Genomic DNA, 115343 nt, shown 5'->3' on the forward strand with positions numbered 1-115343 from the left:
GTTCAGAGGAGTAAGGGAAAGGGAATTCTTTATATACAGGCTGACAAATATTTATGCATAAAAATAAAATCCCTCAGGTTTTTACGTTGATCCATTTTTTAGGCAAAGATAAAAACATAAAGTGACTCCTCAACTTTTTACGTTGACCCATTAGGAGCAGAAAAAAGGTTTCGTCTGGATACAAAAAAAAACACCTACATTTCTGTAAGTGTCTCTTTTGTGTCGGGGTACCAGGATTCGAACCTGGGACCCCCTGCTCCCAAAGCAGGTGCGCTAACCGGACTGCGCTACACCCCGTTTTTTATAGCTTTATCTCTCAAAAGCGGTGCAAAGATATAGAGTATTTTTGAAAAAACAAGCGTTTTGAAAAAAATATCGAAAAAAAATGTTTTTGGAGTTCCATTTAGAACTGTTACCTTTGTAGGAGATAAGAAGCTGTTTTGACCATGAATAAAAAGAATATATTCCTCACTATGATGCTTGCCGCATTTATCGGGGCACTCCCCTTGATGATAAATAGCACGCACACCGGCGAATTTGAGTCGCCTAAATCTCAAATTTCGTATGTAGTAGCCCCGCCATCTGTTCCTGCCGAAGCTACATTTGCCGACGATGTAATAAACCTGAGCCGCTACGACCTGCGCGAACGTATGGATCGTGAGTTGATGTCTTTCACCTATATGCACTCCACCACCATGCTGATGATAAAACGTGCTAATCGTTACTTCCCGATGGTGGAGCCTATCTTGAAAGAAAACGGCATTCCCGATGATTTCAAATACCTGATGGTGATAGAAAGCAACCTGAATATCCTGGCACGTTCGCCGGCAGGCGCCGCGGGCTTGTGGCAGTTTATGCAAAGTACCGCACGGGAACATGGGTTGGAGGTAAACAAGAATATCGACGAGCGATACAACATCACCAAAGCAACCCAAGCCGCCTGCAAATATCTAAAAGAAAGCTATGCACTCTATGGCGATTGGCTCACGGTGGCAGCCGCCTACAATGCCGGTAAAGGCAGAATAAGCGGGCAGCTAAAACAGCAAATGGTAGAGAAGGCTACCGACCTGTGGCTGGTGGAAGAGACTTCGCGCTACATGTTCCGGCTGATGGCTGCCAAGATGATATTTCACGACCCTGAGCGTTTTGGCTTCATGCTGAAGAGAGAACAACTTTACCCACCCATCCCGTACGAAAAGGTAACGGTAAAGAAGCAAATAGACAACTTGGCTACCTACGCCCAGCAACATGGCATTACTTATGCACAGCTTAAAGATGCCAATCCGTGGTTGCGAGATACGTTTCTGGAAAACAGAACAGGGAGAACCTATGTATTGCACATTCCTAAGAAAGAAGGGTTGAGCTATAACCCCCAAAAGATTGTGCCGCATAACAGTCGTTGGGTGATTGACTGATGCTACCGTTGTTTTTCGGTGAGGTATTTCCAGTACCGAACGGGCATGTTGTGCTTGTGTAGCCGCGGGTTTGTGCGCTCCTTGATGGCAATACTCTTGAAGTATTGTTTCCACAACTCTTGAAAGAGTTTTTCGTCCTCGTCCATCAGGCTTTCGTGTAGCTTGCCTGTAAGAAGGTGCATCTCCTTGGAATCAAAGGTAACTTCCTCTACCGTGTACAGGTTGTAGTAATAACCATATTGCCGTTTGATATCGTAAATCAGCCATTTTTGATCTGAGAAGCGGTCGCGAAAGTGGTTTATGGTTAGCGAGAGCACATTATAATCGGGTTCGAAAGGGGCAAAGTAAGTACCATCCACCGCCTTCTGGAAGCGGGCAAACTGCAATACACGCTGACGTTCGTAGACCACACGCCGCCATATCTTGGAGAGTTCGAGCACATCGGGGTCGCCAAAATTGAGTTCGATAGAGGTTGGCGCATCAATATTCTTACGAAGATACTGAAAGAGAAGTATGTCTACCCCCGCTACTTCGGAAAGCCAGGTGATGGATACGAAGTTGAGCGCGGTGGGCGTTAGTTTCTTCTCGAGCGCTGCCCACACACGCCCGGCTTTCTCTTCATCGGTGGTAACCTCCACCATTTCGTCGTAAAACAACGGGAGGGGCTCTCCTATTGCCAGTAATGCATCGGGAAAGGTTTTCCGGAAGTATGCGTCGAACACCACGGTGAGCAACCCTTCGAAAGTTTTATCGTACACAAAGACAATCATTCGTCAGGGAAATTTAATTGATACTGACGCTCGTCCGTCCCACCCTTTCGTTTTTTCTGTGGCACGAGCAAGGCACGCACCCCCTGTGGAGAGAGCTCGTTGACAGTTTTTGTAGGCAACTCATGGCAGGTTATGAAGTACTGCGCCTTTTTCATTACAATACCAATCTTCTTGAGTTGATAGAACCCCAGTTTAGAGAACCGGCGTGAAACCACAATCTGCTGTGCCGAGCGCACACCTATTCCCGGCACACGCAACAACATTTCATACTCCGCCTTGTTTACATCCACAGGAAAGGATTCGGGGTGTCGTAGCGCCCACGATAGTTTCGGGTCTATCTCCAAATCCAAATCGGGATAAGCATCATCTACAATCTCGTTCACCTTAAATTGATAGAAGCGCAATAGCCAATCTGCCTGATAGAGTCGGTTCTCGCGCACCAAAGGCGGCTGTTTCAAAGCAGGCAGGCGCTTGTCGTAGGTATTAACCGACACATAGCCGGAGTAATAAACCCGCCGCATGGTGGGTTGGTCGTAAAGCAGGGAAGAGAGGCGAAGGATGTCTTTATCGGTTTCGGGAGTGGCACCCACAATCATCTGTGTGCTTTGTCCGCCCGGCACAAAACGCGGAGCGTGACGAAACTTCTTTCTGTCCTCCTTATTCTCCAGCACCCCTTGCCGTATGTAACTCATAGGAGCGAATACACTTTGATGGTCTTTCTCGGGGGCAAGCCGTTTGAGACTCTCCTCGTTGGGAATCTCTACGTTCACACTCATACGGTCGGCGTAGAGTCCGGCTTCGTTTACCAGTTCCCTACTGGCTCCGGGGATGCTCTTGAGATGAATATAGCCGTTGAAACGATGTACCTGCCGCAAATCTTTTACCACACGCACAAGGCGCTCCATGGTATAGTCGGGGTTGCGCACTACACCCGAACTCAGGAACAGCCCTTCGATATAGTTGCGGCGATAAAACTCGATGGTGAGGTTTACCAGCTCGGACACCGCGAAGGTAGCGCGTGGTACATCATTGCTCAGCCGGTTGACACAGTAAGCGCAGTCGTAAATACAATGATTGGTGAGCATAATCTTCAGCAACGAAATGCAACGTCCGTCTTCGGCAAAGCTATGGCAAATACCTATTCCGCCCACGGTATTGCCGAGTTCTCCCTGCCTGCCTTTGCGTACGGTGCCGCTAGATGAGCAGGAGACATCATATTTAGCTGATTCGGCCAGGATTTTTAGCTTTCCAAAAACGCTCTCATTCATAGCGCCAAAACTAACGATTATACAGAGAAAGACAAAAAGATAAAGAAGAGAGTTTTCAACAGAATTGCTACCTTTACACCTTTTTATTATATATAGCACTCAAGACCCATGAACCTATCCACCCTACGTGAACGCGCGCAGAAAGTAGAGAAAGAGACAAAGAGCTTCTTCAAGTCTATTAAGAAGAGCAGACACCGTGAACTGGACGATGTTATCCACGCCCTACACGAAGAAGAATTCGACAACATAGATTGCCTGGAGTGTGGCAATTGCTGCCGTTCGCTAGGCCCACGCATTACCGACAATGATATTGCCCGTATAGCACGTAGCCTGCGTATGCGTCCTGCCGAAGTTGTTAATACCTATCTACGCATTGACGAAGACCATGATTATGTGTTCAAAAGCATGCCATGCCCCTACATTGCCGAGGACAATTATTGCTTCATTTACGACGATCGCCCCAAGGCTTGCCGTGAATATCCACACACGGACAGGAAAAAGTTTTACCAAATACATGCTCTAACTACCAAAAACGCCGAGACTTGCCCGGCGGTATTTAATATATTAGAACGGTTAAAGAAAGAGTTTTAATACGCTGTAGTTAAAAAGGATTATGCGCATTTTGCATGTTATACCTAAAAAAAGAGGGTGTATCAATAGATAATATTGACACATCCTCCTTTTGTACCTTTAGGTAAAAGCTTACTTTTTGCTAGCTTCCAAAGATGCTTTTCTGAATTCTTTCATTAACTTTTCAATTTCCAACGATGCTTTACGAGCGCGTGTTCCAGCTGCTTTGTTACCGTTTTCGATTTGTGCATTAGCATCTTTGCTAAATAACGTCATTAGGTCAGCTACCTTTACTACTAATTCTTTCATGATAATTTATAATTACTACGTTAATAATTCTTGAGCAAAAATACATTCTTTATTGAAATAACAACTATTTTTCCCGTGTTTTTTTTTACATTTCTGCATTTTGGCTGAAAATAACAAGTTTTTGAGCATTTATTTCTAATTTAACGAACTAAAAGCGGTGATATTGATTTGATTAGGCATCAGATGGATAAGCATATTTTTGAAATATCTATTGAAAAAAATACGTTTTAGTTGCGACAAAAGCTATTAATTAAAATTATTCCTTATCTTTACGCCCTTGAACAATCAAGTTTATATTGATATCATTCTTAGCCATGTTTTTGTTCTGCTCTTCCCGACAGATATACTCATCGTAAAAAATCGACCTCAAAATCAACTTCTTGTTTTACAAGCAATCATTTTAAATATTAAATAATGGCAATATCACCAAGCAAAAGAGAGTTAGAAAAGAAAAAACAAAGTAAAAAACAAGAAAAGCTAAAGCGCAAAGAAGAGCGTAAAGCCAATGGTAGCGGGTCATTTGAGGATATGATTGCATATGTTGATGAAAACGGAAACATAACAGATACCCCCCCCGATTTGAACAAAAAGGAGAAAATAGACGTTGAAAGTATTGCAGTCTCTACACCCAAAAAAGAAGAAGTAGAGGAAGTACCTTTGCAAGGACGTGTAGAATTCTTCAATGAAAACAAAGGTTTTGGTTTTATTAAAGATTTAAACAGCGCGGAAAAATATTTTTTCCACATTAGTAGCGCTCCGGATAACATAGAAGAAGGAAACAAGGTTATATTTGAATTGGAACGTGGTCAAAAAGGCATGAATGCTGTGAGAATCACCTTACAACCTAAAGCATAACCCTTTATCAATAATTAATTATTTAACAAATGATGAACATTTATGTCTCACATCTAAACTTTAGCACAACAAGCGAAAGTTTACAGGATTTATTCTCACAGTACGGCGAAGTTACTTCGGCTAGAATTATTACCGACCGCGAAACTGGAAGATCTCGCGGTTTTGGATTCGTAGAAATGACCGACGATGAAGCAGGTCAAAACGCTATCAACGAATTGAACGAAACAGATTTCGAAGGAAAGACTATCAGCGTAACAGTTGCTCGTCCTAAAACAGAAAGACCAGCCGGTGGCGGTGGTTACAATCGTGGCGGTGGCTATAACCGTGGCGGTGGTGGTGGCTACGGTCGTGGTGGTAACGGCGGTGGCTACGGAAGAGATCGTTATTAATACGAAGATATCCAGCAAGAGACGGGAGGGCAGCAATGCTTTCCCGTTTTTTTTGAATCGTCAACTACTTGATAGTTCTCAATTATTTTGTACTTTTGCGTCCGAACCATTAAATAGGGAATTTCATCATGGGTATATTTTCAAAATTATTCGGTAAAAAAGAAGCAACTGTGGGCAATGTAGAAGACTTCGCACTGCTCACTCGTGTATATTTCCAATCCGTTATAGCGGTAAATCTGGGCGTTACAAACATCAATTTCGTTCCTGACGTGGCACAGTTCAAAAGATTATTCAAAATACCAACCCAAGGTGGTAAATTGGGATTGGCCGAGAAATCGCGTTCGCGCAAGATGTTAATGGCAGACTACGGACTGGACGAAACGTTCTTCAAAGAGATAGATAGCTCGGTAAAGAAAAACTGCCGCACACAAAACGATGTACAATCTTACCTCTTCCTCTACCAAGGGTTCTCCAATGACCTGATGATGCTTATGGGCAACCTCATGCAATGGAAACTACGACTGCCGGGCAAGAAGCTGCTTTACGCCATGACCGAAAAACAGGTAAACGAAGTATTGACCAAGCAAGCATTCAAGAAAGACGACGTACACAAAACCGCCATGAATGTGCGCAAATACAAAGAACGTCTGGGATTTTCGGAAAAGTGGATGACCGACTATGTGTATCACATCGTGCGCTTGGCAAAGAAAGAGCCTAAGAAGAAAAACAAAGAAGACTAAGAAACTGTTACGGAAAAACAAAATACTATAAAGAAATTCATCATAAAGGGGCGGAAAGAACATTTTTCCGCCTTTTTTATTAACTTTATAGAATCAAACCACTCAACAAACCCTGCAATGTATAAGCTTATGAGAGAAAGAAAACTACTTTCGCTCGCGCTTACCCAAGTCAAAAAGTTATATCAATATCATCACCCCGAACTCGTTTCGTTGGCTTTAGAAAGCGCGGGTACAGACATCTTTAAAGAACAGTTAAGAAATTATCTGGATTCTTTTCCGGAGAGTGAATCGCGTAAATCTATCCAACTACTCATTGAGTATGATGGCAGGAAAATTCACGAGCTTTCTACCGAGACCAACATTTCTATAAACACCCTGCAATTGCTATGGCAATTCCTCAGGGAGAAACTACCCGAAGAGGTAAAAGGAACTGATCTTTTTCTAGATCTCTTTCATCAATTCAGTTTATTGAAGAACCCCGACATATTCCGGACACCATCCGTTATTAAGCTCAAGGCACGCTCGGAACGTTGGGAAACAGGGCTTGACGAGGATGTGATACAGATTCGCCAAGCCAATAAAAGCCGAATGATGCCGCTACTCGTCACTAAAGTAGAAAACCGCAAAGGAGTACATACACGCTTTGTATTCTACGAAGGAATGACGTACGAAGAAAAATACAATCAAGTTTTGGAATGGTGGGGCGACTTCCGCTTTCATTTGGGCATGGCAATAAAAGGACCAAAAGAGTTAAACCGTTTTCTCGACAATTCGCTTTCGGAAGAAACCATGAAAGTACTGACCACCGCCAAGAAAAAAGGAATACCGTTCTTTATAACACCCTATTATTTATCATTACTCAACACTTCTTCTACTGGCTATAACGATGAAGCCATACGCAGTTATGTCCTTTACTCGCCCGAACTGGTAGAAACCTACGGCAACATCAGCGCTTGGGAAAAAGAAGATACGGTAGAAGCCGAGAAACCCAACGCAGCAGGTTGGCTGTTGCCCAATTCGCACAATATACACCGCCGCTATCCCGAAGTATCCATACTTATTCCCGACACGATGGGACGAGCTTGTGGTGGTCTTTGCACCTCTTGCCAGCGTATGTACGATTTTCAGAGCGAACGTCTGAATTTTGAGCTGGAAACACTTAAGCCCAAAGAGAGTTGGGATAAGAAGTTGCGCCGTCTTATGAATTATTTTGAAGAAGACACACAACTGCGTGACATTCTTATAACAGGTGGAGATGCACTGATGAGCCAAAATAAAACCCTACGAAATATACTCGAAGCCGTGTATAAAATGGCAGTACGCAAGCAACGTGCTAACCTGGAACGCCCCGAAGGGGAGAAATACGCCGAATTACAACGAGTTCGCCTTGGCACCCGGTTACCCGTTTATTTACCCATGCGCATAAACGATGAATTAATTGGAATCTTGCGCGAGTTTAAAGAAAAGGCGTCGAAGATTGGAGTTAAACAATTCTATATCCAAACACATTTCCAGTCACCTCTCGAAGTAACTCCCGAAGCACAAGAAGCTATTCGCAAGATACTTTCGGCAGGATGGCTGATAACAAACCAGTTGGTCTACACGGTAGCAGCTTCGCGTAGAGGACACACTGTGCGACTACGGCAGCTTCTTAACAGCCTGGGTGTAGTTTGTTACTATACCTTCTCGGTAAAAGGTTTCAGGGAAAATTATGCGATGTTCACACCCAACAGCCGTTCGCTGCAAGAACAGCAAGAGGAAAAGATACATGGTCATCTAAGTTTTGCACTACAAGAGGAACTAACCACACTGTTGCAACCTCAAGAAGAGGTTTCCAAGCGCATTAACAAATTCATGAAGAAGCATCATCTACCCTTTCTCGCCACAGACAGAAACGTTTTGAATCTTCCGGGAATCGGGAAAAGTATGACTTTTACTACCGTTGGAATTACTGCTGAAGGAAAACGTATCCTCAGGTTTGAACACGATAAGACCCGTGAGCATAGCCCCATTATCAATAATATGGGAAGCATCTACATCGTAGAGAACAAGTCTATCGCCTCCTACCTGCGCCAACTCGACAATATGGGTGAAGATAGTGACGAGTATGCCACCATTTGGAAATACACTAAAGGAGAAACAGAACCATACCTTGGCATTTATGAGTATCCGGCATTCAATTTCAGTACAACAGAACGGTATAGCAACTTATATATCCCGGAGAGTTAGTACTCAGAGCGTCCATTTCACAGCAAGGGTAGGTATTACATACCAGCCCTTGTTTACAAAATTGTTGGTCACTTCTACTTCGGTTCCTATACTAAGGTTAAAATCGTCGGGAATGGAATTTAGCTTATTTAAGTTTAGCCAAAACTGTGGTTCGGTCATAAAAATAAGCTTACCATATGGAGTTACTTCGCGCCACCAGTCGGCAAAGCCCGAAAAAGTATATAACCCATCGGCAAGATGTTTGTACCACGTTGCCGTGAACTGGAAGTTGTGTTTTGAATGATGCTTTTGTATGTGTTTATACATCGCGCTAAAGGTAAATCCGGCACTATAGGTGCTATTATTAAACGTATATGTAGGGCCAACCAACCATGCGTTATTGAACGAGAAACCTTTAGCTAAGCCACCATTATACTCTATATGTGCAGAGAGAGGACCTTTCCAGAAAGTTAGTTCGCGCGCTATTTCCCAGTAAGCCGAAGTAATACCACCGTCGGCATAATCCATATCGACAAAGAAGAAAGTACTTCCCCATCTATCTGGCTTAAAATGTTCGACCGTGGTGGTAAAACGAGGACGTTCGGAGAGGTCTTTATCGTAGATAGAACGTCCGAAATCGTAATGTAGCTGAATGTTTTGTGTCGCTGCAGGAGTTAGAAGCAGTGATATAGCAAGAGTTAATAAAATTTTTCTCATTGTAATTAATGTAATTGGGGGTGCAAAAATACGTAATACATTCTAATAACTCGACACAATGAGTTACATTTGCTTGATAAACAAATTGTCAACATCATGCCCGAAATAGAAATTCACCCCCTTGAGCCTTTTCTGCCTGTAAATGCGAAAATATTGATGCTGGGTAGTTTCCCACCACAAAAGAAGCGTTGGTCGATGGAGTTTTACTACCCCAACCTCAATAATGACATGTGGCGCATTATGGGAATTATCTTTTTTGGAGAGAAGGATTATTTTCTCTCCGAAACAAAAAAAGCGTTTTGCAAAGAACGAATCATAGAATTTGCTTCAACAAAAGGTATTGCTATGTATGATACTGCCTATGCGGTACGCCGTCTACAAGACAATGCATCGGACAAATTTCTGGAAATTGTGCAGCCAACAAACGTTGAGGCGCTACTACAAAAGTTACCCGAAGTTAAAGCGGTGGTTACAACAGGGCAGAAAGCAACCGACATAGCCCACTCACAATTGGAAGGAAAAGAAATAAAGTTATATAGAATGCCATCCAGTTCTCGTGCCTACCCACTTGCTTTAGAAAAGAAAGCAGAGGCATACCGGAGTATGTTTTCTGAGTTATTTATGTTGTAGGCGCTTTGTTTTATAAAATAAAAGTTTACCTTTGCAACCGCAAATACGGGAGTAGCTCAGTTGGTAGAGCACTGGTCTCCAAAACCAGGTGTCGGGAGTTCGAGCCTCTCCTCCCGTGCAGGAAGCATCACTACTTCCTGTACACGCAAACAGAATTTGCTACTTTCCGCTCTCCTTTATTATCGTACGTTTTATTATCGGATAACTTATTGAGCACACCACCATCAGGCGCATCGGCTGCCCAAAGCGTGGTAGATCCGCCACCGTCTAAGTTAATAGCGTCATCACCACCCAATACACGTGCAAAGTGTGCTAATTCAATAATGGAAACACCTTCGGCTTTGCCGGGAAAACGCCCATCTACAGCTATCAGAAGAATTTTGCCTTTCTTAGTTGCAACCATAGCCGAGCGTGGATGTTTGTTCTTGATGAAGTTCTCGCTACAACCCGAGAAATCACACGTCTTACCATCTTTCAGCATCAAAGGTCCTGTAGCAAGCACAGTACCCTTTTTCTTGTTATAAGCTTTTTCTATCTCTTTACCCCAAGGTATGAGAGTGATTTTTCCTTTTTTAAACCGCATCGCACCCGTAACACGTAGATTCATTTCGCGCGTAGTGGTAGTATCTATCGTATTTTTATCTATGCGGTAGTAACAAACGGAAGCACCGGTGGGTACATCAAAATAGGATCCATTGATGGCGGCAATGGCATTAGTAGATTTTCCTGCTTCACTGGTTTTGGCTTTCGGAGAGTTAACTACCACATTAAACGCATACCTTTTAGGGTCTATCTCTATGATAGAGATGTTTTGCGGCACTTGATACAACACTGGGATTTCGGCTTGCCTGACAACAAGCCCTCTATCCAGTTCGGTTACTTTCCACTGTGTGCCTACAATGATTAAAGAATCTTCGGCGGTTTGTGCGAAAATGCCGGGGGATAACAGCAGCAATACAAGAGTAAGCAAGCAGTTGACATGTTTCATACGTACTATAATTATTAAGGTTTCTAACACAAACATAATTGTTTTTTTCTTATTTTTGCGCCATGAAGACACTTTATGTTGTTTTGGGCAGTATTTCACTCTTTTTGGGCATTCTCGGCATCTTTCTTCCGCTGCTCCCTACCACTCCTTTTTTACTGCTTACAGCTGCTCTTTATTGCAAAGGTTCACCACGTTTGTATAATTGGCTAATTGCGCATAAGCGATTTGGTCCTTATATCCTTAATTTTCGTGAGCATAAAACAATCCCGTTGCGCGCCAAGATAGTTTCCGTTTCCTTGTTGTGGATAACAATACTGTATTGTATTTTTTTCGTTATAGACAACCTGTGGATACGCATCCTCTTGCTCTGTATCGCAACGGGAGTTACTATTCACATCTTATCCTTCAAGACGCAAAAGTAGTTTTCTTTTCGCATTAGCTTTTGGGTAGAATATAACTTTTCAGTGCCTCTACATATTCTTCGAAGGCTTCTACCCCATTGGGGGTTATCCGGCACGTAGTACAGGGCATTTTACCTTTGAAGGCTTTAACAACCTCTACATAACCTGCCTCGCTCAACTTGTTTATCTGTACACTCAGGTTACCGGCAGTTGCCCCGGTCTGTTCCTTAATGTAGACAAAATCCGCCTCTTCTACCGAAATCAGTAGCGACATCACAGCCAAGCGCAGTTCAGAGTGAAGTAATGGGTTTAGTTCCTTAAACATACAGTTTCCTCCTCCTCTTTTTTAGACATTTCTTTTGCGGGAAGCAGCATTCATTATATGACCGGGAATAACCATCATCAACAAGAAATCGACAGCAAAAATCAACATGTGCAAGTCATACGTTCGCACAAAAAGTAAGGAGAATGAAATAGCTATACCCAAGCCTCCCAAGAGTACTAATGGTCTATATTTCGTCACCGCACCGGTAAGCGTAGCCCCTATACCCATAAGAAGTGCGACAACAAACAAAATAGGGAATCTTACCAAGAAGGCCATAACAGAAGTAATGAGCCCGGCAAAGCCCAGTACCAGCCAGATGTTGGATATCACACTGGTTATATACGTTTTTGCAGATGGCTTCTTTGCCTCCCTTTTTGCAAGAAGCAGAGAGAAAACACCACCAAGAAGTGGGAGGATAAACCAAAGGAAGTTCCATAGGTGGTTTCCGGTTTGTTTCACCATTAGCCATACCACGATAGTGGTGAAAATTGTTACATATCCCCAGATAACGAGAGGCATACCACTTTTTTCTTCCATTTTCATACGCGTGTTTTGAATCATTTGTGAAATGAGTTCCAAACTTTCTTTTTCGTTCAATTTTCTATCTTCCATCTTTTTATTTGTTTTTAATTCTTTTCTACTAATAATCATTACTCAATACCCAAAAACCCAGTAAATAGGAGCCTACCAATGAGCAAATTACTATCTCTATCATTCTTCAGACTCTAACTTATAGTTATAATACTGAGAAATAAGATTCAGGGAAAGCCCAATACCCCATCCGCCAATTACCCATAACACCCACCAGTAGTAGGGAGTAGTAAGCCAGTTTACAAAAGCGAGAAACGCAACGGTTAGTAGATATTTAAATACAGACATCTTTGCGTTCAATAGAAATTTGCGGTACTCTTTGTTATTTTCCATTTTTCAATTTGTTTTAATCATAAACTCTTAAACAAAAAAACTTCTCTCAATGAATCGATTCTTTTGCAAAGATATTTAGTTTATTTTATAAACCAAATTATTTCATAAATTATTTCACAACAAGTGTCGACTAAAGCCTATATGTACAATAACTTAAAAAAACAGAACCCGTTGGCGGAATTAATTAATGCATATTTTACCAAACCAACAGCTCAATATACATTCCAAATGCAGTTTTAGCAAATTGGCCTTCACATTCACATATCGCCGTAAGCGATTGATAGTAAGCAGGTTGCGCGTGAAAGCTCCCTCTTTTATCCTTCACAGGGTCTTCACACCTAATTTTCTGACTGTTTTTGTGGTAAAAACACAGTCAAAAGTGAAGCATAACACAGTCAGAAATGAGATGAAAATCAGTCAAAAGTGAAGTGAAAATCAGTCAGAAAAAGAGATGGCTTAAAGCTCTTAGTTAAATGCACCTGTCAGCCATAGTCTCATGCTCTGTCAGCCTATGGCTCGTGCATCGTCAGCCATAGTCTCATGCCCCGTGTGCCTATGGCTGACGGGTCGTGAGGTTATGGCTCGTGATTGGTCATCCTATAGAGGAATTAATTCCGTCAACGGGTAAAACAAAGTTCATTTTCATCTTCAAGAAAGTTAAGCTTTTAGGCTCACCTATAACAAATTTGCATCATTCAGATGATTTTCTTTGCAAAAGTTTTTGTAATCTTCACATTAATCGTATTTTTGTGTAGAATTTTGGTATAGTATGACAGAAGAAGAAAAAATACGATTAAGTACTTTTGAAGCCAGACTAAGACATTTGATTTATTTACAAGATGAATTAAAGCGTGAAAATATAGCGCTGAAACAAGCTCTCGAAGCCAAACAGACAGAGTTTGAGCAAGCACTTGAAGATAACAAAAAGTTGGCGGCAGACTATTCCAATCTTAAAACAGCAAGGACAATCAACCTAACCGGTAGCGACGTAAAAGAGACCAAGCTGCGAGTGTCCAAATTAGTGCGTGAAGTCGATAAATGCATCGCCCTATTAAATGAATAAAACAAAAAATAAGGAACGTGCATGAGCGATAAAATAAAAATAAACCTGCTGATAGCAGATACTACCTACCCTCTAACCATTGAAAAACAAGAGGAAGAACAGGTACGAAATGCAGCAAAACAGGTAAATATCAGGTTAAACACATACCGGACTCATTACCCTACGCTAAGTCCCGAGAAAATCTTAGGCATGGTAGCTTACGATTTTTCCTTGGAAAACTTAAAACTAAAGGGAAAGAATGATACGGAGCCGTACACTGATAAAATAGATGAACTGACAGAACTACTTGAAGATTACTTCAGACAAAAGTAGCAGCTGTCAATTAGAAGAAATTCCGCGCACTACTCTTAATCTTGCCAAAAGCAAAGTTATAGGTGGTGCGTTTTTAATTATAATTTATACAAATAACGATGACAGAAATAGTAATATCCGCCGTATGCTTTATTGTAGGAGCTGTCCTTTCCTATGTACTCTTCAGGTACGTGATGAAGGCAAAATACAACAGCATACTAAAAGAAGCGGAAGCAGAAGGAGAAGTAATCAAAAAGAATAAACTTCTTGAAGTAAAAGAAAAATTCCTCAACAAAAAAGCCGATCTGGAAAAAGAGGTTGCAGCACGCAATCAAAAAATTCAGCAAGGAGAAAATCGGTTGAAACAACGTGAATTGGTTATTAACCAAAAACATGACGAAGTGCAACGCAAAAAGCAAGAAGCAGAAGCGGTAAAAGAAAATCTGGAAGCACAACTGGTTATCATAGAGAAAAAGAAAGAAGACCTGGATAAGCTACAACAACAAGAAATCCAGAAGTTGGAAACACTTTCAGGATTATCGGCAGAAGAAGCAAAAGAGCGTTTGGTTGAATCTTTGAAGGAAGAAGCTAAAACCATGGCACAATCCTACATCAATGACATTATGGACGATGCCAAACTGACCGCTAACAAAGAAGCCAAGAAAATTGTTGTTCAAAGCATTCAGCGCGTAGCTACCGAAACAGCTATCGAGAACTCGGTAACTGTATTCCATATTGAATCCGACGAGATCAAAGGTCGTATCATTGGACGCGAAGGCCGCAATATCCGCGCACTGGAAGCCGCTACAGGTATTGAAATTGTTGTGGATGATACGCCTGAGGCAATTGTACTTTCGGGATTTGACCCTGTACGCCGCGAAGTAGCCCGCTTAGCGCTGCATCAATTAGTAACCGACGGACGTATTCATCCGGCACGCATTGAAGAGGTAGTAAACAAAGTGCGCAAACAACTTGAAGAAGAAATCATCGAAACCGGTAAACGCACCACTATCGATTTAGGTGTACATGGTTTACACCCTGAACTTATCCGTATGATTGGTAAAATGAAGTACCGCTCGTCATATGGCCAAAACTTGCTGCAGCACGCACGCGAAACAGCTAATTTATGTGCTGTTATGGCATCAGAACTGGGACTTAATCCCAAGAAAGCAAAACGTGCCGGCTTACTGCATGACATTGGCAAAGTGCCCGATGAAGAACCCGAATTGCCACACGCACTGTTGGGTATGAAGTTGGCAGAGAAATATAAAGAAAAACCAGACATCTGCAACGCTATTGGCGCACACCACGATGAAACAGAGATGACCAGCCTATTGGCACCTATCGTACAGGTTTGCGATGCTATTTCGGGCGCACGTCCGGGTGCACGTCGCGAAATTGTAGAAGCATACATCAAACGCCTGAACGATTTGGAGCAATTAGCTATGAGCTATCCGGGTGTTACTAAAACTTATGCAATACAAGCAGGACGCGAACTACGCGTTATTGTGGGTGCAGATAAGATTGATGACAAACAAACCGAAAGCTTATCGGGTGAGATTGCAAAGAAGATCCAGGACGAAATGACCTACCCCGGACAAGTGAAGATTACTGTAATCAGAGAGACGCGTGCAGTAAGTTTTGCGAAGTAAAAGTAATAATTTACATAAAAGATCAAAAAAAGAGACCTAAAGGCCTCTTTTTTTCTTGTATAATCTAACCAGAAAAGAATTATAATTTGTAACTTTGCCGTGTTATTAACCAATTCGAGGTGTAAGCTACAAAAACATGAAGAACAAAATCACATTATTGCTGCTTCTTTTGCTGCCGGCGTTCATTTTATCGTGTGAGCAAAAACGCTCTGCCGATGAAGAGTTATTGCTGGAGGAAATTGGAGAAACCGCTTATGCTACTATGTTTTACTTCAAAGGCAACTACACCTTTACGACCGACTCGGCTACCTTGCAAGACTTTTCTACCGGTGAAATCATTGACTTGGAAATGCCCGGACTTCCCTACATCATGTCTACCGAATATGCAGAGAAATACCCTTCGCACGGAAAACCCGTATTAGTAGAGACAAGAGGCTACCTCAAACGTACAGAAGACGATAAACTACGATTAGACATCAAAGAGTTTATTTCTTTTGATTCCACACACGTAGAGGCCATGGACCCATTGATAGGAACTTACATCGGTTCGGATATTCAATTGGAACTCAAAGCCGACCATACTTTTACTACAACAACAAAAGGGGGAAGAAAAGAACGTGGTGACTGGTTTCATAAATCACAAAACTTCCTAACGCTAATAACCGGCGATAGCGAAACAATTTATCGCATCAATTACAAAAAACAAAGTTTGAATACACTCGACGATATGCCTGTAATATTGGCGTTTACCAGTCGCTAAATTCGAAACTTAATTGTTCCCACATTCCCTTATCTTCGGGTTGTTCTTCTTTTGGGTGTGAAACCGACAAACCAATGAGTCGTATAGGATAAGTTTCATACTCTACATCTTTCAACAGCTCCTTTGCCAAAGGTAAAATAACATCCAACTCTGTTAGCTCTTTGGGCTGTGTGATACTTCGGGTTATTTGATTGAAATCGTAGAACTTTATTTTCAATGTGAGTGTACTACCTTTGAACCCCGCGCGCTCCAACCGCTTAACAAGCTCTGTCGCCACATGATACAATTCAATGATAACAGATGACTTACGGGTTATGTCTTTCTCCAAAGTAGTTTCGCACCCCACCGATTTACGAATACGTACCGTCTCCACTGGTCGCAAGTCTATGCCTCGCGCAAAATCATAGTACAGTTGTCCTGCCTTTCCGAAGTGCCGGTTCAGCATATCAAGCGAACAAGAGCGCAACGTATATCCATTGTAAATGCCGAGAGTTCGCATCTTTTTGGCAGTAACGGGCCCCACTCCCCAAAAAGACTCAATAGGAAGACGGGTAATAAATTCCTCTGCATGGTTGGGATGAATAGTACAGAGTCCATCGGGTTTGCGGTAATCGGATGCTATTTTTGCTAAAAACTTGTTGTAAGAAACACCTGCCGAAGCAACTAAAGAGAGTTCTTCGCGAATTCGTCGTTTAATCTCTTTGGCAATATTTACGGCAAGCTCCTCCCCTATTTTATTTTCGGTTACATCGAGAAAAGCTTCATCCAAAGAAAGAGGCTCAATAACATCGGTATAGTCATGGAATATTTCATAAATTCGCCGTGACACCTCCTTGTAGACATCCATACGCCCGGGAATAAATATTAACTCAGGGCATAAGCGCCTCGCCCTCAGCGATGCCATAGCCGATCGCACGCCATACTTCCGCGCCTCATAGCTGGCTGCTGCTACTACACCACGTTCTTCGGAATAACCCACAGCAAGGGGCTTCCCACGAAATTCGGGATTATCACGCTGTTCTACAGAAGCATAGAAAGCGTCCATGTCGAGGTGGATGATTTTTCGAAAATGCTGCATTGGAGTTCAAATTTAGGAAAATAAAATTGAACTTCACTATCCAAATTTCAAACAAACATGAACACAAGCCAACAATTTGCCTATCTTTACAATTTCAAAAGAGCAGAACCATGTTAAACTTCGCCGCCATAGATTTTGAAACAGCAAACCAACACCGTGCCAGCATTTGTAGCCTTGGTATTGTTATAGTTGAAGATGGAAGAGTAGTCGATAAAATTTACCGTTTGGTACGTCCACGTCCTAATTTTTACTCTCGTTGGGCAACCAATATACATGGATTGTCTTACTATGACACACATCAGGCACAAGATTTTCTTGAAGTATGGAAAGAAATTGCTCCCCGACTAAAAGGACTCCCGTTGGTTGCACACAACAGCCCGTTCGACGAAGGAGCTTTAAAAGCCGCACACGAATTATATGAAATGTACTATCCTAATTACATATTTCATTGCACACTGCGTGCCGCCAGACGAAAGTTTCCTAAATTAGAGAACCATCAGTTACACACAGTGGCAGCATGTGTGGGGTTTGAGTTAAGAAATCATCATGACGCATTAGCAGATGCGGAAGCATGTGCTGAGATTGCTAAAGCAATACTATAGTTTTGTTTATTTATATAGTACGCGCGCGATATACAAACCAAAACTTCGGAGTTATAGTCATTACTGCAGCTATTGAATTTATTTCTTAAGCAATCTTCTTTTGCGTATATCATTTACCATCTTAATACTAAAGATAGTAGTACTCATTATAGTAGTAAGCACATTGGTAATAGCAAGCGGATAGTTACCCAAGAGAAATCCCTGAATCATAAAAAAGATAGAGCCAAGACCCATCAAAAGAAAAGTCCCTACCGCAATATCATCGGTAGAACGGGTACGAATAGTGCGAATGGTTTGTGGCAGGTAGCCAAAGATCATACATATTGTTGCGGCATAGCCTATTACATCTGTAAAATTCATATAGATTTAGATTTTTGAACAAAGATACAGTGTGTTTTGAAAACGCCGTTCGATTTTAGGATTTCTTATACAAGAATAAGAATTCGCGTTCACTAATGGAACAAGCACAAGCCCCCAAAAAGCAAGTATACCTATAATCTTCCTCCAAGCGAAATACTATTATTTTACTTTTCTAAAAAACATTGAAAAACTTCGCTTTTTTTCGTTTTTTTTTGTTTCCTTTGATTACGAAAAGAAAAATGCACCGTCTAACCAACATTAATGACTAATATAGCATGAAAAACAAAAATAATAGTAAAAATTCCTCGTCTACCACTTTCGTTTCGAAAGAAAAGGAAAATACTCAAATTAATGATATTATTCCTATCAGTTAACAAGAATCACCCTTTGTTTAATTTAATATATAATCTATGAAGAAAGAATTTCAATTCTTACATAAGAAAATGCAATTCGGGAAGTGGACTTTCTGTTTGTGTTTACTTATGATTGGGGCTTCTATTCAAGCCATGCCTACCTCCGAGAGAGATGCTGTTGAGTCTACTCAACAAGACAAAACAATCAGAGGTAAAATCGTTGATGAACTCGGAGAACCACTTATTGGTGTTTCCGTGTATGTAAAAGGAACATCTATCGGCAGTATTACAAATGTAGATGGAGAATTTTCATTTAGCATTCCTGCGGGAGTAAAAACACTAGAAGCTTCGTATGTAGGGTACACTACCCAAACAATTACAGTAGGCAACAATGTAAATTTCAATATCCAGATGAAACCCGACAACCTCGCACTAGAGGAAGTTGTGGTAATTGGTTACGGTACTGTAAAGAAACGCGACCTTACAGGTGCCGTATCTTCGGTTAAGAACGAAGACATTGTAATGCGCCCTGGTCCTAACCCAATGGAAGCCCTACAAGGTAAAGTTGCCGGATTGGATATTACACGTGAATCGGGCCAAGCTGGAGCCGGAGTTAAAATGCAATTGCGTGGTAACCGTTCGTTTACAGCCGATGGAAATCCGCTATTCCTGATAGACGGGCTACCGGGCGACTACGAAACTCTCAATCCAAACGACATCGAATCTATTGAAGTACTAAAAGACGCCTCTTCTACAGCTATCTATGGAGCAGCCGGTTCTAACGGGGTAGTTATCATTACCACCAAAGCCGGGAAAGCCGGAAAGATGAGCGTAGACTTCAACGCTTACGTTGGTTACAATGGCTGGTCGAAAATCCCTAAAATGCACACAGGGGACTCGTATGCCAAGATTGTAAGAGAAGCACATAGCTACGTATGGGATGAAAGTTCACGTCAGTGGACTACCACCGGTGCCCTTTGGCAATCGGCAGCCGACGACGAACGCGTATTCGGAACTCAACGCTACGAGCGCCACATGGCTGGAGCGTATGTGGACTGGGCAGACCTTTACATGCGTAAAAATGCAGCTACCCAAAACTACAGTTTAAGTGTATCGGGCGGAAACGATAGAACAAAAGGATACATTTCGTTCAATTACACCGACGAAAACGGACAGTACAAAGGCGACCAATACGAATTATTCTCTACCAGCATGCGCATAGATCATGAAGTACGCAAATGGTTGAGCATTGGTAGTAGCTTACAAGGATCGTATGTTATGCAAGATAAGGCACAAGCCAAGTTGGAAAATGCATTAACTTCCGACCCACTCGAAAAACCTTATAATGACGATGGTACAATCAACCCGAACTTGGGTAACAACGTATATAACTTGTTGCTCAACTACCAACCGGGTGTGTACGAAAATAGCGTTAATAATTTCAAGGTATTTGTAAACCCATATATCGAAATCAAACCGATAAAGGGATTGAGCATTTTGTCTCGCGCAGGTATCTGGATGAACTATTCCAACAGCTACAAGTTCGACGGTATAGGTTCAGTAAATTATACTTATGGAGGGGAAATTGCGAAAGCGCAAATCAACCAAAATCGCAGTTACGGCTATCAGTGGGATAATGTATTGACGTACAACTTCAAATTGCAAGATGTTCACGATTTCACCCTTACCGCAGTATCGACATGGAAATACGACCAACAGTCGAAAACAACAATGGATCAGACCAACATCTCGTCCAACAACTTCAAGTGGCACAACATGCAGGGAGATGCCAGCACTACAGCTAAATCATCATACCTGATGTCGAAAACGCTCGGATTCATCGGACGTATCAATTACTCGTACTTGGGCAAATACATCTTCTCGGCATCTATTCGCCGCGATGGTGCTTCGGCTCTATACAAAGACAATCGTTGGGACAACTTCCCAGCTGCATCAGCAGCTTGGCGCATTTCTGACGAGAGTTTTATGGAATCGACTAAAAATTGGTTAGATAATCTAAAACTCCGTGTGGGATGGGGTGTTACCGGATCTGCCAGTATCAAACCTTATAGTTCGTTTAGTAACTTAGAGCAAATGAACACTTCATTGGGTGGTGTAGGTATGAGCAGCTACCGTTACTCAGAATTCCTTACCAACTCCAAACTAGGATGGGAAAAATCTTACAACACCAATATCGGTCTTGACTTTGGATTGTTCAACAACCGCATTGATGTGTCTATGGACTACTATGTAACCCGCACCGACGGTGTAATATGGAGTGTATCGTTGCCTATCATCTATGGTTCGTACAAATGGGGTAACAACTTCTACAAAACCAACATGAACCTCGCCGAAACAGAGAACCGTGGTTTTGAAATTACCGCCAATACGCGCAACATCATGACCAAGGACTTTGAATGGACTTCGGCACTTACTTTCTCTACCAACAAAGAGAAGATTGTAAAACTAACCGGAGGAGCCAATGACAACATCGAAAACATCGATCCCGAAACCGGCAACAACACCGGATATACGCTTACTATCGGAAAAGCGCTGAACTCATACTACAATTACAAGATTGATGGTGTATGGCAGCTTGATGAAGAGAAAGACGCAGCTGTATTTGGCAGACGTCCGGGCGACTTGAAAGTGAATGTACCGGGAATGAAACGTAAAAGCGAAGGAGTTTGGGAAAAAACCCTTGCCGATGGTACCACCAAGGAATACACAGCAAGTTCTAAGTATGCCTATAGTGCTAATGACTATCAGACATTGGGACACAACTCACCCGATTGGACACTTGGATTCCAGAATGGAATCAAATACAAAGACTTCGACCTGAGTGTTTATGCTTTCTTCCGTTGGGGACAAATGATTAATTATTGTATGCCCGGATGGTATCAGCCAAATGCTTTGACCAGCACTGCAGCACCTCCACGTACATTCCCTTCACACTTCAACTATTGGACGCCAACCAATCCATCGAACGAGTTCCCAGTATTGGATTACACCACTTCTGCCTCAACTATGACTGGATTCTCGGGTATGAACTATGTAAACGGATCGTTCTTCAAACTGAAAAACATCACGTTGGGTTATACACTTCCTAAAAAGCTGAGCAAGAAACTATCTATCGACAAACTCCGCGTGTACGGAACGGTAACAAACCTACTCGTGCTCGCAAAGGATGGTGTACTAAAGAACTATGACCCCGAAATGAATGGCGAGCTGGAATATCCACTTACCAAACAGTTGGTTTTCGGTCTGAATGTTACATTCTAATTGTTGAATCACTAAAAGAAAAATACAATGAAAAGTATATATAAAACAGCATACAAATTAACATTGGGGTTGTGTCTGGCGCTGTGCATTAACTCGTGCAGCTTAGACGAGTACAACCCGGCAGCCTTGTCGGAAGGCGACGTGCTTACCACGTTTGAAGGTTGGAAATCATACCAATCCAATTGCTACTCGGCCCTATGGGGTTCGCTTATCGGAATGCCTTACGGATTGGTGTCCGAACTGGGTACCGACCTGTGGACGTTTCCTTACAACAACCATGGTACATACAAAGAAATCCTTGCTTACGAAAACTACGCTAATGACGTAAATGTAGTACGCAACACATGGGATTTTGCTTTCGGACCAATCAAAGATTGCAATAAGGTTATTCAATTATCGGAAGGGCTGAAGGACGGCAACCCCGCTGATATAGCCATCCTTACTGCCGAAGCACATTTCCTTAGAGCTTATTTCTATTCGGTATTGGTAGCACAGTTTGGCGAAGTACCCCTTGTTACTGAGGGCGACCCAACGAAAAGTCTTACTCCCGAACGTAATTCTATTCCTGAAATCTACACGCAGATACTAAGAGATCTTCGCCACGCATTCAACACATTGCCGGCGAAACCTTACGACGAAAACCCGCAACGCGTTACCAAAAAGGCAGCGCTCGGTATCATGGCGCGTGTATATGCACAAGGTGCAGGCGAAGGATTGAGCGAAGGTTCAAAATCTTACTGGGTACGTGCTAAAGAAGTAGCCGACTCGTTGATTACTTACAAAAGCGCCTACGATGCTACACTCTACGATGATTTTGCCAAGGTATTTGCTGCAGCCAATAATCGCAACAATGCCGAAGTACTTTTCACAGCCTATGGACTCGACCCGTACAATGTATCGTTCAACTACGCATCGAGCAATACGAAGCCCAATCTTTATTTGCACTATTATCCGAAACTTGATGAAGCCTTCGGAACCACCGATGTATTCCTCAGAGGGGTAAACAAGAACACCACCAACGCCTACTACGGACGTTGTAACCAACAGTTCGTTGCACCTACCAAATATCTAATCGACTGCTTCAATGCCGATTATGATAAGAGATGGGAAAATACATTCGTAACTGCCTACACCAACTACTCGGGCGTACAGGCTATAAATGGAGGCAGCCCTGCTGGTCCGGCAAACGTAACGTACGCAAAGGCAACGGTAGAGATTACCCAAGCCATCGCAAATAAGTACAATTTAGATCCTTCGCACATTGGTAAGAAGATTTATCCTTATATCGATGTTAATTCTAAATTAACCGATTACAATGCCACATACCAATACGTATCGCAAGTATGGAATAAAGGAGCACACAGTGGCAACGTTGCCGAGCTTTCCGAGCCAGCAAATGCCAACGTACACCCTTATCCACTGGCAGCCGACGAAGATCGCTTCTTTGTTTACCTGAGTAAAGCCCCATTGACTGATGCAGAAAAGAAAGCACGTGCCTACATCACTATCAATATTGATGATATGTTCGACCCAAGCGACGCTAGTGGAAGTACATACAAAGGCAAACTGTCCAACAATGGCTTTACACCTGTTGAGCTTATTACCGTTTTCCCGGCTATGATGAAGTTTAACCACAACTTCGACGGTGGATGGTTGGGAGGTAACTTCCAACAGAAGTTGGGTAACATCATGGTGATGCGTATGGCAGAAGTCTATCTTATTGCAGCCGAAGCAACCCTTAACAGTGGCGGTAGTGCTGCCGAAGCAGCAGCTTACCTCAATGTGTTGCGCGAGCGTGCTTGTCGCAATGCTGCCGATTTCAATACTTCAACCGGCATGAAGCTTTCATCAGCTTCTATGAACGATGTGTTTGATGAATATGCACGCGAACTTTGCGGTGAGTACTATCGTTGGGCTCTATTGAAACGCAACAAAGCATTCGAAGGCCGCCTACAGAAGTACAACCAAACAGCATTCAAGAACTTCGTACCTGCCAAGCACTACAACCGTCCTATTCCAAGAGACTTCTTGAATAAGATCAACAATCCGGAAGAGTTTGGAAACAATGGTTATTAAAATTGCATGCTATTCAAAAAAAAGAATAGATGTTATTTGAAATTATAAACAAGAGGCTATCTCAAAATTAGTGAGATGGCCTCTTTTTTTCATATCTTTTGTCTGTTTTTTGCCAGCGCATTGGCAAAGCTGTGCCAACGCACTGGCACTACTGTGCATCAACACTGGCACGACAGTGCCAACGCGTTGGCACAACCTACCATTGAAAATTCAAAAAAAACGACAAAGGGCTGGGTGTCTGTATTGAATACGAACATGCACGGCACAAAAAAGACCGCAACACTTTCGTTTCGCGGTCTTTTTTTGTTTCTAATCAAATGGCTTAAATCCTTTTATGGGTGGAGCTGGAGGGAATCGAACCCTCGTCCAAACGAGGAAACCATAAGCTTTCTACATGCTTATCTTTGCCTAAGATTTTCGTGCATGAGCAGAACCAAAGCCATCAACTCATACCTTATCCTCTAAAGTTTCATTTACGACGCGAGGCAATCGCAAACTATCTCCGATTTGACTGCACCACTTTACCGGAATACTTCGAAGCCAGAGCTTCCGAGTGATGTCTCGTTCCAGCACCTAGTGCCGGAATTAAGGTAATCTACTATGATTCGATTACGCAGCAAGAGCGTAGTTATTTTCGCCAGATAAAATTTTAGTAACTGAGATTAAAGTGCAAATCACTGACGCACTGCATGCTTACTTACCATTTCTACCCGCTGTCAAATCCAGTCAACCCCAGAGTTGCATAGCGATTGAAATCGGCACAAAGATACTTATTATTTTGAAAACAACAACTTCTACTCCACAAGTTCCGCCATTTCCTCCTTGTATATACGCCCCTTTGATACAACCTTACCATTCTTGTCAATCAAGACCGAGTAAGGTATTCCTCTGAAACCGTAAACGAGTCCGGCGCTACCCCTACCTTTCATATTAAGCAGCTGCAACCAAGGCATATCGTGTTTTTCCAATGCCTTCGTCCACCTAGTCGTGTGGCTATCCATAGAAATACTGATGATTTCAAATCCTTTTCTGTTCAATTCCGCATAGATTTCCTTTAGTTCAGGAATATGAGCTATACAAGGACCACAACCCGAAGACCAAAATTCCAACAACACCGGATATCCTTTCCCCAAATATTGCGAAAGCAGCACTTCATTATTGTTCATGTCGAGACACTTTAACTCCAAAAACATTTCACCCGGCTGCGAATGCCCCTCTTCTCGTTTTTTCTGAGTATTGGCTTTCGCACTTCTGACGAGACGAGCACTGTAATTAGCAGCCAGTTCATCAAACTGTTTGATAGATCTGACTCTAGAGCCATATTTAATGAGTAACTCATCAAAGAGGGGTGTATTCTTCATACTCTGAAGATATGAGTAAGTAGAATCGCCTATGATACGCCCTAACTCCAGATACCTCTCTGTATAAATCAAAGGTTCCTCTGGATTGCGATTCTTCATTATTTCGCTAAGGATTTTACTTTTCTCAATCTCCGCATCATAAGAGAACCTCAAAAATTCTCCTATCCGCTCATTTTGATACGGACCTGTTTGAGTCGCTGTATATTCATCATCAAAAGAGACACGAATGGTTCCTTCTTCGGGAATGATAATAACAGGAGAAGTAATAAAGCGGTCATCGCCTACTTTTCCAAAAAAAAGATGCAACCCTATTATGCTATCGGGCACATTACCGGTAAACTGAAATGCATCACCCACAATAAACGTAGAATCCACTTCGATGTACTCCGTCAAGTCATCATTCATCATAGAAAGATATACCCTACGTCCGTCGAAACCATCGTGAGACAATTTACCTTCTATGATAAACTTCTTTTCGGAACAAGCCGAAAAAAGAAGCATTAATACTGCCAAATAACAAAGTATTCGTGTCGTCATAGCATTAAAAATTTATTAGTTGCAACAAATATAGCTATTTCAACTACTTTATCTATCTTTACTTTCCTAATTCCAAGTTAATAATTATGAACAAATTCATTTACATACTAATGGTTGGCATAACACTAAGCGCATGTAACGTAAGCAAACAAGAAACTACAACAAGCAAGCTTACAATGGTTGTTGGTACATACACCGATGGAGAAAGCAAGAGTAAAGGTATCTACACGTATTGTTTTGATCAGGAAACGGGTACCTCTTCACTACTGAACGAAGTGGCAATTCCTAATCCCTCTTACCTCACTATTGCTAAAGACAACCGCTTTATTTATTCGGTAAGTGAACTTAATGATGGCAATGAAGCTATCTATAGTTTTACATTCGACAAAGAGAAAGGTAGATTGAAATTTGCAAATAAGCAACCAGCAATGGGTGGTGCACCTTGCTATATCACTAATAATGACAACTATGTAGTTGTAGCCAATTATGCTGGTGGTACAGTTGCGGTATTTCCAATTACGAAAGAAGGTTCTTTAGATGCCGCATCACAAGCTTTTGCTTACGACGGTTCAGGTCCAGACCAAACTCGTCAGGCATCATCGCACTTGCATTGTGTATCCTTTACTCCCGACGGGAAATTCCTCTATGCTACAGATCTTGGCGCAGACTTCATCTACATATTTCATGTAAACAATGAAATTGGCGCACCAAAGTTACTTGAGAAAGCTACCCCACCCGATTATCATGTCGGTGCAGGCGCAGGTCCCCGCCACATCACATTCTCAGCCAATGGGAAATTTATGTACTTGCTGAACGAGTTAGACGGAGGGTTAAGCGTATTTAGGCAAGAAGAGGCGCTACTAACAGAAATCCAGACCACACAAGCCGACCATTTAGAAGCACGCGGAAGTGCTGATATACACATCAGCCCCGATGGAAAATTTTTATACGCAAGCCTCAGGTTACAAAATGATGGATTGGTTATTTACAGCATTGATCAAGCAAGCGGTATGCTTACAAAAATAGGCTATCAAAACACAGGAAAACATCCAAGAAACTTCTGCATTACACCCAACGGTAAATATCTCTTAGTTGCTTGCCGAGATACTAATACCATCGAAGTGTACGAAAGAAACCTCGCAACAGGTATGCTCACCAAAACAAACAAGCCTATCCTATTGGATAAGCCTGTCTGTATTAAATTTGCTTGGGAAGAGTAAGCCCTATTCCTTCACACGAGATAACGGAGTAAGAGACACCACACCTACCAAACCCGAAGGCAACGGTTCCCAATGGGCGGCTGTGAACTTCCCGTCGGCTCCTGCATTGGTTCGCTTACGGGCATTGACATTTGTATTGTAGAATATCTTCCACTCCACACCGCGTTTATCCATATCGATAATGCGGTTTGCCATCAAGTTAGACACTTCTATACGCAGTTCATCACCCTGTTTTAATTGCTCGGCAGGTATAGCAACTGTGTAAGGAGACTGAATCAGTGTTCCTATCTTTTTGTTGTTGACGTACACCGTAGCCGACTCGTATACACTTCCCAGATTGAGCAACCAAGCATCTGCTTTAGGTAGTGGAACATCTACTATTGTGGTATAAGTCGCCGTTCCCGAAAAAGTAGCATACGCACCGCCGCGACTTTCCCACGATTTATGAATGTTGACCACCAAAGGCTCGGGCAACGTAGGTCCTCCTTTTACAAATTCCACTTTCCAGTCCGAAATAAGGAAGATAGGTTCGCCGTTCTTTTTATAGTAAGGATATAGCTCGCCTTTGTATTCGCCGCGAAATGTTTCGACAGCTATACTCTCGCCATTTTTAAGTTGCAGATATAGCTGCTCCCCGCTCATTAACGCATAGCCGCAATCTCCCGTCATAGGATTATACAAAGCTGCCGAAGAGGGTTTTGCATTCAATGTTACCCAACCATCAAACGCTTTTTCGGTGCTGTTCTTTATCAGATAATAGAAGTTCCCGTCGGCTTTCGTGCGGCGAATACACTGCAACCCATCGGCATACATGGGTTCATTCTGCACATTGCCTGCAGCTGTCAAAGCAGATAGGCTATGGGATACAGCAATTTTTCCTTTGCCATAAGCCGCTACACGCAGCTCGCCCTCTGTGGCGAAAGTCAGTTTGCCGATAAGAGTACTCATTTGTTCGCGTGCCTTCGCCAAGTCGCTGAGTCCGGGTACATCGGCAGGTATTGCATACTGAAATAAGATTGTAGCACCACTGCTTGCCAACTGAAAGAGTTGTTCTAACGTTTCAAGGGGTATGTATGTGGCTTTCGGCACAATGATTGTTTTGTATGCGTTTCCTCCAACCACAAGGTTGTCTTTCAAGTAGTTTACACGTAGCAGTTGCTTGTCCGAAATAGCATCCCACGAGTAGCCATTCTCTGTTAGATACGCGCCACATGTTTTCGCGCTTGTACCATCAAAGAAAGTATGCGATTCCATGTGGCGTAGGCGACGGTTATGACTACAATCCGACCAGTAATCGGCAATGGGGAAATAAAGCAAAATATCATTAGCTGGTTTTCCGGCTTGTAAGAAACTTTGCGCGCGAGTTACATAACTATTGAGTGCAGCAAAATCACTCCAGAAGCTATTTGCCGGCGTGAAGTGAACTGCAGCATAGAATAACCATCCCGGCCATGCGGCATCTTGTGGCGAATAGGTAGTTCCGTGATAGAAAACATGGTTTACACCTGCAAAAAGGAAATCATCGAGCGCATCTTTGGCTTGTCCTAATGTCGTTTCAAAATGTTCGTTGAGCCACGTACAACTTTCGGAAGAGATTAAGTTTTTCCCGCTTACGTGAGCAGCAGAGGCTGCCGCTTTCAGATTTATAACATCCCTACCCTCTATTTCGGGCACATCGCTGGCAGCATAGAGATCGAGCACATTGGCAGGAGATCCGTGCGACTGATTTCGCACACCTTTTCCTTGCTCTGCTGCCCAAAGCTGCCACACTTCGGTATATTGCGACAGCAACAACTCACTAATAACCGAGCGAAAGTCGTACAATACCCTACTGTTATTATCTTCTGTATCGAGTCCAAGCAACGCAGGCAGATACCCACGCAAATCATATCCTTTTAGCTGTTCAAAAGCTGTAAAAAGTTCCGGTGTAAAATCGGCATCACCTACAGCGTCATCTACTTCGTACGAGTCGTTGAAATAGTAACGAAGATAACTCAAATCATAGCCTTGAGAAGCCTCGTCAACTTTTTGCAGATAGTTGCGCAACGGTTGTTCGGCAAAGTGATCTATGACTAATCCCTCGCCACCGGGCCCTGCACGTTCTACCATCTTGCCATGACTTCCCTGAAAGATGGCACAGAGCATCCAATCGCCTTCGGGAGCTACCCAGTTCAGTTTACCATCCTTTACATGATCTATCAAATTAACAGACTCGCTAAAACCCACTTCTGCCAATTTGTTTGCAGTTAGCGCTACCAATGGAAGCGACTTAGCAAATCGTACTTGGTCTAGTGCCAGCTCTTGCATATTTTCGTTGGCTGCAATCGGTTCTATCAGTTCATCAATGGTAACTTTCTTGCGTCCCTGCGTACGAACGATTGGGTTTTGTATATATTCTATTTTCTCTTCGAGCGATTTGCCCCCTTGTAGCGTAAAAGTTTTTGTGTACATTCCTTTGGAAGCATCCTCATCGGTAATCCACGGACCACCAAAGGGCCATCCCGATGCATTGGCAAGGTCTACGCCGAGTCCCAATCGCTTTGCTTCATTAAGTGTATAGACTAATTTCTCCATCCACTCGGGCGACAGGAACTCCAGAAATTGATCTTCCGTACCACGCACGCCATAAATAGGGGTAATCTCCACGCCACCCAATCCGGCAGCCGAATAACTTTCGAGTGCGGCAGTGATATCTTTTTCTGTTACTGCACTACCATGCCACCACCAACGCGTCCAGGGTTTTGTTTCATGAGTTATCTCCGGCCAAGCTATCTCGCCGGTTTCGCGAGGTTGAGAGGTACAGCCCGATAGTGTTACTATAATTAAAGAAATAATGAGGTAGAGAGTGTGCTTTGTCATACGATATACTATTAAATGAATATTCCGCTATTTGCAGATCACAAATAACGGAATATTTTTAATCGCAGAATGAAGATTTTCATTCAAATTTATGTAAAATAGTACACAACAAGGAATAAGAACGTAAAATGTATTCAGCCTATAGATGAGTGGTCGTGTGCCTATGGCTGAGCAGTCGTTTGCCTATGGCTGACGGGTCGTGAGGTTATGGCTGACGGGTCGTGAGACTATGGCTGACGGAGCATGAGACTATGGCTGACAGGGCATGAAACTATGGCATTTGAATAAGTACTTTAAGCAATCTCTTTTTGCGACTGTTTTCTGCTTCACTTCTGACTGTTTTCCGGACTGTTTCTGACTGTTTTCTTACTACAAAAACAGTCAGAAATTAGGCGTGAAAACCCTGTGAAGGATAAAAGAGGGGGTCTTCACACACAACCGGCTCGCTGTCATCTACTTACAACGTTTTGTGAATGTGAAGACCTATTCCGTAAAACTACACTTGGAGTGTATATTAAGCTATTTGGTTGATTAAATATGCACTAAATTAATCCGCCAACGGATATACATTCTTATTCTTTATTCTTCAGATAGTAATTTATCAGCTGTGACACATTCCACATATAAGAATTCGTTGTAATGCCCATCACTTGTTCTTTGGGTGGATAAGGAGATGTATCGTACTTATCGCCCACCGGAACTCCTTGATAATTTCCCGGAGTTACTTCAGCAGGACCATCGCCGATGTAAGGGTTTGAAGTCATGGTCATTGGTACCAACCAATATCCCTCTTTGGTTAGTGAAGAAAGAATTTCATTCACACTTCGTTCTGCACCGGGAAAAACATGTAATACATTGTAGTCCGGAAACTTGAATTGCTCACCTCCTTTGTTCTGGAAAGGCGAATTCTTTGTTACCTCTTCAACACTTAAACTCAACAACTCTTCGTAACGCTTACGGAATTGGGCTATATCTATTTTCATAAACTCGCCATATCCGTACTCTGTTAAATACTCGCCATTGACAACATTAGACCCTACACGATAGGTAAAAAGCGCTTTGTTTGTGCCTATTTCTATATTTCGTAGTGACTGTTGTTTCGTATGTCCCATTTTGTTCTTATTCAGCGAAGCATCGGTAGGTATCATTGTTCTTTCAAGCCAATCGAGGGTTTCGGGAATACGTGCCAGGAACTTCTTATCGCCTGTCCACTGGTAGTATTCCATTAAGTTATTAAGACACCACTCCGTTGTGCGTAGCTGCAATGATCTTGGTTCGTAAGAACGTGCTCCGGCTGGAAGATAATCGAGTGTATATTGGTCGCTCCAACCCGGTTGATCGGGTCCCTGATGCAAAGCTAAGGTACAATTCATAGCACGTCTGATAGGGTCTAACAAGCGTTTTTCTCCCAATAACTGGTAGCAAAGTACGAGGTAGTTGATGTTGTTTTCGTGTACTTTATCGTTGTACGTTATATAAGAAGAATAATCGGCACGTCCACCTTTAGAGTATTCGTACATCAATGGGTAGCGTTGCGGCCATCCACCTATTGGATATTGGCTTTCGAGCACAAAATTAATTGTTTTATCAACAGATACTTTGTACCTTGGGTCATACTTCTCGACATACATACGCAACAGAAAGCGTGCCGGACTGATTGTTGAATCATCATCATACGTTGCATTTCCATAATAATGTTGGAACTCTTCCAAGCGCCAAGCATTCTTACCGATGGTTTCATACCAATTCTTCAATGAAGCATCGCCCGCGAAATCAATAATATAATTCCAACCACCGCAAGGTAATTGTCCCCACATCAATGCAGCAGCAACTTTCTCGGCGGCTTGGTAATAATATTCATCGCCTGTAGCATGGTAAAGGTCTAAGAAAAACTCACCCATACGTGGTGTACCTTGCCCTTGCGTCCAAATCATGGTTCTGTATGCTTCCATTTCGCCCCATTGGCGCGAAAAGTCGGGCAGATACTCCCAAACAAATCCGCCATTGTAGGAAACAGTGTTAAGCATGTATTCTGTGGCTTTCTTTACACTTCCCAGTATCTGGTTGTTCAAAGTCTTCTTGTTTTGCCCTTGAGCTACGAAAAAGCACATACTAAGCAAGAAAATAAAGAGTGCTTTTTTTTGTCGTTGGTTTGTGTTCATTAGGATTATTTTAAGTGTTAATTCTTTAGTAAATTATCCAACACAGCAGCCTTTACCGTAAAAGCAGTGCCATGTCGTGTACCTTTTGGGAAGGATACCGTCTCCGACACATCTTCCCAATCTATTCCGTTCAACGAACGTACCGCGCCATATTTTTTCTCACGATATTTATCAAAATACACATATATATAATCACCTACTTGCAACGGCGATGGACCTTCCGCCCAATAATCGCCTGTTATAGGTTCGGAAACCTCAATGGGGAAACCTGCTGCAATATCTTTTGTTTTAGTTACGCGTAAGTTCTTTTCGGGTGGATTTGAATTTTCATTCTTTACTATCATGAGGTACTCGCCGCTACGTTCTTTGATGATTGCAGCATCAATTACACTAAAATCGGGATCAAAGAACATCTTTGTTTCCGAAAAGGTTTCAAAGTCCTGGGTAGTTATATAATACTGACGATGATTGTGCCCTGATTCACTCTCGCTTGTACTTACTTCCTTATGTCGGCCGGGAATGGTGGTTGCCCAAAAAATATAATAGGTAGCCGACGCTTCGTCGTAAAAGAGTTCGGGTGCCCAACTATTCTTGGCATCAAATTCGTGCATCATTACCGGCAAGTCGCGCTGCTCTGACCAATGAATCAAGTCCTTGGAAGAGGCATAACCAATGATTCGGTCTGTCCAACTGGAAGTCCACACCATATGAAAAGTGCCGTCGGGGGCTTGACAAATACTGGGATCGCGCATGAGTTTATCTTTCCCCACTTCGGGTGTAAGAAATGATTCGCCCTCTTTAAGAGATTCCCATGTTAGCCCATCGTAACTATATGCTAAGTGCAAGCCATCGGCACCATTTCCAATAAAATAAGAGAAGAGATAGACATCGGGGCGTGGCTGTTTACAGCCTACAAAGAGAAAGAATGCCAGAAAGGCAAGTAAAATGTGTTTCTTTTTCATGACTATATGGTTTGTGTTGAGATTACGCACAGAACGCGCGAAGCACAAATATAGTCATTCTCTGTTAAAAAGCAATTACATTCAAGGTTTTTGCGCCCGCATACTTAATGAGTAGTTCTTTAAGCATATCTGCAGCCGGTTCCAGACCTTCCTTTCCGCTATAGCCATTCAGAATGGCAAGGATATGAGTGGTTTCTAGGTCCATTTTGGTTCGTTCTTCATCGCTGGTAGGTGTGCCAATCCCCCCTATGGTATCACGATAAACAGGTAAACCTTCTATGTTTAACATACCACGTCCAATAGCTTCGAAGGGCTCATTGGCTTTTCCAATGCCTAATTCGAGATGGGTTCCTGTTATTTTATTGGCATCAAAACCTCCGATAGAATACCCCGTACGAAGCGAAACCAGATTGACAATATCCACTAATGTGTCTATTTGATAGAGGTCAATACCACGAACTAATCGCCTACGTAATGCTTCCGCCGAAGGACGGTAGCGGTTAGGGTCTTTACCACAACGTTTATAAGCTTCGCGTGTAGCAATAATAGCCGGTTGATTTTTTACTTGATCCACTTGTGTATCGGCAGTAAACTCCTGAACAAAAAGATTTATCTCTTTCCAGAGTTCCTCGTTGTAATGACTATTCTGCACCTGTGCATATACAGCCATACCTGCAAATATAGGGCAAGCAGCTTTTATCTCTGAAGAGACAGTGATACTATACTTACAATTTAGCATATACTGTACGTGTAGTCTGGAGCGAATTACTCGTCATCCCAATCCTCTTCGTATTCGTAGTCAAAGTCTTCTTCATCCTCGTCCTCGTCTACGTATTCATAGGCAATGTCTTCGCCCTCGCCTTGTGCCAATAGTTCATCTTTCAAACGAGTTACATCTTTAGGACGATGCACAATAGCAGACGCTTCTATCTTGTTGCTTTCCTTGTTGAGTTCTTCCCATAGGATATCTTTCAATGCAGTAAGCCCAAACCCTGTTACAGATGAAATAAATATATGCGGAATAGCTTCGGGAAGTGTAATTTCTATCTCGTCCATGAGCTCTTGGTCGAGCATATCACTCTTGGTTATAGCGAGTACACGTTGCTTATCGAGCATTTCGGGATTAAAAGAGCGCAATTCATGAAGCAATATTTCGTACTCTTTCCGAATGTCATCACTATCGGCAGGAATCATAAAGAGCAGCAACGAGTTACGCTCAATATGCCGCAAAAAGCGTAGCCCCAAGCCTCTACCTTCGCTGGCACCTTCTATAATTCCGGGTATATCTGCCATTACGAATGACTTTCCGTCACGATAGGAAACAATACCCAGATTGGGTTCTAGTGTTGTAAACGGATAATCGGCTATCTTTGGTTTTGCTGCAGATACGGAAGACAACAAAGTAGATTTCCCTGCATTAGGAAACCCCACAAGACCTACATCGGCAAGCAGCTTTAATTCCAAAATAACAGTCATCTCCTGCATCGGTTCACCGGGCTGTGCAAAACGTGGCGCCTGTCGTGTTGCCGTACGGAAGTTCCAGTTCCCTAATCCACCACGACCTCCTTTGAGCAAGATTACCTCTTGTTCGTGTTCGGTTACATCGCATAGGTAATCGCCTGTTTCGGCATTATAGACAACAGTTCCGCAGGGAACTTCAATTATTTTATCGGCTCCGTCTTTTCCTGAACTACGGCTACTGCTTCCCGACTCTCCTTGGCCTGCAAGCGCATGGCGTTCATACCGCAAGTGGAGCAACGTCCAGTAATTGCGATTGCCACGTAGAATAATATGACCTCCTCTACCGCCATCGCCACCATCGGGTCCTCCTTTAGCAACATACTTCTCACGCCGCATGTGTGTAGATCCTCTACCTCCCTTACCCGAGCGGCAGTATATCTTTACATAATCAACAAAATTCGATTCAGCCATATTCTTTTCTTATTTCTTTTTCTCAATCACTTCGCATATTTCATCGGTAATCTTAACCAAATCGCCAGAACCTTCTATATGCTCATATTTACCATTTTTTTTATACCAGTCTATCAACGGACAAGTCTTTTGGTGGTATACATCGAGACGCTTGCGGATTGTCTCTTCGTTATCATCGGCACGTCCCGACTTCTTTCCTCTATTTACCAACCTTTCAATCAGCTCTTCTTCAGGAACATCCAAGTCCAACATTATCGTAACCTCTTGTCCACGCATGTTCAACATCTCCTTTAATTCTTCTGCTTGCTTAATTGTTCGTGGAAATCCATCGAAGATAACACCTCTGCTATCTTTGAGTCCATCCAACACATCAGAGAGGATATCTATCATTAATTCATCAGGAATCAGTTGTCCGAAATCAATAAATTGTTGCGCTGTTTTTCCTAATTCTGTACCCTTCTTTATTTCTGCGCGCAACACATCGCCTGTTGAGATGTGGTTCAAGCCATATTTCTCGGCCACACGCTCACTTTGCGTTCCCTTTCCTGACCCGGGAGCGCCAAAAATCACAATGTTAAGCATTTTACCTTATGTTATATAAATTATTCTTCTACAATCGTATAGATATCGGGGTAGTTTCTTCCTTGCCCATCGTAATCGAGTCCGTAGCCAACAATAAAGTCGTTAGGGATACTCATAGCCATATAGTCAATTTTCAAATCTACCTGCAACTTATCTGGTTTAAGAAGCAGAGTGGCTATTTTTATTTCACGTGGGCTTCGGGTACCAAGTGATTCCAATAAGCGTTGCATGGTTAATCCTGTATCTACAATATCTTCTACAATAACCAATGTTCTGTCGGTTATATCTTCGTTAACACCCAATATCTCTTTTATGGTTCCTGTTGATGCAAGTCCTTGATAAGAAGCCAATTTCACAAACGAAATCTCACAAGGAATTGTTATTTGCTTCATCAAATCCGAGGTAAACATAAATGCGCCATTCAGCACACTGATAAAGAGTGGATTTTTCCCAGCTAAGTCATGATTGATTTCATTAGCAACGCGGGTTACTTCTTGTTGAATTTTCTCCTTTGGTATAGATATGGAGAAGCGCTTGTCTTTAATCTCAATGAAGCTCATAAGTAATGTTTCTTAATAAAAGTGGCGCTAAAATACTGTTTTTATTCCAATCTACCGAATAGTGGTTGATATTTATAAGTAAAAAGTCGAAATAGCTATCATTACGTTCTTTTTTACCACTTACCTGATAATCATTTTCTGCGGATCAAATGTTTGACAAACCGGTCCTTTACCATGACCGATAAACACATTATGTCCATACATTATTGAGTCGCGAACAAACTCTCGGGCCGCCAAAACTGCCTCCCCCATATTATACTCTAACGCAAGGTAAGTAGCTATAGCTGCCGAAAATGTGCAAGAAGCTCCATGCGAGTTGTGAGTTTGTATCACAGTATCCTTAAAAACACGTTCATCGCCATTTGGCGTACGAAGTACATCGTAAACAACATCTTCATATAAATCACCGCTTTTAATCAATACAGTAATCCGGTTTCTTCGGGCAAATCGTTCAGCCGCTTTACGCATATCTTCAATGTCTTTAATCTGAAGTTCGCAAAACAATTCAGCTTCCTGCCTATTAATAATGAGCAGACTCGTGTAAGGCAACATCTCTTTACGAATGATGCTCATATTCTTATTAAGAATAAGCCTTATACCTTCATCTGAAAGCATTACAGGATCATAGACCACATATTTAGGATGGTATTTTCTGAGACAATCGCCTACTGTTTGTATCGTTTCTATATCATTCAGCAACCCTACCTTTACAATGTCCGGAATAATATCTTCCATAACCGTTTCTATCTGCTTCCTGATTGTTTCCTGAGGTATAGGGAATAGCGATTTCAGACCTGTAGTATTCCCTATTGTTAAAGCCGTAATGGCCGATGCCGCATAAGCCCCTAACGCTGATATGGTTTTAATATCTGCCTGTGCACCATTTCCACCGATGCAATCAGATCCTGCAATAGTAAATACAATGGGATATCGTTTCATAATTATCAGGTATAATTTATAGATACAAATATAGTGAGAAAAACAAACTTTGTAAAACAACATACGGTATTAAAGCATCATCTTCATTTTTTCAATAATTTCGTTCGGTTTCTTAACAGAAATGAAACCTTTACAGAATTTTAGTGTTGCATAAAGGGTGCTTATCTCAATATAATTTAAGGTTGATGTATTGCTACTAAAACCATGGTTTTGTGTATTTTTGCTATCTAAATATTATTTTATGAAAATATTCCAAGCAGAAACCATCAAAGAACTTGATGCGTACACCATTGAGCACGAACCTATCTCATCAATAGATTTAATGGAGCGCGCTGCTCACGAACTCACAAACGCAATTGTCTGTAAATGGCCGGCAAAGACACCTGTTGTAATCTTTGCCGGGCCGGGCAACAACGGTGGCGACGCACTTGCGATAGCTAGGTTGCTCTCAGAAAAAGGATATCAAATAGAGGTATTTCTTTTTAATCCTAAAGGGAAACTATCACCCGATTGTCAATTCAACAAAGAATTAGTCGAAACACTCCCCGAGATAACTTTCAGCGAAGTTAGCAGCCAATTTGTGCCACCCAAACTAACCCTAGAGCATCTCGTTGTCGATGGATTATTCGGAACAGGAATAAAAGAGCCCTTAAGTGGTGGTTTTGCAGCCGTAGTAAAGTATATAAATGCCTCCGAAGCTACAGTTGTTGCTATTGATATGCCTTCGGGACTTATGGGAGAAGATAATTCCGAGAACAATCACAGTGCCATTATTCATGCTGACTACACTTTTAGCTTGCAACTTCCAAAGTTATCCTTTCTCTTTGCCGAAAACTTTGAGTTTGTAGGAAAATGGCTATTGCTTGATATTGGCATCAGTCGCCAAGCCATCGAAGAGATGGAAACTCCTTTTAGCATGGTAGAGGAGCAGGATATTCGTCCATTGATAAAATCCAGAAAAAAATTCGCACACAAAGGAAACTTCGGACACGGATATTTAGTAGCAGGAGCAGAAGGCATGGCAGGAGCTTCTATTTTGGCAGCGAAAGCTTGTTTGCGCTCGGGAATTGGATTACTTACGATACACACACCGGCATGCAACAATACCATTTTGCAAACAAGTGTTCCTGAAGCAATGACCGAATTGGATATTCATAAGACCTGTTTCGCCTACCCGGCAGAGGCCGACAACTTTGATGCAATAGGCATAGGACCAGGATTGGGACAATCTCCCGAAACAGAAGTCGCTGTGCTTGATTTTATTAAGAGCACTCAAACGCCAATGGTTATTGATGCCGATGCTTTAAACATCCTGGCAAATAACAAACAGCTTTTAGGTAATATTCCCGTCAACTCTATACTTACACCGCACCCCAAAGAATTGGAACGGTTAGTTGGTAAATGCCAAAACTCCTACGAACGATTGTATAAAGCGTGCCAACTGGCACACCTGTGCAATGTACACATTATCTTGAAAGGAGCTTACTCTGTTACAATAACACCCGATGGCGATTGCTACTTCAACCCCACGGGCAACGCCGGTATGGCTACCGGAGGAAGTGGAGATGTACTGACCGGCATTGTGCTTGCACTACTTGCGCAAGGATACGAAACCGAAAGTGCTGCAAAAATCGCAACGTTTGTACATGGAATGGCAGGCGACTTGGCAAAGCAAAAATATGGAATGATTGCTATGACTGCTTCTGACATTATCGAGTTCCTTCCCACAGCATGGGGGCATATCAGTAGTATGTAAAAACCTTTGTTTGCCTTTTTTCACGTCGAGAATTGGGGAGAGTCAAATAACTTCCTTAAATTTGTTGTTTATCTAACATAAACTGTATGAAATGAGAAGATTCATCGTATTGTTAAGCATTCTATCCGCAACCAGCACTTTTGCACAAACCGAAGTGGTGCAGGGAGTAACTCGGGGTAAAGACTACGGGATAGTATATGCTTTGCCAAAAACAGAAATACTTGTTGAAGTAAAAGCCAATAAAATTACTTATACACCCGGAGAGTTTAGCAAATATGCAGATCGCTACTTACGATTAACAGATGTTTCGGGAGAGCCGGAGACATATTGGGAACTGACTAGTGTGAAAGCTACCACTACAGGTATACCTAACAACCAACAGACATACTTCATCAAATTAAAAGATAAAACAGTAGCACCATTGGTAGAACTCACACCCGATGGATTATTAAAATCTATAAACGTTCCGTTTACTAAAGAGAAAGTGGTCGAAGAGAAAGAAACAGCGACTCCTGTTGCAAAAAGAATAGACCCACGAGACTTTCTTACCGAAGAAATTCTAATGGCGAACTCTACAGCAAAAATGGCAGAACTGACTTCTAAGGAAATTTACGGTATTCGCGAAAGCCGTAACGCACTATTGCGCGGACAAGCAGACTTTATGCCGACAGACGGCACACAACTCAAAATCATGCTTGATAACTTAGATGCACAAGAGCGTGCCATGATTGAACTCTTCTCGGGAACTAGGAACAAAGAAGAGCGAACTTTCATCATTCGCATAAATCCAGGAAAAGAACTAGAGAAGGAGGTTATCTTCCGTTTTTCTAAGAAATTAGGCATTGTAGCCAACAGCGATTTAGCGGGCGAACCCATCTATTTGACATTAAAAGACCTCAAAACGCTTCCTGAAACAAATGAAGCTGAAGATGATAAAAAGAAAAAAGAGCTTGATGGAGTAGCCTATAATGTTCCGGGCAAGGCCAGACTAACCATTGCCAATGCCAATCGTAAAGAAGTATTCTTTGATGAAGATATTTTGGTAACCCAGTTTGGTGTTGTAGAATATTTAGCCTCTGCCCTATTCAATAAAAAAACAACTACAAGTGTAGTATTTAATCCCACAACAGGGGGTATAATAAAGGTGGAAAGAGAGTAATTCTTTCCACCTTTATTATATATAGCGTATGGTTTTCTTAAATCAGATATTTGATTAATCCATCTTTGCGTAACTGTGTAATGTAGGTTATAACGCGGTTCTCATAATCCGTTTCATTACCAAAATGCGTAGCCAGTTCATTTATAATTTCTCGCACAGTTCGTTTTCCGTCAATAAACTCCCACACCGCTGTTCCATGTTCTTCAAGTGTTACCCGCACGTATGGTGAAACTCTCTTAGGCATAAGATATTTCTGCATCCACGAATTTCGGAAACGCGGTAATGCCAACACGGTTAATCCTTCATCGTTTTTCTCCGTAAGGATATATTCAATACGAGTTGGCATTACATCAAGAATATTAACCTTTGCTCTCACCGCGAATTTGTTATTTTTTTATATTAGCCTGTTGCAAGCCATAGCCCTTCTTCTTATCTTCTGCCTTCAGCCATAATGCAAACACACATGCCAAAGAGCTAAAACACACGGACACCAACATAGGCACCGTATAGTTGTATGCTATCGTTCCATCAGGAAGCACAGTTTGCGTAAACCTATCAACAGTCCAACCAATAAGAATAGGTACAAGCGCCAAACCTATATTTTGCACATAGAAAACAAGCGAGTAAGCTGTACCCAATAATTGAAGAGGAACGATTTTAGGCAAAGAGGGCCACATAGCAGATGGAACCAGTGAGAACGCAACACCAAGCACAAGCATATTGATTGTTGCAAACCACCACACATTCAGAAATGGCATTGCGAACATCAAATGTACCAACACTAACATAAACGAACCAATTATCATCAAAGAAGCGCCCTTACCTATACGATCATAAATAGTACCGAAAAGCGGAGTTAGGAAAATAGTTCCGATAGGTAGTAAACTTGGAATAAAGCCTGCCAATTCGGGTTCTACTCCATATTTGTAAATCATCATGCGTACCGCAAATTTCAAAAAGGGAAACACACTGGAATAAAACAGGACACAAAGAATGGCAATCAGCCAAAATCCCTTATTGGTCAGCACCAGTTTTACATCCGAGAACTTAAAACTTTCTTCTTCATCATTTATTGCTGCAGCAGACTCATCGAGTTTCTTATCCATTGTACAATAAAGAAAGTAAGCAATTGCACCAATACACAACACGACTAATCCTAACAACAAAGGAGCGGCGATAAATTCATTGAAGTGACGTGCCAATGGAAGTGCAAAGCTAAGAGCCATAGCTGTACCCAAACGAGCAACAGCAAGTTGCAATCCCATAGCTAAAGCCAACTCATGCCCTGTAAACCACTTCACTATAACTTTAGAAACAGTAATACCGGCAATCTCGGCACCCACGCCAAAGGTAGCAAAACCAATGATAGCCACCACTACCTGCGAGTTCATACCGAACAGTACTCCACCTAAAGGAAAGAAAGGAGAAATAGCGTAAAACTTAATAGAAGCCCCAGCTATCATTATCAGACAAGCCATTTTACCGGTAAAGCGCACCCCTTTCTTATCGAGGATAAGCCCACCTATAATCAACATTAACAGAAATACGTTAAAGTAGCTATATGCGCCCGACAGGAAGCCGTACTCTGTACTGGTCCAGTTTAGTTCATTTACCAACAAATCCTCCAATGGCGCCATGCAATCAGAAAGGAAGTAGGCGCACATCATGGTTAAGGAAACAACTGCCAATGCCGTCCAGCGTGCAGCTTTCGAATCACTTAGCTTTTTTCTAACAATTTCTGTCATTGTGCTTTTCTTTAAAGAGTTTCAAACAAAAAAGCGAGACCATGGTTTCTCTCAACCACAATCTCGCTTTATAATATCTTTTTTTAATTCTTATTGCTCACTTGAATCTGTTTCAGCTTCAGAAGTATCTGCTTCAGGAGTTGCAAAGCCCGAAGGGATATCCAACGGATTAGTGCCTTGTTCTTTCTGTGCTTGTTCCAGAATCACACTTCCATTTTGAGTAGCACTTCTTGGCAATACGTATGCAGTAGCAATACTCATTACTACAATGAATGCAGCCAAACCCCAAGTCGTTTTTTCAAGGAAGTCGGTAGTTTTACGAACACCCATGATGTTATTCGATGACGAAAAGCCCGAAGCCAATCCACCTCCTTTAGAGTTCTGAATCATCACGATGAAACACATCAATACAGCTGCAATAACAATTAAGATAGTTAATAATAAATACATTTTCTTTATTTCGAATTAGCGTTAATAATCAATTTCTCCAAAAAACGGATTTGGTCTGCAAAGTAAGCATTTTTTTTTGGATATTTCAAACTTAATTTTTTAATAATTTCCAGTGCTTTAGAATATCTTTGTTGCTTGATATAGATTTTAGCTAATGTCTCAGTAAAATAGCTATCATCTTCATTCACATCCTGATAATCCAGGTTAGGCCCGCTGCCTGCTCCCTCTTCCTCTTCTGTCTGGGGTAAAAGCTTGATTGTCTCGTTCTCGGTATTTTCCATAAAATCATCAATCAACGCTGTGACACGCGGTTTTTCCGGAGCATCTTGGGGTTCTTCTTTCAAAAGATACGCAGTATAGTCCGTAACATAATCCAGTTTTACAGGCAACGAATCTTCTTCGGGTGTAGTAGAAAGAAACGCATCAATCAATGAGAGCGTACGATCAAGATTAGGTTCTTCCGCCCAGTCATCAATAACAGAAACTGTTTGTTTCTGCTTGGGGGATAGCTGATATTTATCTCCCTCAATAAGATAGAAGAGTAAGCGCCGATCGGTAATATAAAGAACTGACTTGCGGAGTTCGCCACCAAAACTTGCGTCGTGCAACAAATAAAGATTCTTCAGATACAACAGCCTGAGCGATTGGCAATACGGAAAACGCAAAAGAAGGTTACGAAGCTCGTATAGCGTATCCTTATTCAGGTCTTTTGGATGTTGAATCCACTGCTGTAGGTTGTTCTGAATCATAGACTGTTACCAGTTGGCTACGGTTGCGTTAAAGATTTGATCATTGATTTCTTTTATCATTTCTTGAATCAATCCATCTTGCACATTAGTCAACAATTCTCTTGAATCGTAAGTGCGATAAGCAGAAAACTGCTGTTCGAGGTCTTCGTCGTGATTGGTATTATTTATATAGCGCACGTTTATCGTAATAGTCAGACGGGTACTGGATGAATATCCATCGGCCGCTACTGCCTCATTGGTTTGGGTATACCCGGTAATTTCTCCTTCCAGTTCAAGATCGGCATTGGTATTCACAAGTTGTAAACGTGTTTGCCTCACAAAAAGATCTTTCAACTCTTGATTGAAGGTAGTACCCAATGGCGCATATACATAATCGGACGTAATGGGAAATTCGGCTATTGATATGGTCTTTATTTTTGTATAATCAATCTTACCCCCTGTGAATCCATAGGACACACTACAACTCACTATAACAAGCAGCGATAATGAGAGTAAGAGAATCTCCATCGTTTTTTTACTCCAAATCATATTCTTTTATTTTTCTATATAATGTACGCTCAGAGATATTCAAATCGTTGGCAGCCGCTTTTCGTTTACCATGATTGCGTTCCAAAGCTTTCTTTATAACTTCTTTCTCTACTTCGTCGAGCGAAAGTGTTTCTTCAATGTATTCTTCTGTATCTTGAATATCATCATCCGAGTGCGACACTTCGATTACAGCAGACGGTTTTGGCGTGGTAGGCACTACTGCCGTAGTCGATGGGTAGTATGTTTGAGGCGTACTAGCAACATGTGGCGATGAGTGATCGGTCATAATTTCGTGTACCAGTTTCTTCAATTCCGTTACATCTTTACGCATATCAAACAACACTTGATAAAGTATTTCACGCTCACTTTCAAAGCTTTTCGTTTCCTTTGAACCGAATATCATCGGAAGTTTCTGAGCCGCCTGAGCAGGCAGATAGTTCCGCAAGATATCCGAAGTTACTTCGCGATTGGTTTCTATGATAGAAATCTGTTCGGTGATGTTTTTTAGTTGGCGTACATTGCCCGGCCAAGCAAAACGCATAAGCATCTCTTTGGCATCGTCCGTCAGCTGTATGGCGGGCATACGATATTTCTCGGCAAAATCAGAGGCAAATTTACGAAATAGCAAAACCACATCTTCACCTCGCTCGCGCAAGGCTGGCACCTGAATTGGTATGGTATTCAAGCGGTAATACAGGTCTTCTCTAAAACGGCCATCGGAAATAGCCTTAGTAAGGTTTACATTGGTTGCCGCTACAATACGTACATCTGTTTTCTCTACTTTGGAAGAGCCTACTTTGATAAATTCGCCACTCTCCAACACACGCAATAAACGCGCTTGCGTAGGCAAAGGCAACTCTCCTACTTCATCAAGGAAAATTGTTCCACCATTTGCTTCGCCAAAATAGCCTTTCCGTTCGCTTATCGCACCGGTAAACGCACCTTTTTCGTGCCCAAAGAGTTCCGAATCGATCGTTCCTTCGGGTATTGCGCCACAGTTTACGGCAATATATTTTCCGTGTTTACGGCGGCTATATTGGTGTATAATTTGAGGAAAACTCTCTTTCCCTACCCCACTTTCTCCGGTTATCAGCACAGAGAGGTCGGTAGGAGCCACCTGAATGGCAACATCAATGGCACGAGCTAATGCTTCGTTAGCACCAATGATTCCAAATCTAAGTTTTACTTGTTGTATTTCAGCCTTTGTCATATATCACATTGAAAACATGACAAAATTACAAAAAGCTTTCGTTCGGGCAAGAGAAAACAGGAGTAATCTATCTTAATAAGGAAACGAGTAGCGAATTAAAGAGCAGCAAAACCGCTGCTGTAACACAAATGCCACCTGCTGCAACACACTTCTGACGATAAGAATACATCGCATAAGGAGGAGCCACCACTGCGGCTTTCGCCAATATGCGCGAACGACTCCATTTATATAAACGGTATACGCCATAGCCTACCAGTAAGCCGACAACAATTCCAGGCACCACGTCCGAAATAAAATGTACACCAAGATAAATACGTGAGTAAGCTGTGAGTGTAGCCCAGATAAAAATAGTCCATGAGAACAGTGCGTTCTTAAACAGATAGGCCATAAACATGGCAAAACCAAAGGCGTTGGCCGCGTGACTGGACATAAAACCATACTTACCTCCACGGTAATTAAATACAGTATCGACCTCATTCATAAAGTCGGGATGATGTGTAGGACGAAAACGATGAAAATAGGGTTTGCAAACTCCCGAAGCAAATTGGTCGCAAAGTACAACGACCAGAGTAATAGACAATACGATAAACAGAGACTCTTTCCACATTTTCTTATACAACAAGATAAATATGATAAGCGCAGCTACAGGTAACCACACTGTTTTTCCGGAGTAAAGCCACATAAACCTATCTAAATATTCGGATTCACTCCCATTTAGCGCGAAAAACAAATTGCGCTCATAGTCCAAAACTTTGTCAATCATTATTCCATTTTTATTCGCAACAAAATTATATCATATCTTTCAGACGTCCAAACAATTAACACATAAATAATCTGAATAAGAACAAGAAACTCTGTGTACATAACCTCATTATTTATCTGAACTATGTAAATCATAAGTACTATTTTCAACACAATATCTACACATTCAAAAGTATCATTATAACAGCAAAAACGCCTCATTATTGCGAAAAAGGCGATTATTAGCTTTCTTTTTGCATTTCCATTGGTCTTTTCTTCTAAGCACATTTATTTATCAACATGCGCTACAAGAGTTCTGAAGGGGGTTATTTTCAACGAAAAAAAACTTAACCTTCAACACAAAAAAACACTTTAGTATAAAATTCTCGCGACAACAATCGTACCCCTTTCTGTTTGCTTGTAGAAAGGGGTAACTTTTATCTTTCCAAAAAGTCACTGTATAAAAGAAAAAATAGACTGCGCTTTTGATAAGAACAGACTGCGTTTTACATCAAAACTGACTCCATTTTTAAGTAAAATAAGCCCCATTCTTTCGTGTTTTTACAGCCAACCGTAATCAAAGTTCTTTTTATTCAATTCTTGAAGCTTCTAACAAAATGACACATTAGCACCACACGAGCAATAAGAAAAACGTCAAGATTACTATACATCATCAATAAATAAGAATAAAACTGTGTACGTATTTGAATGTATTTGGCACAATTCTCTATGGTAGCTATTTATTCTATGTCTTACCTTTGCATAATTTCCAAACCAATTAATTCATATAAATAATGAAATACGTTAGCCTACTCTGTTTAACTCTATTGTTGAGTTGTACCTCCCACCCTACCAACGAAAGCGACAAACTTATTCGCAACGGCATTCCTTGGTTTGATACCGATGGGAATATAGTCAACGCACACGGTGCTTGCATTGTGGAAGATGGCGGTCGATACTATCTTTTTGGCGAGTGGAAGTCGGATGAGAGTAATGCTTTCCCCGGTTTTAGCTGTTATTCGTCGGACGACTTGGTTACATGGAAATTTGAGAATGTGGTTTTGGGTGTTCAACCCGACGGCATACTTGGCCCAAATCGCGTGGGCGAGCGGGTAAAAGTTATGAAATGCCCTGCCACAGGAGAGTATGTAATGTATATGCATGCAGATAACATGAGCTATAAAGACCCGCACGTGGGCTATGCTACCTGTAAAACAATTGCGGGAGATTATGAATTTCATGGCCCGTTGTTGTTCGAAGACAAGCCTATTCGCCGTTGGGATATGGGTACGTTTCAAGATACGGATGGCACCGGTTATCTGCTGATACATCATGGAATTATCTACAGACTAAGCAGTGATTATCGTTCTGCCGAAGCCAAAGTTGTTAACGGATTACCCAATTCGGGCGAATCTCCCGCCATGTTCAAAAAGAGCGGAGTGTACTACTTGCTTGGTTCCGGTTTAACAAGCTGGGAAAAGAATGACAATTTCTATTTTACCGCACCTTCCATAGAAGGACCATGGACACGCCAAGGGCTCTTTGCACCGGAGGGAAGCCTCACATATTACTCACAATGCACTTTCGTACTTCCATTGGTGCGTGGAAATGATACAATCCCGATGTACATGGGCGACAGATGGTCTTTTCCTCATCAAGCCTCAGCAGCTACATACGTATGGATGCCAATGGAGGTTAATGGCGAGCAACTCTTTATGCCCGAATACTGGGAATGTTGGGATATAAACAAACTATCGAAAGTAGACCCATTAACCGATGCCAAGAAAATAGCTCGTAAGAATTTTGAATACGCTGCCAACGATTGGAAGTCAGTCAACGGACAGCTCACATCCAACACCAACGGCAGCACATTGCGCGTACCATTCAACGGAACCCGTGTTGCTATTGCGGGCGAGTCTAACGGACACAGTGGCTATGCCCGTATTCGCATCTTTGATAAAGAACAGAACGAACAGGTCTCTACTTTGGTGGATTTTTACAGTAAACGAACCGACCGTGCGGTACGATTTATGAGCCCCACACTACCTAAGGGCAATTACACGTTAGAGGTAGAGGTCACGGGCATTATCCCAATGTGGTCGGACAAAAAAGTAGCTCGTTACGGAAGTACAGATTGTTTTGTAACGATAGAGGAGATAGTTGTATTCTGATTTCTTTTGTCTACATTACCTAAATATCTATCTTTGTAGGAAATGAAAAAGTGCCTCTTCCTTTTTTTCCTCCTTTGCACATTGAGAAGCACTTTGTGTGCTTCTTTCGTCAACGTACATTCTACCTTCTTTACTCTCAACGAAGGACTTGCCGACAATCTTGTACGTAGCATTTATCAAGACAGCAAAGGCTTTATTTGGTTCAGTACCCTCAACGGATTGAGCCGCTATGATGGATATTCTTTTCTTACTTTTCGCCCGGAAAAAGGCGAACAGCTTTCCCTATCCGACCGCCATGTACTCAGTGTAACCGAGGATCAAAATGGCTTCCTATGGATAAAAACATCTTCGGGTGTATATAGCTGTTACGACTTGGCACACGATTGCTTTGTTGATTTTACCGGTTGTGGTGCACATACCGAGAAATACATTCACCGCTTACTCACCTCCACAGGAGACACCTGGTTGTGGAACGAAGAAACTGGTTGTCGTAAAATAACCTACAAAGATGGAAAATTCTCTTCTTCGGTTTTCAGGAAGGAAACCGGCAAGCTACCTACCAACAATATTTTGCAAATTATTGAGGATAAAGAGAATACGTTATGGATGTGTACCCCCGTTGGTTTAATAAAGCTAAGTGGTGATACTTTCGAGTTTTTGGCAAGAGACTTGCACGTTATCTCAGCTATTGCGCATCAAGAAAATCTTTTCTTTCTCACGAATCAAGGCGACGTTTATCGACAAAACATTAAAAGTGGTGAAGCAGAATTTATCGTACGGATTAACTCCGGAAAAACACCTTTTACAAGAATAACAGACTTTACTTCGCAAGACGATTGGATAATTATGACTCATCAAAAAGCATTTGTGTTTAGTTTATCTCAATTGCAACTAAAAAAGAACCCACTCTACGACATCCCCGACGTACGTCGCCAATGGGATAACGCGGGCAACCTTTGGCTGTACAACTCGCGCGGACGGTTGCGTTATGTAAATAAAGAAAGCGGGTACACGAAAGATTTCGACTTTATGCTTTCCGATGAGAATATCCCTGTGCGATGGTTTCATGCGCTTCAAGACAGCCGCGGATTACTTTGGATTGCTACGTACGACAAAGGGCTTTTTGTTTTTAATCCCTCAACCGACGAAATGAAGCAATATGCGTACAAGCCCGATGGGCTGAATCGTGTAAACTCCAACAGCTTGGTTCATATCGTAGAAGATCGGTCGGGAAGTATCTGGGTTACTTCCGAGTCGGCGGGTATCGCACACCTCACCATCGTCAACGAAGGTGCTTCGCGCGTTTATCCCGACAGCAAGGAACTGGTTAACCAATCCAGTTCTATTCGCATGGTAACCTGCATGAACGATGATGAAATTTGGATAGGAAATCGCAAAGGACATGTTTATAAATATGATATCAATTTAGAAAAAACACTTGCCACCGAGAAGTATAACACAACAGTGGTGAAGATGCTGCGCGATGCTTCGGACAAGAAGTGGATTGCCTCTGCCAACGACGGATTGTGTATAGATGGTCGTTGGTATAAGAACCAACCAAACAACCCTGCTTCATTGGCAAGTAACAAGGTCTTTGATTTGTTTTGTGACCACCAGCAGCGCATGTGGCTGGCAACCTTGGGCGGTGGACTCGACTTAGCCATTCCCGAGAAAGATGGCAGCTACACTTTTCAACATTTCCTATTGGGAAGCGGTAGCCAACAAGAAGTGCGCACAATAGCCGCAGACAAAGAAAACTGGATGTGGGTAGGAACCAGTGATGGTGTATGTGTGTTTCACCCCGACTCGTTGATTCAAGACCCACTCTACTACTATCGTTACACGTATGCAAACAATCATTTGCTTGGCAACGGCATCAAGTCCATATTCTATGATAGTAAAGGGCGTATGTGGTTAGGCACAATGGGTGGTGGCATCAGTATGTGTATTCCGCAAGGCGATTATGGCGACTTACAGTTTACTCATTATACCACTGCGAACGGTCTCATCAACAACATGGTACAGTCTATCATTGAAGATCGCGAAGGAAAACTATGGATAAGTACTGAATATGGCATTTCCCGATTCACACCCGAAACCACTCAGTTCGAGAATTTTCTTTTCGACAACTCTACCCTTGGCAATGTTTATATAGAAAACAGTGCCTGTCTGCATCCCGATGGGCGATTGCTCTTTGGTACCGACCACGGTTTGGTTGTCATTGACCCCACAAAGACCGAAACTCATCGCAACACAAAGGATGTGGTACTCACCGACTTGAAATTCAATGGCGTTTCAGTCAGTCCGGGAAGCGAAGATTCGCCTCTTAAACGCACGTTGAGTTACACAGAAACACTTCATCTAAAGTATTACCAAAACTCCTTTGTCATTGAATTTTCCACACTGGACTACCATACGCTGAACGGAACCAAATATACCTACCTACTCGAAGGTTTTGATAAAGAGTGGAGTATAGCCTCATCAATGAACGTTGCTACATACAAGAACCTCTCACCTGGTCGCTACACCCTCAAGGTAAAAGCATGTAATGCCGTAGGCGCTTGGAGTGATAAAGAGACAACACTTCAGTTAGTGATTGCCCCACCATTTTGGAGAACTACTTGGGCATATTTATTATATCTATTAATAACAGGTGCAATTATTTATCTGACGTTCCGAACAATACGCAAGTTCTACACATTACACAACCGGATAGAGATAGAGAGGCAGGTTACGGAGTATAAATTAGTTTTCTTTACCAACATCTCGCATGAGTTCCGCACACCTTTGACGTTGATACAAGGAGCATTGGAAAGAATTGAGAACTCAGAAAAGCTACCCAAAGAAATGACTTATTCTATCCGTATCATGGAGAAAAGCACACAACGAATGTTGCGCTTAGTCAACCAGCTGCTTGAGTTTAGAAAGATGCAAAAAGAAAAATTGTTGCTTCAACTGGAAGAAACAGAAGTAATATCTTTCTTGCGCGATATAGCAAACAATTTTAACGATACGGCAACAAAAAAACAAATTACGTTCTGTTTTGTCCCTTCAACAGAGGCGCACCTCATGTATATAGATAAAGGCAAAGTAGACAAGATTGTTTATAACCTGCTCTCTAATGCTATTAAGTATACGCTCGATGGTGGTGAAGTTGAATTTACCGCAACGATAGATAATGTAGCCGAACAACTACAACTAACGGTAACAGATAATGGAATCGGTATTCCTAAAGCAAAGCAAAGCCAACTCTTTTCGCGGTTTATGCAGAGTAGTTTCTCAGGAGATAGCATGGGAATTGGCTTACATCTAACCCACGAACTGGTAAATGTGCATCGAGGTAGAATTGTTTATCGCGAAAACAGTAATGGTGGTTCAATATTCACTGTAACACTTCCGTTGAACGCTTCAATATATGCGGCAGAAGATTTTTTACTTTCCAGTCCGCTTACTAACGAGCTTTTTGTACAGGAAGAGATTCCCACTGAGATATCAATTCCTGAAATTACATACTCTTCCGACCCATTAAATAAGAAAAAAATACTCATCATTGAAGATGATAACGACGTACGCGAATTTCTTGAGAAAGAACTCAGTATTTACTTTGAAGTAGCTTCGGAGCCCAACGGACTTGCCGGATTGGAACGCGCTCGTTCTTACGATGCCGACCTTATTGTTTGTGACGTACTCATGCCGGGCATGACTGGCTATGAGGTAACGGGCAAACTAAAGAACAATTTTGAAACCAGCCACATCCCCATCATCTTGCTCACTGCTATGAGCGCGCCCGAAGATCAACTGAAAGGAACCGAAAGTGGCGCGGATGCTTACATAACCAAACCTTTCAGTCCAAAGTTACTCCTCGCTCGCATCGCTCAACTCATCACCCAACGAGAGAAACTACGCGAGAAATTTTCGAACGACCCGAACATCACCCGCCCTGTGGTTTCTTCTGTCCGCGACAAACAATTCTTGGACAGGCTACACGCTATCCTAGATAAACAAATCGAGAATACAGAGTTTAGCGCCGATGATTTTGCTGCGCAAATGAACTTGGGGCGTACCAGTTTCTTTCGTAAAATACGTGGCGTAACGGGCTATTCGCCCAATGAGTATATCCGCATTGTTCGATTAAAGAAAGCTGCCGAGTTGCTGCTCGACGGACGTTTCAACATCAGCGAAGTATCCTATCAGGTGGGGTTCAGCAGTCCGCTCTATTTCAGCAAGTGCTTTAAAGAGCAGTTTGGCATGCCGCCATCGGCATATATAAAAGGTGAAGAACATACAAACAATTAAATACACACTCCTATGAAAAGTAAAATACTATCGGCAGTATTGCTGCTACTCTTTCCGGTTTTATTATCGGCACAAGAACCTGTTTTGTTTCAACATCCGTGGCAAGGCAAACGCATTGGTTACATTGGCGACTCCATTACCGACCCCAGAAACGGAGGCGGGAAAATTCATAAATACTGGGCGTTCTTAGAAGAGTGGCTTGGTACTACATCTTTTGTATATGGTGTGAGTGGCAGACAGTGGGATGATGTACCCCGACAAGCCAACAAACTAAAAGAAGAACATGGCGACGAGGTAGATGCCATTCTTGTATTCCTTGGCACAAACGATTTTAATCATGGCGTACCTATTGGCGAGTGGTACTCGGAACAAGAAGAAGAGGTGATGTTTGCCCGGGGTGAACCTAAAAAACTCGTTACCCGCAAACGCCGCACCCTGCTGATGACTACCGACACCTATAAAGGGCGCATCAACATTGGCATCAACCACTTGAAGCAGCTTTTCCCCGACAAGCAAATCATTTTGTTGACCCCGCTGCATCGTTCTCTTTTTATTGCTAATGATACTAATGTACAGCCCGACGAAAGTTACCAAAACCGCTGTGGTGAATACATCGACGCATACATAGAAACTATTAAAGAAGCCGGTAATGTGTGGGGAATACCAGTTATTGACTTCAATGCCGTAACAGGTATTAATCCTATGGTTAAAGAGCAACTTATTTATATGTATGATGTCGAACGCGACCATTTGCACCCAAACACTCAAGGGCAGAAACGAATGGCAAAGACGCTGATGTATCAACTGCTCACATTTCCAATAATAGAGGAATAATACACGCGTTGGTGGAATTAATTCCGGCTATGGTTGATGAACCATGAGCCATAGGTTGACGGAGTATGTGCCATAGGCTGAAGGGTCATGAGACTATGGCTGACAGGTCATGAGACTATGGCTGACGGGGCATGAGACTATGGCATTTCCCAGTGTTTTCTTACCACAAAAACAGTCAGAAAATTAGGCGTGAAAACCCTGTGAAGGATAAAAGAGGGGGTCTTCACACACAACCGGCTCGCTGTCATCTACTTACAACGTTTTGTGAATGTGAAGACCTATTCCGTAAAACTACACAGGAGTGTATTAATAAGTGTATCGTTCAACAAAAAGAACGACAAGCAAAGGTAATTTCAAATGCTTATAGATAAGTTATTTTGCGTACATTTGCCCCTATGATTGTATGCATAGCAGAAAAGCCCTCCGTGGCACGCGATATAGCCGAAGTACTCGGCGCCCGAAATAAACGTGACGGTTACATAGAAGGTAACGGTTATCAGGTAACCTGGACTTTTGGTCATCTCTGCACCTTGAAAGAACCACACGAATACACCCCCGCTTGGAAGTCATGGAGCTTAGGTAGCCTACCAATGATACCACCTCGTTTTGGTATTAAATTGATAGAAATCCCTAACTACGAAAAGCAATTCAAGGTTATAGAACACCTGATGCAGCATGCCGACGAGATTATAAACTGCGGTGATGCCGGACAAGAGGGAGAATTGATACAACGCTGGGTAATGCAAAAGGCAGGAGCAACCTGCCCAGTAAAACGACTATGGATTTCCTCCCTGACAGAAGAAGCCATTCGCGAAGGATTTGCCTCACTCAAAGACCAATCGGAGTTCCAGCCATTGTACGAGGCGGGGCTTTCTCGTGCCATTGGCGACTGGCTACTTGGTATGAACGCTACCCGACTATATACACAAAAGTATGGACAAGGTAAGCAAGTCCTCTCCATCGGAAGGGTACAAACACCCACGCTTGCACTCATTGTAAACCGTCAGCTAGAGATAGAGAATTTCCAACCGGAACCTTATTGGGAATTAAAAACAGTTTATCGGGACACTACCTTCTCAGCTACGAAAGGGAAATTTACAACCAAAGAAGAAGGGGTGGAATTTCTGGAAACTGTAAAGGCATCCGACTTTACCGTCACCGAAACCTCCGAAAAGAAAGGTGTAGAACATGCTCCGCGCTTATTCGACCTAACATCACTCCAAGTAGAATGTAACAAGAAGTTTGGCTACTCGGCAGATGAAACATTGAAACTCATTCAATCGCTATACGAAAAAAAGGTAACCACCTACCCACGTGTAGACACGACCTTTCTGAGTGACGACATATATCCTAAATGCCCCGCTATCTTAAAGGGGTTAAAGGATTACACCGTACTTACTGCTCCACTCGAAGATAAAAAACTGGCAAAGTCCAAGAAGGTATTCGACAGTTCTAAAGTAACCGACCACCACGCTATTATCCCCACAGGGGTATACTCACAAAGTTTATCGGATATGGAGCGTAGGGTATTCGACCTCATAGCCCGGCGATTTATCGCTGTCTTTTATCCCGAATGTAAAGTTTCCACCACCACCGTGTTTGGCGAGGTAGAAAAAATAGAGTTCAAGGTAACAGGCAAACAAATATTGGAACAAGGCTGGCGCGTGGTCTTCGCAAAAGAGCAAAACGAGGATAAAGATGAAGACGAAGAGCGTGTGCTTCCTACATTTGTAAAAGGAGAAAGCGGACCACACGTCCCCGACCTGAACGAGAAATGGACACAACCGCCTAAGTTCTATACAGAAGCTACACTACTTCGCGCTATGGAAACAGCAGGAAAGTTGGTAGAGAACGATGAACTACGTGATGCATTGAAAGAAAACGGAATCGGCCGCCCCTCTACCCGTGCGGCAATTATCGAAACACTCTTCAAGAGAAATTACATTCGTAAAGAGCGGAAAAACCTTGTAGCTACACCCACTGGTATAGATCTTATTCAAGTTATTCACGAAGAACTGCTGAAATCGGCAGAACTTACCGGGCTTTGGGAAAAGAAGTTACGCGAAATTGAACGCAAGACTTACAATGCGCACCTCTTCCTTGAAGAATTGAAGCAAATGGTTACAGAGATTGTAAACAGTGTGCTGTCCGACAATTCAAACCGCCGCATCACAATCGTTTCGCAAGAGAAACAAACCGAGGAAAAGGCTGTTGAGAAGAAAAAGAGCACCAGAACACGCAAACCAGCTACGCCAAAACCCAAAGAAGCCACTCCCACAGAGGGAGCTGTTTGCCCCCTTTGCGGAAAAGGTGTTATCATTAAAGGAAAGAGTGCTTTCGGTTGTTCCGAATGGAAGAACGGATGCGGGTATCGGGTTATATTTTAAATAACATTCCTCCAATATTATCCATCGGAGCACCAGTTACCGAAGCGAGGCAACTTGGCTCGTCACAAATATAAAGAGCACCAAGAAAAGCAAAAATCAATGCTTCCTTGTACTCAATTATCAGTTTATCGGGTATCACAATTTCGCATCGACACAATTGGCGGATGCGTTCTATCAGAAAGACATTGAAGGCACCACCACCTGTCACCAGCAATCTGCCACCCTGCACTATGCGTGACACCTGATAGGCGGCATGTTCGTAAAAAGTGCGTAGCATATCTTCGAGAGACAAGCCGTAGCGTTCGAGCATTGGATAGATAATGGTTTCCACCCATTCGCGTCCTAAAGACTTTGGTCCTGTTTGGTGGTAAAACTCTATTGCATTCAGCTCCTCTAGAAGGGGTGTGCAGATATTTCCGCGTCGTGCCAACTCCCCATCCCGATCGAATTCCAGTCCTATTTGCCGACAATAATGGTTGATAACATAGTTCACCGGGCTGATATCAAAGGCGATACGCTTGCCTCCTTGCTCGAAAGAAATATTGGAGAATCCACCAATATTAAGGCAGTAATCATAGTCAGAAAAGAGAAGGCGGTCGCCAATAGGAACAAGCGGCGCACCTTGTCCACCCAACATGATGTCTAATCGTCGAAAATCCGACACAGTAGGTATCCGGGTTTCGGCAGCAATAGCTGCACCATCACCTATCTGATACATAATTTTCTTTTGAGGTTCGTGGAAGATTGTGTGTCCATGCGAAGCGATGATATCCGGTTTTACGTTAAACTCCTTCATAAAATCGTTTACCCGTTCGCCAAGAAACTTACCATAAGAGCTATGAAAAGTAATAAATTCCAATGCGCTCATTTGCTGAGCACCTTTTCCGAGTTTCTGTTTCAGGTCGTCTTCGTAAGAGTAAGCCTTAGCATAATCTATTGCGAAATCCCATTTGCTATCACTGTACGTAAATGTGCAACAGCACACATCCAATCCATCGAGCGAAGTGCCCGACATCAAGCCAATTGCTTGAATGGTTCTTTTTTTCATCGTTCTTTAGAATTAAGTAATTTGCGAAAGACAAATATAACCAATGCAGTTCAAACCGAAAAGAAAAATACAATAAACCCCCGTTTTTTGAGTTAATATAAGTAATGTATAAGAAATTGCTTTATATTATCACCCTGTTATTGCTCCTCACCTCGTGCGGTGTAGGTCGTTCACTGAAGAAAGCCGACGAGAGTTATGCTCGCGGCGAGTACTTCAATGCAGCAGGGCATTATAAGAAAGCATACAGTCGCCTCAAACCTAAAGAGCGTAAACAACGAGGCGAAGTAGCCTACAAAATGGGCGAATGTTACCGCCTGATAAATTATACGGTGAAAGCAAAAGGAGCCTATATGAATGCTATACGCTATAAGTACCAAGATAGCATATCCTACTACTACCTCGCCGAAATGCTTCGTAAGAATGGCGAGTACAAAGCTGCCGAAATTCAATATCAACGTTATTTAGAATTCAACCCAACGAGTGTTTCTGCTCTCAATGGATTACAATCTTGTGCCTTAGCAGCGCAATGGAAAGCTAATCCCACTCGGCACATAATAAGAAAGAATACATTATTTACCTCTCGCCGTAGCGAATACTCGCCCATGTTTGCAGGAACCGACCCCGACGTGCTTTATCTTACCTCTACCCGCAATGAAGCTAAAGGGAGCGACCTTAACGGAATAACCGGAGTGAAAAGTGCTGATATATTTCTCTCAAAGCGCGATGAAAAGAAACAGTGGCAGAAACCCAAAGTAATAGAAAGCGACATTAATTCTGAGTTTGAAGATGGTGCCTGTTGCTTCTCTCCTGATGGACAAACAATGTATTTTACCCGTTGTCGGCGTACTGCCAATGTGGATGTTTATGCCGAAATATACTCTTCGCAACGTACCGGCGCCAATTGGGGAGCGCCACAGAAATGCATTATTATCAACGATTCGCTATCTTCGGTAGCACATCCTGCCGTTTCGCCAGCGGGCGACTACCTATACTTTACATCGGATATGCCCGGTGGTTATGGCGGATTAGATATATGGCGGATTAATTTTACCCGAGATGGTTTGGGATTCGTCGATAACCTTGGACCAGAGGTAAACAGTGCGGGCGACGAAATGTTTCCCACTTTTTCGGAAGATGGTACGCTATATTTTTCTTCCAATGGACATCCCGGAATGGGTGGATTAGATATATTCAAGGCCACATTACAACCTAATGGAAAGTGGCACATAGAAAACATGAAACATCCTGTTAACTCGCAAGCCGATGATTTTGGTATGACCTTTGAACCTGGAACACAGCGCGGTTTTTTCTCGTCCAACCGGGGAGATGCAAGCGGAAAGGACCATATATACAGCTTCGAATTACCCGAAGTTATTTACACACTTACCGGATGGGTATACGACCGCGAAGGCGATCCGCTTTCTGAATCATTAGTTACGATTGTGGGCGACAATGGCACGTACCTTAAAGTTAATGTAAAGAATGATGGTTCATTTACCCAACGTGTAGATCCCGATGTGCGTTATGTAATGCTTGCTTCGTGCAAAGGCTATCTTAACAACAAACAAGAATTGGAAACTGACACGGTGCAGAGTAACAAAGAGTACGAGCTGGAATTTCCATTATCCTCCATTACCCGTCCTGTGTTGATAGAGAATATATTCTATGAATTTGACCGTGCCGACCTTACCGACGAGTCTGCCCAGTCGCTCGACGAACTCATCCAACTTCTTACCGACAATCCTTACGTAACCATTGAGCTTGGCGCCCACTGCGATTACTTTGGCAATGATGCCTATAATCTGCGTCTTTCGCAGCGACGCGCCGAATCGGTGGTTCGCTACTTAGTAGCCGGTGGTATCTCTGCCGACCGTCTTACTCCCAAAGGCTATGGAGAAGAACAGCCTAAGACAGCCACTCGTTTCACACTTAAAAGCGCTCCTTTTCTAAAAGAGGGTGATGTCCTGACAGAAGAATTTATAAAAAATCTCCCGCCCGAAGAGCAGGAGATCTGTAATGCTATTAATCGCCGCACAGAGTTCAAGGTTTTGCGAACTACGTACGGATTAAAATAAAAAATTACATTTTTGCGTATGCCTTATGGAATTCCGTTACCGCTACAATTCCTTTGCGGAATATATCCAAACTAAAATTCTCGTTCGGTGAATGAATCGCATCCGATTCCAACCCAAAGCCCATTAGTACCGTCTTCATACCCAATACCTGTTCAAAGGTAGAGATAATTGGAATACTACCGCCTCTTCTTACCGCAAGAGGTTTCTTTCCAAAGGCAACCTCAAAACCTATTTCGGCAGCTCTATAAGCAGGAAGTGTAATTGGGCATACATATCCCTGTCCGCCATGACATGGCGTAATGGCAATCTTTACTGAGTCGGGAGTAATGCTCTCAATATAATTTGCTACCATATCTAATATTTTATGATAGTCTTGATGCGGTACTAAGCGACAAGATATTTTAGCAAAAGCTTTGGACGGAAGCACTGTCTTAGAACCTTCGCCTGTATAGCCTCCCCATATACCACAAACATCAAAAGCAGGACGACAACTATTGCGCTCGAGGGTAGAATATCCTTTCTCACCCGCCAACTCTCTTACATCTATAGCCTCTTTATACTTTTCTTCGTTGAAAGGAATATTTCTTATCATTTCGCGTTCGGCAGCAGAGACTTCCTCCACATCATCATAGAATCCCGGAACGGTAATACGTCCATTCTCGTCTACCATTTTACTAATAATATCACAGAGCACATTTATAGGATTGGCAACTGCACCACCAAAATGGCCGGAGTGCAGATCGCGATTCGGCCCCGTTACTTCGAGCTGCCAGTAACCCAGTCCGCGCAATCCAGTGGTAAGCGATGGCAGGTCAGCCCCTAGCATACTGGTATCACTTACCAAAATAATATCACCTTTAAGTAACTCCTTGTGTTGTTCGCAGAAAGCCTCCAGACTTGGCGATCCAATCTCTTCTTCACCCTCGAAAATAAACTTCACGTTATTTTCCAATAGGTTGTTCTTTACCAAATACTCAAATGCCTTTACTTGGATAAAAGCTTGTCCTTTATCATCATCGGCGCCACGTGCCCAAATGTGTCCGTCTCGAATAACTGGTTCAAATGGTTCACTCTTCCAGAGTTCAAGTGGTTCGGCAGGCATCACATCATAATGGGAATATATCAGAACGGTTTTTGCTTTCGGGTTTATCATCTTTTCACCATACACGATGGGGTTACCAGCCGATGGCATTACAACCGCTTTATCCGCACCGGCTTTCAACAACAACTCCGTCCAGCGCTCAGCACATTTCATCATATCTGCTTTATGCTCGGGTTTCGCACTAATACTTGGAATACGAATTAAGCTGAATAAATCTTCCATCATTGCCGTTTCATTCTCGGCAATATACATTTGAATTGTTTCGGGACTTTTCATTAAGGTATTATAATTAATTAATAAAAATGGAATTAAAGCTGAGTTGTTCTATCCAACAAATAATAATCGAGTATGGTCATGGCAGCCATGGCTTCTACAATAGGCACAGCTCTTGGCAGTACACATGCGTCATGCCGACCACGTGCTTTCAATGTTGTATCTTCACCGTTAATATTTACGGTGTGTTGCTCCATTAGTATCGTTGGTACCGGTTTGAATGCCACACGAAAATAAATATCTTGTCCGTTGCTGATTCCTCCTTGAATACCACCCGAATGATTGGTATTTGTTTCTATAATACCATTTCTATTATAGAAAATATCATTCTGTTCGGAGCCTTTCATCTTCAATCCTTTGAATCCTTCACCATATTCAAACGCTTTTGCCGCATTGATACTTAACATAGCGTTACTAAGTGCAGCGTGTAGTTTCCCAAATATGGGTTGACCCAGTCCAATGGGGCATTTTTCTATTACGCAAGTAATTACACCACCAATAGTATCGCCCTCTTCTTTAACTTGGGCAATATAGGTTTCCATTTCCTTAGCTTTTACAGGGTCCGGACAACGTACCATATTCTTCTCTACATCTCTCAGGTCATATTCTGTATAGTTCTCCTCTAACTTAATATGACCCACCTGCGAAGTGTAGGCAGTAATAGTTATACCCAATTGATTCAATGCAATCTTGGCAAGTGCGCCACCTACTACACGAGCTATGGTTTCGCGTGCCGAAGAACGACCACCTCCACGGTAGTCGCGTACACCATATTTAATACTATAGGTATAATCCGCATGAGAGGGACGATACACACTCTTCATCTCCGCATAGTCTTTGGAGTGTTGATTCTTGTTCCACACAATAAAACCAATAGGTGCACCTGTTGATTTGCCGTCAAAAACACCCGAAAGTATTTCCACCTTATCGGCTTCATCACGATCTGTTGTGATAGCCGACTGTCCGGGACGCCTTCTGTTGAGTTCTTTTTGGATAAAATCCAAATCGATACGCACGCCAGATGGGTAGCCGTCAATTACTCCACCGATTCCCTTTCCGTGAGATTCGCCAAAGCTTGTTAATCTAAATAAATTACCAAAGGAGTTAAACATAGGTTTTTCGTTTTTTTAATCTAGCCTAAAGTTTAGGCGTTCAGGCTTGATGTTGTTATTGCACATAGTTTAAAACTGACTATGACAAAGATATATTTTTTTATTGAAATATGTGCTAAAGTTTTAATAATTCAGTAGCCAATATGGCTGAAAATATTTCAATTTTGTTACTTTTCGCTCTTTATCAGACTTTTTGTTACCTTTGTACTGCTTTATAACACAAAAGATATGTCCAAATCATCATTGTTAGGTTTGAATCTGGTCGAATTGCAAAGCATCACCAAGAGTCTGGGTATGCCCGCTTTTACTGCCAAACAAATAGCTTCATGGCTGTATGATAAGCATGTTGTTTCTATTGATGAAATGACTAATCTCTCCTTGAAATTCCGGGAACTACTCAAAGAACATTATATAATAGGTGGTTCGGCACCCGTTGAGGCAATGCGCTCAGTGGACGGAACCATTAAATACCTATACCAAACCTGTGACGGACATTTTGTAGAGAGCGTATACATCCCTGATGAAGATCGTGCCACACTTTGTATCTCCTCTCAGGTAGGCTGCAAAATGAACTGCAAATTTTGCATGACAGGTAAACAAGGATTCTCTGCCAATCTTAGCGCAAGCGAGATACTCAACCAAATATGGTCGTTGCCCGAACGGGAAAAGCTAACCAACATAGTACTTATGGGTATGGGCGAACCTCTCGATAACTTAGATGAGGTTTTAAAAGTTCTTGATGTATTGACCTCTGCTTATGGTTATGGTTGGAGCCCCAAACGCATCACCCTTTCCACTATTGGACTAAAAAAAGGATTACAACGCTTCATCGAAGAAAGCGACTGCCACTTGGCTATCAGCCTACATTCGCCGATAGCATCGCAGCGAGCCGAACTTATGCCTGCCGAAAAAGCATATCCCGCCAAAGAGATGATTGATTTGCTTCGAGGATACGATTGGAGTAAGCAACGCCGTCTCTCTTTTGAATATATTGTATTTAAGGGGGTGAACGACTCTATGGTCTACGCCAAAGAATTGGTAAAGCTACTACGCGGACTCGATTGCCGTGTGAACTTAATTCGCTTCCATGCTATTCCTAACGTAGAACTAAATGGGGCCGACATGGAAACTATGACGGCTTTTCGCGACTACCTCACCACACACGGATTATTTACAACGATTCGCTCTTCGCGTGGAGAAGACATTTACGCAGCTTGTGGCATGTTGTCTACAGCCGAAAAGGAGAAAAAGAAGGAAGATTAACATTTTTTATTAACAAGCACAAAAAGCTTATACGACTAATCCGTAGTTTTGTGCTAAAACAAAATGCTATATGTTATGAAAAAGAACTTGATTTATTTTATGTTGTTTGCTTTTGTGCTGACGCTTTCTTCTTGTGGAGGTCAGAAAAAAGGTGTATTCTCGCCTACTTCATCGGGCAACCCGTACGAACTGATTGTTATTATTAATAATGACATGTGGGAACGTCCTGCAGGACGAGCTATATATAACGTACTCGATAGTGACGTACCAGGACTACCACAATCCGAGAGAAGCTTCCGTATCATGCAAGCCTCACCCAATATATTTGATGGCACATTGAAAATCATTCGTAACATCATCATAGTTGATGTACAGAAAGATGCTTATACCAAAGGAAGTTTTAAAACAGCCTATAACACATACGCTGCACCACAAGCTATTTTAACCATACAAGCTCCCGACGAAAAAGTACTTGCAGAGTTTGTAGAAGAGAATAAACAAGTAGTCATTGATTACTTCACCCGCGCCGAAATGAACAGACAAATAGCATTACTCGAAGCACAACACAATGACTACATCTCCACCAAAGTAGCCAGTATGTTCGACTGTGACATTTGGTTGCCGGGTAATTTGAAAAGCACCAAACTTGGTGAAGATTTCCTCTGGGCATCATCCAACAGTGGTGCAACAGACCTCAGCTTTGCCATATACTCGTACCCATACACTGACAAAGAGACTTTTACGAAAGAGTATTTTGTAGCAAAACGCGATTCGTTTATGCAAGCCAACATACCCGGAGCACAAGAAGGAATGTATGTAACGACCGATGCAAAAACCGTACAAACACGCGCTATCACCTTGCAAGATCAATACACCTTTGAAGCAAGAGGTTTATGGAGAATGAAAGGTGACTTTATGGGAGGACCATTTGTTTCTATTTCACGCGTAGACGAGATAAACAATCGGGTCATCACAGCGGAAATTTTCGTATACTCGCCCGACAAACAAAAAAAGAATATCGTGCGTAGTCTTGAAGCATCACTCTATACATTGAAATTGCCTAAAGACAGACAACCGAATAATTAAATAAACATGGAAAATAAAGTAAGAATTGGTATTACACACGGAGATGTTAATGGAGTTGGTTATGAGGTCATCCTAAAAACCTTTGCAGAACCAACCATGCTCGATATGTGTACACCTATTATATATGGTTCGCCCAAAGTTGCGGCATATCATCGTAAAGCATTTGATTTGCCTACCAACTTCAGTATTATTAATAAAGCAGAAGAAGCGCACCCCAATAAGTTGAGCATCATCAACTGTACCGACGATGAGGTAAAAGTAGAATTCTCCAAAGCAGACAAAGAAGCAGGTAAAGCGGCACTTGATGCATTGGAGCGTGCTTTAGACGATTACAAAGCCGGATTGATTGATGTGTTGGTAACAGCGCCAATCAATAAAGCCACTATTCAGTCGGATACATTCTCCTTTCCCGGACATACCGAATACATTGAAGAACGTGTAGGCGAAGGAAACAAAGCACTGATGATTTTGATGAAGAATGATTTCCGCATTGCGTTGGTTACAGGTCATATCCCTATCAAAGATGTAGCGTCGGGTATTACCAAAGAAGCCATTCAGACGAAGTTAAAAATATTCAGTGACTCTCTAAAACACGACTTCGGCATTAGCAAACCACGTATAGCTGTTCTTGCCCTCAATCCGCACGCCGGAGATGAAGGTTTAATAGGTACCGAAGAACAAGAGATTATCATTCCCGCCTTGAAAGAGATGTCTAACAAAGGTATTCTTTGTTACGGTCCCTACCCTGCCGATGGCTTTATGGGTTCAGGACATTTTGCCAGTTTCGATGGTATCTTAGCAATGTATCACGATCAAGGCTTAGCTCCTTTTAAGATTTTTGCGATGGAAGATGGCGTGAACTATACTGCCGGCCTGCCCATTGTGCGTACCTCACCGGCACATGGAACTGCTTACGACATAGCAGGAAAGGGAACCGCTTCGGAAGATTCTTTCCGTCAGGCTATCTATACCGGAATCGATATATTCAGAAACCGTACGCGCGACAAAGCCGCTCGCATCAATCCACTGAGAAAACAGTACTTCGAAAGACGTGATGATAGCGACAAACTAAAGCTTGATACCGTTGAGGATGATGTTTAGTTTTTTAGAAAAGCGCTCAAAATGAGCGCTTTTCTTGCACATAGCCTCTTTACACAGCAGTATCACAGAGAGAATTATTGGGGATATTTCACACACAATTAACCTTTCCAAAAGGTTTAATCCGTACCTTTGTGCACTTTTTCAAAAAACCTCATATAATGACAACTCAACATACTCCCACCGCACTTGGTACCGAGAAAATAGGAAAACTCCTTATGCAGTATGCCATTCCGGCAATTATTGCGATGACCGCCTCTTCGCTCTACAACATGGTAGATAGTATCTTCATTGGACAAGGTGTGGGTACTTTTGCTATTTCAGGTCTGGCTCTTACGTTTCCTTTAATGAATCTGGCAGCAGCATTCGGTTCATTGGTTGGAGCAGGAGCGGCAACACTTGTTTCGGTAAAGCTCGGACAAAAAGATTATCACACAGCCAAAAACGTTTTGGGTAATGTGGTGCTACTGAATGTCGGTATTGGTATATTGTTTACCATTGTTGTACTTACTTTCTTAGATCCTATTCTTTACTTCTTTGGAGCAAGCAATCAAACCATTGGCTATGCACAAGACTACATGGTTATCATTCTCCTTGGCAACACCATTACGCATTTGTATCTGGGTCTGAACACCGTGCTTCGTGCTTGCGGACACCCCAAACAAGCCATGGCAGCAACTATTGCTACTGTGGTTATCAATACCATTTTAGACCCCATCTTCATCTTTTGGTTTGATTGGGGCATACAAGGGGCGGCAATTGCTACCATCATAGCACAGGTTATTTCGCTGGCATGGCTCATCAAAATCTTCATGAATAAAAATGAGTTGTTGCATTTCAGCAAAGAGATATTTCACTGGAACGGTAAGATAGTAAAAGGTATCATCTACATTGGCATGTCTCCTTTTATGATGAATCTGGCGGCTACTTTTGTAGTAATTCTCATCAATCAAGGGTTAAAACGCCACGGAGGCGATTTAATGATTGGTGCATATGGCATTGTAAACCGGCTTGCATTCTTGTTTGTAATGATTGTGATGGGATTTAACCAGGGGATGCAGCCCATAGCAGGCTATAATTTCGGTGCACAGTTGTATCCACGCGTTACACAAGTATTAAAACTTACCATTTATGCAGCAACAGTTGTTACCACACTTGGTTTTATCATCGGCATGTTCTTGCCCGAGCTGGCTGTTTCTATCTTTACGAACGACCAAGAACTCATTCGTCTTTCTGCCGAAGGCTTCCGCTATGTGGTGTTGGTATTCCCCATTGTAGGGTTCCAAATGGTTACTTCTAACTTCTTCCAGAGCATAGGTATGGCAGGAAAGGCTATCTTCCTTTCGCTTACCCGACAGGTTTTATTCCTTATTCCGTGCTTGCTGATTTTACCTCACTTCTGGGGTACAAAAGGAGTGTGGATTAGTATGCCGATTTCGGATTTTGTTGCTTCACTGGTAGCGGGTGTGATGCTTTGGATACAGTTTAGGCAGTTTAAGCGGGCGCATATTACTGGCGAAGTTATTTCGTAATTGCGAGAATCCTTGTTATATTTGTAAACAACAATAAAAAGAGCCCTCATCATGGAAGATAAATTCGTCATCAATATCGGTCGCCAACTAGGTAGTGGTGGTCGCCTCATTGGAGAAAGCCTTGCCAAGCGACTCGGCATCTCGTTTTACGACAAAGAACTGATTAACATCGCCTCAAAAGAGAGTGGGCTTTGTCCCGAATTTCTTGAGAAAGCTGACGAGAAACCTTCACAAACCATTATGGGAAGTGTATGGGGAGCACGCTTTTCGCTCTTTACCGATAACATGCCCTATGCCAACTACTTCAACAACGATAGTATCTTTAAGATTCAAAGCGATGTGATTCGCAAATTGGCAGAAGAGCGTTCGTGCTTGTTTGTTGGACGATGTGCCGATTATATTCTTCGCGACCATCCACGTGCTGTGAATGTATTCATAACCGCTTCACGCGAGGATCGCATTAAGCGAGTACGCGAATATACTCAATTATCGCAAACCGAAACCGAAGATTTAATTTTGCGCACAGACAAGAAACGCGCAGAATACTACAACTACTACAGTTACAAAACATGGGGAGTAGCAGAAACTTATCATCTTTGCATAGACTCTTCTATACTGGGCATCGAAGAGACCACTACGATGATTGAAGAATTTGTGAAGAAGAAGCTGCAACAGTAAAAAACATCTCCAAACGAAGTTTCACGAAATAGGTCTTCACCTTCACAAAACGCTGTAACCAAATGACAGCAAACAAGTTACCTGTGAAGACCCTCCCTTTTTGATTTCACAAGACCTTCACACGAAATTTTGACTGTTTTTTGTAGTAAAATGCAGTCAAAAACGATGCAAAATGCAGTCAGAAGTGAAGTAAAATGCAGTCAAAAATTGAAACAAGTCAAGGACAGCTTCTACAATGCTTATGGTATCCGAGTCGGATGCTTATGGCATTCACCTCAAATGCTTATGGTATCCGACCCGTCAGCCATAGTTTCACGACCCGTCAGCCTATGGCTGACGACCACTCATCCATAGGCACGTCTACAATTATCTACAATTCATGCTATTCACTGTTGCGTAATAATTTTATTAGTGCTTATTTTGTCAACTAAAAAAATAATAAAACATGTTAGATACAGTGATTTGGGACAACTCCGTCCAACAATGGGGAATTTTCGCGATTGTGTTATTATGCACACTCGTTGTTATGAAACTCGTTTCGGTTATTCTTAAAAAAGTCATCAAGCCGTTAGTTCTTAAAAGTGCCAATACGATAGACGATATTTTCTACAATTCGATAGAGTCGCCCATCAGATTTGGAATCGTATTGCTCGGACTTTGGATAGCTTTATTGCAGCTAACACTCTCCAAAGAGTTCTTTGATGTGATAGAAATATCGTACACCATACTGGTTATCCTCAACGTTACATGGCTCATTTCCCGTTTCTGTTCCAATTTGCTGGACGAGCAATGGCAAAAAAACAAAGGACATCAAGAGAAAAAAATACAGGCAAGAATGATGCCGATTATCAAGCGAACAGTGCTGACTATTGTCTGGCTCATTGGTTCCGCCATTGCATTAAGCAACACCGGGGTAAACATCACTGCGCTGATTAGCACATTGGGTATAGGGGGGATCGCTTTTGCACTGGCTGCACAAGATACGATTAAAAACATCTTCGCGGCATTTACCATCCTTACCGACAGACCATTTACCATTGGAGATGTGATACGGGTAGATAGCCATGAAGGCACTATCATAGACATTGGCATACGCAGCACTAAAATGCGCAACTACGACAAACGCATCATTACCTTCCCCAACTACAAGGTTGCCGATACCTCAATCGTCAATATTTCATCCGAGCCTATGCGAAGAATAACCATGAAGCTGGGGCTAACCTACAATACCTCGCCCGAAAAGATGAAGGAAGCGATGGATATTTTACAAAATATACCCAATAAGGTACAACACGTTTCGCCCAAAGATCTAAAGGTATACTTCTCGGACTTTGCCGACTCAGCACTCATCATCACCTTCATTTTCTTCATTGAAAAGAAAGGAGATAAGCAGGCGGTTATCTCTAATACTAACATGGAGATACTCACAGCATTCAATACAGCCGGGCTCGACTTTGCGTTTCCCACACAAACAATATATCTGGAGAAAGAATAAAAAGTGAGCAACTATCAAAAAGTCAAATAAGTGTGCGAATAAAACTTAAAAGAGGGACTCCTTTTAAGTTTATCCGTATATTTGTATCTTAATTTATTAATAAAAGGATATTCATTTAACACATTAAATAATCTTCAATTTTAAATTTGAATTGAACTATGGCAGACAAAAAAGAAAGACTCTTCTCTGACTTTTCTCCCGTATCTACCGAGCAATGGATGGAGAAAGTAACAGCCGACTTAAAAGGAGCTGATTATGAGAAGAAACTCGTTTGGAAAACAAACGAAGGATTCAAAGTAAAACCTTTCTACCGTCAAGAAGACTTAGAAGGGTTGAAAACTACCGATGCGCTTCCGGGCGAATACCCCTACTTAAGAGGCACACGAAAAAACAACAGTTGGATGATTCGTCAAGAAATCTGTGTCGAATGTCCGGAAGAAGCCAACGCAAAAGCATTGGATATTCTTAGTAAGGGCATTGATTCATTGAGTTTCTCTATCAAAGGGAAAGATTTGGACGAAGCATACATCGAAACACTTCTCAACAACATTCACGCCGAAGCCGTAGAGCTTAACTTCTCTACCTGCCAACGCCAAGTGGTTAAACTTGCTGAGATACTTGTGGCGTACTTTCACAAAAAAGATTACAACTCTAAGGAATTGCGCGGTTCTATCAATTATGACTTCTTCAACAAAATGCTGAAGAACGGCAAAGAAAAAGGTGACTTGGTGCAAACTTCTAAAGCATTGATCGAAGCCATCCAGCCACTCCCACTTTACCGCGTACTGAACGTAAACGCTATTTCGTTGAACAATGCCGGTGCCTACATTTCACAAGAATTAGGATACGCCTTGGCTTGGGGTTGCGAATATATCCAACAGCTAACAGAGATTGGTCTTCCTGCCAGCCTCATAGCAAAGAGAATTAAATTCAACTTTGGTATTAGTTCCAACTACTTCCTCGAAATTGCAAAATTCCGCGCTGCGCGCCTACTTTGGTCAAACATCGTGGCACAGTTCAAACCCGAAGATTTGACTGGAAGTGCCTGTATGCAAGCTCATGCCGAAACATCAACCTATAATCTTACCCTGTTTGATGCACACGTAAACTTACTTCGTACACAAACCGAAGCTATGAGTGCTGCCCTTGCCGGCGTAGATTCTATTACAGTAACTCCTTTTGATAAAACATATCAAACACCCGATGATTTCTCCGAGCGTCTTGCCCGCAATCAACAATTATTGTTGAAAGAAGAATCTCATCTTGACAAAGTAGTAGACCCGGCTGCAGGTTCATACTACATCGAAAATCTCACTATTTCTATTGCTAAAGAAGCTTGGAACATCTTCCTTAAAGTACAAGAAGAAGGTGGTTTCTACGCAGCTGTAAAAGCAGGAAGCGTACAACAAGCTATCAATGAGACGGGTAAAAACCGTCATAAAGCTATAGCACAGCGTAAAGAAGTTCTATTGGGAACCAACCAATATCCTAACTTTACCGAAGTTGCCGGCAACAAGAAACCTGCAACTTGCACTTGCTGCTGTGGTGGCAAAGAAGAGTGTGAAAAAGAAGTGGAGGTATTGAACTTTGACCGCGCCGCCAGCGAGTTCGAAGCACTTCGCTTAGAAACAGAGACATCGGGCAAACGTCCAAAGGCCTTCATGCTTACCATCGGTAATCTGGCTATGCGTCAAGCTCGTGCGCAATTTGCATGCAACTTCTTGGCTTGTGCCGGATACGAAGTTGTAGACAATCTGGGTTTTTCAACCGTAGAAGAAGGTGTAGAGAGCGCTATGGCTGCAAAGGCAGACATTGTGGTGCTTTGCTCCAGCGATGACGAATATGCCGAGTATGCTATTCCCGCATTGAAAGCATTGAACGGTCGCGCTATGTTTATCGTTGCAGGTGCTCCTGCCAATATGGATGAACTGAAAGCGGCAGGTATTGAGAACTTCATCAATGTTCGTTCGAACGTGTTGGATACATTGAAGGCTTATAATGCAGAATTATTGAAATAAGATTTAACGCTGAGTTACGCTAAGCAGCACTTGGTTTTAATTAAAGACTCTGTGCAACTAAGCAAAACTAAGTATTTCAAAAGAAAAGAAACAATGAAACCCGATTTTAAAAATATAGATATTTTCGCCGGTATTCAACCCGCCAACGGAGTTGAATGGCAAAAGGCTAACAACATTGCTGCTACTTGGGAAACTCCGGAGCACATCAACGTGAAGCCTGTTTATACCAAAGAAGACTTGGAAAACATGGAGCACCTGCAGTATGCTGCCGGTATCCCTCCGTTTCTTCGTGGACCCTATTCTGTAATGTACACACTTCGTCCGTGGACAATCCGCCAATATGCCGGTTTCTCTACTGCCGAAGAGTCGAACGCATTCTATCGTCGCAACTTGGCATCCGGTCAAAAAGGGTTGTCGGTTGCCTTTGACTTGGCAACACACCGCGGTTACGACCCCGACCACGAACGTGTGGTAGGCGACGTTGGTAAAGCAGGTGTTTCTATCTGCTCGTTGGAGAATATGAAAGTATTGTTCGACGGTATTCCACTCAACAAAATGTCAGTGTCTATGACCATGAATGGCGCTGTACTTCCGGTACTTGCATTCTATATCAATGCCGGTTTGGAGCAAGGAGCCAAACTGGAAGAACTGGCAGGAACTATCCAGAATGATATTTTGAAAGAATTTATGGTGCGTAACACATACATCTACCCACCTGCATTCTCAATGAAAATCATTTCGGACATCTTTGAATACACATCGCAAAAGATGCCTAAGTTCAACTCCATCTCTATTTCGGGCTACCACATGCAAGAAGCTGGTGCTACCGCCGATATAGAATTGGCATATACCCTTGCAGACGGATTGGAATATCTCCGCGCAGGTACTGCCGCCGGAATTGACATTGATGCATTTGCACCTCGCTTGTCATTCTTCTGGGCTATTGGAATGAACCATTTCATGGAGATTGCCAAAATGCGTGCTGCTCGCTTGTTGTGGGCGAAGATTGTAAAACAATTCAATCCTAAAAACCCAAAATCACTGGCACTGCGCACACACTCGCAAACATCGGGATGGTCGCTTACAGAGCAAGACCCATTCAACAACGTAGGTCGTACCTGTATTGAAGCAATGGCTGCCGCATTGGGACACACACAATCCTTGCACACCAACGCACTCGACGAAGCAATTGCATTACCTACCGATTTCTCGGCTCGTATAGCTCGTAATACACAAATCTACATTCAGGAAGAAACGTATGTGACCAAGAATGTAGACCCATGGGGAGGTTCTTACTATGTTGAAACGCTAACGAATGAGATAGCACACAAAGCATGGGAACTTATCCAAGAAGTAGAAAGTCTTGGTGGTATGGCAAAAGCTATTGAAACCGGTATTCCTAAAATGCGTATCGAAGAAGCTGCGGCACGTACACAAGCACGTATTGATGCTGGTACGCAAACCATTGTAGGCGTAAATAAGTATCGTTTGGAAAAAGAAGATCCGATTGACATTCTGGAAATTGACAACACAGCCGTACGTAAAGAACAAATCGAACGTCTGAAAGAATTGAAAGAAGGACGCGATGAAGCCAAAGTACAGGCAGCCCTCAAAGCCATCACCGAAAGTGTGGAAACAGGTAAAGGTAACTTATTGGAACTTGCTGTAGAAGCAGCGCGTGTACGTGCTACATTAGGCGAGATTTCATATGCCTGCGAAACAATCGTGGGACGTTATAAAGCAGTAATCAGAACCATATCAGGCGTGTATTCATCAGAAAGTAAGAACGACGCAGACTTTGCCCGCGCAACCGAACTTGCCGAAAAGTTTGCCAAGAAAGAAGGTCGTCAACCACGTATTATGGTTGCGAAAATGGGGCAAGACGGTCATGACCGTGGAGCCAAAGTAGTAGCAACAGGTTATGCCGACTGCGGATTCGACGTAGACATGGGACCATTGTTCCAAACTCCTGCCGAAGCAGCTCGCCAAGCAGTAGAGAACGACGTAAACATCGTGGGTGTTTCTTCATTGGCTGCCGGTCATAAAACACTTGTTCCGCAAATTATTGAAGAGCTCAAGAAGTTGGGTCGCGAAGACATCATCGTTATTGCCGGAGGTGTTATCCCCGCACAAGACTATGACTTCCTCTACAAAGCAGGTGTAGCAGCTATCTTCGGCCCGGGTACTTCGGTATCGAAAGCCGCTTGCCAGATATTGGAGATATTGCTGGACGAATAAGATCTAACAATACAAATAGCTATAAAAGCGGGAGTGTATGTAGTACATTCCCGCTTTTTTGTCTTCTGCAGCCATCCACAAAGCACCTCTTCCGTAATTACCCAATCTTTTGTATAATAATTTGAGAAATCTTTTGTACTTTTGCCTCGTAATTGAGTAAATACGCAATAGAATGAACATATTAGAACTGAGTGAGCAGGAAGTTCTTCGTCGCAACAGCATGAATGAACTTCGCGCAATGGGCATTGAGCCTTATCCGGCAGCAGAATATAATGTAAACGCATATTCCACAGAAATAAAAGAAACGTTTAAAGATGAAGACGAACCTCGCAAGGTTTCGGTAGCTGGTCGTATGATGAGTTGCCGCGTTATGGGGAAAGCGTCATTCATAGAGTTGCAAGATTCAAAAGGACGTATTCAAGTATACATCACACGCGATGATATTTGTCCGGGTGAGAACAAGGACCTTTACAATGTTGTATTCAAACGTCTGCTTGACTTAGGAGATTTTATTGGTATAGAAGGTGTTGTGTTCCGCACACAGATGGGCGAAATCAGCATACACGCTAAGAAATTAACCGTGTTGGCGAAATCTATCAAGCCACTACCTATCGTAAAATACAAAGACGGTGTGGCGTATGATTCTTTCGAAGATCCTGAATTGCGCTATCGTCAGCGTTATGTGGACTTAGCAGTAAACGAGGGCATCAAAGATATCTTTATCAAACGCACGAAAGTTTACAACTCCATGCGCGAATACTTCAACGCACAAGGATATATGGAGGTAGAAACCCCTATTCTTCAATCTATACCCGGTGGAGCTGCGGCACGTCCGTTCATTACACATCACAATGCGTTGGATATGCCATTGTACTTGCGTATTGCAAATGAGCTTTACCTCAAGAGACTAATCGTAGGTGGATTTGAGGGAGTGTATGAGTTCTCCAAAAACTTCCGCAACGAAGGTATGGACAGAACCCACAACCCAGAGTTTACCTGCATGGAAATATATGTAGCCTATAAAGACTACAACTGGATGATGAAATTCACCGAGCAGATGATTGAAAAGATATGCCTCGACACCAACGGAACGACCGAAGTGCAAGTAGGCGACAAAACAATCAACCTGAAAGCTCCTTATAAAAGAGTTACCATGCTCGATTCTATCAAAGAATTCACTGGGCATGACTTAGCGGGAAAGAGCGAAGAAGAAATCCGCGAAGTGTGCAAGCTGCTCAACATGGAAGTAGACGAAACCATGGGCAAGGGTAAACTTATTGATGAAATTTTTGGCGAGTTCTGCGAAGGAAACTACATACAACCCACATTTATCATTGACTATCCTATCGAGATGTCACCGTTGACCAAGCGTCATCGCAATAATCCGGATTTGACGGAACGATTCGAACTCATGGTAAATGGCAAGGAAATAGCTAACGCTTACTCTGAACTAAACGACCCGGTAGACCAGTTGGGACGTTTCCAAGATCAAATGAAACTCTCTGAAAAGGGAGACGATGAAGCGATGTTTATCGACCTTGACTTTGTACGCTCACTGGAATATGGTATGCCTCCTACTTCGGGAATGGGTATTGGCATGGACCGTCTAACTATGCTTATGACGGGACAAGAAGCCATTCAGGAAGTTTTGTTCTTTCCGCAAATGCGTCCCGAAAAGACAATCAAAAAAGACGCTACCGCTAAGTACATGGAATTGGGTGTTCCTGAAGCATGGGTACCTGTGCTGCAAAAAGCAGGATACAACTTGGTAGAAGAGATGAAAGATGTTAATCCGCAAAAGTTACACCAAGACATTTGTGGCATCAATAAGAAATACAAATTGGAGTTGGCAGCCTTGTCGGTTAACGATGTGGCGGAATGGATTAAAAAAATCAACGCTTAATCAGCAAGCATGAAACTACCCGGTAAGATAGCCATCATGGGAGGAGGAAGCTGGGCTACTGCTATCGCAAAGATAGTATTGGCGCAGGAAGAAACAATAACGTGGTATATACGACGGGATGATACAATTACTGACTTCAAACGGTTGGGGCACAATCCGTCTTACCTTACTGGTGTTCGGTTTGACACTAAACGCATTAACTTCAGTTCCAACATCAATGAGGTAGTAACCAATTGTGACACGCTCATATTTGTAACTCCATCCCCTTACCTTAAACTTCATCTCAAAAAGCTGAAAGTAAAGCTGAAAGATAAGTTTATCATCACAGCTATTAAAGGTATAGTACCCGATGACAACTTAATTGTATCCGAATACTTCAACAAAGCCTACAATGTGCCTGCCGAGAACATTGCTGTTCTTGCAGGTCCTTGTCATGCCGAAGAAGTAGCGCTCGAACGTCTATCTTATTTAACCATAGCATGTCCCGATAAAGAGAAAGCGCGTCTTATGGCACGTAAGCTAAGTGGCAGCTACATCAAGACTTCGGTTAGTGATGATGTTATTGGAATAGAATATGGCTCGGTGTTGAAAAATGTATATTCCATTGCTGCCGGTATCTGTAGCGGATTGAAATATGGCGATAACTTTCAGGCTGTGCTGATTGCGAATGCTATTCAAGAAATGAACCGCTTCCTTAATACGGTTTACCCGATAGACAGAAACATTATTGATTCCGCCTACTTGGGCGACTTGTTGGTTACGGGTTACTCCCGCTTCAGCCGCAACCGCAACTTTGGCACCATGATTGGTAAAGGCTATTCCGTTAAGAGTGCACAGATAGAAATGGAGATGATCGCAGAGGGCTACTACGGCACCAAATGTATAAAAGAGATAAATAAACATTATCATGTGAACATGCCGATACTCGACGCTGTTTACAATATATTATACGAACGAATTTCGCCTGCGATTGAGATAAAGCTGCTTACGGATTCTTTCAGATAAGGTAACAACGATAATCTTTAAAACTTTTACAATATGATTACTTTACACATTGAGAAGACTTTTGATTTTATATCGAAAGACTCGGTGGCTGCGTATGAGGCTAAAGCCAAAGCAGCCAGAGAAGCTTTGGAGAACGGAACGGGTAAAGGAAACGACTTCTTGGGTTGGTTACACTTGCCTTCGTCTATCACAACAGATTTCTTAGCTGACATTAACAATACAGCCAAAGTATTGAGAGAGCACTGCGATTATGTAGTGGTAGCAGGTATTGGCGGTAGCTACTTGGGAGCACGTGCTATTATCGAAGCACTATCCAATAGCTTCAGTTGGTTGAAAGAAGAGAAGAAAGACCCGGTTATTATTTATGCCGGACACAATATCGGCGAAGATTACTTATTTGAACTTACTGAATTCCTCAAAGGAAAGAAGTTTGGCGTAATCAATATATCCAAATCGGGTACGACCACCGAAACAGCCTTAGCCTTCCGTTTGTTGAAGAAACAATGTGAAGACCAACGCGGTAAAGAAGTTGCCAAAAAAGTAATTGTAGCAATTACCGATGCAAAAAAAGGAGCTGCGCGTATCACTGCTGACAAAGAAGGATACAAATCATTTATCATTCCAGATAATGTAGGTGGCCGCTTCTCGGTATTGACCCCGGTTGGTCTACTCCCTATTGCTGTTGCCGGATTTGACATTGTACAATTTGTAGCAGGAGCTACTGCTATGGAAAAAGCTTGCGGTGTGGATGTTCCTTTTGCTAAGAACCCCGCTGCTATTTACGCTGCCGTGCGCAATGAGCTCTACAAGAATGGAAAAAAGATAGAAATTTTAGTAAACTACAATCCTAAATTACACTATATCAGCGAGTGGTGGAAGCAACTATACGGCGAATCGGAAGGCAAAGAGCATAAGGGCATATTCCCTGCTGCTGTTGATTTTTCTACTGATTTACACTCCATGGGACAATGGATTCAAGACGGCGAACGCACCATCTTTGAAACTGTTATCTCGGTAGAACACACTCACAACAAATTGACCGTTCCTTCGGATAGCGAAAACCTCGACGGGTTAAACTTCCTCGCAGGCAAACGTGTGGATGAGGTAAACAAGATGGCAGAGCTTGGAACGCAAATAGCCCATATAGATGGTGGTGTACCCAACATTCGCCTTACTATGGAAACCATCAATGAATATAACTTGGGTGAGCTACTCTATTTCTTTGAAGTAGGTTGTGGCATCAGCGGATATGTATTGGGAGTCAACCCATTCGACCAACCCGGAGTTGAAGCATACAAAAAGAATATGTTTGCATTGCTGAACAAACCTGGCTTTGAAGAAGAGTCGAAAGCAATACAGGCAAGATTGAAATAAAACAAAACACACTATATAAGAAATGCCCGCGGGAAGTCCTGCGGGCATTTCTTATATATGAATATCAGTTACTATTCTGCAAGCTCTACCATTTCCAATGGTATTTTCACCACTGCGCCTTCCGAATCTTTTCCTTTAGAAAAGAGATAAAAAGCAAGCACAGACATATCTTCAGAGAACTTCACTACAGTTGCATCTATATCTATAGAAATGTGGTTAATATCATCTACAAATATCACCTGTCCTTCTTCGGGTACAGAGAAATCCTTCGACATTTTATCTTCGTCGCAACACAAGTTTATATCTATGTCTTGATTCTCATTTTTCAGGAGGAAAGTCTTCAGATCATATCCATTGCCATCAAGCGTTAATGAAAAACTAATCACATCGCCTATAGTTAGCTGTGGGATAGACTCTATGTGCTGGCTATAGTTTGTTTTGTCGCTATTAATATATACACCGTCAATCTTTATTAACGGCGCATTGGCTTGGTCATCCGCACAACTCAGCACAAAAAAACAAACACACAACAATGCAAATAAATGTTTCATATATACCCTTTCACTGTTCTCTTTGCAAAAATAGACATAATCTTCAAAAAACCAAATAGTTGTATCGTGAGTTTTATACTCCAGCAACTTATTGTACCTTTGCAGGATCGATTATAACAATATATATTTAATGATAAAAGCAGTACTATTTGACATGGACGGCGTTCTATTTAATTCAATGCCTTACCATGCAGAAGCATGGCACAAAGCCATGAAGCAACACCAGATGACACTAAGTAAAGAAGAGGCTTATATGCACGAAGGGCGTACAGGAGCTTCTACCATCAATATTGTTTTTCAACGCGAGCTAGGACGCAACGCTACTCAAGAAGAGATAGAACAAATATACAGCGACAAGTCAACCTTATTCAATAGTTACTCCGAAGCCCAAGTTATGGATGGCACACCAGAGGTGTTGGCTAAAGTAAAGGCAAGCGGATTAATTCCTTTTATTGTTACTGGTTCGGGGCAAGCCTCGTTATTAGATCGTTTAGAACATAATTTCCCAAACACATTCAGCCAAGAGCGCATGGTAACCGCTTTTGATGTAAAGCACGGAAAGCCAAACCCGGAACCTTACCTTATGGCATTGGAGAAGGGAAATCTGCAAGCCAACGAAGCCATTGTTATAGAAAATGCGCCGCTCGGTGTAGAATCGGGAGTGGCAGCTGGTATTTTTACCATTGCGGTAAATACCGGTCCGCTGGATGACAACGCTTTATTGAATGCTGGTGCCGATATGCTGTTTCCTTCTATGCAAGCGTTGGCAGATTACTGGGAGAAACTGATGGATATCTTAAGGCAAAGGTAAGAACTGCGCGCGAAGCACGTCGTATGCCTCCACCATTTCTTTCATCGCCTTTATCTCATTTGCCGTAATTTCGTATGTATAGGTAGTAGTACCCGTAAAGACCATACGGATGTGTTTGTCGTTCATAATGACGCGAAGCTTTTCGAGTAGTTCGTGAGACACATAGATGTTTATCCATTCGCAATAATAACCACCACGAAACTCCGTACGCTTATCGCGCGAATCCATAAAGGGGATGGGTATCTCAATATTGTCGGACAAGAGTGCAGTCTTAAAGAATGAAAGCTCTTCCACACCATAGTAATTCATTCTTAAACGCATCCATACGTTATTGTTGCTCACACCAACATAAAGCGAAAAGAAGTTGTGCAAAATAGTATGGGTGAAAAAGGTATTTTCGTACCAGGTTATCTCTTCGTTTATATCCTTGCGCTGATGCAGCAAATCAATAAATTTCTGTCGTTCCAGTCTATCGGTCGAATTTATATCATGTTGTAATTCACTCAGGTTTGACAACATTTCATTCACACGAATTAGCTCCGTGGTCAGCGAGTCGGTCTCTAAGCGTGTTTTTATATGGGCAAGTCCGGCACTATCTCCTGCCAAGTAAAGCAATTCCGCTTCACCAAGAGTATATTGCAAAGAGTTATGTTTTTGATGTAGAGAATCTTGCAACAGCCTCACTTTTTCGGCAAGTTCCTTGTTGGAACGGTTCAGTGTATCATAAGCTGTTTGTGAAGGAGCTTTTGAGTCGCAAGCCAAAAAGAGGAATGCTGCCAGAAGTGAGTAAATAATTGCTTTCATATAACCAACCTAAGGATTCTTATTATTTCTAATTATCTACAAAAATAGCACAATTTCCGTATATTATTAATATTTAAGCATCGATTAAGGATATTATAGCAGCTATAAGCAGCTGGTCGAAGAGCCATAAGCATTTGGATCAAATACTATAAGCATTCGACTCGGATACTATAAGCATTCAGAGCAAATGCCATAAGCATTCGGAGCAAGAACCATAAGCATTAATCGCGCGAGAAAAGCGTTGTTAGATTTTCCGGAAGGTAACCGCTCCGTATGCGCCACTCTTGTGGATAAAGGTTGTTGGCACGGTTACCTATGTTCTTTACAAATCCAAGCGGAATCTGCTTATAAGTTACCAACAAATAGCCACGAGGTGCAGACGAATCGAGCACCACCGCCTCGCGACGCAAGTAGGCAATAGCTTGTTCGTAGGTTAAATCATGCGTTGGATATGAAAGAGGCTTACCAACAGCATTCATTGCCAACGCATGAGATGGAATGACATCTTTTCCCTTTACCACACCCGGTTCAATGCCTGCCGGGCGAATAACACGTAGATGTTTGTTCAATAAGTTTTTTACATCACCCATACGCAGATTGATATCCTCGGCTGGTTTGCGAAGAATCGCCATAAAGAAACCTTCTCCTTTAGTTTTATGTGGCAAAAAGCGATAAACAGGAAAATTGTGTGTAGAGAGGTTGCCGGTTATATTCCATTCGTCCGGTGTTTCGACCTGTAATGATTCCGCTCCAAACTCCGTCATAAGCCAAGCTACGTTTTCTTCATTCTCCTTTGTATTATAGGTACATGTACTATATATAAGCACGCCACCCGGTTTTAGGCAAGGCCAAATATCGGCAAGTATTCGCCGTTGCCGCTGCCAGCATATTTCTACATTTGCCAAGCTCCACTCATCAATAGCGGCAGGGTCTTTGCGAAACATTCCTTCGCCGGAACAAGGAACATCGGTTAAAATTACATCAAACTGATTTTCTAACTTACCGAAATCAGCCGGATCATTGTTTGTTACCACCACATCGGGATGCCCCCATTTAGTGAGATTTTCGGCAAGTACTTGAGAACGGTTACGTATTACTTCGTTGGCTACGAGCAGACTACCTTCGGGAAGCAAGCTCCGCAAGTGCGTGGATTTACCTCCGGGAGCAGCACAAAGGTCTAAAGCCAGCACCGCATCTTTTACATATTGCTTCACTGCTTGTTCCAAAAACATGGATGCCGCCTCTTGCACATAGTAACAACCTGCATGAAAAAGCGGGTCGAAGGTAAAAGTTAACCGTTCGGAAAGAAAATACCCCGCATCACACCAAGGCACAGCATCTGCAAGCATGGGCGAATTCAAAGATGTTTGTTTCAACGGATTCAACCGGATGCTTATAGGCGTTGGTTCTTGCAGCGCTTGAAAAAAACGGGTACTTTCAGCTTCTCCCAGAAGAGTCTTTATTTGCTCTACAAAGTCGTGTGGTAGGTTCATTTCCAATTATTTATAAAGAAGAAGTCGCAAAATGTACGTAACTTCACCGCAAATATCAAAAAAAATGCGACCCGTTGCAACTTTCAACGGAACTTCTTACGTCTAACGATTAAACCAAACAAAAAACCAAGTAAAATGAAACGTATATTATTATTGTTAGTAACCGCCTTTGTTGTACACACAGCATTTGCACAACAAGAAGTTATTCTTGACGACTCCACAGGAAACGTTAAAGTAGAAAAAAGTATATCCGAAGATGAAGCAATAAGCTGGACAGACACCCCGGATAGTGCTACCTCCAATTCGGAGAAAAGTAAGAAAAAGGCAAAAAGAGAGAAGAAAGTAGATGTATCGATGAATTTCGACGATAACAACCTGACATCCATCTTTGCTATAATTATGGTATTTGGATTCCCTATAGCCATTGTTTTTATCTCGCTTCATTACAAAAATAAAAACAGAAAGGAGAAATATAGGCTGATAGAAAAAGCATTAGAGTCGGGACAGCCCCTACCCGATAACTTTCTAAAAAGTGTTGATAAACACCTCAGTGACGACGCCTTACGCAGAAAAGGAATAGGGAATGTGTTTGCCGGTGCAGGAATCTTCGTCTTCCTTTGGGCGTTAACCGGACACTTTGGCGTAGCATGTGTAGGACTACTGGTTATGTTTACTGGATTCGGACAGGTGGTCATTTACTACACCGGGCAGAACAACAAATAATAAATGAGTCAGCTCAACGACATATCGTTGGTCGCACAGGTCGTGGTGTTCAAAAACACCAGGGCCTTCGACCAGTTAGTACATAAGTACCAATCGCAAATCAGACGTTTCTTTCAGAACCTGACATGCGGTGATATCGAATTGAGTGATGACTTAGCACAAGATACGTTCATAAAAGCATATACAAATCTGGGCTCGTTCAAGAACTTGTCCAGTTTTTCTACTTGGTTATACAGAATTGCATATAATGTTTTTTATGACTATATTCGCAGTAGAAAAGAAACAGCGGATTTTGATAGTCGCGAAATAGACAACATCCACCACACCGAACAAGAAAACATCGGTAGAAAAATGGATATCTATGAAGCGATGAAAACATTGAAAGAGATAGAGCGAAGCTGCATTACGCTTTTTTATATGGAAGATACTGCCATAGAAAAGATTGCAGAAATTGTAAATTGCCCGACGGGAACAGTTAAATCGCACCTGTCGAGAGGCAAAGAAAAGCTATCCGGTTACCTAAAACAAAACGGTTATGAAGGAAAATGATGATATATTGTTGAAGGAATTTTTCAACCAGAACAAGCAAGAGATTGAAGATAACGGTTTCTCTTCACGTGTCATGAAAAACTTGCCAGGACGCGAAAATAAAAGAATTGCACAAATACTAACCATACTTTGTGCTGTTGTTTCCATTCTTTTATTTATCCTCCTCGATGGTGTACAAAATATACTTGGAGCTTTGCAGCAGGCATTTATCAATATTGTACAACATGGCATTACCGCTATTGACATTACAACGTTGCTGGGCATTGCAACAGTAGTGGTCTATCTTGGATTCCAGAGAATTAATTCATACACCACCGAATAACCAAATAACCTAGAAACAGACAAAATTGCCAATATATAGAAGAATACTGTTCCTGCTGGTTTTACTAACAGGAACTATACAAGCGCAAACCACCCACGATTTTGCAACGGCGGTAAGCAAGGAAGCTCGACAAACGTCGAGCGATTCAGTTGTTATTGACTACCTCCGCCAAAGAGGCATTGCTACAACCACAAACAACGCCAGTAAAATACTTCCTGATGGTAAAACAAAATTCAACGACCTCTTTCAATCCGTCAGAGAAGCCAAACACCATATACACATGGAGTACTTCAATTTCAGGAATGATTCCATCGCTAACGCCTTGTTCGACCTGCTGGCAATCAAAGCAAACGAAGGAGTGCAAATTAGACTCCTGTTCGATGCATTTGGAAATTGGTCCAACAGCAAGCCATTAAAAAAGAAAGACATCAAAGCTGTGCGGGCAAAAGGAATAGATCTTCGTAAGTTTGATCCAATCAAGTTTCCATATATCAATCATGTTTTTCATCGCGACCACCGGAAAATAGTTATCATAGACGGAAGAATAGGCTATACAGGTGGCATGAATGTTGCTGATTATTACATTCACGGGTTACCCAAAATCGGAGAATGGAGAGATATGCACCTTCGACTGGAGGGTGATGCGGTAAAAGAATTACAACAAATATTTTTAAGTATTTGGAACAAAGTAAGCAAACAGAAGATCGAAGGGGAAGATTACTTCCCGGATATTGATTATAGCGAATACCCCAATCATCACGAAGCAATTGCCATTGTAGACAGAATTCCATGTGTTTCGCCCAAAATTATTCGTCGAACATACGCAAAGTCCATTGATGCGGCAGAGCATAAGATCCAAATCATCAATCCATATTTTGTTCCCACCAAGTCTATCAACAAAGCCCTCAAGAAAGCCATTGACCGTGGGGTAGATGTAGAAATTATGATATCAAGTAAATCGGATATATCCTTTACACCGGATGCTTCGCTCTATAAAAGTTGGCAACTATCCAAACGTGGCGCAGAAGTTTTTATGTACAACGGCGGATTTCATCATTCCAAAATCATGATGATAGACGACGCTTTCTGTACTATCGGGTCTACCAACCTGAACAGCCGAAGTCTGCGATGGGATTATGAAACAAATGCTTTTCTTTTTGACAAAGGAATTACAAAACAACTCACCACTATCTTTGAAGATGATAAGGAAGATAGCACTGTGTTGACCAAAGCCATCTGGAAAAAGAAGTCCAAATGGAAGAGATTCACCTGTTGGTTTGCCCATTTGTTTACTCCTTTCTTGTAAGTTTTATAAAAAAAAACGACCTTTGTGTTCTACAAAAAGAGATTCAAACCATGAAGCAATATTTAGATTTGTTAGATAGAGTCCTTGCAGAAGGTACACAAAAGGAAGATCGCACCGGCACAGGTACCATTAGTGTATTTGGTCATCAAATGCGCTTTGACATGTCGCAAGGATTTCCTTGTCTTACTACCAAAAAGCTACATCTAAAGTCCATCATACACGAATTACTCTGGTTCTTGCAAGGAGATACCAATGTTAAGTATCTGCAAGATAATGGCGTGCGCATTTGGAATGAATGGGCAGACGAAAACGGAGAGCTCGGACATGTTTATGGCTATCAATGGCGCTCATGGCCCGATTATCAAGGAGGACATATAGACCAAATCACAGAAGTGATAAATACAATTAAGAATAATCCGGATTCGCGCAGGATGCTGGTTAGTGCTTGGAATGTAGCGGATATAAATAACATGAACCTCCCACCCTGTCACATTTTCTTCCAGTTTTATGTGGCAAACGGTAAGTTGAGTTTGCAGCTATATCAGCGTAGCGCAGATATTTTTCTGGGAGTCCCTTTCAACATTGCATCGTATGCCTTGTTGTTGCAAATGGTTGCACAGGTTACCGGACTACAGGCTGGCGAATTCATTCATACATTTGGAGATGCACATATCTACCTCAATCATCTGGAGCAGGTAAAGCTACAGCTTACACGCACACCGCGATCATTGCCACAGATGATTATCAACCCGGAAGTGAAAGATATATTTAGCTTCAAGTTTGAGGATTTTGAATTAAAGGACTACGATCCACATCCGCATATAGCAGGAAAAGTTTCCGTATAATATAAACAAAAACGCCGCATACAGTAACATATGCGGCGTTTTGTGTTTTTTGGATATACTAATAATTCTCTTCCTCAAGCACAATCGGAATCTGTCGCCTGATTTCATTATGAAAAGATATCAGTGTTTCTGTGCGCGATAAACCAAGTGGCTGTAGCTTATCATGTATAATGCTTAACAAGTGATGGTTGTTACGAGCATATATCTTTATAAACATATCATATTTGCCAGTAGTATAATGACACTCTACTACCTCAGGTATTCTTTTAAGTGCCGCAATTACATCATTGAAGGACTCCGGCTCACGTAGATAAATACCGATATAGGCACAGGTTTCGTAGCCAATTTTCTCTGCATCAATGATATACTCCGATCCTTTCAGGATTCCTAGACTTGTTAGTTTCTGAACACGTTGATGAATAGCAGCACCCGATACATTGCATGCTCTTGCTACTTCCAAGAAAGGAATTCTTGCATTTCCCGCAATCATTTGCAGAATTTGCTCATCCAATTCGTCCAATTGATGGTATCCCATATATTAGCTTATTTCAAGTTTTCAATAATACAATATTCTATCAATCTTATATGACAAAGTTATGCAAATTTTCGGAACTTTTGCTACGAATTGATAGTTTCAACGCAAAAAAAGAAGTAATTGGAAGATAGATTCCCTATATTTGTAATAACAAAAAATATAAACCATGAAAAGGACAGTAGCCGTATTCTTCTTTATCAGTTTGTTTTTCGCCAGTATTAACGCACAAGTCTTTGAGGATTATTTCATCAACAAGACACTTAGAGTGGATTACATTTTCTCGGGTGATGCTACCAGCCAACATATTTCACTGAACGGATATAGTCAACTCCCCACGTGGGCGGGCAGAAAACATTACCTGGACAAATTACCATTGCTAGGCAACGGACAGATCACAATGACCGACAAAGCAAGCGGAACTTGCATCTACAAGACTTCTTTTTCCTCGCTTTTTCAAGAATGGCTCAGTACCCAGGAGGCACAGCAACTGGACAAAGCCTTCGAAAATACGTTCTTACTACCCTATCCACTGAAAGAGACAGAAATTGAAATAACACTATTGAATATGCGTCAAGAGGTGGTTGCATTGTTAAAGCATACCGTTCGACCAGATGATGTATTGATACACCGAAAGGGAAATAGCCACATTACACCATTCAAGTATTTGCTGAAAAATGGCGAAGAAGAACATTGCATCGATGTGGCTATTTTAGCCGAGGGGTATAGAGAAGAAGAAATGGATATTTTCTACCAAGATGCACAAATAGCATGCGAGAGTATTTTTGCACACGAACCATTTACCACGTTAAGAAATAAATTCAATATCATCGCAGTAGCCTCATCGTCAAAAAACAGTGGTGTAAGTGTTCCTGCGAAAGAGGATTGGAAGCAAACTGCTTTTGGTTCGCATTTTAGTACTTTCTATTCGGACAGATACCTCACTACACCCAATGTCAAAGCCATTCACGATGCACTTGCCGGCATTCCATACGAACACATCATCATACTTGCCAATACAACAGAGTATGGTGGAGGCGGCATATACAATGCTTACACCTTGACGACAGCGCATCATCAACATTTCAGACCAGTGGTAGTACACGAGTTCGGGCATAGCTTTGCTGGATTGGGCGATGAGTATTTTTATGAAAATGATGTCATGAGCGATATGTATCCGCTTGATGTAGAGCCATGGGAACAGAACATCAGCACATTGGTTCATTTTGAGTCCAAATGGAAAGACATGTTACAACAAGAAACCCCTATCCCCACCCTGGTTAACGACAAGCAAAAATACCCCATAGGCGTTTACGAAGGAGGAGGCTATGCTTCAAAAAACATCTATCGCCCGGCAGATGATTGTAGAATGCGCACAAACAGTTATCCATCATTTTGTAAGGTATGCCAACGAGCAATTAAACGAATTATTAGTTTTTACACAGAGTAGTATGATTAAATTAAAACAAATTACCACCAACGATAAAGAGTTATATAAGTATGGCGAGGAACTGATGACGCAATCATTCCCATCCGATGAGTATCGCGACCTGAACGAACTTCGTCAATATGTTGACTCATTGCAGCACTTTCATTATAACATTATATTGAACGATAATACCCCTATTGGTATTCTTACCTTCTGGAGCTTCGAGAAGTTTCATTATGTAGAGCATTTTGCCATCGATAGCAAACTAAGGAACGGAGGATACGGGCAAAAAGCAATCGCTCACCTGCTACAACAGCTAAATCACCCGGTAGTATTAGAGGTGGAGTACCCCGAAGATGAGATGTCTGAACGTAGAATAAATTTCTATCAAAGGCTTGGGTTTGAACTATGGAAAGAGGAGTACGTACAACCTCCCTATAAGCATGGTGCAAAACCACTCCCTATGTACGTAATGGTCCATGGCGATTTAGTAAATACAACAGATTTTGAACTGATAAAAGCCACTTTATACAAAGAAGTATATGGTGTAAATAAATAACTAAAACATCTGGATTTTTGGTAACAAAAAAAGGAGAGGCAAACCAATTACCTCTCCTTTTAGTTTTATGATATAACGTATTCTTACTGACGTAAGTTAGCAGAATAGTTAATTTTCAATGCATAAGATTGACGAAGCGCTTGCTTAATATCGGTTACGATACCCATCTTTGTTTCTTGGTCAATTTTCAATGACACAGTCATCAATGATGCATCTTCCTCAGTCATACTTGCTCTTTCCTGAAAGATATAATCTTGTATTTCAGAAACCTCAGCAAACTGGTCGTTCAACTGAATACGGCTTTCAGTACCCATTACTTTTTGCAATTCTTTAGTTGGTTTACCTACATATATAAATGTTACCAACGATTTCTTTTCCAACTTTTCTAACTCGGTAGCTGTTGGAGTTGTAAATTGCACTTTCAAGGTTACCTCACGCATTGTTGTTACAATCATAAAGAAGAACAACAAGGTAAAGATAAGGTCAGGTAACGAAGACGTGTTTAATTGGGGCATTTCACGTTTGCCCGTTTTATTAAATTTTGCCATTACTTACCTCCTCCGTAATTTTTAGGTTCTGCCTCAGAAATACGCTGAGGATAAATTTCACGAATTGCTTTTTGCCTATCTTCGTCTAGAGCATTGTAGTCTTTCTGCCACTTTTCTTGAGCTAGTTCATTTCTTAACTCATTGTAGGCAGCAACTACCTCATTCTGAACATCTATATAAGCTTGGTACAAAGTTCCACGGTCATTCTGTAATGATACAACGTGATTAAGTGTAACCATTGTTGACCCAAAGAAATTTACATCTTTAGCAATCTTCTCGGGCAACTTATCATCATTATATGGATTGGCTACAAATTCTTTCACGCGTTGTTTCAATTCGCCTACCTGAATATAATCATCGCCACACATCAAGTCACCACCGGCACTCAATAGGACAACAAGAATATTACGTCTCTTAATATCATCAATGGTTTCTTCTGTGTTGTCTTCCGGTGGAGGTGGCAAACGTCTTGCCAAACCTCTGTCGGTATCCATAGAAGTAGTTACCAAGAAGAAGATAAGAATGATAAAAGCGATGTCAGCTGTAGAACTTGAATTTACTTCAGGAACTTTCCTTTTGGTTCTTGCCATTATCTACACTATTTTTATTGAGTTACAACTCTACTATGAAAGTCTCTTTTTAATTCCACTGAAAAGCATTGCAACAACAGTGAATGTCATCAAGAAATAAAGAGAATAAAGGAACATATCGGTCATTTTCAAATAGAAAGGTACATTTTCCGAACCTTCATAACCTACAATCTCAAGTTCTTCTCCGCTACCCAGATTCCATGTTACTACAAGTAACAAGAAAAACAGGATTACGCCTAACAATGACTTGATTGCTCCCCAAGCATTGTCTTTCAATGCAGCACCAAATTGGAATATAGCAGCAACAAGCGTTACAACAATTGTAAATCCTAACAATCCATACAACAAATACAATAATGTATCAGTATGTTTAGGATTAGACATTTCATACACCAGCGGCTCTTCCATTTCACCGCCGAGGAAAAACATACCCAGCACTACCAAGATTGCAGCAAAGAGTGCATAGAGTACGTAATATGAAGCTCTATATGTTAACTTACTCATTTTCGATTACTTTTTGTATTTAAGATCGTATTTGATTACAAGGTCAAGCAATGTAACAGAAGAGTCTTCCATTTCACTTGTAATTGCTTCAATCTTAGAAAGGATAAAGTTGTAGAATATTTGAAGAATAATAGCAGCAACCAAACCGAAGATAGTTGTGATCAAAGCTACTTTCATACCACCAGCAACAACTGTTGGAGAAATATCACCTACTTGTTGGATTTTGTCAAACGCCATAACCATACCGATTACAGTTCCCAAGAATCCTAATGAAGGAGAAAGAGCGATAAACAGAGTGATCCAAGAGCAACCTTTTTCAAGGTAACCAGCTTGTACACCACCGTAAGAAACAACCGACTTTTCTACTACATCAATACCTTGATCTATTCTCATCAAGCCTTGGTAGTAAATTGAAGCAATTGGGCCTCTTGTATTTCTTGCCAAATCTTTAGCACCTTCTACATCACCTTTTTCCATTAATGCTTCGATAGCAGCAATGAACTTCTTCGAGTTGATTTCAGCTAAACTTAAATAAATAATTCTCTCAATACAGAATGCAAGTCCAATAACCAACGCAATAGCTACCAAACTCATGAATGAAGCGGTACCTTCAATAAACTTGATTTTGAGTTCTTTGTGAATACCACCGCTTACTACTTCTGTAGCTTGTTGTGCGGCATCTTGAGCCATAGCTAATTCTGTTGCGCCAAATAAAAGGACTCCCATTACAGCAACAATTGCAAATAACTTTTTCATTGTGTGTCTAATTTTTTAAGATTAATTAATTGATTATACTTATATTAAAATTGATTTATTATCTCTATTTCATTCTCCTTGCGGAGAGAGCGGGATTCGAACCCGCGATACGCTTTTGACGTATACACGCTTTCCAGGCGTGCCTCTTCAACCACTCGAGCATCTCTCCAATTCCTCATCACTTTCAAAAACGGACGCAAATTACAAAAAAAATGCGATGTGCAAACGTTTTGAGTTACAAATGTATCCTTTTTTTTCATCTAGGAGCATTTTATTCTCGTTTTATACAAAAATAAACCACAAAATTAATAAACTTTAAAACCTCAACAAAGCCGCTAACAGTTCAAAAGGCAAGCTCACCGAACACAGAAAGCGTATTCTTTTTTGTTTGCTCAGCAACTTCCGTCAAAGGCACCGAATACACCTCAGCGACTTTATGCAACACATATTGTAAGTAAGAACTCTCGTTTCTTTTCCCACGATAAGGGACTGGAGTTAAATAAGGAGCATCAGTTTCAAGGACTAATCGGTTCAATGGAACAGCTTCGCGTAATATATCTCTCAACGAAGAATTCTTAAACGTAACCACTCCATTTACTCCCAACATAAAGCGTTCAAAATCCAATAGTTTCAACGCATCCTTTTCTGTTCCGGTGAAACTATGAAATATTCCCCGCAACGGAGTATCCTTATATATTGAGATAACTTTGCAAACCTCATCATAGGCATCGCGCGTATGAACCACAATGGGCAAATCATACTCAAGTGCCAACTGGATTTGCTTCTCAAAGACATAAAGCTGCTCCTTTATATATGTTTTATCCCAATAAAGGTCTATTCCTATCTCACCTATACCTATATAGTTATGTTCTTTTTTCAAACAATCCTCCACCAAGGCTAGCTCTTTTTGATAAGTAGCCGACTCTACAGATGTAGGATGCAAGCCCATCATAGGAAAACAATAGTTCCTGTATGTGGCGCAAACGCCCAGCATAGGTTCAATGGTGGTACTATCTACGTTGGGCAGTAACACATAAGCAACTCCCGCCTGTTTGGCGCGTTCAATAACAGCAGGTAAATCTTCAGAAAATTCTTCTAAATAGAGATGGGAATGGGAATCAATAAAAGTCATAAAGCAGATTAAACAACTGGCTTCTCATTTGATCTATAATAATATATTACGCCATATTCACGACAAAGATCTAATCGTTTCTCGTTGGGGGTTACTTCCTCGAAGTTCTTTTCCACTTGATTCCATATATCCAGAATGATTCTATCAGCGTCATCGCGCATAGAGGCAAGTTCCGACAAACTACGATTAGTAATAGCTTGCAGATTCTTTTGCTTGTTGTAGCCGTCCATAAAGATATCGTAATGCACCCTGACTTTGGCGATAGTAGGATTATATATTGGAATCCCCCCAGCAGATATTCGCTGTTGTTCGCCAGCGATAACTTTCTTGCCCCACTCAGCTATTGCAGCTTCACTGGTTAGATCGGGCACATTATTATTATCTTCGGGCAACCCATACAGTTCTTTTGTCTTCTTTTTTATTTCCGAACGAACAACCGACATGTTCAGTACCTGAATGAAGTGTGAAAGGTACAAACGCGCCATCCGCACACTCGATTGATGCCTGTGGCTTGCCTTTGCCTGATTATCATAACACTCCTTATAATATGTCTGTGCTCCCTCAAAACGTTTCAGAAAGTTGCGCGCTTCCGTCAGCGTTTTCAAAGAGATAACCATGGTGTACATATCAGAAGCGCTCGCCCTATCTACAGCGGTCTGCAACGCCCGCAACCTCGCTTGGTCTGTATTTGGTAATCGTCTGTATGGCATTCTATTTTATTTTTCTCTATACATCAAATTATGTATAAGCTCCTGCAATTCTTTTTTCTTTTCGGGTGCAACAGAAACGCGATTCAATGCGGTAACTGCTTTTTCATAATAGAAATTCATTTTCTCCTCACAAAGTTCTTTTATGCCCACCTGGTTGTAGATTGCCGTAACAGCGGCAATCTTCTCTTGCGGATTAACTTGTTGCGCACCTATCCACTGGTTTAACTCCCGAAGTTGTTCGGGATTTGCACGTTCAAGAACATTAATAAGCATATATGTTTTCTTATCGCACAGGATATCTCCTCCAATATTCTTGCCAAACACAGCCGGATCGCCATATACATCCAGATAATCATCCTTCAATTGGAACGCCAGACCTACATTTATCCCGAACTCATACAACAAGTCGGCATCCTCCTGCGAGCTACCTCCTTGTATTGCTCCCATTTTCAGACTGGCGGCAAGCAACACAGCCGTCTTTAAGCGAATCATTTCTATGTATTCTTCTTCTTTGACGTCATTGCGCTGTTCAAAATCCACATCGTATTGTTGTCCTTCGCATATTTCTGTTGCGGTTGCACTAAATAAGTCCAACACCTGCTTCAAGTAGTGAACAGGACAAGCTGCAATATATTGATATGCCAACACCAGCATCAAATCGCCCGATAGGATTGCGGTATTATCATCCCACACCTTATGTACAGTCTTTCTGCCGCGGCGCATATCCGCCCTATCCATAAGGTCGTCATGAAGCAATGTGTAATTATGAAATATTTCGATACCGGCAGCCGGAGCATATACTTCTTCTACCTTATCTTTATAAAGATTATATGCCATAAGCATCAACACCGGACGAATACGTTTTCCACCTGCTGCCAATATATATTCAATCGGCTCGTAAAGTCCTTTTGGTGCTTTCACTATCTGCATAGCCGAAAAGTATGCATTTATCTGCTCCTGTAATTGTATTGTTGTAAACATAGGCGCTAATATAGTGATAAAAATTCAAATCAAAAAAAAAGGTTGCTAAAAGCAACCTTTTCTATTCATTTATTACATTTTACTGCAATCTAAATCTTACTGGCACAGTGTATTTTACACGTACTGCCTTACCTCTTTGCATACCGGGTTTCCACTTAGGCATGGTCTTAATTACGCGCATAGCTTCTTTATCCAAGTAAGGGTCTACACCACGTAATACAACCGGATCTACTACAGAACCGTCGCGATTAACAACGAACTGAATAGTAACCGTACCTTGCGTTCCGTTTTCTGCTGCGATAGAAGGGTACTTAATGTTTTTGCTGAGGAAGCTCATCAAAGCCGACATACCACCCGGGAACTCGGGAGACTGTTCTACAACTTCAAAGATTTCATCTTCATTAACTTCTTCTTCTACAACAACAGGAGCTACGTACTTAACCTCCACTTTTTCGCCCGTATCTTCCGACTGAATCTGAACATTGCTTTCAACTTCTACGTCGTCTTCCACAATATTGAGGGTTTCAGCCGCTTGGGGCACCTCTGGGGGTGGTGGCGGTGGCTGTACTTCTTGAACTGTTATAGGAACGATTTCCTCCTCGAATACATGCTCAGTCAATGCCTGGCTTGTATCAATTACCTTGTCTCTTTCAGACCATTCGAAAGCAACGAACATAAAGGCAAGTACCATTACATAGCCTAACAATAGCCACGTAAATCTCTTTCCTTCAAGATCTGCTTTAGGTGATTTTTTAACTTCCATGATATTATTTATTAAAATAAAAAATGTGTCTCTCTTTTTGGCAAATATAATCTTAATATTAATATAGGTGCCAATATGGAACTCTTTTTCATACAAAACGCATGTTTTTTGTATTTTTTAAAGCTTCCTGCACGCCAAAAGCGCAATTTCTACGTTAGCTTATTCAGCAAAGAGTGCGCAAATATAATTCAGTTATTTTAATAAAGCGTATATTTGACGCGAATTTTAATCAAAATGATAAAAAATAGTTTTCTATTATTTCTGCTTTTACTAATGGTGTTTCCTGCAACCGCGCAGAACAGTAACAAGGTATTTCACTTTTTAGAATTACCGGTTTCGGCGCGTGCCGCTGCGCTGGGAGGAGAGAATATATCCATTGTTGAAGATGACCTGACGATGGCGGTACACAACCCGGCACTCCTTTCGTACGTTAGCAACAAAAGCCTTAACCTCAACTATATGAGCTACATAGAGGGCGCCAAAGTAGGAAGCGCTGCTTATTCCCGTTTGTTAGGAACACGCTCTGCGTGGGCTGTTACCGCACAGTATATGGATTACGGAAAGATGTACGAAACAAATGACGAGAGCACCATACTGGGAGAATTTTCGGCAAAAGACATTGCTATTGCAGGTATCTACTCATACGATCTGAGCGACTATTGGAGCGGCGGTGTAAAAATAAACCTTATTTATGCCGACTATCACGAATACAACTCGTTTGCCATCGGTAGCGACTTAGGGCTGAACTACCTCAACGAAGATAAAGGTTTCTCTTTCTCTATGGTTGTACGCAATCTTGGCGGACAGATAAAAACATTCGAAGACAAGAACGAAAGTCTGCCCGTTAACGTTCAGGTTGGCGTCAGTCAAGCGTTTGCGCACGCACCTTTCCGCATATCACTCACATTGAATAAACTGAATGACTGGGATGGGGCGGTAAACAAGAAGCTTGCCAACCATGTTATTATAGGAGCAGATTTTCTGCCTACAAACAATTTATATGTATCACTGGGATATAATTTTGGGCGAGCAGACGAAATGAAAATCAAAGACTCGGCTCATGGAGCAGGGTTTTCGGTAGGTGCAGGCATCCAGGTAAAGCGATTTAAGCTGGGCATGGCGTATGCCAAGTACCACACTTCGGCTTCTTCCTTATTATTTAACTTAGCAATGGTGTTGTAGTATAACACTCTATTTGAACAGATGAAAAAAATAACAATCGCAATAGACGGCTTTTCCTCCAGCGGAAAAAGTACCATGGCAAAAGACCTGGCAAAAGAAATAGGCTACATTTACATAGATAGTGGCGCTATGTATCGTGCTGTAACATTATACAGTATAGAACATGGAATTTTTGACGGTGAACAAATGAACGCCGAGGAGCTGAAGAAGCAAATGAACAACATTCACATCTCATTCCAAGTCAATGCCCAAACACAGCGTCCGGACACTTACCTGAACGGTGTAAATGTAGAAGGTCGCATACGCAGTATGGAGGTATCGGCAAAGGTTAGTCCCATTGCCACACTGGATTTTGTACGCGAAGCCATGGTAGCGCAACAACAAGAGATGGGCAAAGCCAAAGGCATTGTGATGGATGGCAGAGACATTGGCACTACGGTCTTTCCCGACGCCGAACTGAAGATATTCGTAACAGCCTCGCCCGAAACACGCGCGCAAAGACGCTTCGACGAGCTTACTGCCAAAGGACAACAAGTGAGTTACGAAGAGATTCTGGCAAATGTAAAAGAGCGCGACCATATAGACCAAAGTCGTGACGTTAGTCCGCTTCGTAAGGCAGACGACGCCATAGAACTCGACAACAGCCACATGAGCATCGCCGAACAAAAGGAGTGGCTCATGCAAGCTTTCCGAAGAGCAACCAATACCTCGTTATAATAACATCGTGGCACATACTATCAAGGTAGAAATAGACAAAGGGTCGGGGTTTTGTTTTGGTGTAGTCAAAGCCATCAACAAAGCAGAAGAAGAACTGGCAAAAGGCAATATACTTTATTGCCTTGGCGACATTGTGCACAACAGTCGCGAGGTGGAGCGTCTGAAAGAGCTTGGGCTTATCACCATTAATCACGAAGAGTTTAAAAAGCTTCGTCACGCCAAGGTATTACTCCGCGCGCACGGCGAGCCACCCGAAACATACGCGATTGCCCGCAAGAACGATATTGAAATTATTGACGCCACCTGCCCCGTAGTGCTGCAACTGCAAAACAAAATCAAACAAGAATTTATTGGAGAGAGCAGTAAAGAAAAGCAAATCGTTATTTACGGCAAAAAGGGTCATGCCGAAGTGCTTGGACTGGTAGGGCAAACCGAGAGCAAAGCTATTGTGATAGAAAGGCCCGAAGAGATAGAAAAACTCGACTTCACAAAAGATATCCGTTTATACTCGCAAACCACCAAATCGCTTGATGAGTTTCGCGAAATAGTAAAAAGCATCCAAGCACGTATTTCGCCTGCGGCAACATTCCAATACTACGACACCATCTGTCGCCAAGTAGCCAACCGCATGCCTAATATCCGCAATTTTGCTGCCTCGCACGACTTGGTGTTCTTCGTTAGCGGTAAGAAAAGTTCGAATGGTAAAATGCTGTTTGACGAGTGTCTTAAAGTCAACAAAAACACTTACTTGGTAGATAACAAAGACGAAATTGACGTTTCGTTACTCAAGAATGTACAATCCATAGGAATATGCGGAGCCACGTCCACCCCCAAATGGTTGATGGAGGAAATATATCAGTATATTACATCTTTGCTACAATAAAGAACAAATTATCCTAAAATAGCTCCTATTTTAGTCAATTAGCGTTTAATAAACCCGTGTTTTTTGTCTTTTACGTATCTTTGCGCGTTATAAAATAGAACGATTGTATGGGAATAATAAAATGTATAGGGATACTCACTTCGGGAGGAGACGCCCCCGGTATGAACGCAGCTATACGTGCGGTAACACGCGCGGCTATCTACAACGGACTCCGTGTTAAAGGTATATACAGAGGATACAAAGGACTCGTCACCAATGAAATAGTAGAATTCAAAAGCCAGAACGTAAGTAACATCATTCAGTTGGGAGGAACTATACTGAAGACTGCCCGCTGCAAAGAATTCACCACCCCCGAAGGACGTAAGCTGGCATACGAAAACATGAAGGCACAAGAAATTGATGCACTCGTTGTTATTGGAGGAGATGGCTCCTTAACCGGCGCCCGCATCTTCGCGCAAGAGTTTGATGTTCCTTGTATCGGACTGCCCGGCACCATCGACAATGACCTGTTTGGTACCGACACGACCATTGGATATGACACCGCACTCAATACCATTCTGGATGCCGTAGATAAAATTCGCGACACAGCAACCTCGCACGAACGACTCTTCTTTGTTGAAGTAATGGGACGTGACGCAGGATTCCTTGCCTTGAATGGTGCCATTGCCGCAGGAGCCGAAGCCGCTATCATTCCCGAATTCAGCACGGAAGTAGACCAACTGGAAGAATTTATCAAGAACGGTTTCCGCAAATCCAAAAACAGCAGCATTGTGCTCGTTGCCGAAAGTGAGTTAACCGGAGGAGCCATGCACTATGCCGAACGTGTGAAGAATGAGTACCCGGGCTACGACGTACGTGTTACTATCCTTGGACATCTGCAACGTGGAGGAAGCCCCACTGCACACGACCGCATCTTAGCCAGTCGCTTGGGCTGTGCTGCCGTAGATGCCATTATGGAAGACCAGCGAAACGTAATGATAGGTGTAGAGAACAACGAAATTGTTTACGTTCCATTCTCCAAAGCTATTAAAAACGACAAACCCATCAACCGCGACCTCGTTAATGTGTTGCGGGAGCTATCCATTTAGTCCGATAATTTCTTAATTTTTTAGAGTAAGCGCTGAAAGCGGTATATGATACCAGATTGATACATTCGCACGTTTGTACATTCGTATGTTTGCACATTTGCACATTCGTATGTTTGTGCGTTTGTACGTTTGCACATTTGCACATTTGCATGTTTGTATGTTTGTATGTTGGTACATTCGTATGTTGGTATATTCGTATGTTTGTACATTCGTATGTTTGTACGTTTGTGCGTTTACCACTTGCCATAGCGCTGAAGGCGCGGCATACTTAGCCTAGGGTGAGCAAGCGAAGCGCGCGTAACCCTAGGTTTAGAACAGGCGCACAGGATTAAGCTCTGAAAGAGCGACACAATAATTAATCCGTCCACAAATATTTTTCATCATATTCTATTCCATATTCCTTCAGAAACACAATGTATTCCTCCTGGAACGTACGTTGTTTATGGTGCTCCTCCTGATTTTTGATATACGTAGCTGTGGCTTCGCGCACTGATTGGCTAACAGAAAAACCTGCGTATCCTTTTTGCCATTCAAAGTTACGGTAGTATGGTTTAAGGTCCTTCATCCATTTGCTACTGGCGGTCTTTATGGTTCTCACAAACTCTGCTAACGCCATGTTTTTTGAGAGAATACACAAAACGTGTATATGGTCGGGCATTCCATTAATACAGATAGGGATAGAACCTGTTTTTGATATTACACCTGCGATATAGGCGCAAAGTTCATTTTTATCAGTTGGATATATACGGTTGTCGCCTTTCGTGTGGTAGATGATGTGGACATATAGTTGGGATAGGGATTGAGACATAATTTAATCGTTTTTGGGTTGGGGGTGTAAATGTACGTAATAAGTTTGAATTTTGTGCCGCTCTTTCAGAGCTTGTTCCTGTGTGTCTTTCTAAACCTAGGGTTACGCGCGCTTTGCTCGCTCACCCTAGGCTAAATATGTCGCGCTTTCAGCGCTATATGATACTATATTGATACATTCGTATGTTTGCATTTTTGTATGTTAGTACATTCGTATGTTTGTACGTTTGCACATTCGCACGTTTGTACGTTTGCATGTTTGCACATTCGCATGTTTGTACATTTGCATTTTTGTATGTTGGTACATTCGTATGTTTGTACATTCGTACGTTTGCATATTCGTATGTTTGTACATTCGTATGTTTGTACGTTTGTACATTCGCATGTTTGTACGTTTGCATTTTTGTATGTTGGTACATTCGTACGTTTGTATGTTTGCATTTTTGTACATTCGCACGTTTGCACATTCGCATTTTCGTATGTTGGTACATTCGTATGTTTGTGCGTTTACCACTTGCCATAGCGCTGAAGGCGCGGCATATTTAGCCTAGGGTGAGCAAGCGAAGCGCGCGTAACCCTAGGTTTAGAACAGACACACAGGATTAAGCTCTGAAAGAGCGGCACAATATGAGCAAATAGCAAGGTGCCTATGGAAATTTATGCCATAAGCATCTTCCCCGCGAGACTATGGCTCAAAGGTCGTGAGCCATAGTCTCGCGACCCAAATGCCTATAGCATTCGGTGCTCGTGCCATAGGCAGATTGAAACAAACAAATACCCCCATTAATTTGCAGAAAACTAAAATAAACGGTAAACTTGCAACAACAATGAGCAACAAGAATCCTATAGGAAGAACCACTACCGAAGCCGACTTGCAGCACCAACTCACGCTGCTACGCATGGAGTATGAATATGAAAAGGAAGAGTTCAAGCGGCAAACCATCACAATGGGTATTGAACGAAAAATCAAACGAGGATTCTGTTGGTACCCCATCAAGCAGGAACGGAGCTACTACAACTCCATGAACCTCTTGGCACTCGAAATAACAAGACAGGCAGACAAAGAGATAGAACACGTCTTTGAATATGGAAAGCCCATCTGTTTCTTCACACAAAGCCCAGCGGGCGACATACGATATTTTAACTTCACCGCACAAGTAAGCTATGTAGACGAAGACCGTATGGTAGTTATCTTGCCAACAACACAAGCATTGGCAGAGCTGCAAGTGAGCGAACGCATCGGTATCCAACTCTACTTTGATGAAACAAGCTACCGCACCATGTTCGAAGCAATGGCAGATGTTATCCGCGCCAAAGGCAATCGTCTGGCAGAACTACGCGAAATATTAATCGGAACACAAGCCCCACGCTGGCGCGAATTCTTCCCGATACGTTTTCCGTGGCTGAATGCTACACAAGAGGCGGCAGTCAACAAGGTGGTGTGCGCTAAAGATGTAATGGTAGTGCACGGTCCTCCGGGAACCGGTAAGACAACTACATTGGTCGAAGCCATCTACGAAACTCTGCATCGCGAACATCAAGTATTGGTTTGCGCACAGAGCAATATGGCAGTAGACTGGATTTCGGAGAAGCTGGTAGACAGAGGCGTACCGGTACTACGCATTGGTAACCCTACACGGGTAAACGACAAAATGCTCTCCTTTACATACGAGAGGCAATTCGAAAGCCATCCCGCTTACTCCGACTTGTGGAACATACGCAAATCTATCCGTGAGATGCAAAGCAAAATGCGTGGTGGCAGTTATTCCGAAAGAGAAGGTGCGCGCAGTCGCATGAGCCGACTCAAGGAACGCTCCGTAGAATTGGAAATACGTATTAACGAAGACCTCTTTGCACAAGCACGAGTCATATCGTCCACATTGGTAAGCTCTAACCATAGAATACTTAATGGGCGGAAGTTCCCCACTCTTTTCATTGACGAAGCCGCCCAAGCATTGGAAGCAGCCTGCTGGATTGCCATTCGCAAAGCCAGTCGCGTAGTGCTTGCCGGAGATCATCAGCAGCTACCCCCAACCATTAAGTGTTACGATGCCGAACGCGAAGGACTAAGCAAAACCCTCTTGGAGAAAATAGCCACACGCAAACCCTCTGCCGTATCGCTATTACAGGTGCAATACAGGATGAACGAAGCCATTATGCAATTCTCCTCCAACTGGTTTTACAACGGAAAGTTACAAGCCGCCCCCGAAGTACAGCATCGCAGCATCCTCGACTATGACACACCCATGACGTGGATAGACACTGCCGACAGTGAGTTCCGCGAAGAATTTGTCGGCGAGAGCTTCGGACGTATCAACAAGCAGGAGGCAAACCTTTGTCTGGAGAAGCTCAAGGAATACATTCAGCGCATTGGCGAAGAACGCATACTCAACGAACGGATAGACTTCGGAATCATCTCGCCCTACAAAGCACAAGTGCAATACTTACGCAAGAAAGTAAAAGAGAGTAACTTCTTCCGTAAATTCCGCCAAGTTATTACCATCAACACAGTAGATGGCTTTCAGGGGCAAGAGCGCGACGTAATCTTCATCAGCCTTGTGCGTGCCAACGAAAACGGACAAATAGGTTTCCTGAATGATTTACGAAGAATGAACGTAGCCATTACGCGTGCCCGTATGAAGTTAGTCGTATTGGGAGATAGCACCACGCTGAGTAAACACCCGTTTTACAAGAAGCTATACGAATACATGACCACCACAACCCCTTTGTAATTAAAGTAGGGAGATTTTTACGCGTAGAAACAATTAGCAATAGCTTTTCCCTACATTTATTCAATTCTTTTTGTATATTGCACAACATATTTTTTAGAAACACATAATTAAAGCAACATGGAAGTTAGCAAAAGATTAATCAGCACGATTGCAATCGTAGGTTTATTGGCGATTTTGGCATTCTCCAGTTTCTACACAATCAACACCGGCGAACGCGGAGTAGTGTTACGTTTAGGTAAATTGGAAGGCGTAGTAGGCGAAGGTCTACACATGAAGGTTCCGTTCATGGACGATATACAGATATTGTCTATTCGCGACCGCAACCTCACACTTAATACCGAAGTTTCTTCGAGCGATATTCAAACCATTGCCGTAGAGGTTGGAATGGTATATTCACTCGATCCCATGAAAGTTGGAACTGTATATCAAACGTATGCCGAGCACATAGAGAATACATTGATACGCCCCACACTTGCCGAAAAAATCAATGCTATCATTGCAGAGTATCCTATTGAGGCTTTTGTAGAAAAAAGAGCAGAGATATCCAACCGTATCCGCACTACCTTCGCCGACCAGATTCAAGGGAACGGTGTATTAGTAAAAACATTGCTGATTACCAACCATGATTTTAGCGATGAATTCAACAAAGCAATTGAAGATAAGAAAATTGCCGAACAAGGCGCATTAGCCGCACGCTTTACATTGGAGCGTATGAAGCTGGAAGCCGAAGCGCAAATGATTAAGCAAGCATCACTCTCGCCATTGGTAATTCAAGAAATGGCTATAAATAAATGGGATGGTAAAATGCCGCAATACTTCAGCGGTAGCCAGTTGCCTTTCATTACTATAAAATAGGGTTTAGCGGCTTGGCAAACCTGTGGGCTGAAAGCTGAAAGCCTGACATACTTAGCCTAGGGTAAACCTGTGATTAATGAAGGCTGAAAGCCTGACATACTTAGCCTAGGGTCAGGGAGTGAAGCGAGTGCAGCCCTGGGGCTTGGGGATGCATAATTTGGAATTGAGCTCTGCAAGAGCGACACAAAGAAAACAGTGCCGCTCTTACAGAGCTCAAATTCCTTTTGACGGATTCAAAACCTAGGGTTACGTTCGTTTCACTCCCTGACCCTAGGCTAAGTATGTCGCGCTTTCAGCGCTTTTTTGTGATACATCCCACCTTACCATTCCACCTTGCGATTCCACCTTACCATTCTATTTTTATCTGCTCCTGCCTAAAGGAATATGCGCCAAAATACCCCAACGCACCTCCTTTAATATTACTTGTAGGGTTTGCCAACGAGTTATCAATCATATACAATGTTTCAAAATACTTGTAGGTTGCTTTGTCCATACATTGCATCTCAACGGTAATGACATCGCCATTTTCTATGGGGTCATCATCATCGGGGTCGTTGATAAGCTCTAACATGAGGGGGTTGTGAATTACATTACCGTCGATAAACTCTGTAGACAGCAAACTTTTCTCCAGGTTCTCCCAATTGCCGTTAATAGCAAATACGAAGCGGTAATATTGGTTCTCCTCACCCACCGGGTCGGCAAAGTGAATCATAGGTTCGTCATAATCGTGCATCAGGAAGTGCCATTGCGTAAGTGAATCGATAGCTACCGCAGGTGGCATGGTAGAGGTTGCGGTATATTCCGCACCTTCATGAAGAACAGTAAGATTGTAGGTTCTCCGTTCTACCCCAACAATAGTAGTGGCTAAATACTTACCCGAAGCATCGGTCGTAAGTTGTTCTCTATTGCCGGCATCATCGGCTATGGTTACAATAGCATCGGTAATAGGAGTGTAAGTATTGTCGTCATTGAAATCTTTCGTTTTAGTAATGCGAACTTCGGCAGGAAAGCCTTGTTTAACGACCCCTTCTATTACCAATTCGGGGGTTACCGAACGCAAGTTTACATCAATAATATCTTCGCAAGAAACAAAGGAAACTATAAGCAACAGGGCAATTATATTAGCAAATAAATATTTCATTGTCATATCATAAGAAAGTTAAAACTTGAAATTCCACGAGATAGAAGGCACGTAAGTAAAGAGTGTATAGCGATAGGCAGAGGTCTTCGTGGGGTCGTCCTCGTTTGTTTTGAAACGAATCATGTAAGCATTGCGCTGTCCGTAAGCGTTGTAAAGGCTAAACGCAAGTTCCGATTCGTATCTTGCCGTCTTCTTGAGTTGCAAGGTAGCACCAATATCGAGCCGGTGATAATCGGGAGCGCGATATCCGTTTCGTTCGGCATAGTACATCACATTCTGTCCTTCTATCTGATACTTACCACTTGGATAAGTAATGGCATTCCCTGTGTAATATACCCACGAAGCCGAGAGCGTCCACTTTCTACTTAGTTCATAGATGCCAACAACGGAAATATCATGTGTACGATCCTGATAAGCATTATACCAGCGATTTTCGTTTATCCCGTTAATCTTCTTTTCGGATTTTGCCAATGTGTAACCAATCCAGCCATTGAGTCGCCCCACCCGCTTACGAAGCATAAACTCCACACCATAAGCACGTCCTTTACCGGTTAGTATCTCGGTATCTATCACATCATACGCTTCAAACTCGGCATGATCTTTATAATCTATCTGGTTGCGCATATTCTTATAGTACGCTTCTACGCTAAATTCATACCTGTTGTTAGCGAAGTTGCGATAGTAGCCCAACGTAAATTGATCCGATATCTGTGGTTTGATATTGTTAGAGCTGGATGTCCATCGGTCGAATGGAGTTCCTTGATTGGTATAAGTAAGCAGGTGCATATTCTGCGTAGTACGTGCATAAGATGCTTTGAGAGACGACTCATTGGTTAGTTTATACACCGCTGAAAGACGTGGTTCGAGGTTGAAGTAGGTCTTCACGAATTTGCCCGCACCGTACCAAGTACTGTCCACCACTTGTTTGTCTTCGTCGAGCGTATAGTACTCACCCTTTCCCATTGCCGAAAAAGCAGAAAGTCGTAAACCGTACAACACTTCCAAGCGGTCGCTCAATTTGAGTTGATTGGATACATACAATCCGTTTTCCCACGAATAGCGGTGGAGCAAGTTGAGCTCATCTTTATAATCGGATGTCAGTTCATAATCTCCCGGCGCTATATCATGGTAGATAGATTGCAACCCAAACCTCCACATGTTATTTGCATTTGGTTTATATTGATATTCCTGCTTCAACCCATAATCGCTTATTTTGGCATCGCCCTTCAAGTCCATACCCATTTCTATGCCATAGTCATAACTATAGCGGTTGTACTGCAAAGAAGTACTTAGAAGCCATTTAGAGTTCATGGTATGCGTCCATTTAATATTGGCAAAAGCATTGCCCCAGCCCATATCGGCAAAGTCTTTCATTATCATTTTATCTCTTCCAAGATAGCCCGAAACAGAGAGTTGATCTTTTTCCGTGAGGGCAAAGTAGAGTTTCATGTTAAGGTCGTAGAAATAGAGGTAAGCATCAGCAGCTTTCTCAACACCCGACATACGAGCTATTGCATCGGCATACGTACGGCGCGCTCCCAATAAGAAGGATGATTTTCCTTTCTGTATTGGTCCCTCCACGTTCAGTTTAGAGGAAATCAATCCAATACCACCCGACAGTTTATAATCCTGCATATCGCCGTTACGTTGTTGCACATCGAGTATTGCCGAAAGGCGTTCACCGTATTGAGCAGGGATAGGTCCTTTGTAAAGTGCTACGTCACGAATCACATCGGAGTTAAAAGTAGAGAAGAAACCCATTAAATGCGAAGCATTATAGACCGAGACATTGTCGAGCATCACCATATTCTGATCGGAGGTGCCACCACGTACAAAAAAACCGGTACTACCTTCGCCAGCAGTTCTTACACCGGGCATCAACTCAAGGGACTTAATAACATCACGTTCGCCCATCAATACCGGGAGTTTGTTAAGTTGGGCTATTTCCATCTTGGTAACACCTACCTGCGGGTCGCTGACATTGGCATCCACCCGCTCCGAAGTAATAACAACCTCTTCCAGTTCAATAGAAGATTGAGAAAGAGCAATATGCTGACGAATGTTTTTATCGATTAAGCGAATGTTGATTTCTTTTTCATTATAGCCCAAATAGTTTACTACCAACGTGTGAGTTCCCGCAGGAAGTGTAAGATCGTACCAACCGCGTGAATCGGTTATTGCGCCTATTGTTGGCTTTTCTTTAACTTGCAGAGATACACCGATGAGGGTTTCCTGCGTTTTAGCATCAGTCACCATGCCGGTTACTTTATATCCTTGAGAGAATATGGGCAGGGAAAAAACAATACAGAGAAGAAAGAAAATCGCGCGAGAGAATGCCGAATGTTCAATCATTAGAGGAGTTTTATCGTTACTATTTATTTACTGTCGCGGCGAAATTAGTAAAGATAGTGTGAATAGGAGTAAAAGAGAGGTTAAAAGAAGTAATAGGAAAAGAGAGCAAAAAAACTCCCCGCCCTTTTTGACAGGACGGGGAGGAATGTTTTTTAGTTATTTTCAGGACGCAACTTGCGAACTACCGCACCTGCCTGCCACATTTCGCTTTCGCGAAGTGCTTTCAGTTCTGCTTCCAATCCCTCACGATAATCGGGTTTAGAGTTGGTATCGATAGAACGTTGTGCTTCGTTACCTACCTTTACTTCGTGATACAGTTTCTCGAACACTGGTTTGCTGGCATCATGGAAAGGTCCCATCCAGTCTAACGCGCCACGTTGAGCAGTAGTAGAGCAGTTGGCATACATCCAGTCCATACCCTTCGCTGCGAACAATGGCATTAGTGATTGAGTCAATTCTTCTACAGTTTCGTTAAATGCTTCCGAAGGAGTATGTCCGTTAGCACGCAATACTTCGTATTGAGCCAACAAAATTCCTTGAATAGCACCCATCAATGTACCACGCTCTCCGGTAAGGTCTGAATATACTTCGCGCTCGAAGGTTGTTTCGAACAAATACCCCGAACCAACACCGATACCTAATGCTACCACACGATTGAAGGCATTGCCCGTAGCATCTTGGAAGATAGCGTACGAAGAGTTCAAACCGCGACCTTCGAGGAACATGGTACGCAATGAAGTACCCGAACCTTTGGGAGCTACCAATATAACATCTACATCAGCAGGAGGAACAATACCTGTACGTTCTTTGTATGTTACGCCAAAACCGTGCGAGAAATAGAGTGCTTTGCCTGGAGCTAAGCAAGCTTTTACAGTTGGCCACAACTCAATCTGAGCTGCATCCGAAAGCAAATATTGGATGATTGTACCGCGCTGGCAAGCTTCTTCAATTTCAAAAAGAGTTTCACCCGGCACCCAACCGTCGGCTACTGCCTTGTCGTACGTTTTACCTTTACGCTGACCGATGATTACGTTAAAGCCATTGTCGCGTAGGTTCAACGCCTGTCCCGGTCCTTGAACGCCATAGCCAATAACAGCAATAACTTCATCTTTCAATACTTCACGTGCCTTTTCTAATGGAAATTCTTCACGGGTTACTACGTTTTCAACCACGCCTCCAAAATTCATTTGTGCCATTTGTTTCTTTGTTTTAATTATTAATTGAGTTATTTATTTTATTATTCAAAAAGTACCTTTCCTCTGCAAATCACCTCTTCGCCGTTTCTGCGTACCTCTACATGATACTCCACCGGACTAACTTCTTCTTTATAGAACTTCAGCTCGTCGCCATAACGTGCTTCCGCAATGTAGGCTATTTCAAAGCGACGTACGCGCATTACTTCATAAAACTGTAACGGGAACAGGTTAAGGATGTGTTCAATATAGCGAATACTATTGACGTGTCCGTTTATATCAATGTCGCAGTAGCGGGCTATAGACATATCCACCATTTCTTGTGCGGCAACTTTTATGCGCGAATGCTTTTCAATAGGACACTCTTTATCATCCACGTAATCCGCGATATTGCCACCATGTATACTCAGCAGATCTACCGGTTTGCGTGTATTCATATTTATCATCGCCCACACCGAACGTGCATAACCTATGGGCTCGCCATCTTGATTCAGCACCGCGAAGTTACGGTCGGTAAACAAACGATATACATTCTCTACCCAAGTTTGCACGGTAAACGCTTCGTTCTGATTGGGCATATCAATCATCTCTATAGCCAATCGCGAAAGTACCCATGTGTAGTTCTCTTCGTTCAATTCCGAGATACCAAATCCTCTATCCGCCGCATGAAAACCGGCGCAATTCAAGAAGTGGTTACCCAACACACCAAATGTTAGTTTCCCTTTGAAATCTACATGAAAAGGTTCGGCGATAAACTTATAGCTACCTACTTTTTCCTTATTGCTCATAATTCTTCTACTTGTTTTTTATACTTTTCATCACGCATTGTCAGGTATTCATTTACCCGTTCAAAGCAACTGGTAGTAATTGCTACCCTGCCCGATCGCACAAATTGCAACACACAATTCAAAGCTTTCAATTCATCGTAAAGCGCTGTTATCTCTTCGCTCAATCCATTCTTCTCCACAATAGAAAATACAGGATTCACCTCTACAATTCTTGCGTTATATCTGCGAATCACTTTCGACGCCAATGGATTTTCTTGAAACTCGGGTGTAGAAAGTTTGTATAGTGCTATTTCATGAAAATAGATTTCATCATTGGTAAAGTAGTGTGCCTGCAGCACATCTATCTTTCGCTCAATTTGTCGCACTACCTTTTCAATCATATCTTTGGTAGTCCACGTGGTTATGGTGTATTTATGTATCCCTTTAATGGACGATGCCGACACGTTCAGACTCTCAATATTGAGTTGGCGACGGGTAAACACTGCCGTTACCTGATTGAGCAAGCCTGCAATATTCTCTGAATGAACAATGAGTGTATATAATGTTTTCTCCATATTCGTACCTTTTTAACATTCCAACAACATCTGATTTACCGAACCGCCCGGAGGAGTCATCGGCAATACATTTCCTTCTTCTACTACACACGCTTCAAGAATAAACGCTCCTTCGGTGGCCAGCATTTCCTTAATAGCATCTTGCAATTCTTCACGATCAACAACCCTGCGCGACGGTATATTGTACGCCTCTGCTATCTTCATATAATCGGGGTTTACCATCGGTGTAAAAGAGTAACGTCTATTAAAGAACATGGCTTGCCATTGGCGCACATTACCCAAAAAGTTGTTATTTAACAAAACAATCTTCACCGGCGCTTGTTGCTCCATAACTGTGCCCAATTCTTGTATATTCATCTGCAAACCACCATCACCCATGAAGGCACAAACCGTGCGATGAGGTGCACCAAACGTAGCACCAACCGCTGCCGGAAGCGAAAAGCCCATTGTTCCCAACCCACCAGAGGTTACAATGCTGCGTTTTTGCGTAAATTTGAAATAGCGGGCAGCCATCATCTGGTTCTGGCCTACGTCCGTAACAAGTATTGCTTCATTGGCAGTAGCTTCGCTCACAGCGTTTACTACTTCGCCCATGTTCAGAGGACCTTCCTGTGGGCATACCTCCTTGCTGATAACCTGATTGTATTCCTGTTCGGCATACGGGGCAAAACTTTCAATCCACTCGGAATGCTTATTAACGTTGATAGCAGCGGTTAATCGTTGCAATGTTTTTCTGCAATTACCCAGTAACGGTATATCTACCTTTACATTCTTATTAAATTCGGATGGGTCGATATCCAAATGAATAATGGTTGCCTGTTTGGCATACGTATCTAATTTGCCGGTTACCCGGTCGTCGAAACGCATACCTATCGCAATCAACACGTCGCACTCGTTGGTCTTGATGTTGGGCGCCAGATTTCCGTGCATACCCAACATTCCTTTATTCAATGGATGTGCAGAAGGAATTGCAGAAAGTCCCAACAGGGTACATCCACAAGGAATATCCGCTTTCTCTAAGAAAGCAGCCAATGCTTGTTGTGCATCACCAAGCTCCACACCCTGCCCTACTAAGGCTAAAGGCTTTTTAGCATTGTTGATTGTTTTAATAGCAGCCTGCAGTTGCGCCTCGTCTACATCCGGATCGGGGTCGTAACTACGGATAAAATCGACTTTCATCGGTTCGTATTCGGTCATGCCTACTTGTGCGTCTTTAGCAAAATCGAGTACAACCGGACCCGGTCTACCACTTTTCGCAATATAGAAAGCACGCGAAACAGCCCATGCCACATCTTCGGCACGTTGTATCTGGTAGCTCCATTTGGAGATAGGCTGTGTTACACCTACAAGATCCACTTCTTGAAAAGCATCTGTACCCAAAAAAGGAGTTGCCACTTGTCCGGCAATAACTACAATCGGTGTACTGTCAATCATAGCATCGGCTATACCTGTTATGGTATTGGTAGCACCCGGCCCACTGGTAACCAAGCACACACCCACCTCGCCCGAAACACGTGCAAAACCTTGCGCAGCATGTGTGGCACCTTGTTCATGGCGAACAAGAATATGTTTAAAGGTATCCCGGTAGTCGTACAACGCATCAAACGCTGGCATAATTGTTCCACCCGGATAGCCGAATATTTGTTTTACATTGTGGTGCTTCAAGGAGCGCATCAACGCTTCGGCACCTGTGAGCCTCTCCCCTGCCCTCTCCGAAAGAGAGGGAGAAGAGTTTGATTTATCTTGAACTTCCATATTTATTTTTCTTTTATTCTAACTTTAATATTCCCGTGGGGGTTACTTTCCTTCTCCCCCTCTTTCGGAGGGGGTTGGGGGGAGGCATCTAACTGCTCCTTTATCTGCCGAACTTACCATACTGGCGTATGCCTTGAGGCTTTTGGGAACGTAACGTTCGCGGGTTACGGGTGTCATGGGACGAGCTGCAAGTTCTGCATCCGATAGTTGTACCCGAATAATTCTCTCCGGTATATTTATCTCGATGATGTCGCCATCCTGTATCTTTCCTATGTTTCCTCCGGCAGCAGCCTCAGGCGAAATATGTCCGATACTCAACCCCGAAGTCCCTCCACTAAAACGTCCATCGGTTATTAAGGCACATGCCTTGCCTAAGTGGCGCGATTTTATGTAAGAAGTGGGATATAGCATCTCTTGCATGCCCGGCCCGCCTTTGGGCCCTTCGTGAGTGATGACAACAACATCGCCACTGACGACTCGTCCGCGCAGGATGCCATTGCAAGCTGCTTCCTGCGAATCGAATACTTTGGCAGGACCTGTAAACTTCCAAATGCTTTCGTCTACACCGGCAGTCTTTACTACGCAACCATCTTGTGCAATGTTTCCTTTCAATACAGCTAACCCGCCATCTTTGGAATAGGCATGTTCTATATCGCGAATACACCCTTCGGCACGGTCGCTGTCCAATGTATTATAATAGGTATCTTGCGAGCCCAACACAAGATTAAACGTTCCGGCAGCAGCACTTTTATATTTTCGTATTGCTTCTGGTGCAACATTCGGGCTTGTTATATCGTTTTTATCAATGGCTTCGGCAAGCGTCATATTATCTACACGCAACACAGAGGTATCCAACAAACCACCTTTTGCCAGTTCAGCAAGTATGGCGATTATTCCTCCTGCGCGGTTTACATCTTGTATGTGGTATTTTTGCGTATTGGGTGCTACTTTACACAAGCAGGGGGTCTTGCGCGAAAGTGCGTCAATATCATCCATCGTAAATTCCACCTCTGCCTCTTGTGCTATGGCAAGCAGGTGCAATACTGTATTGGTAGAACCACCCATAGCTATATCCAATGTCATGGAATTTAGAAAAGCGGCACGTGTGGCAATGCTTCTTGGCAATACACTTTCGTCGCCATCGCGATAGTATTTGTAGGCATTTTCAACGATAAGTTTCGCGGCATCTTTGAACAGTTGCGTGCGATTGGCGTGCGTAGCAACAATAGTACCGTTGCCGGGAAGTGCCAAACCGATGGCTTCGTTCAGGCAATTCATGGAGTTAGCAGTAAACATACCCGAACAGCTTCCGCAAGAGGGACAAGCACTAGCCTCGATAGCTGCTACCTCAGCGTCGCTCACGCTTTCATCCGCCGATTTTATCATGGCATCAATCAAATCGAGATGCTGTCCGTTGAGTTCTCCGGCTTCCATAGGTCCACCCGACACAAACACAGCTGGAATATTCAAGCGCATGGCAGCCATAAGCATACCCGGCGTAATTTTATCGCAGTTGCTAATGCACACCATAGCATCGGCTTTATGCGCATTAACCATATATTCTACACTGTCGGCAATAATATCGCGCGAGGGCAGGGAGTACAACATTCCATCGTGTCCCATGGCTATTCCATCATCAATGGCGATGGTATTAAATTCGGCAGCGAAGCAGCCCAGTTTCTCTATCTCCGCCTTCACCTGCTGACCGATGTGGTGTAAATGCACATGCCCCGGCACAAACTGTGTAAACGAGTTCACAATAGCAATAATAGGTTTCCCCAGTTGTTCTTTGGTCATACCGTTGGCTGTCCACAACGCGCGTGCCCCTGCCATTCTACGCCCTTGGGTACTAAACGAACTTCTTAACTGCTTTTTCATGTTAGCGAATCTTACTATCTATTAACTAAAAAAGCCCTCCTCACACTGTGAGAAAGGCTTCTGCTATATCATAATACATTATAAACAAATACACATAACCTTTCTCACGCTCTTGATGTGACCACCACGAGGTTAATAATAATTAGAGAGAGGTTTAACAATGTACTATTCATAATTGCTTTTTCTTTTCATTTGCGCTACAAAGGTAAAGGCTTTTTTATAAAACACAAACAAAATGAATAATAAAAAGCAATTAAAATGATTTTTCGTAAGATAACAGGGGATTTAAGTAGGTTTTTATCACTTAACAGAGAAATTTCTCGCCCACCTCAAAGCAAGGACACGCTTTCAGTCACTCTTGCAGTTCAATAGTACGTCTACCCTGCCATCAGACATCAATTGCCGGTTGCTTTAGCTGCCGGGTTTGTGAATCATCTCCTTTTCTTGGCTTTAGCCAAACCTTGTCCTTCTTTTGGCTAAAGCCTTGTTTGTATTTGCCTCCTCTCCGTCGGTTAAAACCGACGGCAATTGATGTCTTTTCGCTCCTTCTCTTCCTTCCATTGATAGTATCATAAAGCGCTGAAGGCGCGCCATACTTAGCCCAGCGGTCAGCGAGCAAAGCGAGTGCAGCCCTAGGGTTGGAATCGACAACATGAATTTAAGCTCTGTAAGAGCGGCACACTATTGTCTTTTCTTTGTGTCACTCTTTCAGAGTTCCATGCCGATAGTGGATTACCTAAACCCAGGGTTGCGGTCGCTTTGCTCCCTGACCCCGGGCTAAATACAACGTACCTTCAGCGCTATCACGGCTCCCCAAAATGATCCACAATCTTCTTTACTTGCGCCTTGGTATAAATGCGCGTGTATTTATTCATGCTATTCAAACCTAAATCGTTTTCGTAAAGCCGAGACAGCTTCATCCAGCTATTGAACATTCTAATGGCTGTACTATAAGCATAGCCGGGAAAATACAGTCGTACTAAATCTGCTTTGACATAACTGCGGAGTTCGAAGGGTTGTTCTATATAATTTTCATTCATGATTTATTTAGTTTTTGACGAACCGACTTGTGAGGTAAGTTCGTTGTTTGTAATTTTGATGATAGTGATAGTAAGCAGCTACCACCAATGGTGGGATGGTAGCTGCTTGGGTGATTTAATTGCTTTAATGATTAACTACTGCAAAGCACTCATGTCAGAAATGCTAGATTCGAGATATATCATATAAATATGTTCCACAGAACCAGAAAGAAAAAACAGATTATGTTTGGAAAATAAGTAAATAAGATAATTCTTGTTGGTGTCTTTTCCAAAAGCGGGATAAGGTTCATGACCGACTAGGGGAAACATCTCTTCTGCATTCCAGAGAACATATAGTCCATCGTCATAAATGCCTTTTTTAATGTAGTTGTCAAATAGTCCACGAATACCATCCTCGCGATATGTTTTATCTATTAATGAGTCGGCCTTAATTCTGTATTGAGAATACTTCTCATAGAAAGACGTAGATACACGTATTGAGGTTCCTTCTCTCAAACATTTCAGAACAAAGTCTTCTGCATTTTTAACCTGACAGTTTTCCGCTAATTCTCTCACCAAAGTTTCAGAATAGAGTGCTAATAGAATTATTTCGGAGTTCTCAGTATGAATCAAAGGGCATATATACGCATCTGATTCTACAGCCTCTTTTAAGTAGTCGTTACTACTGCATGAGGCAAGAATGAGAATGACTATATTGATAAAAATCAATATACAGCTATTGTTTTTTAAACTATTCATTTCGTATTCCATATTAGTTACTCCATGTAACCTTCACAAGCAAATTTAAGCAATTATATGCAATTCCTATTATGTTGTTCATCAAATTTCTCCCCCTCAACTCAAAGTTTTTATTCTAACTATTGTGTGGTGATAAGAGCATACAAGAAGGGGCCCCTTTTCGGAGCCCTTTCATCTGCTGATTACAGTAACGTCATCGCATTCGCCCCCAGCGCACCTGCTATGGCACTGGCTACAGCGATAATTGCTTTGAGGATTATATCCCAAGTCTTTCTTCTACTCATAATTATCTCCTTTCTTTAATTATTGTACTGATAGTTTACGGAACTCCCGCCTGCCACCCGCTTGGGTACCGCTTGGGGTGGCAGTGCGAAGATTGTTCCTACGTTTTTTCCTTTTCGCCGTATGGCTTATGTGGTTGGGTCTTCAAAATCGCCGCCGTCGCCACCATCGCCACCATCACCGTTGCTATTTTCGGACGTATCCTTTTCGCTTTTGATGTAGAACTCCACATTGTTTGCTCCGCCACGTGTGGTGGCGATGCTATCGTTAACTAGGCGAAATGTGTTGTCTACCGAAAAGCGTACGTTTACGCGATGAATGTTTCGCACGGTGCAGTCTTTCTCCAGCTCTGTGCCTTGACAGTTGAAGGTGATGTGGAAAGTGCCCAAACCGGCTATTTTTACTTTGTCGCCCATGACGAGAATCTTTCGCAGCGAACGAATGAAAGATTTCATTACATGGGTTACATCTTCGGCGCTCATACCGCCAACTAGTTCGGTTTCGGACGCCACATCGTCGATGGTGTAGAGGCGTGCGTGTCCCGGATCTCGTTTGAGGTAGTTTAATACCGGAGAGGTGGGATCACTAACAATTTTATTGCGCTTACAGCGCACTACAGGAATACTCATAAATTTCTAAATTTTAGGGTTAGTTGTAACAATAAGGATATTAAAATCTCCGTCTGAGGGAGCGCGCTTCCCTCTTTCGTTGACACAAAGATAAGGCATCGAAAAGGGAGGCACTCCGAGTTAAGCAAACCTATTCTCGGAAGGAGAAAATAATTCAAAAAACACGTTATATTCCTGTTGTGGCTGTTGTTTTTAGTTAGGGTTCGCCCAAATGGGCTACAATAATCCGTACCTGTTCGAGGGTATAGATACGGGTTTGCAGCGTGGCTCCCGAAGCATAAAACGCTTCTCTGAACTTTTGCGAAACCCCTATCCATGCGTTAAACTTTTTCAACGCCGTAGAGAGCGTGTAACCGGGCAGGTATAGCTTCACTAATTCATCCTTTGTGTAACTCTTGCACACAAACGGGCTGTCCATCTCTTTACCCTTCATTGCACCCTATATTTTGCGGATTCTCAAACAGCGGAGCCATGCTCGTTCCGGGCACAACCCAGTTTCGGTTATCGAACGGCATGCCCCGCGGCACAAACCGTCCGTTGTTGGCATTGAACACGAAGGAGGCAGTGCCTTTATCGCCCAAGTGCCTGAACTTCACCTTCTCTACGTGCACACGGGTAACGCTTGCTTCGCGATCTCGCTCCACCACCAGTCCGTAGTCGCACTTGTTGAAGAAGGCTGCCGAGCCGCTGATGTCGTACAAATCGGGCACTACGGCAGATTTGCTGCCCAACTCGCGGTTCATCTTGCGCGGATGCGCCACCAGTATCACCAAGCAGCGGTTGCGACGGGCAAAGGTGGTGAGTTTGTTCAAGAACCTGTTCATGTATTGCGTTTCTGTTTCGCCACGTGCCACGAGGTGGTCGATGCTATTGAGGGGGTCGATAACAAACACCCGTATGCCGCGACGGTAAATGAGTTCGCGGGCTTTGGAGAAGATATTATCGACCGTAAAATCGTCTTTGGGAAGTATAGATACCACGTTCTCTTGCAGGTACTCAACGGTGTCGCGATAGAGGGCATCGGACATGGAATCTTTATGAAAACGCCGTCCGGTGAGCTTCTCTGCCAACTTTTGCAGATGATAGACCATGGGCATGTTTTCGGGACTGAAGTAGGCCACGCGCCAGTGGTGGCGCAGGTTGAGGCGTAGCACCAGCTCGTCTACAAACTCGGACTTGCCGCAGCCGGGTATGCCGGTGAGCACACAGATGCGTCCCGGCTCAAAGGTACATAGCTCGTCGAAGTTTTCCCAACCGGTTTCGGCGCCGCTACCCAGTCCGTTTTCGTAGAGGGCGCGCAGCTCGTCGCTCAGTTCATCGGCGGTGTACACCCCTTCGAGTGGCGCAGGCGGAGCAGCGGCAAGGGCAGCCTTCAGGGCATCGGCACCGTGAGATTGCTGCAACAGCTCGTTGGCATCTTTCAAGGGTGAGAGGTCTACAACGCGGCATCGCTCGGTTCCGAGGCGACGCAGCAGTTCATCGCGCAGCTCCAGCCCTTTGTGGTCGGTATCGGTGCAGATGTAAATCACCCGTTTGTCGTCGAAGTGGGTGGGCAGAAAGCGGTCTAACCACGAAAGATTGCGGTTGGCACCACCGGGGGCAGATATCACGTCCGTTCGACCAATGGCCATGAAGGATAGCGCGTCTATTTCGCCTTCGGTGATGATGCACTCTTCCGTGCCCAGTATGCCGTTGATGTTGTAGGGAATCATTTCGGCACCTGCCACGAGCTTGAAGTTCTTGGCGAGGTCGCGAAACTTGGTGTTCACCAAGCGGTTGCCTTCGTAGTAGTTGAAGCAAATGCATAGCTCCTTCTGGCGTGTTTGCGGCATGTACTCCACCGCCGAGGTGATGCCCGCAGCAATGAGGGTGCTTGCCGGAATGGCGCGCCGGGTGGAGAACCACGTCACCACCTCCTGCGCCAGCACAGCGGTTTGGGGTGGCGCTATGGGCAGGCGTGGGGCAGGTTTTGTGTCTCGGGCATTAAGCGTCCAGTTGCAATAGTGGCAATAGGCAAGTCCGGTGTCAAGGTTTACGCTAAGCGATTTATCGCGTTTATTACTGCGGCGGTCGCGGCATTGCGGACAGAATGTTTTCATTCGTCCACTGGTTTTTCCGCCTGTTTGTACGTTGAATTTCTCGAAGTTTATCATCGTTTTCAGAGTTTATTGTGAATAAAAAAAGAGTGTTTTCCATGCCCAATTTGCTTATGGCATTTGCTCCCTGAGACTATGGCATTTGGGTTAAATGCCTATGGTTCAAGCATCAAATGCTTATGGCTTGCGGGGCAAATGCTATAGGCAGATGGTTAGCGCATCCAGTTGTTGGTGACTTCGTTCCACACGGCGTTTGCGG

At 42.5% G+C, this 115343-nt stretch carries 104 protein-coding genes, 3 tRNA genes, 1 other RNA gene and 1 pseudogene (1 of these 109 running past the window's edge); 49 read left to right on the top strand and 60 right to left on the bottom strand.

Features of this window, described 5'->3' with window-relative positions; genetic code table 11:
* Positions 1–222: 222 nt before the first annotated feature.
* Positions 223–297, bottom strand: a tRNA-Pro gene (locus D0T50_RS10450).
* A 149-nt stretch (positions 298–446) separates the two neighbouring features.
* Between D0T50_RS10450 and D0T50_RS10455 the strand changes: the two genes are divergently transcribed.
* Positions 447–1415, top strand: coding sequence for a lytic transglycosylase domain-containing protein (locus tag D0T50_RS10455; RefSeq protein WP_163223477.1), 969 nt, complete (start codon positions 447–449; stop codon positions 1413–1415).
* A 2-nt stretch (positions 1416–1417) separates the two neighbouring features.
* Here D0T50_RS10455 and D0T50_RS10460 read toward each other — a convergent pair whose 3' ends face one another.
* Positions 1418–2185, bottom strand: coding sequence for a TIGR03915 family putative DNA repair protein (locus tag D0T50_RS10460; RefSeq protein ID WP_163223478.1), 768 nt, complete (start codon positions 2183–2185; stop codon positions 1418–1420).
* Complete coding sequence (locus D0T50_RS10465; RefSeq protein ID WP_163223479.1) at positions 2182–3453, bottom strand: putative DNA modification/repair radical SAM protein; 1272 nt, start codon at positions 3451–3453, stop codon at positions 2182–2184. The genes D0T50_RS10460 and D0T50_RS10465 overlap by 4 nt, the downstream gene beginning before the upstream one ends.
* Before the next feature lie 108 nt (positions 3454–3561).
* Here D0T50_RS10465 and D0T50_RS10470 point away from each other — a divergent pair, with 108 nt between their 5' ends.
* Positions 3562–4044, top strand: a complete 483-nt coding sequence (locus D0T50_RS10470; protein ID WP_163223480.1) for a YkgJ family cysteine cluster protein — start codon at positions 3562–3564, stop codon at positions 4042–4044.
* Between the two features lie 111 nt (positions 4045–4155).
* Here the strand turns inward: D0T50_RS10470 and D0T50_RS10475 are convergent, their stop codons facing one another.
* Positions 4156–4332, bottom strand: a complete 177-nt coding sequence (locus D0T50_RS10475) for a histone H1 (protein ID WP_163223481.1) — start codon at positions 4330–4332, stop codon at positions 4156–4158.
* A 414-nt stretch (positions 4333–4746) separates the two neighbouring features.
* Between D0T50_RS10475 and D0T50_RS10480 the strand changes: the two genes are divergently transcribed.
* The 4 genes from D0T50_RS10480 (at position 4747) to D0T50_RS10495 (ending at position 8545) form a co-directional block, all read left to right on the top strand.
* The gene (locus tag D0T50_RS10480) at positions 4747–5187 is read left to right on the top strand and encodes a cold-shock protein (RefSeq protein ID WP_163223482.1); all 441 of its coding nucleotides are present in this window, start codon (positions 4747–4749) and stop codon (positions 5185–5187) included.
* A gap of 32 nt (positions 5188–5219) precedes the next feature.
* Positions 5220–5576 carry an RNA-binding protein gene (locus D0T50_RS10485; RefSeq protein ID WP_163223576.1) on the top strand — a complete coding sequence of 119 codons (357 nt, stop codon included), beginning with the start codon at positions 5220–5222 and terminating at the stop codon, positions 5574–5576.
* A 128-nt stretch (positions 5577–5704) separates the two neighbouring features.
* Entirely contained in the window at positions 5705–6316 is a 612-nt protein-coding gene (locus D0T50_RS10490) for a hypothetical protein (RefSeq protein WP_163223483.1), read from the top strand.
* Positions 6317–6445: 129 nt separating this feature from the next.
* Entirely contained in the window at positions 6446–8545 is a 2100-nt protein-coding gene (locus D0T50_RS10495) for a KamA family radical SAM protein (RefSeq protein WP_163223484.1), read from the top strand.
* A gap of 3 nt (positions 8546–8548) precedes the next feature.
* Here D0T50_RS10495 and D0T50_RS10500 read toward each other — a convergent pair whose 3' ends face one another.
* Positions 8549–9241, bottom strand: coding sequence for a DUF5020 family protein (locus tag D0T50_RS10500; RefSeq protein WP_163223485.1), 693 nt, complete (start codon positions 9239–9241; stop codon positions 8549–8551).
* Between the two features lie 96 nt (positions 9242–9337).
* Between D0T50_RS10500 and D0T50_RS10505 the strand changes: the two genes are divergently transcribed.
* Together D0T50_RS10505 and D0T50_RS10510 are read left to right on the top strand one after the other, a co-directional pair.
* A complete protein-coding gene (locus D0T50_RS10505; RefSeq protein ID WP_203558224.1) occupies positions 9338–9871 on the top strand; it encodes a uracil-DNA glycosylase family protein in 534 nt (177 codons plus the stop codon).
* Positions 9872–9916: 45 nt separating this feature from the next.
* A tRNA-Trp gene (locus D0T50_RS10510) sits at positions 9917–9989 on the top strand.
* Between the two features lie 12 nt (positions 9990–10001).
* Here the strand turns inward: D0T50_RS10510 and D0T50_RS10515 are convergent.
* Positions 10002–10859, bottom strand: coding sequence for a phosphodiester glycosidase family protein (locus D0T50_RS10515; protein WP_163223486.1), 858 nt, complete (start codon positions 10857–10859; stop codon positions 10002–10004).
* 62 nt (positions 10860–10921) lie between these two features.
* On the opposite strand from D0T50_RS10515, the gene D0T50_RS10520 reads away from it, so the two are divergent.
* On the top strand, positions 10922–11281 hold the full coding sequence (locus D0T50_RS10520) for a YbaN family protein (protein ID WP_163223487.1): 360 nt from the start codon (positions 10922–10924) through the stop codon (positions 11279–11281).
* A gap of 13 nt (positions 11282–11294) precedes the next feature.
* On the opposite strand, the gene D0T50_RS10525 is transcribed toward D0T50_RS10520, so the two are convergent.
* From D0T50_RS10525 to D0T50_RS10535, 3 genes are all read right to left on the bottom strand, one after another.
* Positions 11295–11585: a transcriptional regulator gene (locus D0T50_RS10525; RefSeq protein ID WP_163223488.1), complete on the bottom strand. Its 291-nt coding sequence runs from the start codon at positions 11583–11585 to the stop codon at positions 11295–11297.
* A 21-nt stretch (positions 11586–11606) separates the two neighbouring features.
* Entirely contained in the window at positions 11607–12197 is a 591-nt protein-coding gene (locus tag D0T50_RS10530) for a hypothetical protein (RefSeq protein WP_163223489.1), read from the bottom strand.
* Between the two features lie 99 nt (positions 12198–12296).
* Positions 12297–12509 carry a 2TM domain-containing protein gene (locus tag D0T50_RS10535; protein WP_163223490.1) on the bottom strand — a complete coding sequence of 71 codons (213 nt, stop codon included), beginning with the start codon at positions 12507–12509 and terminating at the stop codon, positions 12297–12299.
* Positions 12510–13278: 769 nt separating this feature from the next.
* Here D0T50_RS10535 and D0T50_RS10540 point away from each other — a divergent pair.
* From D0T50_RS10540 to D0T50_RS10555, 4 genes are all read left to right on the top strand, one after another.
* Positions 13279–13572, top strand: a complete 294-nt coding sequence (locus D0T50_RS10540; protein WP_163223491.1) for a hypothetical protein — start codon at positions 13279–13281, stop codon at positions 13570–13572.
* Positions 13573–13593: 21 nt separating this feature from the next.
* On the top strand, positions 13594–13884 hold the full coding sequence (locus tag D0T50_RS10545) for a cell division protein ZapA (RefSeq protein WP_163223492.1): 291 nt from the start codon (positions 13594–13596) through the stop codon (positions 13882–13884).
* A gap of 98 nt (positions 13885–13982) precedes the next feature.
* Positions 13983–15515, top strand: coding sequence for a ribonuclease Y (rny, locus tag D0T50_RS10550; RefSeq protein ID WP_163223493.1), 1533 nt, complete (start codon positions 13983–13985; stop codon positions 15513–15515).
* A gap of 136 nt (positions 15516–15651) precedes the next feature.
* Positions 15652–16275, top strand: coding sequence for a hypothetical protein (locus D0T50_RS10555; RefSeq protein ID WP_163223494.1), 624 nt, complete (start codon positions 15652–15654; stop codon positions 16273–16275).
* On the opposite strand, the gene dinB is transcribed toward D0T50_RS10555, so the two are convergent.
* Entirely contained in the window at positions 16262–17353 is a 1092-nt protein-coding gene (gene dinB, locus D0T50_RS10560; RefSeq protein ID WP_163223495.1) for a DNA polymerase IV, read from the bottom strand. The genes D0T50_RS10555 and dinB overlap by 14 nt on opposite strands.
* 110 nt (positions 17354–17463) lie before the next feature.
* Between dinB and D0T50_RS10565 the strand changes: the two genes are divergently transcribed.
* A complete protein-coding gene (locus D0T50_RS10565) occupies positions 17464–17955 on the top strand; it encodes a 3'-5' exonuclease (protein WP_163223496.1) in 492 nt (163 codons plus the stop codon).
* A 78-nt stretch (positions 17956–18033) separates the two neighbouring features.
* Here D0T50_RS10565 and D0T50_RS10570 read toward each other — a convergent pair whose 3' ends face one another.
* Positions 18034–18315, bottom strand: a complete 282-nt coding sequence (locus D0T50_RS10570) for a SemiSWEET family sugar transporter (RefSeq protein ID WP_163223497.1) — start codon at positions 18313–18315, stop codon at positions 18034–18036.
* A gap of 482 nt (positions 18316–18797) precedes the next feature.
* Here D0T50_RS10570 and D0T50_RS10575 point away from each other — a divergent pair, with 482 nt between their 5' ends.
* Together D0T50_RS10575 and D0T50_RS10580 are read left to right on the top strand one after the other, a co-directional pair.
* A complete protein-coding gene (locus D0T50_RS10575; protein WP_163223578.1) occupies positions 18798–21950 on the top strand; it encodes a TonB-dependent receptor in 3153 nt (1050 codons plus the stop codon).
* A 27-nt stretch (positions 21951–21977) separates the two neighbouring features.
* A complete protein-coding gene (locus D0T50_RS10580; protein WP_163223498.1) occupies positions 21978–24026 on the top strand; it encodes a RagB/SusD family nutrient uptake outer membrane protein in 2049 nt (682 codons plus the stop codon).
* A gap of 336 nt (positions 24027–24362) precedes the next feature.
* Here D0T50_RS10580 and ssrA read toward each other — a convergent pair.
* Both ssrA and D0T50_RS10590 read right to left on the bottom strand, forming a co-directional pair.
* Positions 24363–24760, bottom strand: a transfer-messenger RNA (tmRNA) gene (gene ssrA / locus D0T50_RS10585).
* Positions 24761–24820: 60 nt separating this feature from the next.
* Positions 24821–25924, bottom strand: coding sequence for a TlpA disulfide reductase family protein (locus D0T50_RS10590; RefSeq protein ID WP_163223499.1), 1104 nt, complete (start codon positions 25922–25924; stop codon positions 24821–24823).
* 83 nt (positions 25925–26007) lie between these two features.
* On the opposite strand from D0T50_RS10590, the gene D0T50_RS10595 reads away from it, so the two are divergent.
* Positions 26008–27144, top strand: coding sequence for a lactonase family protein (locus D0T50_RS10595; RefSeq protein WP_163223579.1), 1137 nt, complete (start codon positions 26008–26010; stop codon positions 27142–27144).
* 3 nt (positions 27145–27147) lie between these two features.
* Here the strand turns inward: D0T50_RS10595 and D0T50_RS10600 are convergent, their stop codons facing one another.
* The 8 genes and pseudogenes from D0T50_RS10600 to thiD form a co-directional block, all read right to left on the bottom strand.
* Positions 27148–30003 carry a glycosyl hydrolase gene (locus D0T50_RS10600; protein WP_163223500.1) on the bottom strand — a complete coding sequence of 952 codons (2856 nt, stop codon included), beginning with the start codon at positions 30001–30003 and terminating at the stop codon, positions 27148–27150.
* 572 nt (positions 30004–30575) lie between these two features.
* Positions 30576–32165: a pectate lyase gene (locus tag D0T50_RS10605; RefSeq protein WP_163223501.1), complete on the bottom strand. Its 1590-nt coding sequence runs from the start codon at positions 32163–32165 to the stop codon at positions 30576–30578.
* Positions 32166–32188: 23 nt separating this feature from the next.
* A pseudogene (locus D0T50_RS10610) lies at positions 32189–33127 on the bottom strand (glycoside hydrolase family 43 protein); the annotation flags it as partial.
* A gap of 64 nt (positions 33128–33191) precedes the next feature.
* Positions 33192–33866, bottom strand: coding sequence for a B3/4 domain-containing protein (locus D0T50_RS10615; RefSeq protein ID WP_163223503.1), 675 nt, complete (start codon positions 33864–33866; stop codon positions 33192–33194).
* Between the two features lie 26 nt (positions 33867–33892).
* Positions 33893–35059 carry a GTPase ObgE gene (gene obgE / locus D0T50_RS10620; protein ID WP_163223504.1) on the bottom strand — a complete coding sequence of 389 codons (1167 nt, stop codon included), beginning with the start codon at positions 35057–35059 and terminating at the stop codon, positions 33893–33895.
* 9 nt (positions 35060–35068) lie between these two features.
* Positions 35069–35641, bottom strand: a complete 573-nt coding sequence (locus D0T50_RS10625) for an adenylate kinase (RefSeq protein WP_163223505.1) — start codon at positions 35639–35641, stop codon at positions 35069–35071.
* 20 nt (positions 35642–35661) lie between these two features.
* On the bottom strand, positions 35662–36201 hold the full coding sequence (gene hpt / locus D0T50_RS10630) for a hypoxanthine phosphoribosyltransferase (protein WP_163223506.1): 540 nt from the start codon (positions 36199–36201) through the stop codon (positions 35662–35664).
* Between the two features lie 120 nt (positions 36202–36321).
* Positions 36322–37140 (bottom strand): bifunctional hydroxymethylpyrimidine kinase/phosphomethylpyrimidine kinase, encoded by an 819-nt coding sequence (gene thiD, locus D0T50_RS10635; RefSeq protein ID WP_163223507.1) that lies wholly within the window; start codon positions 37138–37140, stop codon positions 36322–36324.
* Positions 37141–37381: 241 nt separating this feature from the next.
* Between thiD and D0T50_RS10640 the strand changes: the two genes are divergently transcribed.
* Positions 37382–38896, top strand: a complete 1515-nt coding sequence (locus D0T50_RS10640; RefSeq protein WP_163223508.1) for an NAD(P)H-hydrate dehydratase — start codon at positions 37382–37384, stop codon at positions 38894–38896.
* A gap of 91 nt (positions 38897–38987) precedes the next feature.
* The gene (locus D0T50_RS10645) at positions 38988–40055 is read left to right on the top strand and encodes a DUF4831 family protein (RefSeq protein WP_163223509.1); all 1068 of its coding nucleotides are present in this window, start codon (positions 38988–38990) and stop codon (positions 40053–40055) included.
* A gap of 37 nt (positions 40056–40092) precedes the next feature.
* On the opposite strand, the gene D0T50_RS10650 is transcribed toward D0T50_RS10645, so the two are convergent.
* From D0T50_RS10650 to D0T50_RS10680, 7 genes are all read right to left on the bottom strand, one after another.
* Positions 40093–40401, bottom strand: a complete 309-nt coding sequence (locus tag D0T50_RS10650) for a PqqD family protein (RefSeq protein ID WP_163223580.1) — start codon at positions 40399–40401, stop codon at positions 40093–40095.
* Between the two features lie 40 nt (positions 40402–40441).
* Positions 40442–41800 carry an MFS transporter gene (locus tag D0T50_RS10655; RefSeq protein ID WP_163223510.1) on the bottom strand — a complete coding sequence of 453 codons (1359 nt, stop codon included), beginning with the start codon at positions 41798–41800 and terminating at the stop codon, positions 40442–40444.
* A gap of 90 nt (positions 41801–41890) precedes the next feature.
* Positions 41891–42250 carry a preprotein translocase subunit SecG gene (secG, locus tag D0T50_RS10660; RefSeq protein WP_163223511.1) on the bottom strand — a complete coding sequence of 120 codons (360 nt, stop codon included), beginning with the start codon at positions 42248–42250 and terminating at the stop codon, positions 41891–41893.
* A gap of 5 nt (positions 42251–42255) precedes the next feature.
* Positions 42256–42999 carry a tetratricopeptide repeat protein gene (locus D0T50_RS10665; RefSeq protein ID WP_163223512.1) on the bottom strand — a complete coding sequence of 248 codons (744 nt, stop codon included), beginning with the start codon at positions 42997–42999 and terminating at the stop codon, positions 42256–42258.
* Between the two features lie 6 nt (positions 43000–43005).
* A complete protein-coding gene (locus D0T50_RS10670; RefSeq protein ID WP_163223513.1) occupies positions 43006–43527 on the bottom strand; it encodes an LptE family protein in 522 nt (173 codons plus the stop codon).
* Positions 43514–44737 (bottom strand): sigma-54-dependent Fis family transcriptional regulator, encoded by a 1224-nt coding sequence (locus D0T50_RS10675; RefSeq protein WP_163223514.1) that lies wholly within the window; start codon positions 44735–44737, stop codon positions 43514–43516. Before D0T50_RS10675 ends, D0T50_RS10670 begins: the two co-directional genes overlap by 14 nt.
* Before the next feature lie 67 nt (positions 44738–44804).
* Positions 44805–45500 carry a phosphatase PAP2 family protein gene (locus D0T50_RS10680; protein ID WP_163223515.1) on the bottom strand — a complete coding sequence of 232 codons (696 nt, stop codon included), beginning with the start codon at positions 45498–45500 and terminating at the stop codon, positions 44805–44807.
* Between the two features lie 772 nt (positions 45501–46272).
* Between D0T50_RS10680 and D0T50_RS10685 the strand changes: the two genes are divergently transcribed.
* The 4 genes from D0T50_RS10685 (at position 46273) to D0T50_RS10700 (ending at position 55166) form a co-directional block, all read left to right on the top strand.
* Complete coding sequence (locus D0T50_RS10685) at positions 46273–47649, top strand: family 43 glycosylhydrolase (RefSeq protein WP_163223516.1); 1377 nt, start codon at positions 46273–46275, stop codon at positions 47647–47649.
* A 42-nt stretch (positions 47650–47691) separates the two neighbouring features.
* Complete coding sequence (locus D0T50_RS10690; RefSeq protein WP_163223517.1) at positions 47692–51945, top strand: hybrid sensor histidine kinase/response regulator transcription factor; 4254 nt, start codon at positions 47692–47694, stop codon at positions 51943–51945.
* Between the two features lie 12 nt (positions 51946–51957).
* Positions 51958–52779 (top strand): SGNH/GDSL hydrolase family protein, encoded by an 822-nt coding sequence (locus D0T50_RS10695; RefSeq protein WP_163223518.1) that lies wholly within the window; start codon positions 51958–51960, stop codon positions 52777–52779.
* A 395-nt stretch (positions 52780–53174) separates the two neighbouring features.
* The gene (locus D0T50_RS10700) at positions 53175–55166 is read left to right on the top strand and encodes a DNA topoisomerase 3 (protein ID WP_163223519.1); all 1992 of its coding nucleotides are present in this window, start codon (positions 53175–53177) and stop codon (positions 55164–55166) included.
* On the opposite strand, the gene D0T50_RS10705 is transcribed toward D0T50_RS10700, so the two are convergent.
* The gene (locus tag D0T50_RS10705; protein WP_163223520.1) at positions 55156–56214 is read right to left on the bottom strand and encodes an anhydro-N-acetylmuramic acid kinase; all 1059 of its coding nucleotides are present in this window, start codon (positions 56212–56214) and stop codon (positions 55156–55158) included. The two genes, D0T50_RS10700 and D0T50_RS10705, sit on opposite strands and share 11 nt — an antisense overlap.
* A 104-nt stretch (positions 56215–56318) precedes the next feature.
* On the opposite strand from D0T50_RS10705, the gene D0T50_RS10710 reads away from it, so the two are divergent.
* Complete coding sequence (locus tag D0T50_RS10710; RefSeq protein ID WP_163223521.1) at positions 56319–58289, top strand: OmpA family protein; 1971 nt, start codon at positions 56319–56321, stop codon at positions 58287–58289.
* A 4-nt stretch (positions 58290–58293) separates the two neighbouring features.
* On the opposite strand, the gene D0T50_RS10715 is transcribed toward D0T50_RS10710, so the two are convergent.
* Entirely contained in the window at positions 58294–59667 is a 1374-nt protein-coding gene (locus tag D0T50_RS10715) for a dipeptidase (protein ID WP_163223522.1), read from the bottom strand.
* Positions 59668–59699: 32 nt separating this feature from the next.
* Positions 59700–60776, bottom strand: a complete 1077-nt coding sequence (gene aroC / locus D0T50_RS10720) for a chorismate synthase (RefSeq protein WP_163223523.1) — start codon at positions 60774–60776, stop codon at positions 59700–59702.
* A gap of 228 nt (positions 60777–61004) precedes the next feature.
* On the opposite strand from aroC, the gene rlmN reads away from it, so the two are divergent.
* The 11 genes from rlmN to D0T50_RS10775 all read left to right on the top strand — a co-directional run bounded on the left by rlmN (position 61005) and on the right by D0T50_RS10775 (position 76466).
* Complete coding sequence (gene rlmN, locus D0T50_RS10725) at positions 61005–62039, top strand: 23S rRNA (adenine(2503)-C(2))-methyltransferase RlmN (protein WP_163223524.1); 1035 nt, start codon at positions 61005–61007, stop codon at positions 62037–62039.
* A gap of 75 nt (positions 62040–62114) precedes the next feature.
* Positions 62115–63125, top strand: coding sequence for a DUF4837 family protein (locus tag D0T50_RS10730; protein WP_163223525.1), 1011 nt, complete (start codon positions 62115–62117; stop codon positions 63123–63125).
* A 6-nt stretch (positions 63126–63131) separates the two neighbouring features.
* Positions 63132–64226 carry a 4-hydroxythreonine-4-phosphate dehydrogenase PdxA gene (gene pdxA, locus D0T50_RS10735; RefSeq protein WP_163223526.1) on the top strand — a complete coding sequence of 365 codons (1095 nt, stop codon included), beginning with the start codon at positions 63132–63134 and terminating at the stop codon, positions 64224–64226.
* Positions 64227–64384: 158 nt separating this feature from the next.
* Positions 64385–65755 carry an MATE family efflux transporter gene (locus D0T50_RS10740; RefSeq protein WP_163223527.1) on the top strand — a complete coding sequence of 457 codons (1371 nt, stop codon included), beginning with the start codon at positions 64385–64387 and terminating at the stop codon, positions 65753–65755.
* 51 nt (positions 65756–65806) lie between these two features.
* Positions 65807–66433, top strand: coding sequence for an AAA family ATPase (locus D0T50_RS10745; RefSeq protein ID WP_163223528.1), 627 nt, complete (start codon positions 65807–65809; stop codon positions 66431–66433).
* A gap of 445 nt (positions 66434–66878) precedes the next feature.
* Positions 66879–67928 carry a mechanosensitive ion channel family protein gene (locus tag D0T50_RS10750; RefSeq protein ID WP_163223529.1) on the top strand — a complete coding sequence of 350 codons (1050 nt, stop codon included), beginning with the start codon at positions 66879–66881 and terminating at the stop codon, positions 67926–67928.
* Between the two features lie 158 nt (positions 67929–68086).
* Complete coding sequence (gene mutA, locus D0T50_RS10755; protein WP_163223530.1) at positions 68087–69946, top strand: methylmalonyl-CoA mutase small subunit; 1860 nt, start codon at positions 68087–68089, stop codon at positions 69944–69946.
* Positions 69947–70039: 93 nt separating this feature from the next.
* Positions 70040–72184 (top strand): methylmalonyl-CoA mutase, encoded by a 2145-nt coding sequence (gene scpA, locus D0T50_RS10760; RefSeq protein ID WP_163223531.1) that lies wholly within the window; start codon positions 70040–70042, stop codon positions 72182–72184.
* Between the two features lie 172 nt (positions 72185–72356).
* Complete coding sequence (gene lysS, locus D0T50_RS10765) at positions 72357–74087, top strand: lysine--tRNA ligase (protein WP_163223532.1); 1731 nt, start codon at positions 72357–72359, stop codon at positions 74085–74087.
* Between the two features lie 9 nt (positions 74088–74096).
* Positions 74097–75092, top strand: a complete 996-nt coding sequence (locus tag D0T50_RS10770) for an NAD(P)H-dependent glycerol-3-phosphate dehydrogenase (RefSeq protein WP_163223533.1) — start codon at positions 74097–74099, stop codon at positions 75090–75092.
* 33 nt (positions 75093–75125) lie between these two features.
* Positions 75126–76466 carry a glucose-6-phosphate isomerase gene (locus D0T50_RS10775; RefSeq protein WP_163223534.1) on the top strand — a complete coding sequence of 447 codons (1341 nt, stop codon included), beginning with the start codon at positions 75126–75128 and terminating at the stop codon, positions 76464–76466.
* Positions 76467–76537: 71 nt separating this feature from the next.
* Here D0T50_RS10775 and D0T50_RS10780 read toward each other — a convergent pair whose 3' ends face one another.
* A complete protein-coding gene (locus tag D0T50_RS10780; RefSeq protein WP_163223535.1) occupies positions 76538–77017 on the bottom strand; it encodes a DUF5035 family protein in 480 nt (159 codons plus the stop codon).
* A gap of 130 nt (positions 77018–77147) precedes the next feature.
* Here D0T50_RS10780 and D0T50_RS10785 point away from each other — a divergent pair, with 130 nt between their 5' ends.
* Positions 77148–77828, top strand: a complete 681-nt coding sequence (locus D0T50_RS10785) for an HAD-IA family hydrolase (RefSeq protein ID WP_163223536.1) — start codon at positions 77148–77150, stop codon at positions 77826–77828.
* Here D0T50_RS10785 and D0T50_RS10790 read toward each other — a convergent pair.
* Together D0T50_RS10790 and D0T50_RS10795 are read right to left on the bottom strand one after the other, a co-directional pair.
* On the bottom strand, positions 77814–78632 hold the full coding sequence (locus D0T50_RS10790) for a hypothetical protein (protein ID WP_163223537.1): 819 nt from the start codon (positions 78630–78632) through the stop codon (positions 77814–77816). The two genes, D0T50_RS10785 and D0T50_RS10790, sit on opposite strands and share 15 nt — an antisense overlap.
* 221 nt (positions 78633–78853) lie before the next feature.
* Positions 78854–80125 (bottom strand): rRNA cytosine-C5-methyltransferase, encoded by a 1272-nt coding sequence (locus D0T50_RS10795; protein WP_163223538.1) that lies wholly within the window; start codon positions 80123–80125, stop codon positions 78854–78856.
* 135 nt (positions 80126–80260) lie between these two features.
* On the opposite strand from D0T50_RS10795, the gene D0T50_RS10800 reads away from it, so the two are divergent.
* The 5 genes from D0T50_RS10800 to D0T50_RS10820 are packed head-to-tail and all read left to right on the top strand — an operon-like array spanning position 80261 to position 83870.
* The gene (locus D0T50_RS10800) at positions 80261–80848 is read left to right on the top strand and encodes a DUF6249 domain-containing protein (protein ID WP_163223539.1); all 588 of its coding nucleotides are present in this window, start codon (positions 80261–80263) and stop codon (positions 80846–80848) included.
* Between the two features lie 3 nt (positions 80849–80851).
* Positions 80852–81397, top strand: a complete 546-nt coding sequence (locus D0T50_RS10805; RefSeq protein WP_163223540.1) for an RNA polymerase sigma factor — start codon at positions 80852–80854, stop codon at positions 81395–81397.
* Positions 81384–81719 (top strand): DUF5056 domain-containing protein, encoded by a 336-nt coding sequence (locus D0T50_RS10810; protein WP_163223541.1) that lies wholly within the window; start codon positions 81384–81386, stop codon positions 81717–81719. The genes D0T50_RS10805 and D0T50_RS10810 overlap by 14 nt, the downstream gene beginning before the upstream one ends.
* Positions 81720–81750: 31 nt before the next feature.
* Positions 81751–83025: a cardiolipin synthase gene (cls, locus tag D0T50_RS10815; RefSeq protein WP_163223581.1), complete on the top strand. Its 1275-nt coding sequence runs from the start codon at positions 81751–81753 to the stop codon at positions 83023–83025.
* 50 nt (positions 83026–83075) lie between these two features.
* Positions 83076–83870 carry a thymidylate synthase gene (locus tag D0T50_RS10820; protein WP_163223542.1) on the top strand — a complete coding sequence of 265 codons (795 nt, stop codon included), beginning with the start codon at positions 83076–83078 and terminating at the stop codon, positions 83868–83870.
* A 58-nt stretch (positions 83871–83928) separates the two neighbouring features.
* Here the strand turns inward: D0T50_RS10820 and D0T50_RS10825 are convergent, their stop codons facing one another.
* The gene (locus D0T50_RS10825) at positions 83929–84405 is read right to left on the bottom strand and encodes an Lrp/AsnC family transcriptional regulator (protein ID WP_163223543.1); all 477 of its coding nucleotides are present in this window, start codon (positions 84403–84405) and stop codon (positions 83929–83931) included.
* Between the two features lie 166 nt (positions 84406–84571).
* Here D0T50_RS10825 and D0T50_RS10830 point away from each other — a divergent pair, with 166 nt between their 5' ends.
* Positions 84572–85852 (top strand): M64 family metallopeptidase, encoded by a 1281-nt coding sequence (locus tag D0T50_RS10830; protein ID WP_163223544.1) that lies wholly within the window; start codon positions 84572–84574, stop codon positions 85850–85852.
* Between the two features lies 1 nt (position 85853).
* Positions 85854–86390 (top strand): GNAT family N-acetyltransferase, encoded by a 537-nt coding sequence (locus D0T50_RS10835; RefSeq protein WP_163223545.1) that lies wholly within the window; start codon positions 85854–85856, stop codon positions 86388–86390.
* Between the two features lie 83 nt (positions 86391–86473).
* Here the strand turns inward: D0T50_RS10835 and D0T50_RS10840 are convergent, their stop codons facing one another.
* The 9 genes from D0T50_RS10840 to D0T50_RS10880 form a co-directional block, all read right to left on the bottom strand.
* Positions 86474–86938: a biopolymer transporter ExbD gene (locus D0T50_RS10840; RefSeq protein ID WP_163223546.1), complete on the bottom strand. Its 465-nt coding sequence runs from the start codon at positions 86936–86938 to the stop codon at positions 86474–86476.
* Positions 86938–87528 carry a biopolymer transporter ExbD gene (locus D0T50_RS10845; RefSeq protein ID WP_163223547.1) on the bottom strand — a complete coding sequence of 197 codons (591 nt, stop codon included), beginning with the start codon at positions 87526–87528 and terminating at the stop codon, positions 86938–86940. Before D0T50_RS10845 ends, D0T50_RS10840 begins: the two co-directional genes overlap by 1 nt.
* A 33-nt stretch (positions 87529–87561) precedes the next feature.
* Positions 87562–88032, bottom strand: coding sequence for a hypothetical protein (locus tag D0T50_RS10850; protein ID WP_163223548.1), 471 nt, complete (start codon positions 88030–88032; stop codon positions 87562–87564).
* A 6-nt stretch (positions 88033–88038) separates the two neighbouring features.
* On the bottom strand, positions 88039–88788 hold the full coding sequence (locus D0T50_RS10855; RefSeq protein ID WP_163223549.1) for a MotA/TolQ/ExbB proton channel family protein: 750 nt from the start codon (positions 88786–88788) through the stop codon (positions 88039–88041).
* Positions 88789–88869: 81 nt separating this feature from the next.
* Positions 88870–88957, bottom strand: a tRNA-Ser gene (locus tag D0T50_RS10860).
* A 174-nt stretch (positions 88958–89131) separates the two neighbouring features.
* A complete protein-coding gene (locus tag D0T50_RS10865) occupies positions 89132–89920 on the bottom strand; it encodes a TatD family hydrolase (protein ID WP_163223550.1) in 789 nt (262 codons plus the stop codon).
* A gap of 8 nt (positions 89921–89928) precedes the next feature.
* On the bottom strand, positions 89929–90630 hold the full coding sequence (locus D0T50_RS10870) for a hypothetical protein (protein ID WP_163223551.1): 702 nt from the start codon (positions 90628–90630) through the stop codon (positions 89929–89931).
* A 6-nt stretch (positions 90631–90636) separates the two neighbouring features.
* Complete coding sequence (locus D0T50_RS10875) at positions 90637–91611, bottom strand: polyprenyl synthetase family protein (protein WP_163223552.1); 975 nt, start codon at positions 91609–91611, stop codon at positions 90637–90639.
* A 79-nt stretch (positions 91612–91690) separates the two neighbouring features.
* Positions 91691–92374: an energy transducer TonB gene (locus tag D0T50_RS10880; RefSeq protein WP_163223553.1), complete on the bottom strand. Its 684-nt coding sequence runs from the start codon at positions 92372–92374 to the stop codon at positions 91691–91693.
* Between the two features lie 234 nt (positions 92375–92608).
* Here D0T50_RS10880 and porQ point away from each other — a divergent pair, with 234 nt between their 5' ends.
* The 4 genes from porQ (at position 92609) to pfkA (ending at position 96244) form a co-directional block, all read left to right on the top strand.
* Positions 92609–93556 carry a type IX secretion system protein PorQ gene (gene porQ / locus D0T50_RS10885; protein WP_163223554.1) on the top strand — a complete coding sequence of 316 codons (948 nt, stop codon included), beginning with the start codon at positions 92609–92611 and terminating at the stop codon, positions 93554–93556.
* Between the two features lie 21 nt (positions 93557–93577).
* On the top strand, positions 93578–94273 hold the full coding sequence (gene cmk, locus D0T50_RS10890) for a (d)CMP kinase (RefSeq protein WP_163223555.1): 696 nt from the start codon (positions 93578–93580) through the stop codon (positions 94271–94273).
* Between the two features lie 7 nt (positions 94274–94280).
* Positions 94281–95156 (top strand): 4-hydroxy-3-methylbut-2-enyl diphosphate reductase, encoded by an 876-nt coding sequence (locus D0T50_RS10895; RefSeq protein ID WP_370520907.1) that lies wholly within the window; start codon positions 94281–94283, stop codon positions 95154–95156.
* A 107-nt stretch (positions 95157–95263) separates the two neighbouring features.
* A complete protein-coding gene (pfkA, locus tag D0T50_RS10900) occupies positions 95264–96244 on the top strand; it encodes a 6-phosphofructokinase (RefSeq protein ID WP_163223556.1) in 981 nt (326 codons plus the stop codon).
* 355 nt (positions 96245–96599) lie between these two features.
* Here the strand turns inward: pfkA and D0T50_RS10905 are convergent, their stop codons facing one another.
* Both D0T50_RS10905 and D0T50_RS10910 read right to left on the bottom strand, forming a co-directional pair.
* A complete protein-coding gene (locus tag D0T50_RS10905; RefSeq protein ID WP_163223557.1) occupies positions 96600–97052 on the bottom strand; it encodes a transposase in 453 nt (150 codons plus the stop codon).
* Positions 97053–97206: 154 nt separating this feature from the next.
* Positions 97207–97470 (bottom strand): hypothetical protein, encoded by a 264-nt coding sequence (locus D0T50_RS10910; RefSeq protein ID WP_163223558.1) that lies wholly within the window; start codon positions 97468–97470, stop codon positions 97207–97209.
* 408 nt (positions 97471–97878) lie between these two features.
* On the opposite strand from D0T50_RS10910, the gene D0T50_RS10915 reads away from it, so the two are divergent.
* Both D0T50_RS10915 and D0T50_RS10920 read left to right on the top strand, forming a co-directional pair.
* Entirely contained in the window at positions 97879–99783 is a 1905-nt protein-coding gene (locus D0T50_RS10915) for an AAA domain-containing protein (RefSeq protein WP_163223583.1), read from the top strand.
* A gap of 117 nt (positions 99784–99900) precedes the next feature.
* Positions 99901–100638: a prohibitin family protein gene (locus tag D0T50_RS10920; protein WP_163223559.1), complete on the top strand. Its 738-nt coding sequence runs from the start codon at positions 99901–99903 to the stop codon at positions 100636–100638.
* Positions 100639–100984: 346 nt separating this feature from the next.
* Here D0T50_RS10920 and D0T50_RS10925 read toward each other — a convergent pair whose 3' ends face one another.
* The 14 genes from D0T50_RS10925 to D0T50_RS10990 all read right to left on the bottom strand — a co-directional run.
* Entirely contained in the window at positions 100985–101779 is a 795-nt protein-coding gene (locus tag D0T50_RS10925) for a DUF4249 domain-containing protein (protein ID WP_239058255.1), read from the bottom strand.
* An 18-nt stretch (positions 101780–101797) separates the two neighbouring features.
* Positions 101798–104131: a TonB-dependent receptor gene (locus tag D0T50_RS10930; RefSeq protein ID WP_163223561.1), complete on the bottom strand. Its 2334-nt coding sequence runs from the start codon at positions 104129–104131 to the stop codon at positions 101798–101800.
* 152 nt (positions 104132–104283) lie between these two features.
* Complete coding sequence (gene ilvC / locus D0T50_RS10935) at positions 104284–105327, bottom strand: ketol-acid reductoisomerase (RefSeq protein WP_163223562.1); 1044 nt, start codon at positions 105325–105327, stop codon at positions 104284–104286.
* A 41-nt stretch (positions 105328–105368) separates the two neighbouring features.
* The gene (locus tag D0T50_RS10940; RefSeq protein ID WP_163223563.1) at positions 105369–106112 is read right to left on the bottom strand and encodes an acyl-[acyl-carrier-protein] thioesterase; all 744 of its coding nucleotides are present in this window, start codon (positions 106110–106112) and stop codon (positions 105369–105371) included.
* Positions 106109–106666, bottom strand: a complete 558-nt coding sequence (ilvN, locus tag D0T50_RS10945) for an acetolactate synthase small subunit (protein ID WP_163223564.1) — start codon at positions 106664–106666, stop codon at positions 106109–106111. The genes D0T50_RS10940 and ilvN overlap by 4 nt, the downstream gene beginning before the upstream one ends.
* 12 nt (positions 106667–106678) lie before the next feature.
* On the bottom strand, positions 106679–108421 hold the full coding sequence (gene ilvB, locus D0T50_RS10950; protein WP_163223565.1) for a biosynthetic-type acetolactate synthase large subunit: 1743 nt from the start codon (positions 108419–108421) through the stop codon (positions 106679–106681).
* Positions 108422–108463: 42 nt separating this feature from the next.
* Positions 108464–110299, bottom strand: a complete 1836-nt coding sequence (gene ilvD, locus D0T50_RS10955) for a dihydroxy-acid dehydratase (RefSeq protein WP_163223566.1) — start codon at positions 110297–110299, stop codon at positions 108464–108466.
* 803 nt (positions 110300–111102) lie between these two features.
* On the bottom strand, positions 111103–111339 hold the full coding sequence (locus D0T50_RS10960) for a DUF4248 domain-containing protein (RefSeq protein ID WP_163223567.1): 237 nt from the start codon (positions 111337–111339) through the stop codon (positions 111103–111105).
* A gap of 135 nt (positions 111340–111474) precedes the next feature.
* Positions 111475–112077 (bottom strand): hypothetical protein, encoded by a 603-nt coding sequence (locus D0T50_RS10965; protein WP_163223568.1) that lies wholly within the window; start codon positions 112075–112077, stop codon positions 111475–111477.
* A 182-nt stretch (positions 112078–112259) separates the two neighbouring features.
* A complete protein-coding gene (locus D0T50_RS10970) occupies positions 112260–112361 on the bottom strand; it encodes a smalltalk protein (protein ID WP_163223569.1) in 102 nt (33 codons plus the stop codon).
* A gap of 126 nt (positions 112362–112487) precedes the next feature.
* The gene (locus D0T50_RS10975) at positions 112488–112988 is read right to left on the bottom strand and encodes an HU family DNA-binding protein (RefSeq protein WP_163223570.1); all 501 of its coding nucleotides are present in this window, start codon (positions 112986–112988) and stop codon (positions 112488–112490) included.
* A 196-nt stretch (positions 112989–113184) separates the two neighbouring features.
* Positions 113185–113421, bottom strand: a complete 237-nt coding sequence (locus D0T50_RS10980) for a DUF4248 domain-containing protein (protein WP_163223571.1) — start codon at positions 113419–113421, stop codon at positions 113185–113187.
* Positions 113411–115141 carry a bifunctional DNA primase/helicase gene (locus tag D0T50_RS10985; protein ID WP_163223572.1) on the bottom strand — a complete coding sequence of 577 codons (1731 nt, stop codon included), beginning with the start codon at positions 115139–115141 and terminating at the stop codon, positions 113411–113413. The genes D0T50_RS10980 and D0T50_RS10985 overlap by 11 nt, the downstream gene beginning before the upstream one ends.
* A 155-nt stretch (positions 115142–115296) precedes the next feature.
* On the bottom strand, positions 115297–115343 hold the 3' portion of the coding sequence (locus D0T50_RS10990; protein ID WP_163223573.1) for a Lin1244/Lin1753 domain-containing protein. Its footprint extends 907 nt past the window's final position; the window shows 47 of its 954 coding nt (coding positions 908–954); its start codon lies beyond the right edge, outside the window; its stop codon occupies positions 115297–115299.

It is taken from the genome of Bacteroides sp. 214 (assembly GCF_010501015.1).
Lineage (GTDB): Bacteria > Bacteroidota > Bacteroidia > Bacteroidales > Bacteroidaceae > Bacteroides.

Bases quoted from the DNA above. Each gene is read 5' to 3' on its own strand.
- D0T50_RS10455 (WP_163223477.1), top strand. From the start codon at position 447: ATGAATAAAAAGAATATATTCCTCACTATGATGCTTGCCGCATTTATC.
- D0T50_RS10460 (WP_163223478.1), bottom strand. From the start codon at position 2,185: ATGATTGTCTTTGTGTACGATAAAACTTTCGAAGGGTTGCTCACCGTG.
- D0T50_RS10465 (WP_163223479.1), bottom strand. From the start codon at position 3,453: ATGAATGAGAGCGTTTTTGGAAAGCTAAAAATCCTGGCCGAATCAGCT.
- D0T50_RS10470 (WP_163223480.1), top strand. From the start codon at position 3,562: ATGAACCTATCCACCCTACGTGAACGCGCGCAGAAAGTAGAGAAAGAG.
- D0T50_RS10475 (WP_163223481.1), bottom strand. From the start codon at position 4,332: ATGAAAGAATTAGTAGTAAAGGTAGCTGACCTAATGACGTTATTTAGC.
- D0T50_RS10480 (WP_163223482.1), top strand. From the start codon at position 4,747: ATGGCAATATCACCAAGCAAAAGAGAGTTAGAAAAGAAAAAACAAAGT.
- D0T50_RS10485 (WP_163223576.1), top strand. From the start codon at position 5,220: ATGAACATTTATGTCTCACATCTAAACTTTAGCACAACAAGCGAAAGT.
- D0T50_RS10490 (WP_163223483.1), top strand. From the start codon at position 5,705: ATGGGTATATTTTCAAAATTATTCGGTAAAAAAGAAGCAACTGTGGGC.
- D0T50_RS10495 (WP_163223484.1), top strand. From the start codon at position 6,446: ATGAGAGAAAGAAAACTACTTTCGCTCGCGCTTACCCAAGTCAAAAAG.
- D0T50_RS10500 (WP_163223485.1), bottom strand. From the start codon at position 9,241: ATGAGAAAAATTTTATTAACTCTTGCTATATCACTGCTTCTAACTCCT.
- D0T50_RS10505 (WP_203558224.1), top strand. From the start codon at position 9,338: ATGCCCGAAATAGAAATTCACCCCCTTGAGCCTTTTCTGCCTGTAAAT.
- D0T50_RS10515 (WP_163223486.1), bottom strand. From the start codon at position 10,859: ATGAAACATGTCAACTGCTTGCTTACTCTTGTATTGCTGCTGTTATCC.
- D0T50_RS10520 (WP_163223487.1), top strand. From the start codon at position 10,922: ATGAAGACACTTTATGTTGTTTTGGGCAGTATTTCACTCTTTTTGGGC.
- D0T50_RS10525 (WP_163223488.1), bottom strand. From the start codon at position 11,585: ATGTTTAAGGAACTAAACCCATTACTTCACTCTGAACTGCGCTTGGCT.
- D0T50_RS10530 (WP_163223489.1), bottom strand. From the start codon at position 12,197: ATGGAAGATAGAAAATTGAACGAAAAAGAAAGTTTGGAACTCATTTCA.
- D0T50_RS10535 (WP_163223490.1), bottom strand. From the start codon at position 12,509: ATGGAAAATAACAAAGAGTACCGCAAATTTCTATTGAACGCAAAGATG.
- D0T50_RS10540 (WP_163223491.1), top strand. From the start codon at position 13,279: ATGACAGAAGAAGAAAAAATACGATTAAGTACTTTTGAAGCCAGACTA.
- D0T50_RS10545 (WP_163223492.1), top strand. From the start codon at position 13,594: ATGAGCGATAAAATAAAAATAAACCTGCTGATAGCAGATACTACCTAC.
- rny (WP_163223493.1), top strand. From the start codon at position 13,983: ATGACAGAAATAGTAATATCCGCCGTATGCTTTATTGTAGGAGCTGTC.
- D0T50_RS10555 (WP_163223494.1), top strand. From the start codon at position 15,652: ATGAAGAACAAAATCACATTATTGCTGCTTCTTTTGCTGCCGGCGTTC.
- dinB (WP_163223495.1), bottom strand. From the start codon at position 17,353: ATGCAGCATTTTCGAAAAATCATCCACCTCGACATGGACGCTTTCTAT.
- D0T50_RS10565 (WP_163223496.1), top strand. From the start codon at position 17,464: ATGTTAAACTTCGCCGCCATAGATTTTGAAACAGCAAACCAACACCGT.
- D0T50_RS10570 (WP_163223497.1), bottom strand. From the start codon at position 18,315: ATGAATTTTACAGATGTAATAGGCTATGCCGCAACAATATGTATGATC.
- D0T50_RS10575 (WP_163223578.1), top strand. From the start codon at position 18,798: ATGATTGGGGCTTCTATTCAAGCCATGCCTACCTCCGAGAGAGATGCT.
- D0T50_RS10580 (WP_163223498.1), top strand. From the start codon at position 21,978: ATGAAAAGTATATATAAAACAGCATACAAATTAACATTGGGGTTGTGT.
- D0T50_RS10590 (WP_163223499.1), bottom strand. From the start codon at position 25,924: ATGACGACACGAATACTTTGTTATTTGGCAGTATTAATGCTTCTTTTT.
- D0T50_RS10600 (WP_163223500.1), bottom strand. From the start codon at position 30,003: ATGACAAAGCACACTCTCTACCTCATTATTTCTTTAATTATAGTAACA.
- D0T50_RS10605 (WP_163223501.1), bottom strand. From the start codon at position 32,165: ATGAACACAAACCAACGACAAAAAAAAGCACTCTTTATTTTCTTGCTT.
- D0T50_RS10615 (WP_163223503.1), bottom strand. From the start codon at position 33,866: ATGCTAAATTGTAAGTATAGTATCACTGTCTCTTCAGAGATAAAAGCT.
- obgE (WP_163223504.1), bottom strand. From the start codon at position 35,059: ATGGCTGAATCGAATTTTGTTGATTATGTAAAGATATACTGCCGCTCG.
- D0T50_RS10625 (WP_163223505.1), bottom strand. From the start codon at position 35,641: ATGCTTAACATTGTGATTTTTGGCGCTCCCGGGTCAGGAAAGGGAACG.
- hpt (WP_163223506.1), bottom strand. From the start codon at position 36,201: ATGAGCTTCATTGAGATTAAAGACAAGCGCTTCTCCATATCTATACCA.
- thiD (WP_163223507.1), bottom strand. From the start codon at position 37,140: ATGAAACGATATCCCATTGTATTTACTATTGCAGGATCTGATTGCATC.
- D0T50_RS10640 (WP_163223508.1), top strand. From the start codon at position 37,382: ATGAAAATATTCCAAGCAGAAACCATCAAAGAACTTGATGCGTACACC.
- D0T50_RS10645 (WP_163223509.1), top strand. From the start codon at position 38,988: ATGAGAAGATTCATCGTATTGTTAAGCATTCTATCCGCAACCAGCACT.
- D0T50_RS10650 (WP_163223580.1), bottom strand. From the start codon at position 40,401: ATGCCAACTCGTATTGAATATATCCTTACGGAGAAAAACGATGAAGGA.
- D0T50_RS10655 (WP_163223510.1), bottom strand. From the start codon at position 41,800: ATGACAGAAATTGTTAGAAAAAAGCTAAGTGATTCGAAAGCTGCACGC.
- secG (WP_163223511.1), bottom strand. From the start codon at position 42,250: ATGTATTTATTATTAACTATCTTAATTGTTATTGCAGCTGTATTGATG.
- D0T50_RS10665 (WP_163223512.1), bottom strand. From the start codon at position 42,999: ATGATTCAGAACAACCTACAGCAGTGGATTCAACATCCAAAAGACCTG.
- D0T50_RS10670 (WP_163223513.1), bottom strand. From the start codon at position 43,527: ATGATTTGGAGTAAAAAAACGATGGAGATTCTCTTACTCTCATTATCG.
- D0T50_RS10675 (WP_163223514.1), bottom strand. From the start codon at position 44,737: ATGACAAAGGCTGAAATACAACAAGTAAAACTTAGATTTGGAATCATT.
- D0T50_RS10680 (WP_163223515.1), bottom strand. From the start codon at position 45,500: ATGATTGACAAAGTTTTGGACTATGAGCGCAATTTGTTTTTCGCGCTA.
- D0T50_RS10685 (WP_163223516.1), top strand. From the start codon at position 46,273: ATGAAATACGTTAGCCTACTCTGTTTAACTCTATTGTTGAGTTGTACC.
- D0T50_RS10690 (WP_163223517.1), top strand. From the start codon at position 47,692: ATGAAAAAGTGCCTCTTCCTTTTTTTCCTCCTTTGCACATTGAGAAGC.
- D0T50_RS10695 (WP_163223518.1), top strand. From the start codon at position 51,958: ATGAAAAGTAAAATACTATCGGCAGTATTGCTGCTACTCTTTCCGGTT.
- D0T50_RS10700 (WP_163223519.1), top strand. From the start codon at position 53,175: ATGATTGTATGCATAGCAGAAAAGCCCTCCGTGGCACGCGATATAGCC.
- D0T50_RS10705 (WP_163223520.1), bottom strand. From the start codon at position 56,214: ATGAAAAAAAGAACCATTCAAGCAATTGGCTTGATGTCGGGCACTTCG.
- D0T50_RS10710 (WP_163223521.1), top strand. From the start codon at position 56,319: ATGTATAAGAAATTGCTTTATATTATCACCCTGTTATTGCTCCTCACC.
- D0T50_RS10715 (WP_163223522.1), bottom strand. From the start codon at position 59,667: ATGAAAAGTCCCGAAACAATTCAAATGTATATTGCCGAGAATGAAACG.
- aroC (WP_163223523.1), bottom strand. From the start codon at position 60,776: ATGTTTAACTCCTTTGGTAATTTATTTAGATTAACAAGCTTTGGCGAA.
- rlmN (WP_163223524.1), top strand. From the start codon at position 61,005: ATGTCCAAATCATCATTGTTAGGTTTGAATCTGGTCGAATTGCAAAGC.
- D0T50_RS10730 (WP_163223525.1), top strand. From the start codon at position 62,115: ATGAAAAAGAACTTGATTTATTTTATGTTGTTTGCTTTTGTGCTGACG.
- pdxA (WP_163223526.1), top strand. From the start codon at position 63,132: ATGGAAAATAAAGTAAGAATTGGTATTACACACGGAGATGTTAATGGA.
- D0T50_RS10740 (WP_163223527.1), top strand. From the start codon at position 64,385: ATGACAACTCAACATACTCCCACCGCACTTGGTACCGAGAAAATAGGA.
- D0T50_RS10745 (WP_163223528.1), top strand. From the start codon at position 65,807: ATGGAAGATAAATTCGTCATCAATATCGGTCGCCAACTAGGTAGTGGT.
- D0T50_RS10750 (WP_163223529.1), top strand. From the start codon at position 66,879: ATGTTAGATACAGTGATTTGGGACAACTCCGTCCAACAATGGGGAATT.
- mutA (WP_163223530.1), top strand. From the start codon at position 68,087: ATGGCAGACAAAAAAGAAAGACTCTTCTCTGACTTTTCTCCCGTATCT.
- scpA (WP_163223531.1), top strand. From the start codon at position 70,040: ATGAAACCCGATTTTAAAAATATAGATATTTTCGCCGGTATTCAACCC.
- lysS (WP_163223532.1), top strand. From the start codon at position 72,357: ATGAACATATTAGAACTGAGTGAGCAGGAAGTTCTTCGTCGCAACAGC.
- D0T50_RS10770 (WP_163223533.1), top strand. From the start codon at position 74,097: ATGAAACTACCCGGTAAGATAGCCATCATGGGAGGAGGAAGCTGGGCT.
- D0T50_RS10775 (WP_163223534.1), top strand. From the start codon at position 75,126: ATGATTACTTTACACATTGAGAAGACTTTTGATTTTATATCGAAAGAC.
- D0T50_RS10780 (WP_163223535.1), bottom strand. From the start codon at position 77,017: ATGAAACATTTATTTGCATTGTTGTGTGTTTGTTTTTTTGTGCTGAGT.
- D0T50_RS10785 (WP_163223536.1), top strand. From the start codon at position 77,148: ATGATAAAAGCAGTACTATTTGACATGGACGGCGTTCTATTTAATTCA.
- D0T50_RS10790 (WP_163223537.1), bottom strand. From the start codon at position 78,632: ATGAAAGCAATTATTTACTCACTTCTGGCAGCATTCCTCTTTTTGGCT.
- D0T50_RS10795 (WP_163223538.1), bottom strand. From the start codon at position 80,125: ATGAACCTACCACACGACTTTGTAGAGCAAATAAAGACTCTTCTGGGA.
- D0T50_RS10800 (WP_163223539.1), top strand. From the start codon at position 80,261: ATGAAACGTATATTATTATTGTTAGTAACCGCCTTTGTTGTACACACA.
- D0T50_RS10805 (WP_163223540.1), top strand. From the start codon at position 80,852: ATGAGTCAGCTCAACGACATATCGTTGGTCGCACAGGTCGTGGTGTTC.
- D0T50_RS10810 (WP_163223541.1), top strand. From the start codon at position 81,384: ATGAAGGAAAATGATGATATATTGTTGAAGGAATTTTTCAACCAGAAC.
- D0T50_RS10820 (WP_163223542.1), top strand. From the start codon at position 83,076: ATGAAGCAATATTTAGATTTGTTAGATAGAGTCCTTGCAGAAGGTACA.
- D0T50_RS10825 (WP_163223543.1), bottom strand. From the start codon at position 84,405: ATGGGATACCATCAATTGGACGAATTGGATGAGCAAATTCTGCAAATG.
- D0T50_RS10830 (WP_163223544.1), top strand. From the start codon at position 84,572: ATGAAAAGGACAGTAGCCGTATTCTTCTTTATCAGTTTGTTTTTCGCC.
- D0T50_RS10835 (WP_163223545.1), top strand. From the start codon at position 85,854: ATGATTAAATTAAAACAAATTACCACCAACGATAAAGAGTTATATAAG.
- D0T50_RS10840 (WP_163223546.1), bottom strand. From the start codon at position 86,938: ATGGCAAAATTTAATAAAACGGGCAAACGTGAAATGCCCCAATTAAAC.
- D0T50_RS10845 (WP_163223547.1), bottom strand. From the start codon at position 87,528: ATGGCAAGAACCAAAAGGAAAGTTCCTGAAGTAAATTCAAGTTCTACA.
- D0T50_RS10850 (WP_163223548.1), bottom strand. From the start codon at position 88,032: ATGAGTAAGTTAACATATAGAGCTTCATATTACGTACTCTATGCACTC.
- D0T50_RS10855 (WP_163223549.1), bottom strand. From the start codon at position 88,788: ATGAAAAAGTTATTTGCAATTGTTGCTGTAATGGGAGTCCTTTTATTT.
- D0T50_RS10865 (WP_163223550.1), bottom strand. From the start codon at position 89,920: ATGACTTTTATTGATTCCCATTCCCATCTCTATTTAGAAGAATTTTCT.
- D0T50_RS10870 (WP_163223551.1), bottom strand. From the start codon at position 90,630: ATGCCATACAGACGATTACCAAATACAGACCAAGCGAGGTTGCGGGCG.
- D0T50_RS10875 (WP_163223552.1), bottom strand. From the start codon at position 91,611: ATGTTTACAACAATACAATTACAGGAGCAGATAAATGCATACTTTTCG.
- D0T50_RS10880 (WP_163223553.1), bottom strand. From the start codon at position 92,374: ATGGAAGTTAAAAAATCACCTAAAGCAGATCTTGAAGGAAAGAGATTT.
- porQ (WP_163223554.1), top strand. From the start codon at position 92,609: ATGATAAAAAATAGTTTTCTATTATTTCTGCTTTTACTAATGGTGTTT.
- cmk (WP_163223555.1), top strand. From the start codon at position 93,578: ATGAAAAAAATAACAATCGCAATAGACGGCTTTTCCTCCAGCGGAAAA.
- pfkA (WP_163223556.1), top strand. From the start codon at position 95,264: ATGGGAATAATAAAATGTATAGGGATACTCACTTCGGGAGGAGACGCC.
- D0T50_RS10905 (WP_163223557.1), bottom strand. From the start codon at position 97,052: ATGTCTCAATCCCTATCCCAACTATATGTCCACATCATCTACCACACG.
- D0T50_RS10910 (WP_163223558.1), bottom strand. From the start codon at position 97,470: ATGTACCAACATACAAAAATGCAAACGTACAAACATGCGAATGTACAA.
- D0T50_RS10915 (WP_163223583.1), top strand. From the start codon at position 97,879: ATGAGCAACAAGAATCCTATAGGAAGAACCACTACCGAAGCCGACTTG.
- D0T50_RS10920 (WP_163223559.1), top strand. From the start codon at position 99,901: ATGGAAGTTAGCAAAAGATTAATCAGCACGATTGCAATCGTAGGTTTA.
- D0T50_RS10925 (WP_239058255.1), bottom strand. From the start codon at position 101,779: ATGAAATATTTATTTGCTAATATAATTGCCCTGTTGCTTATAGTTTCC.
- D0T50_RS10930 (WP_163223561.1), bottom strand. From the start codon at position 104,131: ATGATTGAACATTCGGCATTCTCTCGCGCGATTTTCTTTCTTCTCTGT.
- ilvC (WP_163223562.1), bottom strand. From the start codon at position 105,327: ATGGCACAAATGAATTTTGGAGGCGTGGTTGAAAACGTAGTAACCCGT.
- D0T50_RS10940 (WP_163223563.1), bottom strand. From the start codon at position 106,112: ATGAGCAATAAGGAAAAAGTAGGTAGCTATAAGTTTATCGCCGAACCT.
- ilvN (WP_163223564.1), bottom strand. From the start codon at position 106,666: ATGGAGAAAACATTATATACACTCATTGTTCATTCAGAGAATATTGCA.
- ilvB (WP_163223565.1), bottom strand. From the start codon at position 108,421: ATGGAAGTTCAAGATAAATCAAACTCTTCTCCCTCTCTTTCGGAGAGG.
- ilvD (WP_163223566.1), bottom strand. From the start codon at position 110,299: ATGAAAAAGCAGTTAAGAAGTTCGTTTAGTACCCAAGGGCGTAGAATG.
- D0T50_RS10960 (WP_163223567.1), bottom strand. From the start codon at position 111,339: ATGAATGAAAATTATATAGAACAACCCTTCGAACTCCGCAGTTATGTC.
- D0T50_RS10965 (WP_163223568.1), bottom strand. From the start codon at position 112,077: ATGAATAGTTTAAAAAACAATAGCTGTATATTGATTTTTATCAATATA.
- D0T50_RS10970 (WP_163223569.1), bottom strand. From the start codon at position 112,361: ATGAGTAGAAGAAAGACTTGGGATATAATCCTCAAAGCAATTATCGCT.
- D0T50_RS10975 (WP_163223570.1), bottom strand. From the start codon at position 112,988: ATGAGTATTCCTGTAGTGCGCTGTAAGCGCAATAAAATTGTTAGTGAT.
- D0T50_RS10980 (WP_163223571.1), bottom strand. From the start codon at position 113,421: ATGAAGGGTAAAGAGATGGACAGCCCGTTTGTGTGCAAGAGTTACACA.
- D0T50_RS10985 (WP_163223572.1), bottom strand. From the start codon at position 115,141: ATGATAAACTTCGAGAAATTCAACGTACAAACAGGCGGAAAAACCAGT.